Raw genomic sequence first — 113,662 nt, forward strand, 5'->3', positions numbered from 1 at the left:
CGGCGATCTCCAGCTCCTTGATCACCGACCGCCACAGCCGCGGGCGCCGGCCCGCCCAGCGGACCCGGACCCCCATCGCGTCCATCTCGTCGACGCGGCGGCGGATCACGTCGCGGTTGAAGCCCATCAGGAACCGGACCTCATCGGGGCTGCGCCGCCAGTTCTCGGTGGAGAACGCGTACGCCGACAGCCAGCGCACGCCCAGGTCGATGCATCCGCGGGCGACGTCCATCAGCGAGGCCTCGCCCCGCTTGTGGCCCTCCGTGCGGGGCAGGCCGCGGGCGTTGGCCCAGCGGCCGTTGCCGTCCATCACGAGGGCGACGTGGCGCGGCACCAGCTCCGGCGGGATCACCGGGGGCCGGGCACCGGACGGGTGCGGTGCGGGAGGCTGGAACGGCACGTCGCCGACCCTACGTCGGGGACGGCGGACGGGTTCAGTCGCGGTGGTCGGGCTGCGGCCAGGCCGGCACGGCCGGGTCCTCCAGCCGCTCGATGGTCTCGCGCAGCCGGCGCATCCCGCGGTGCCCGCGGATCCGGTCGGCCTCCGTCATCGGCTCGGACTCGTCGGGCCGGATCACCGGCAACATCGGGATCGCCGGCCACGCGCCGTCCTCGGTGCGGGCCCGGACCTGACGCATCGCGCGGGTCGGCCCGTCCTGCGGGGACTCCGGCATCGCCTCGGTGCGGACCGGGAACTGCTGGGTCGGCGCCACCGGGATGCGCTGCGTGGCGGCCGGGAGACGGTGGGTACGACCGGTGTGGTCGTCGTCCGGCGGCGGGGTGTGGGGTCGGTTCACGACTGCCTCTCCGACGGGGCTGGGGTCCCCTCGATCACAGGAGCGTAACGAGACCGCGGAACCGGTTGCCCATCGAAAGCGATGATCACCCGGTGGAGTCGGCGGAAGTCCCGTGCGACGCGACCGGCGGCACCACGACGGGCGGCGCGTCGGTACGTCAACCGCTCGACGAAGCGGACGGGCCGCTCACGGCACCCCACGCCGGGACACACGTCCGACCGGACTAGCCGGGGAGAGCGTCCGGGGGTGTCGCTTCTCCGCCGTCCGGCGGTTCCGGGGCGGGCCCCGGCACCCCGGATGCGACGACGGCGGCGGGCCGGACCCGGGCGCGGCGGTCGACCAGGGGCAGCGAGCGCAACTGCCGCTCCAGATGCCACTGCAGGTGCGCCGCGACCAGGCCGCTGGCCTCACGCCGGGTCGGGGTGCCCGAGGCGTCCGCGGTGTCCCAGTCGCCGTGCAGCAGCGCGGACAGCAGGGCCACCGTCTCGGTCGACGGGGTCACCGAGCCCGGCGGGCGGCAGCGCGGGCACACCATGCCGCCCCCGGCGACGGTGAACGACCGGTGCGGGCCGGGGGTCGCGCAGCGCGCGCACTCCGACAGCGACGGCGCCCACCCCGCGTGGCTCATCGCCCGCAGCAGGAACGCGTCGAGCACCAGGGCCGGTTCACGGGCGCCGTCGGCCAGCGCCCGGGTGGCGCCGAGCAGCAGCAGGTACACCCGCAGGCTCGGCTCGCCCTCCTCGGACACCAGCCGGTCCGCGGTCTCCAGGATCGCGCAGCCGCAGGAGTACGCCGACCAGTCCGCGACGATCGCCGGGGCGAACGCGTCGACGGTCTGGGCCTGGGTGACCACGTCCAGCGTGCGCCCGGTGTAGCACTGGACATCGACGTGGTTGAACGGCTCCAGCCGCGCGCCCCACCGCGACCGGGTGCGGCGCACGCCCTTGGCGACCACCCGGATCTTGCCGTGCCGGCGGGTCAGCATCGTGATGATCCGGTCCGCCTCGCCCAGCTTCTGCACCCGGAGCACGATCCCGGTGTCGCGGTAGAGCTGGGCCACGCACCCAGTCTAGGTCCTGCTCAGAACCCCAGCTTGCGCAGCTGCTTCGGGTCCCGCTGCCAGTCCTCGGCGATCTTCACGTGCAGGTCGAGGTGCACCCGGGTGCCCAGCAGCTTCTCGATCTGGCGACGGGCGTCGCTGCCGACCTGCTTGAGCCGGGCACCGCCCTTGCCGATCACGATGCCCTTCTGGCTGGACCGCTCGACGTAGATGATCGCGTAGATCTCCAGAAGGTCCTTCCTCTCGATCGTCTCCTCGACGACGACGGCGATCGAGTGCGGCAGCTCGTCGCGCACGCCCTCCAGCGCCGCCTCCCGCACGAGCTCGGCGACGAGCACGTCGGTCGGCTCGTCGGTGAGGTCGCCGTCCGGGTAGAGCTGCGGGCCCTCCGGCAGCAGCCCGACCAGCAGGTCCGAGAGCAGCGACACCTGGAAACCCGACCGCGCCGAGGTCGGCACGACCTCGGTGAACTCCATCAGGGCCGACACCTCGGTGAGCCGCTCGGCGACCTGCTCGGGGCGGGCGGTGTCGGTCTTGGTGACGACGGCGACCACCGGGGTGTGCGCGGCGATCCGCCGCAGCTCCTCGGCGATGAACCGGTCGCCCTTGCCGACCTTCTCGTCGGCGGGCACGCAGAACCCGACGACGTCGACCTCGGACCAGGTCTCGCGCACCAGGTCGTTGAGCCGCGACCCGAGCAGGGTCCGCGGGCGGTGCAGCCCCGGGGTGTCGACCAGGACGATCTGGGCGTCCGGGCGGTGCACGATCCCGCGGATCGCGTGCCGGGTGGTCTGCGGGCGCGAGGAGGTGATCGCGATCTTCTCCCCGACCAGCGCGTTGGTCAGCGTCGACTTGCCGGCGTTGGGCCTGCCGACGAAGCAGGCGAACCCGGACCGGAAGCCCTCGGGCTGTGCGCCGGTCACGCCGCACCCAGCCGGTCGAGGATCTCGCGGCCGATCGGCAGGGCCGCCGTCGCCGCCGGGGACGGTGCGTTCAGCACGTGCAGGATCGAGCCGGGGCGGCCCGCGCCGTCCGGGCCGGCCTGGTCGAGGAACAGGAAGTCGTCGACCAGGGTGCCGTCGGCCTTCACCGCCTGGGCCCGCACCCCGGCGCCGGCCGGGTGCAGGTCGGCGGCGGTGACGTCGGGCAGCATCCGCTGGATCTGGCGGACCATCGCCCGCGTCGACAGCGAGCGGCGGACCTCGCCGATGCCGTAGCGCCAGTGCGTGCGCGCCACCTTGACCATGCCGGGATAGGTCAGCGTGCCCAGCAGCTCCTTCGGTCTGATCGTGCGCCAGTCGTAGCCCTCACGGGCCATCGCGAGCACGGCGTTCGGGCCGGCGTGGACGGTGCCGTCGATGCCGCGGGTGGCGTGCACCCCGAGGAACGGGAACGCCGGGTCGGGCACCGGGTAGATCAGGCCGCGGACCAGCGAGGCGGCCCGCTCGGAGAAGCCGGAGTACTCGCCGCGGAACGGCACGATCCGCACCCCGGGGTCGGCACCGGCCAGGCGGGCGAGCTCGTCGCAGCGCAGGCCGCCACAGACGACCGCGCGAGTGCCGAGCAGGTCACCGCGGGTGGTGCGCACGACGACGTCGGACGGGCGGCGGGCGAACCCGGTGACGGTGCGGCCCAGGTGGACCTCGCCGCCGTTCTTCTCCACCAGCTCGCCGAGCTTCTCCGCGACCAGCCGGTAGTCGGTGATGCCGGTCGAGGGCACCCACAGCGCGGCGAGACCGCGGACGTCGGGCTCGTAGGTGCGGATGCCGTGCTCGTCGAGGCGGTGGTTCTCCACGCCGTTGGCGGCGCCGCGGCGGGCCAGCTCGTCGAGCCGGGGCAGCTCCTCGGGCTCGGTCGCGACGACGAGCTTGCCGCACACCTGGTGCGGCAGGTCGTGCTCGCGGCAGAACGCGATGGTCTCGGCACACCCGGCGACGGCCAGACGTGCCTTGTAGCCGCCCGGCGCGTAGTACAGCCCGGAGTGCACGACGTTGGAGTTGTTGCCGGTCTGGTGGTTCGCCAGGCGCTGCTCACGCTCGACGACGGCGACGCTGAGCCCGTTGCGGGTGGCGGCGTACGCGGTGGCCAGGCCGACGATCCCACCGCCGACGACGACCAGGTCGTAGCGCGGTGTCGCGGGCAGCCCGGTCACCGGGCACGCTCCGCGGGGAAGGTCGTGCGGGCAGCCATCAGGTCCTCCTCGCGTCCCGCCCGTGGCGGGACGGTCACGTCCGTCGGTCGCTCCCCGTGGCCGGGGGCGGCCAGGTCAGTGCCGGTCGGCGCCGGCGTGCTCGGTGGGGTCGCCGGCGACGTGGTCGGGCACGTCGGACTCCCGGGTGTCCCGACGCGGCTCGTCGTCGGTGTCCTCGGTCTCGGCCGGCTCCAGCGGGCTGACCAGCACCGAGGTGATGCGGACACGGCCGCGGGCGTCCTTGCCGCCCTCGCCCTGCAGCCGCAGCAGGCCGTCCAGCTCGGCGGTGGCGCCGGGCAGCGGCACCTTGCCCAGCCGTTGGGCGAGCAGCCCGCCGACGGTGTCGACGTCGGCGTTCTCCAGCGCCTCGTGCAGCTCGTCCTCGCGCGGGGTCCCGCGGAACCGCCCGGCGAACAGCTCCTCGAGGTCCTCGGCGGGCAGCCGGGCGGAGACCCGGAAGGCGCCGTCGGAGGCCTCGGCGACCTCGGGCACCTCCTCGGTGTCGTACTCGTCGGTGATCTCGCCGACGATCTCCTCCAGGATGTCCTCGATCGTCACCACGCCCGCGGTGCCGCCGTACTCGTCGACGACGACGGCCATGTGGTTGCGGGTGCGCTGCATCTCGCGCATGAGGTCGTCGCTGCGCTTGGAGTCCGGCACGAAGGCCGCGGGGCGCAGGATGTCGAGCAGCGGGACCTCACGCTCTCCGCGCCGGGCCTCCTCGCGGGCCCGGACCAGGTCCTTGAGGTAGGCGATGCCGATGACGTCGTCCACGCCCTCGCCGAGCACCGGGATGCGCGAGTAGCCGCTCTTGAGCGCCAGGCGCAGTACCTTCTCCACCGGGGTGTCGCGCTCGGTCCAGATGAGGTCCGGCCGCGGCACCATGATGTCGCGGACCGGGGTCTCCCCCAGCTCGAACACCGAGTGGATCATCTTGCGCTCGCCCTCGTCGACCACGCCGCGGTTGCTGGCCATGTCGACGAGCTCGCGCAGCTCCACCTCGGTGGAGAACGGGCCGTCGCGGAAACCGGGGCCCGGGGTGATCGCGTTGCCCAGCAGGATCAGCAGCTTCGCCAGCGGGGACAGCACGACGCCGATCGCGCGGATCGGGCCCGCGAGCAGCAGCCCGATCCGGTACGGGTGCTGGCGGCCCAGCGTCCGCGGGCCGACCCCGATCAGGACGTAGCTGGCGAGCACCATGAGAACGCCGGTGAGCAGCAGCCCGATCCAGGTGGCGGAGAACAGCGGCGCGAGCGCGACGGCCAGCAGGATGATCGCGACCGTCTCGCAGGTGACCCGCAGCAGCATCAGCAGGTTGACGTGCCGCGGCCGGTCCGCGACGACGGCGGCGAGCGCCTTCGCGCCGGCGCGGCCGGCGCGCACCACGGCGTCCACCCGGGCGCGCGAGATAGACATGAGGGCCGAGTCCGCGGCGGCGAACACCCCGGCCAGCAGCACGAGCAGGACCGTCGCGACGATCAGCCAGACGGTGGTCACTTCTGCTCCTCGGAGAACGTGGTCGTGGGTCTTCCGGTCACCGGCCGGACTCGTCCTCGAAGCCGGCGGCACCGAGCAGTCGGTCGTCGCTGCGCTTCTGGGCGTCCCGGGCGCGCTCGCGGGCCCGGTCGGACCGCCAGCGGACCAGCAGCCGGTTCTGCAGTGCGAACATCTCGCGCTCGTCCTCGGGCTCGAGGTGGTCGTACCCCAGCAGGTGCAGGATGCCGTGCACGGTCAGCAGGTGCAGCTCGTCGGCCAGGGTGTGCCCGGCCTTGCGCGCCTGGTCCCGGGCGAAGGCCGGGCAGAGCACGACGTCGCCGAGCAGGGCCGGACCCAGGTCCGGCGCATCGGGGCGCCGGGTGTCCTCGACGAGGGAGTCCATGGGGAACGCCATGACGTCGGTGGGACCCGGCTCGTCCATCCAGCGGACGTGCAGCTCCTCCATCGCGTCCAGCCCGACGGCGGTGATCGCCAGCTCGGCGGACGGGCTCACCTTCATCGCGTCCAGCGCGTACCGGGCCACCGACACGACCTGCGCCTCGTCGACCGTGATCCCGGACTCGTTGACGACCTCGATGCTCACGCCGCCGCTGCCCTGCCCCTGCTCGCCGATACGGATGTAGGGGGCAGCCTAGACGGCCGTACCGACGGTCCCGGTGCCACCCGCCCCCCGGTCACCGCCGCCGGTCGGGACGCCGCGCCGGACCGTTGCGGGGTGCGCCGTTGCCGACGGCCGCCGTGCGGTGCTCGGACGCGTCGAACCGGGCGTAGGCGTCGACGATGTCGGACACCAGGCGGTGCCGGACCACGTCGGCGCTCTCGAGCCGGGAGAAGTGCACGTCGTCGACGCCGTCGAGGATGTCCTGCACGACGGCCAGGCCGGACCGGGCGTTGCCCGGGAGGTCGACCTGGGTGATGTCGCCGGTCACCACGATCCGCGAACCGAAGCCGAGCCGGGTGAGGAACATCTTCATCTGCTCGGGCGTGGTGTTCTGCGCCTCGTCGAGGATGATGAACGCGTCGTTCAGGGTCCGGCCCCGCATGTAGGCCAGCGGCGCGACCTCGATCGTCCCGGCGGCCATCAGCTTCGGGATGGACTCGGGGTCGATCATGTCGTGCAGCGCGTCGTAGAGCGGGCGCAGGTACGGGTCGATCTTCTCGAACAGCGTGCCGGGCAGGTAGCCCAGCCGCTCTCCCGCCTCGACCGCGGGCCGGGTCAGGATGATCCGGTTGACCTGCTTGGCCTGCAGCGCCTGCACGGCCTTGGCCATCGCCAGGTACGTCTTGCCGGTACCGGCCGGGCCGATCCCGAAGACGATGGTGAAGGCGTCGATGGCATCGACGTAGCGCTTCTGGTTGAGCGTCTTGGGGCGGATGGTCTTCCCGCGCCGGGACAGGATGTCCAGGCTCAGCACCTCGGCCGGGGACTCGCCCAGGCGCTCGTCGGCGGTGTTCTCCGCCGAGAGCATCTGCACGGTGCGGCGCACGTCGTCCGCACCGACCAGCTGGCCGCGCTCGGCCAGGGTGATCAGCTCGGCGAACACCCGCTCGGCGAACGCGACGTCGCCCGGGTCCCCGGACAGGGTCAGCTCGTTACCGCGGACGTGGACGTCGGCGGTCAGCTCCTCCTCGGCCGCGCGCAGGCTGTCGTCGCGGGAGCCGAGCAGGGACAGGACCGCGGTGTCCGGCACGGCCATCCTCGACCGGACGGTCCCGCCCGGTGCCGCGGTGGACCGCAGGTCGGTCCGGGGGGTGGAGCCGGGTTCGGTGCCGGTCAAGAGTGTGTTCGCCTGCCTCGTACGTCGGGTCGCCGGACTGCGCCGATCGTACCGGTCGGACCGCCGACGGCACCCGCGGATTCTCCCGCGGATCAGGCGGGGGCGCTCAGCCGTTCCACGGCCTGCAGCGCGGCGGCCCAGCCGGGGTGGGCGACGTCGATGAGCTGCAGGTGGTTCGCGCCCTCGACCCGCACGAGCTCCGACCGGTCACCGGCGGCCGTCGCGGCGGCGACGAAGTCCTCGCTCTGGGAGAGCGGGACCACCTCGTCGGCGGTGCCGTGCACGCACACCGACGGCACCCCGAGCGGGACGGCCTCCAGCGGACTGGTCGCCCGGAAGCGGGCCGGGTCGGCGCCCGGGGTCGCCGCGACGAGGTCGGCGACGGCGCCGTCGCCGAGCAGCATCCCGCCGGCCAGGTCGAGCACCCCGGCCAGCGAGACCACCCCGGCCGGGCGGACCACGGGCGTCGCGCCCGGGTCGCCGGGGGCGAGCGTCGCGCGCATCGCCAGCCAGCCCGCGAGGTGCCCGCCCGCCGAGTGCCCGAGCACGACGAGCCGGCGCAGGTCGAGCCGGGTGGAGCGCAGGGTGGCGAGGTGGTCGGCGGCCATCGCGACGTCGTCGAAGGTGGAGGGCCAGCCACCGCCGGCGCCCACCTTCCGGTACTCGATGTTCCAGACCGCGAAGTCCGCCGCGACCAGCGCGTCGACGACCGGACGCATGATCGTGAGGTCGGTGCCTGCCCGCCAGAACCCGCCGTGCACGACGATCACGGTGCCGCGGGGCAGGTCCCGGCTCGCCGGGAAGGTCAGCTCGCCGAACTGGTCGGGCTGGCCGCCGTAGGCCATCCGCTCGGTCCGCGGGGCGGTCTCGTCGCGCGGGGGCCGCCGCGGGGCCGCGGGGGCGTCGTTGCCGCAGGCGCCGAGCAGCGGGGTGGCGGCGAGGCCTGCCAGCAGCGTGCGGCGTCCGATCCGGGGAGCGTGGTCACTCACGCGGCGGATGATGACACCCGCGCCCGGTCCCCGACGACCGGTTCGCCGGATCGTGACCGGCGTCCGCGTCCCTCCCCGCCCTGCTCCCAGGGTCACCCTCGTAGCGCTCTAAGCCCCGAAAGTGACACTGGGGGCGCCCTGGGACGGGTCGGCGAGGGGGCTCAGCGGGCCCAGCGGCCGGTGCGCACGGCGAGCGCACCGAGCGCGACGCAGGCCGCGGTGGAGGCCCGCAGCACCTCCGGCCCCATCCGGACCGGGACGGCGCCGGCCTCGGCGAGGCGGTCGAGCTCGGCGTCGTCGACGCCGCCCTCCGGTCCGACGGCGAGCAGCACCTCCCCCGCCGCGGGCAGCGCGACCGAGGCGAGGTCCTCGCCCGCGGACTCGTGCAGCACCAGCGCGGTGTCGGCGGCACCGACACGGGCGGCGAGCTGCGCGGTGGTCACCGGGCCTGCGACGTCGGGCTGCCACGGGCGGCGGGCCTGCTTGGCGGCCTCGCGGACGGTGGAACGCCAGCGTTCGAGGGCTTTCGCGCCGCGCGGGCCGTCGTCCCAGCGGGTGACGCAGCGGGCCGCCTTCCAGGGGACGAACCCGTCGGCGCCGGCCTCGGTGGCGGTCTCCACGGCGAGCTCGCCGCGGTCGCCCTTGACCAGCGCCTGCGCGACGACGACGCGGACCGCGGGTGCAGCCACCCGGGTCACCTCGTGCAGCCGCACGGTCAGCGCGTCCCGCCCGGCGACGTCGACCACCTCGGCGCGGGCGACACCGCCCCGGCCGTCGGACAGCACCAGCGCCTCGCCGGGGCGCAGCCGTCGCACGGTCGCGGCGTGGCGTCCCTCCGGGCCGTCGAGCACCGTGTCGGAGCCCGGGCCCGGGAGGGAGCCGACGTCGTCGACCAGGAACAGCGGCGCCGTCGTCACCGGGTCAGCGTCCGGTCCAGCTGTCGCGCAGCTTGGAGAACAGGCCGTGCCCGTTGCGGGAGCCGCCGATCAGGTCCGGCTGCTCCTCACCGCGCAGCTCGGCGAGCCGGCGCAGCAGGTCGGTCTGCTCCTTGTCCAGCCGGGTCGGCACCGCCACCTCTACGTGCACGAGGAGGTCGCCGTGGCCGTCGATCCGCCCGGTGGAGCGCAGCCGGGGCATGCCCTTGCCGCGCAGCGTGCGGACCGTGCCGTGCTGGGTGCCCGCCTCGACGTCGATCTCGGCGACCGAGCCGTCGAGCAGCGGCAACGGCAACGTGGTGCCGAGCGCGGCCGCGGTCATCGGCAGCGGGAGCGTGCAGTGCAGATCGGCGCCGTCGCGGGTGAACAGCTCGTGCGGCGCCTCCTCCACCTCGACGTAGAGGTCACCGGCGGGACCGCCGCCGGAGCCGACCTCGCCCTGGCCGGACAGGCGCACCCGCATGCCCTCGGCGACGCCCGCCGGGATCTTGACGGCGACGGTGCGCCGCGACCGGACCCGGCCGTCGCCCGCGCACTGGCGGCAGGGGTCGGGGATGACCTCGCCGAACCCGCGGCAGGTCGGGCAGGGCCGTGCGGTGACGACCTGCCCGAGGAACGAGCGCTGCACGCTCTGGATCTCCCCGGAGCCGCCGCAGGTGTCGCAGGCGGTGGGGTGGGTGCCCTCGGCGCAGCCGGAGCCCTGGCACTGGGTGCACAGGACGGCGGTGTCGACGGCGAGGTCGCGCTGCACACCGGCGGCGCAGTCCTCCAGCGTCAGCTCCATCCGGATCAGCGCGTCGGCGCCGGGCTGGACCCGGCTGCGCGGGCCGCGCCCGCGTCCGCCGCCGGCGGTGCCGCCGAAGAACGCGTCCATGATGTCGCTGAACCCGCCGAACCCGGCGAACGGGTCGCCACCGCCACCACCCCCGCCGCCGCGGGCGTCGAGGGGGTCGCCGCCGAGATCGACGACCCGGCGCTTCTCGGGGTCGGTCAGCACCTCGTAGGCGGCGCTGACCTCCCGGAACCGTTCCTGTGCTGCGGGGTCGGGGTTGACGTCCGGGTGCAGCTCACGGGCGAGCTTGCGGTACGCCCGCTTGATCTCCGAGGCGTCGGCGCCGCGCTCGACGCCCAGGATCCCGTAGTAGTCGCGTGCCACCTGGCTCTTTTCCTCTGGGAAGTACGTACAACAACGATGAAAGGTCTACCGACCGGTCAGGATCTCACCCACGTACCGGGCGACCGCATGCACCGCCGAGATCGTGCCCGGGTAGTCCATCCGGGTCGGTCCGACGACGCCCATCCCGCCCAGCGGGGTACCCGATCCGTACCCCACCGTGACCACGGACGCGGTGCGCAGGTCCTCGGCCTCGTTCTCCTCGCCGATCCGGACCGTGACCAGGCCGGAGTCCTGCGAGGCCGCGAGCAGCCGCATGACCACGACCTGCTCCTCCAGGGCCTCCAGGACCTGACGGAGCGAGCCGGGGAAGTCGGCGTGGCTGCGGGTCAGGTTGGCCGTGCCGCCGAGCACCATCCGCTCCTCGGGGTGCTCGACGAGGGTCTCGATGAGCACCGTCGCGAGGTGCAGCAGCGGGGTGCGCAGGTCCTCCGGCGCGGTGTCGGGCAGCTCGGCGACGGCCGCGGAGGCCTCGGCGAGCTTGCGCCCGCCCAGGGCGTTGCCGAGCATCTCGCGCAGCCGGGCGACGTCGGCGTCGGCGAGCACGTCGCCCAGGTCGACGACGCGCTGGTCGACGCGGCCGGAGTCGGTGATCAGCACCAGCATCAGCCGGGCCGGGGTCAGCTGCACGACCTCGAGGTGGCGGACCGTGGAACGGGTGAGCGTCGGGTACTGCACGACGGCGACCTGGCGGGTCAGTTGCGCGAGCAGCCGCACCGAGCGGCGCAGCACGTCGTCGAGATCGACGGCGCCGTCCAGGAACGTCTGCACGGCCCGCTTCTCGGCCGACGACAGCGGCTTGACCTGCGAGATCCGGTCGACGAACTGGCGGTAGCCCTTGTCGGTGGGGATCCGGCCCGCGCTGGTGTGCGGCTGCGCGATCAGGCCGTCCTCCTCGAGGACGGCCATGTCGTTGCGCACCGTCGCGCTCGACACCCCGAGGTTGTGCCGGTCGACGATGGCCTTCGAGCCCACGGGCTCCTGCGTCGAGACGTAGTCGGCCACGATGGCCCGCAGCACGGCGAACCGCCGCTCGTCGGCGTTCATCTCCTCACACCTCCCCCGCTGTGCCCCGTCCATCCTAGGCGCCCTCGTGGCCGCGCGGCCGGGGCACGCGGCGTGGCACGGTGGGTGGGGTGATGTCCGCACGCCGCTTCGGCCGGCGCTCCCTGCTCGTCGGTGCCGGTGCCGTCGCCCTGGTCGCGGTGGGTACGACCGACCGCTGGCTCCCCGTCGGCGACGTCGCCGGGACCCCGGACCCGGCCGCGCTGCGGGCCCGGATCCTGGCGGGTGTCGTCCCCCACTCCGGCCTGGCGACGGCGACCGGCCGGCTCGGGCTGCCCACCGTCGCGCCGATCGGGTCCGCGGCCCGGCTGCTGTCCACGACCACCCGGATCCGCGTCCAGGTCGCCGACGCGGGCCGCTGGCGGGTCGACGAGCTGACCCCGGTCGGCGAGGTCGACACCTACCGCGACGGACAGGTCGAGCGGATCTGGGACTACGGCGCGAACCGGCTGACCACGGTCTCCCCGCTCGCCCCGGTGCGTTTCCCGCGGGCCTCGGACCTCGCCCCGGCCGACCTGGCCCGCCGGCTGCTCGGCGCGACCCCCGACGACCCGGTGACGGCGCTGCCGGCACGGCGGGTCGCCGGGCGGGCCGCGGCCGGGCTGCGGGTGACCCCGGCCGACCCGGACAGCCTGGCCGGGCGGATCGACGTGTGGTCGGTCCCCGTCGGCGACGGCGCCCTCCCGGTCGCGGTCGAGATCGCCGCCCGGGACGGCGCGGGCCCGCTCCTGGAGACGGCGTTCGAGGCGGTGGACACCGCCGCGCCGCCGGCCGCGGCGCTGGTCCCGGCGCCGCCGTCGTCGGCGGAGCGGGTGCGGGCCCGTCCCGACGACCTGACCGGCTCGCTGCGCGGGGCCGGAGCGGCGCCCCCGCCGGACCGGCTCGCCGGCCGGGACCGGGTGGAGCTGCCGGTGTCCGGGGACGTCCCGGCCGCCGAGCTGCTGCCCGGGGTCGGTGTCTACGGCACCGGGGTCGGCCGGTTCGTGCTGGTCCCGGCCGGGCCGGAGGTCGTCGACGGGATCGTGCGCGGCTCGGCCGCCGCGGGCGGGGTGGACGTGGCCGGCCTGCCCGGCGGCTCGGCCGCCCGGGTGGCGACGCCGCTGCTCAGCCTCGTCGTCGCCCGTCGGCGACGGCGCGGGGTGCTGCTGGCCGGGACGGTGCGACCCGGGGTCCTGGAGTCCGCCGCCGTCGAGCTGATGGGGACCCGCCGGTGAACGACCCGGTGGTCGCGACGCACGCGGTGACCAAGCGGTTCGGCCGGGTCACCGCCGTCGACGGCGTCGACCTGGCGGTGCCCGCCGGCTCCCGGTTCGGGCTGCTGGGCCCGAACGGCTCCGGCAAGACGACGCTGGTGCGGATGCTGCTCGGGCTGGTGCACGCCACCTCGGGGTCGATCGAGGTGCTGGGCTCGCCGATGCCGCGGGCCGCCCGCACGGTGCTGCCGCGGGTCGGTGCGCTGGTCGAGTCCCCCGCCGCCTGGCCGGGGCTGTCGGGCCGGGCGAACCTGGCCCTGCTCGACGCGGCGGGCTCGGTGGGCGGCCCGCTGCACCGGCCCGCCGACCGGCGACGACGCGTGCAGGAGGCCCTGGAGCAGGTCGGCCTGGGCGGGGTCGACCGCCGCCCGGTGCGGGCCTACTCGCTGGGGATGCGCCAGCGCCTGGGCATCGCCTCGGCGCTGCTGCGCGCCCCGGCGCTGCTGCTGCTCGACGAACCGACCAACGGCCTGGATCCGCGGGGCATCGGCGAGATGCGCACCCTGCTGACCGCGCTGAACGAACGGGGCACGACCGTGGTGCTGTCCAGCCACCTGCTCACCGAGGTGGAGACGCTGTGCACCCGGGTCGGGGTGATGGACGCCGGGCACCTCGTGCTCACCCAGGACCTCGACGAGCTGCGGGCACCGACCGGCCGGGTCGTCGTCCGCACCCCGGCCCCGGCGGCCGCGGCGCGGGCGCTCGGCCGGGCGCTGGAGTCCGCCGACGGCGACCGGCTCGTGGTCCGCGCCGTCGACCCCGCCGACCTCAACGCGCACCTGGTGCGGGCCGGGGTGCCGGTGGCGTCGCTGGAACCGGAGCGCCGCACCCTGGAACAGGTGGTGCTGGAACGCACCGGTGACGGCTCGGACCGGGTGTCGACGGCCGGGCGGGCGGTGGCGCGGTGATCCTCGTCGAGCTGGCGCTGCTGCTGCGCCGCACCCGGGTGTGGCTGTGCTGGCTGCTGCTGTGCGCGCTGCCGGCGCTCGTCGCGGTGGTCGTGTCGGCCACCGGGATCCTCCCGCCGCCCGGTCAGGGGCCCGCGTTCCTGTCCGCGGTCGCGACGAACGGGCAGATCTTCCCGGCGTTCGCGCTGGCCCTGGTGCTGCCGATCCTGCTGCCGATCACCGTGGCGGTGGTCGCCGGGGACACCGTCGCCGGGGAGGCCGCCGCGGGGACCCTGCGCTACCTGCTGATCCGGCCGGTCGGACGGCTGCGGCTGCTGGTGGCGAAACTGGTGTCGGTGGCGTTCTTCGTGGTCACCGCGGTGACGCTGGTGGTGCTGACGTCCTACGCGGTGGGGATCGCGGTGTTCGGCACCGGCACCACCACCGCCACCGGTGGTCTCACCCTGCCCCCGGTCGACGCCGGGCCCGGCTCGGTCGCGTCGCTGTCCGGGACGGTGATCGAACCGGTGGACCTGGCGACCCGGACCGGGCTGACCGTGGCCTACCTGGCGCTGTGCATGCTCACCCTGGGCGCGCTGGGGATCTTCTTCTCCACCCTGACCGACTCACCGCTGGCGGCGGCGCTGGCGGTGCTCGCGGTCGTGGTGACCAGTGCGTCGCTGCAGGCCCTCGACGCCTCGGCCGCCTTCGTCGACTTCCTGCCGACGGCGCACTGGCTGGCCTGGATCGACCTCTACCGCGACCCGGTCCTCTACGACGCCGCCCGCACCGGGGCGTGGGTGCAGGCGGGCTGGGTCGCCGTCGCCGTCGGGGCGGCGTGGGCGAACCTGGCGACCAAGGACATCGCGAGCTGAGTGCCCGCCGCGCCGGGCCGCCTCAGCCCGCGGCGCGCAGGGTGCCGCAGGCGGCCGGGGCCTCGTCGATCGGTGCGGTGGACAGGGCACGGACGACCAGGCCGATCACGGCGTCGTCGGCGGGCAGGCCGCCGTGGCCCACGGTCGAGCCCGGGCACAGCTGCTGCAGCTCCACGTTGACCGCACCGTCGAGGCGGGCCGAGGTCGGCGGGGTGACGACCTGGTCACGGTCGGTCCACACCGACAGCCAGGGCACCGCCGTCCCGGCCCCGGCGAGCTCCCCCAGCAGTGCCGACCCCGGGGCGAGCTGACGGCACGCCTGCGGGCACGCCTCCGGGGACACGGCCGCGGCGGAGCCGGCCACCGTCGTCCCGGCCAGCGGGGAGCCGATCGACACGATCCGCCGGGCCCGGGCCGGGCCGTCGTCGCGGATCGCCCACAGCCCCGCGACGACGCCGCCCGCGGAATAGCCGACGACGTCGACCGACGGCGCCCCGGCGTCGGTGGCGACGGTGACCGCGCGGTCCAGCACCGCCACCTGCCGGTCGAGGTCGCCGGTGCCGTCGCCGTCGAGGGCCAGGACGCGCGCGTCGCGGCCCTGGGCGCGCAGGGCCCCGGCGAGGACCTCCAGGCCGGTGCGGTCGCCGCCGTAGCCGGGGACGAGCAGGACCGGGCCCGGCCGGTCCTGGGCGACGGGCCCGCCGGCGCCGCGGGGCCCCTCGGGCAGGGCCGTGACGACCGCGGCCACCACGCCCAGCGCCACCAGCAGTGCGGCGACGACCAGCAGCGCCCGGCGGCGCGGGCTCACCGGGCCCCCGCCGGGGTGCCGGCCGCCGGGGTGTCGTCGGCGATCAGCAGGTCGGTGACGACCCGGTCGGCCAGCAGCCGTCCGCGGTCGGTCAGCACCGCACGGCCCGCGGCGTGCGCCGCCGGGTCCAGCAGCCCCTCGGCGACGGCGCGGGCGGCGGCCCCGCGACCGCCGTCATGCAGCAGGGTCAGGGCCATGCCCTCGGCGAGGCGCAGCCGCAGCATGACCCGCTCGGTGTGCCGCTCGTCCGCGGTGAGCTCCTCGCGACCGCCCTCGGGGGTCTCCCCCGCGGCGAGCGCGCCCGCCCAGCGCGCCGGGTGCTTGACGTTCCACCAGCGTGTCCCGGCCAGGTGGGAGTGGGCGCCGGGGCCGATCCCCCACCAGTCGCCGTCGCGCCAGTAGCCCAGGTTGTGCCGGCACTCGGCGCCGGGCAGCGACCAGTTCGACACCTCGTACCAGGACAACCCGGCGTCGCGCAGCCGCGCGTCGAGCAGCTCGTAGCGGGTGGCGGCGACGTCGTCGTCGGGGGCGGGCAGCTCCCCGCGGCGGACCCGGCGGGCCAGGGCGGTGCCGTCCTCGACGATCAGCGCGTAGGCCGAGACGTGGTCCACCCCCGCGTCGAGGACGGCGTCGGCGGAGGCGCGCAGGTCGTCGTCGGTCTCGCCGGGGGTGGCGTAGATCAGGTCCAGGTTGACGTGACCGAACCCGGCGGCCCGGGCCTCCCGAGCGGCGGCGACCGCGCGCCCCGGGGTGTGCGTGCGGTCCAGTACGGCGAGCACGTGCGGGGCGGCGGACTGCATGCCCAGCGAGATGCGGGTGAACCCGCCGGCCCGGAGCCGGTCGAAGAACTCCGGTGAGACCGACTCGGGGTTGGACTCGGTGGTGACCTCGGCGTCGTCGGCGAACGGGAGGTGCTCGCGGGCCGCGTCGAGCACCGCGACGAGCCGGTCGGCGCCGATCAGCGACGGGGTGCCGCCGCCGACGAACACCGTCTCCACGGTGCGGTCCCCCACCGTGCGGGCGGCGAGCGCGATCTCGGCGCGGGCGGCGGCGAGCCAGCCGTCCGGGGACGCGGCGTCGCCCGCGAGCTCGGAGGCGGTGTAGGTGTTGAAGTCGCAGTAGCCGCAGCGGGTCGCGCAGAACGGCACGTGGACGTAGAGCCCGAAGGCCGGCGGCACGGAGGTCACGTCCGGCGAGTGTGCCACCGCCGGGCCGGTCGGTGCCGGGCGCACCTCGGGCCCGGACCGCTCCCCGACAGGTCCGGGGCGCACGGGACGGGCCGGTCGCGACGGGGTGGCATCCGGGGGGCCCGCGGTGGACGACGGGTTCCACCGGGCCCGTGACCCGGGGATTCCGGGTGAACCGGACACCGCGCGGCGAACGTCCGGACCTATCCGCCCCTCCCTCCCAGGATGCGAACATCACTTTGTGGCAGGTCCGGACACCGTGGCACCCTGTGTCCGTGCCCGCACTCCGTCTCCGCCTCGTGGCGCGTCGCCACGTGGATCTGAACCGGACTCGTAGCGCGCTCTGTCGTCGTCGCTGATCCGACGGCCCCTCCCGAACCGCCCCGGGCCGCTCCGTGCCCTGTCCCGGGCCGGGGTGTGCCCGGTTCGCCCGACATCGGAGCACCCACCACATGGCGCCCTCGAAGACCGCACCCCGCCGCCCGAAGGGGCAGGGGCAGTGGAAACTCGGCCACCGCGAACCGCTGAACCCCAACGAGCGCAGCAAGCGCGACGACAATCCGCTGAACGTGCGCGCGCGGATCGAGAACGTCTACGCCCGGCGCGGTTTCGACTCGATCGACCCCGCCGACCTGCGCGGACGGTTCCGCTGGATGGGGCTCTACACCCAGCGCAGGCCCGGGATCGACGGCGGCCGCACCGCGGCGCTGGAGCCCGAGGAGCTCGACGACGAGTACTTCATGATGCGCGTGCGCCTCGACGGCGGCTCGGTCTCGGTCGAGCAGCTGCGCGCCCTCGGCGAGGTCTCGCAGCGCTACGGCCGCGACACCGCCGACGTCACCGACCGGGAGAACATCCAGTACCACTGGATCCGCGTCGAGGACGTCCCGGCGATCTGGAAGCTGATCGAGCCGCTGGGCATGCAGACCACCGAGGCCTGCGGTGACTGCCCCCGTGTGGTCATGGGGTCCCCCGTCGCCGGAGTCTCCGCCGACGAGGTGGTCGACCCGACCCCGGCCATCGACGAGATCGTGCGCCGCTTCATCGGCGACCGCGAGCTGTCGAACCTGCCGCGCAAGTTCAAGTCCGCGATCTCCTGGCAGCAGGACGTCGCACACGAGATCAACGACATCTCCTTCGTCGGCGTCGAGCACCCCGAGCACGGCCCCGGCTTCGACCTGTGGGTCGGCGGCGGGCTGTCGACCAACCCGCGGATCGCCGAACGGCTCGGCGCCTGGGTCCCGCTCGCCGAGGTCCCCGACGTGTGGCACGGCGTCGTCCAGGTGTTCCGCGACTACGGCTACCGCCGCCTGCGCCACCGCGCCCGCATCAAGTTCCTCATCGCCGACTGGGGCCCGGAGAAGTTCCGCCAGATCCTGGAGGACGAGTACCTGGGCCGGAAGCTCGTCGACGGCCCCGCCCCGGCGGTCCCCGAGCGGCCCATCGACCACGTCGGCGTCCACAAGCAGAAGGACGGCCGCAACTACGTCGGCGTCGCTCCGCCGTCGGGCCGCGTGTCGGGCACGACGCTGCTCGCGGTCGCCGACGCCGCCGAGCGCGCCGGGTCGGACCGCATCCGGTTCACCCCGTACCAGAAGATCGTCGTGCTGGACGTGGCCGACGACAGGCTCGACGGGCTGATCGAGGACCTGAACCGGCTCGGCCTGCCGGCCCGGCCCTCGACCTGGCGCCGCTCGACGATGGCCTGCACCGGCATCGAGTTCTGCAAGCTCGCGATCGTCGAGACCAAGGAGCGGGCGATCCGGCTGGTGGAGGACCTGGAGAAGCGCCTCGCCGACGTCGTCCCCGACGTGCCGATCTCGCTGCACCTCAACGGCTGCCCGAACGCCTGCGCCCGCACCCAGGTCGCCGACATCGGCCTCAAGGGCCAGATCGTCACCGACGCGGGGGGCAACCAGGTCGAGGGCTTCCAGGTGCACCTGGGCGGCGGGCTGGGGCTGGACTCCGGTTTCGGCCGCAAGCTGCGCGGGCTCAAGGTCACCAGCGCCGAGCTGGGCGAGTACGTCGAGCGCGTGGTGCGCCGCTTCGCCGAGCAGCGCGACGGCGACGAGCGGTTCGCCCAGTGGGTCCTGCGGGCCGACGAGGAGGACCTGAAGTGAGCGGGCGCGTCACGCCGTTCCACTGCCCGTACTGCGGCGAGGAGGACCTGCGCCCGGCCGAGCGGTCCGAGAAGGTCCCCGGCGCCGCCTGGTGGTGCGCCGGCTGCCTGCGCACCTTCGTCGTGACCTTCGTGGGGATCGGCGTCCCCGAGACCTCGGGAGCGGAATCATGAGTGTTGCCCTGGAGACCGACCTGCGCGCCACCGCCGAGCGTGGTGCCGCCGAGCTGGGCCCGGACGCGACCGCCGAGCAGCTGCTCGACTGGGCCGCGGAGACCTTCGGCGACCGGCTGATCGTCGCCTCCAACATGCAGGACGCCGTGCTGGTCGACCTGGCCCAGCGGGCCCGGCCGGACATCGACGTGCTGTTCCTGGAGACCGGCTACCACTTCGCGGAGACCATCGGCACCCGCGACGCGGTCGACGCCGTCTACCCGCAGCTGCGCATCGTGAACGCGCAGGCGGACCAGACGGTCGCCGAGCAGGACGCCGAGTACGGCAAGGACCTGTTCGCCCGCGAGCCGGACCGCTGCTGCGCGCTGCGCAAGGTCGTCCCGTTGGAGCGGACGCTGTCCGGCTACGACGCCTGGGTCACCGGCGTCCGCCGCGTCGAGGCCCCGACCCGGGCGAACACGCCGCTGGTCACCTACGACGAGAAGTTCGGCCTCGTCAAGATCAATCCGATCGCCGCGTGGTCCGACGAGGACATGGACGCCTACATCGCCGAGCACGGGATCCTGGTGAACCCGCTGGTCGACGCCGGCTACCCGAGCATCGGCTGCGCGCCCTGCACCGCGAAGCCGAAGCCCGGCGAGGACCCCCGCTCCGGCCGCTGGGCCGGACGTGCCAAGACCGAGTGCGGGCTGCACGCATGACGACCGTGGAGGAGACCCCCGTGACCGCCGCCGTCACGACCCCGGCGCTGGACGCCCTCGACGCACTGGAGTCCGAGGCGATCCACGTGTTCCGCGAGGTCGCCGGCGAGTTCGACCGCCCGGTGATCCTGTTCTCCGGCGGCAAGGACTCGACGCTGCTGGTGCACCTGGCCATCAAGGCGTTCGCGCCGGCCACGGTGCCCTTCGGCCTGCTGCACGTCGACACCGGGCACAACTACCCGGAGGTCATCGAGTTCCGGGACCGGATCGCCGCGCAGTACGGGCTCCGCCTGGAGGTCGCCCGCGTCGAGGACTACCTCGCCGACGGGCGGCTCGTCGAGCGCGCCGACGGCACCCGCAACCCGCTGCAGACCCAGCCGCTGCTCGACGCGATCGCCGAGCACCGCTTCGACGCCGTGTTCGGCGGCGGCCGCCGCGACGAGGAACGCGCCCGGGCCAAGGAGCGGATCATGAGCCTGCGCGACGCGTTCGGCCGCTGGGACCCGCGCAAGCAGCGCCCGGAGCTGTGGAACCTCTACAACGGACGGCACGCCGCCGGTGAGCACGTCCGCGTCTTCCCCATCTCCAACTGGACCGAGCTCGACGTCTGGCGCTACATCCGGCGCGAGGGCATCGAGCTGCCGTCGATCTACTACGCCCACGAGCGCGAGGTCTTCCAGCGCGACGGCATGTGGCTCGCCGAGGGACCCTGGGGCGGAGCGCGCGACGGCGAGCAGCTGCAGCGCAGGTCCATCCGCTACCGCACGGTGGGCGACGGCTCGTGCACCGGCGCGGTCGAGTCCACCGCCACCACCCTCGACGAGGTCATCGCCGAGGTCACCGCGTCGCGGCTCACCGAGCGCGGCGCGACCCGGGCCGACGACCGGCTGTCCGAGGCCGCGATGGAGGACCGGAAGAAGGAGGGCTACTTCTGATGACGGGCACTGCCGACACCACCTCCCGGTCCCTGCTGCGCTTCGCCACGGCGGGCTCCGTCGACGACGGCAAGTCCACCCTGGTCGGGCGCCTGCTCTACGACACCAAGTCGGTGCTGGCCGACCAGATCGAGGCCGTCGAGCGCGCCTCGGTCGACAAGGGGATGTCGACGCCGGACCTGTCGCTGCTCGTCGACGGCCTGCGCGCCGAGCGCGAGCAGGGCATCACCATCGACGTCGCCTACCGCTACTTCGGCACGCCGACCCGGGAGTTCGTCCTCGCCGACACCCCGGGCCACGTCCAGTACACCCGCAACACCGTCACCGGCGCGTCCACCGCCGAGCTGGCGGTGCTGCTGGTCGACGCCCGCAACGGCGTGGTCTCCCAGACCCGCCGGCACGCCGCGGTGCTGTCGCTGCTGCGCGTCCCGCGCCTGGTCCTGGCGATCAACAAGATCGACCTGATCGAGTACGACCAGGCGAAGATCGCCGACATCGAGCGCGAGTTCACCGAGCTGACCCGCTCGCTGGGCTTCACCGACGACGCCGTCCAGGTCATCCCGGTGTCCGCGCTGGTCGGGGACAACGTGGCGTTCCGCAGCGACAACACGCCCTGGTACACCGGGCCGACGCTGCTGGAGCACCTGGAGTCGGTCCCGGTCGACGGCCCCGACGCCGACGCCCCGTTCCGGATGCCGGTCCAGTACGTGATCCGCCCCAGGAACGGTGCCGAGTCTCGCTCGGCTGACGCTTCGCTCGGTGACCTGCACGACTACCGCGGCTACGCCGGCCAGGTCGCCTCCGGCACCGTCCGTCCGGGCGACGAGGTCGTCGTCCTGCCCGAGGGGCACCGCACCACCGTCTCCGAGGTCCGGACCGCCGACGGCCCGCTGGCCGCTGCCGGGGCGGGCCTGAGCGTGACGGTGCTGCTGGCCGACGACATCGACGCCCCCCGCGGCGCCCTGATCGCCGCCGCGTCCGACGTCCCGGAGGTCACCTCCGAGATCGATGCGACGCTGTGCTGGCTGGCCGAGAAGCCGCTGCTCCCGGGCGCGCGGCTGCTGCTCAAGCACGGCACCCGCACCACCCAGGTGATCGTCGGGACGCTGGGGTCGCGGCTGGACACCGAGAGGATGTCCTACGCCGCCGCCCCGGAGAAGCTGGAGATCAACGACATCGGTCGGGTGTCGCTGCGCGTCGCCGACCCGCTGCCGGTCGACTCCTACGCCCGGGTCCGCACCACCGGCGGGTTCCTGCTGATCGACCCGCCGACGGGCAACACGCTCGCCGCCGGCCTGGTGGGCGACCCGCTCGCGGCGGTGCCGGCCGCCGGCTGACCGCGCCGCGCCGTCCACGGCCCCCGCACCCGCTCCGGGTGCGGGGGCCGTGTCGTGCCGGGCGGGGTGCCCGGACCGGGCGGTCGTGGCCCGGGTCACCCGGACGCGCCGAGGAGGCACCCGCCGCGGCGCGTCCCTGCAGCTCAGCGCCCCGCGGCGGCCACGTGTCCGGACAGGTTTCCCGTCGTCCCGACCAGCGGACGACGACTTGTCGACCCCCTCGATCCGTTCCACCATGGTCGGGTGACCACGACCGCCGCCCCCGCCGACCGGACCCTCGCGTCCGGCCGCGCGCAGTCGGACCCGGCGGTCTCCTGGCACCTCGTCGCGCACCTCGAGCGGTTCTGGCCGTCGCGCCGGCTCGACGCGTTCGACGAGTTCTGTCGCCGGGGTTGAGGCACCTCCCCCGACCGACCTCCCACCACGTACCGCGTACCCCTCGCACGGGTCACGGACGCTCCCGCACGCCCGGCGTGCGCAGGAAGCAGGATCATGTTCGACCCCTCGCTCGCGCTCGCCGGCCTGCTCGTCGGCTTCCTCGTCGGCCTCACCGGAATGGGCGGCGGTGCGCTCCTGACCCCGTTGCTCGTCCTGGTGTTCAAGGTCAACCCGCTCACCGCGATCTCCTCGGACCTGCTGACCTCGCTGGTGATGAAGCCGGTCGGCGCCGCGGTGCACGCCCGGCGGCGCACCGTGCACTGGCGGCTCACCGGGTGGCTGGTGCTCGGCGCCGTCCCCGCCGGGTTCGCCGGCGCGGTGGTCATCGGGATGATCGGGAAGGGCGTCGGCGTCGAGGACCGGCTCAAGGTGTTCATCGGGATCGCGCTGGTCGCCTCGGTGCTGACCACGCTGTTCCGGCAGGTCATGGACCGGCGCGGCAGCCGCAACGCCGTCGACGCCGACGCGCCGGTGGACGTCCGTCCGCTGCGGACGGTGCTGATCGGCGTCGTCGGCGGGCTGGCGGTCGGGATGACCTCGGTCGGCGCCGGGTCGCTGATCATCGCGATGCTGCTGCTCGCCTACCCGCAGCTGCACCCGTCGCGGCTGGTCGGCACCGACATCGTGCAGGCGATCCCGCTGGTCGCCGCCGCGACGGTCGGGCACCTGTTCTTCGGCGACGTCCAGTTCGGCCTCGCCGCGGCGCTGCTCGTCGGCGCCCTGCCCGGCGTGTGGTTCGGCGCGCGGCTGTCCTCCGGGGGCACTGGCCGGCTCATCAAGCCGGTCGTGACCGCGGTGCTGCTCGCCTCGGCGCTCGCACTGCTCGGCGTCCCCGGCCCGTGGGTGCTGGTGGCGACGGCGATCGCGCTCGTCGTGACCGTGGCCCTGCTGCCGCGCCGCCGCCCGGTCGTCGCCGAGCCGGAGCGGGTCCCCGAGCCGGTCGGCGCCCGCGACTGACACCGACCGGGTCCGGCTCCCCCGGGACGGCTCAGGCCGCCGGGACGGCGCGGGACGCGGCGCCGCGCAGGGCGCCCAGCACGGCGCGGGCGACGGCGTCGTTGTAGCGCAGGCTCTGCGCGTTCATCCCGGGCCGGGTGAACGCCCCGGCGACCTTGACCGTCGTGTGCGGCCCGACGGCGAACCGTCGCTCGTGCACCCCGCCGTCCGCGGTGTGCAGCGCGCCGTCGGCCGGACGGACCGACAGCAGACCGGTGTTGCGTAGCGGGGCGCCGTCGTCGTCGTACAGGACCTCCTCGACGGCCTCGCCGCGGGCGAGCAGGCCGCGCAGCAGCCCGTCCACCGTGCGCGAGACGCTCGGGTCGGGCAGCCGGGCGTCGACCAGGACCCGGGTCGACACCGGCCCCGCCCCGGCCAGGGTCGTGCTGGTGGCGTGGAAGCCGTCGGCGTCGATGTCGACGCTCATCCCGGCGCCGAGGAACCGCAGGTACCCGGCACGGGACAGGGCGAGCATCTGGCGGACCCGGAAACCGGGTGGGCCGGAGGCGACCGAGTTGAAGAACGACTGCCACCACGGCATGTCCCTCGCCTTCGAGCGCGGCGAGAGCACCCCGGACCCGGCCAGGCGGGTGGTCTCGGTGTAGACCGACAGCATCGCGACGAACGCGCCGAGGTGCGGGGTGTGCCGCTCGTCGACGTGCCGGCGCAGGTCCTCGGCGATGCGTTCGCGCACCAGGGGTTGCAGGGCGTCGAGGTCCGGGGCGTGCACGCCGTCGAGCGGGCGGTCCAGCGCGGTCAGGTCGAGCCGGTCGAGCGGGTCGGGCACCAGCTCGGCGATCAGCGCCGCCTCCTCGGGCGAGCCGTGCGCGACAGCGGCGAACCGCCCGGCGAACTCGTCCCACCCGGCGCGGACGCGGTCGGGGTGGCCGACGAACAGCTCGTGGTACCAGCCCCAGCCGATCTCCTTGGCCATCAGCGGCCACACCCGGGTGGCGACGTCGACCGGGCCGCCGGAGGCGATGAGGTCGTCGGTGACGTCGGGGCCGAGGAACCGCGGCAGCGGCGGAAGCCCGGCCCGTAGCTGGTAGTGGGTCTTGGAGTGGTAGGTCGCGCCGCGCGGGGACCCGCCGACGAGCACCGGCTCCCGCCCGCACGGCTCGTACCGCAGCCGGCCCGGGTCGGCGTCGTCCGGGTCGGCGACGAAGCGCCCACCGCGGCCCTCGAACAACAGCACCACGAGGTCGACGAACGCCAGCCCCAGCCCGCGGGCCAGCACGGTCTCGCCCGGCGCGATCACCGAGAGGTCGGAGTCGGAGGTCTGCTCCGGGGGCAGGTAGCGCAGGCCGAACTCGTCGGCGCGGGCGGCGAGCGCGATCTCGTCGTCGGTGGGGGTGGCGTCGAGGTGCCCGGAGGCGAGCACGACGGCGTCGCCGCGCAGGACGGTGCCGTCGGCGAGGGTCACGACCTGCCTGCCGTCGGCCTCGTCGAGGGCCTCGGCGGTGGTGCGGTGCACGTGCACCCGCATCCCGGCCGGCGCCCGGCCGACGACCTCGCGCAGCACCGCGGCGAGGTAGTGGCTCTGCAGCCGCCGCGACGGGAACGTCGACGCCGTGACCTGTGCCAGCTCGTCGGCGAGCTCCGGGCCGAGCTCGGCCCGCGGGTCGCCGTGCTCGCGCAGGTCCTGCGCCCAGTCCCAGAACGACGGGCCGGGTGCCACCGGGCCGTCGCAGACGACCGAGGAGTCGGTCCACATCGTGACGTCGGCGGCCATCGAGTTCATCGCGAGCAGCGGGGACTGCGCGTGCCGCCAGATGCGACCCGCCCCGGCCGGGAACGGGTCGACGAGGTGGACGTCGATGCCGGGCCCGGCGAGGGCGTCGGACAGCAGCTCGGGCGCACTCGCGACCATGCGTTCCAGCACGCCGGCCCCGCGGGGGCCGGCGCCGACGATCACGATGGACGGGGCGTGCGGGCCATGGGACATCGGGGCGCTCCTGGGTCGGCGGGCGGAGGTTGACGACCCCTCACGGCGCCCACCGCAGGCGGCACAGATCGACGTGCCTGCGCCTCACCAGCCGGAGACCCATGGATGCCACGGTAGGTCGCCTCCCTCGCCGTGGCCACCCGCCACGGTCGGTCCACCGGCCTCAACGCCGCACCGGGCCCCCGGGATTCCGCACCCCGCCCGCGAGCGCGGGACCGGTGGCGGCACGGTCGTCAGGCGGCCGGGCCGGCCAGGGTGACGTGCAGCGGCCGGTCGGTCCCTGCCGTCGTGGCGACGGCCTCGGCGAGGATCTCCAGGACCGTCGCGTGGGTGCCGGGGTCGGCCGCGGCGAGCGGACCGTCGGCGACGACGAGCTCGACCGGTCCGGCGGGCAGCCAGGACAGGTCGCCGAGGCAGTCCGCCAGCGCGTCGAGATTGTGGCCGTAGTACTCGGGGAAGCTCAGCGCCCGGCCGAGGGCGGACAGGACCGCGGCGCGGTCCGCGACCCCCTCGACGACGGCGACGAGACCGGAGCCACCGGCCCGCCCCCGGGCCGCGTCGACGGCGGGGGCGGTTCCGGCGCTCTCACGGGGAAGGGTGCTCACCTCGAGACGTCTACCACGACGAACGAGGCGTAGTGGTCGGCCGTGTAGTAGTACTCCCCGCCCGATCCGGTGACGATCCGCCTGGCGCCGCGGGTGCTCGCGCCGGGGGTCGGCACGGTGAACTCCGTGTAGTAGCCCGAGGACGTCGCGGGCAGGATCCCCTCCCGGTTCTGGAAGGTCGTCCCGTCCTGGCTGTACGGGTACGGCCCACCGGAGCGGATCAGCCGATAGGTGTCGGTGGCCTGGGACGGCAGCGACGACAGCGCCCGCACCGGCAGCCCGGACTCCTGTTCCCCCGGCACGGCGGCCGGGGCGACGGGAGCGGCGACGGCGGCCGGCACGGCCGGAGCGGGTGCGGCGGCGGCCGCGGCGGGCAGGGCGAGGCCGAGGGCGGCCAGAACGGCGACGAGTGCCCCGACGATCAGGGCACGCGGCCCGGACCGCGCATCCGGTCGAATGATCATGGTCCGGACGCTAGGTGGGGTCACCCGTTCGGGTACAGACGTCGCGACGAACCGCCACCGTCCCGTCACCCGCCGTTTCCACGGCTGCCGCGACGACCACCCTCCGTTCGACCGCCGACCGCATCGGCGGGTCCGTGACGGGCCATGATCACGACCGGTCACCGCGTAGGTGCGCCCGGTCACCGTGTCCTGCGTCGCACCCCTGTTCTACGCGCAGTAAAAGGGCGTTGAAGCGGGTACAACGGAGCTCGAGAGACCAGGAACGACTGCGCATGACACGCCCCGATCCCGACACGTTCAACGGAGAACGTCGCATGACCGCAGAGCTGATTCACCCCTTGCCCGAGGCTCCCGCACCCGTGGAGCTCCCGGCACCCCAGGCCGGCCGCTCGACCGTGGACCGGCTGCTGGACTCGATCGACGACCTGGTGCGCCGGCACCGCGCGCTCGCCGCGCACGACGGCGCCTCCGCCGCCCTGCACGCCGAGCTGATCGCTGCCGAGCTGGACCAGCAGGTCGCGATCCTGCGGACGATGCCCCGCCAACCCGGCAGGTGACCGCTCGGGTCAGAGCTCGGCTGCCGCCGGGATGATCTCCGACCCGAACACCCGCAGCGGCTCGATCGCCGCCACGTCCGGCACCACGGTGTGCACGTGCTGCACACCGAGTGCCGCGTAGCCACGCAGCTCCTCGACCGCGGCCTTCGGGTCGGCCGGGTCGAGCCGTGCCATGACCGTCTTCTCGATCTCGTCGTAATCGCGCCCGACCTCCTCGCAGCGGGTGCGCAGCACGTCCAGCTTGCGCTCCAGCTCGGGGCCGCCGAACAGGTTGCACGCGTCGGCGTACTGCGCGACCAGGCGCAGCGTCTTCCGCTCCCCACCGCCGCCGATCAGGATCGGCGGGTACGGCCTGCGCAGCGGCTGCGGCGTGTTCAGCGTGGCGCCGAGCCGGTAGTGGGCGCCCTCGAAGGGGCCGTCGTCGTCGCTCCACATCTGACGGGCGATGCGCAGCGTCTCCTCCAGCCGCTCGAACCGCTCCGCGGTCGGCGGGAAGAACAGCCCGAGCCCGGTGGCCTCCTCGTCGTTCCAGGCGGCACCGATACCCAGCATCGCGCGACCCTTCGACAGCACGTCCAGAGTGGTCACGGCCTTCACCAGCAGGCCGGGGTCGCGGTAGGTCACCGCGGTCACCCAGGCCAGCAGGTCGACCTTCTCGGTGCGGGCGGCCAGGTAGCCGAGCACCGTGTACGCCTCGAGCATGTCGGTCTCGACCGGCCCGACCGGCCGGATCTGCCAGAGGTGGTCCATGACGCTCACCCGGGAGAAGCCCTGCTCCTCGGCCGCGACGGCGATCCGGGACAGGTCGTCGGCCAGGCCCGTCGGCCCGGCCGGGTAGGTGAAGTCCGCGATGTGCAGTCCGATCTCCACGGCATGTCCTCTCGTAAACGGAGCCAACTCCGTTTCGAGCGTAGCCCTCTCCCGGCGACCGGCGCCACCGCGCCCATCGGACCGCGGGCGTCGCCGGTTCGGTCGGCTCCGTCACGTCGCGCACAACCGTTCGGTGCGGTTCACTGATCCCGTGATCGCGCTCGTGCGGAGGCTGCACATCGACCTGGGCCGGACGGCCGGGGCCCTCTGTCCCCGCTCCTGACCCGTCCCCCGCACCCCCTCGTACAGGAGATCACCCATGCCTCTCGTCACCTTCGCCGTCAGCGGCCAGGGCACCGGCGTCGCGCAGACCGTCGCGGTCGACGGCGCCGGCTACGTCATCGAGACCGACGCCTACCCCGCCTTCGGCGGCAAGGACGAGCACCCCAGCCCGCTCGCCTACACGCTCGCGTCGCTGTCGTCGTGCAACCAGGTGACCAGCTCGATCGTCGCGAAGGAGCTCGGCATCACGATCGAGCACGTGCGCTTCGACGTCGCCGCCGACTTCAACCCGACGACGATGACCACCGGCACCCACCGCGACGGTGAGACCACCTTCCAGAACCTGCGGGTCGACGCCGTGATCACCACCGACGGCACCGACGAGCAGGTCGCGCAGCTGGCCCGGGAGACCGAGCGCCGCTGCCCGGTGTCGCAGCTGTTCGCCCTGGCCGGGGTGTCGATCACCAGCACCTGGACGAAGGCCTGAGGTCCTAGTCTGCGGGGGTGGCAGACACCGTCGACTCCCCCGAGCTCGTCCACCTGGCCGTCGAGGCCGGGATCGCGACGATCACCCTGGACTCCCCGCGCAACCGCAACGCACTCTCGGCGCAGCTGCGCCGGGAGCTGATCGCGCACCTCGACGCGGCGATCGCCGACGACGCGGTGCGGGTGATCCTGCTGACCCACACCGGCACGGTGTTCTGCGCGGGCATGGACCTCAAGGAGTCCCGCGGTGCGGGCGCCGAGCAGCAGGGCGTCACCGAGGTGCCGCGGATCCTGACGACGCTGTGGGACTCCCCCAAGCCGGTCGTCGCCCGGCTGTCGGGCCCGGCCCGCGCCGGTGGGGTCGGGATCGTGGCGGCGTGCGACATCGCCGTCGCCGCCGAGTCGGCCACCTTCGCCTTCTCCGAGGTCCGCATCGGGGTCGTGCCCGCGGTCATCTCGGTGACCGTGCTGCCCCGGTTGTCCGCCCGCGCCGCGCACGAGCTCTTCCTCACCGGAGAGACCTTCGACGCGCGGCGCGCGGCGGCCGTCGGGCTGATCAACAGCGCCGTTCCGGCGGAGGCCCTCGACGACGAGGTGGCCCGCTACACCGGCATGCTGCGCCTCGGTGCGCCCGGCGCCCTGGCCGGGGCGAAGGCGATGCTGCGCCGCGAGCGCCCGGCGACGATGTCCGAGGACTTCGCCGCGATGAACACGCTGTCCGCCTCGTACTTCGCCTCCGAGGAGGGGCAGGAGGGCATCCTGGCCTTCGGGGAGAAGCGGACGCCGTCCTGGGTACCGGAGGGCTGAGCCCCGCGCCCCGGCCCGGCTCGCCCCGGCCCAGGCCCGCTCCGGCTCGACCAGGCCCGGCTCGCCCCGCGACGGCCCGGCTCGCCACGGCCCGGGTCCATCCCGGCCCGGACAGCCGAGTGGCACACCGGGCACCTCGGACCCCCTCGGGCAGGTTCACGGCGTACCACTCGTCGGGGCGTGGTCCAGCGCCCTGCCGATCTCCGCGACGATGCGCCCGGGCTCGTCGCGCAGGTCGAACCGGGTGTAGCGGTAGATCCGCCACCCGGCGTCGACGAGGCGGGTCACCCTCGTGGCGTCGCGCAGGACCCGGTCGGGGCCGGTGTGGTCGGCGCCCTCGTACTCGATGCCGACGCGCGGCGCGGGATAGGCGAGATCGAGCCACACCGCGCGGCGCCGGGCGTCGTCGAGCACCGGGTGCTGGACCTCAGGTCGCGGCAGGCCGGCCCGGACCAGGAGCAACCTCAGCCGGGTCTCGGGCGGGGACATGGCGCGCCGGTCGGCGAGCCCCAGGACGCCGGGAACGCCGGCCACCCCGCGCAGCCCCCGGTAGCGGACCGCGAAGTTCAGCAGCAGGTCCGGAGCGAACCCGTGCCGGAACGCCAGCGCGTCCACCGCGACGACGGCGGCGGTCTCGTCGCGACCCCGGGCCAGGTCGAACGCGGTCCGCAGCGGCGTGGTGACCCGGACCCCGTCGCACCACCCGATCTCACCGGGGTGCAGCCGGTCGCGGCGCACGCGCACCCCGGCCGGGGCCCGGGCCCGGACCGGGAGCACCACGTCGACCGGCGCCCCGGCCGGCGCGCACGGTGCGCCGGACAGCTCAGCCGCGGCCCATCCCGCGATCACCCCGCGACCGCCGGACCAGCGGAACACCGCCCGGCACCGGTCGGCGTGTCCGAGCGGGACGAGGTGCCGGGCGGCCCAGGTGTCGGGCAGCACCCGGACGAACGCCGGGCCCTGCAGCCGTCGCGCCGTCACGAGGCCCGCGCCGACGGCGGCCGAGCCACGGAAGATGAGGGGCCACCCCGGCACGTCCACCGACGCAGGATCCGGGGACACCGCGCCGGGCGGGGCCGTTCGGCGTCGCCGGTGTGCGATCGCGAACCGGTCCGGTCGCCGGAGTGCGCCGAGTGGCACACCACGGACCCGGGACCGGCCCCGACGGGTCCACGGTGTGCCACTCGGCAAAGCGGGCCGGGCGGCCCGGAGAGCCTGGGGGGGTGTGCCGCGAGGGGGTCCTGCTGCGGCTCGGCGAAGGGGTTCCGCGGCGGCGGGGCGAGGTGCGGCGGTGGGGCGGTGGGGCGGGCCGCCGAGGGGCAGGGAGCCACCGGGCGCGCCTACCCTGGAGAGCATGAGCGTCCCCGTCGTCAGCACCGACCCGGGCGCGGCACCGGACCTGCTCGCCGGGCGGCGCCTCGTCGTCCTCACCGGGGCCGGGCTGTCCACCGACTCCGGCATCCCCGACTACCGCGGCCCGGGCTCACGACCGCGCAACCCGATGACCTACTCCGAGTTCGTGTCCGGGGAGCCCGCGCAGCGACGGTACTGGGCGCGCAGCCACGTCGGCTGGGCCCGGATGCGTCGCGCCGACCCCAACCCCGGACACCGCGCGCTGGCCGCACTGGGGGCGGCGGGCGTCGTCGACGGACTGATCACACAGAACGTCGACGGCCTGCACTCCGTGGCCGGCAGCCGCGGCGTGGTCGACCTGCACGGGCGCATCGACGAGGTCGTCTGCCTGGACTGCCGCCGCATCACCCCGCGCGACGCGCTGCAGGCCCGGCTCACCGCGCTCAACCCCGGCTTCACCGAGGCGCACAGCGCGCAGGTCGAGACGGCCCCCGACGGCGACGCCGCGGTGGAGATCACCGACGGCTTCCGGATCGCGCCGTGCGCGTCGTGCGGCGGGGTCCTCAAACCGCACGTCGTGTTCTTCGGGGAGAACGTGCCGAAGGACCGGGTGGCGCGCTGCTACGCGATGGTGGCCGCGCTGACCCCCGAGGACGGCGCGCTGCTCGTCGCCGGGTCCTCGCTCACCGTCATGTCGGGGCTGCGGTTCGTCCGGGCCGCGCACCGGGCGGAGGTGCCGGTCGTGATCGTCAACCGCGGGGCGACCCGGGGCGACGAACTCGCCGACCTGCGCGTCGACGCGGGCTGCTCGGAGGCGCTCGCCGCACTCGCGGCCCAGCCGGTCTGAGCGCTCAGGCCCCGCCGCCGCGACGCCCGCGGGGGGTGTCGAAGCGCCGGGTGGCCCGGTCGGCACCGATCGCGACCAGCGCGCACGCGGGCAGGACCACCACCGTCACGAACACGACCTGCACCACGAACGGCAGGCCGGTGAGCCACAGCTCGAACGCGTCCCAGCCGTCGATGATCGTGCGCACACTCCACACGGTAGTCCCCGGGCCCAGGCATTAGGTTCGGGGCCATGTTCGCTGTCTATGCGCAGGAGCCCAACGCCGACGCTCCCCTCGACTCCCTCGTCGTGGGCGAGCGGCCCGCCCCGGAGGTCCCCGACGGCTGGGTCTCCGTCAACGTCTCCGCCGCCAGCCTCAACATGCACGACCTGTGGACGCTGCGCGGGGTCGGCATCAAGCCCGACCAGTTCCCCATGATCCTCGGCTGCGACGGCGCCGGGACCCTCGACGACGGCACCGAGGTCGTCCTCTACCCGATCATCGGCGACCCTGACTGGCGCGGCGACGAGACGCTCGACCCGAAGCGCACCCTGCTCACCGAGCGCCACCAGGGCACGATGGCCGACACGGTGATCGTCCCGGCGCGCAACGCGGTCCCCGCCCCGAAGGGCCTCACCCCCGGCCAGGGCGCCGTCCTGGGCACCGCCTGGCTGACCGCGTACCGGATGCTGTTCACCAAGTCGGGCCTGCAGCCGGGCCAGACGGTGCTCGTCCAGGGCGCCTCCGGCGGCGTCTCGACGGCGCTGGTCCAGCTGGGCCGCGCCGCGGGCTTCCAGGTGTGGGTCACCGGCCGCGACGAGGAGAAGCGCGCACTGGCCGAGCGGCTCGGCGCGCACGCCACGTTCGAGTCCGGGGCGAGGCTGCCGGGCAAGGTCGACGCCGTCATGGAGTCGGTCGGCGAGGCCACCTGGAAGCACTCCATGCGGGCGCTGCGTCCCGGTGGCCGCATCGTCGTCTGCGGCTCCACCTCGGGCCCGAACCCGCCCGCGGACCTGCAGCGGCTGTTCTTCCTCCAGCTCGAGGTGGTCGGCGCGACCATGGGGACGCGGCAGGAGCTCGCGGATCTCATGAACTTCGTGGCGACGGCCGGGATCGCGCCGGAGATCGGGACAGAACTGCCGATGGACTCCGCGAAGGAGGCGTTCGAGGCGATGGCCGCGGGGCGCACGGCGGGGAAGATCGTCCTGACCCGCTAGGGCGTTACGTGATCCGGGTGTGATGCAGTCGTGATGTCGTTGGTGAACGTCAAGCGGTCTACGTAATCGCTGGTCGTCGGCCTGTCGGTCATCGCTGCGTGACGACCGCCCGGCGCTCGGGGGACGTTTGCCCAGGACAGGGTCGGATTTCGCCCGTTCGGCAAGTACAGTGCGTCATCGTGACCGAGCCTTTCAGTCGACGGGCGTCGGGGACTGCCACCATGGCTGCCCCGACGCCTGGAGCCGCGGGTGTCGTCGAGTTCCTGGACCGGGTCGACCACGCCGTGGCCACAGCCCTGTCCACCAACCCGTCCTCGACGGACGTCAGCCGTGACGGCTGGCGGGTCCTGTTGATGCTCGCCCGCGGCACCGGCCGCAGCATGGGCGAGGTCGCGGGACACACGTCGCTGCCCGCCCCCACGGCCACCCGGATCGTGGACCGCCTCGTCGAGAAGAAGCTGGCCTACCGGTCGGCCGACCCGCTCGACCGGCGCCGCGTGCTGGTGCACCTGTCGGCCGAGGGCCGGACGGTCGTCGAGTCCGTCTGCCAGCGGGTGCAGCGCATCCTGTCGCCGCGCCGTGCCCCCGCCGCCCGGCCCGCGTCGTGCGACGGGCCGATCCCCGGCCCCCGGGCGGGCTCGGTCATGTAGACCGCCCCCGCGCTCCCCCGCCCCCCACCACGTACACGTCGGGCCCGACCCCCAGCCGGGAGTCGGGCCCGCTTCGCGTCCGGGGGGCTACTTCTTGGGCTTCTCGGTGGCCGTCCCGCCACCGGTGGACAGCGCGGCGACGAAGGCCTCCTGCGGGACCTCGACGCGGCCGATCGTCTTCATCCGCTTCTTGCCCTCCTTCTGCTTCTCCAGCAGCTTGCGCTTGCGGGAGATGTCGCCGCCGTAGCACTTGGCGAGGACGTCCTTGCGGATCGCGCGGATCGTCTCGCGGGCGATGATCCGGGCGCCGACGGCGGCCTGGATCGGCACCTCGAACTGCTGGCGCGGGATGAGCTCGCGCAGCTTGGTCGCCATCGAGGTGCCGTAGGAGTACGCCGACTCCTTGTGCACGATCGCGGAGAACGCGTCGACGGCCTCGCCCTGCAGCAGGATGTCGACCTTCACCAGGTCGGCCACTTGCTCGCCGGCCTCCTCGTAGTCGAGGCTGGCGTAGCCGCGCGTGCGGGACTTCAGGTTGTCGAAGAAGTCGAAGATGATCTCGCCGAGCGGCATCGTGTAGCGCAGCTCGACGCGGGTCTCGGACAGGTAGTCCATCCCACCGAGCTGGCCGCGCCGGCTCTGGCAGAGCTCCATGATGGTGCCGACGAACTCCGACGGCGCCAGGATGGTGATCTTGGTGATCGGCTCGCGGACCTCGGCGACCTTGCCCACCGGCCAGTCGCTGGGGTTGGTCACCTCGATCTCCTCGCCGTCGTCGGTGGTGACCTGGTAGACGACGTTGGGTGCGGTGGAGATCAGGTCGAGGTCGAACTCGCGCTCGAGCCGCTCGCGGGTGATCTCCAGGTGCAGCAGGCCGAGGAAGCCGCAGCGGAAGCCGAAGCCCAGCGCGGCCGAGGTCTCGGGCTCGTAGGTGAGCGCGGCGTCGTTGAGCTGCAGCTTGTCCAACGCCTCGCGCAGGTCGGGGTACTGCGACCCGTCGATCGGATAGAGCCCGGAGTAGACCATCGGCTGCGGCTCGCGGTAGCCGGTCAGTGGCGCGGTGGCCCCGTTGCGCTTGGACGTGACGGTGTCGCCGACCTTGGACTGACGGACGTCCTTCACCCCGGTGATGAGGTAGCCGACCTCGCCGACCCCCAGGCCGGCGGACGGCTTGGGCTCCGGGGAGACGATGCCGATCTCGAGCAGCTCGTGCTCGGCACCGGTGGACATCATCTTGATCTTCTCGCGCGGGGAGAGCTTCCCGTCGACGACCCGGATGTAGGTGACGACGCCGCGGTAGGTGTCGTAGACCGAGTCGAAGATCATCGCGCGGGCGGGGGCGTCGGCGTCGCCGACCGGGGCGGGGACCTGCGCGATGACGGCGTCGAGCACCGCCTCCACGCCCTCACCGGTCTTGGCGCTGCACCGCAGCACGTCCTCCGGCTCGCAGCCGGTGATGTGCGCGATCTCCGCGGCGTAGCGCTCCGGGTCCGCGGCGGGCAGGTCGATCTTGTTCAGGACCGGGATGATGTGCAGGTCCTTCTCCATGGCCAGGTACAGGTTGGCCAGGGTCTGCGCCTCGATCCCCTGCGCGGCGTCGACCAGCAGGATCGCGCCCTCGCACGCCTCGAGCGCCCGGGAGACCTCGTAGGTGAAGTCGACGTGGCCGGGGGTGTCGATCAGGTGCAGGACGTGCTCGGTCTCGACGCCGTCGGCGTTCTTCGCGGTCCACGGCAGTCGGACGTTCTGCGCCTTGATCGTGATGCCGCGCTCGCGCTCGATGTCCATCCGGTCCAGGTACTGGGCCCGGGCGTCACGCGCGCTGAGCACCCCGGTGACCTGCAGCATCCGGTCGGCCAGGGTGGACTTCCCGTGGTCGATGTGGGCGATGATGCAGAAGTTCCGGATGCGCTCCGGCGGGGTGAACGTGCGGTCGGCGTACGTCGTCACTCGGCTGTACTCGGCTTTCGCTCATGCGTGGGGCTTCGGGCACTTCGGGTGCTCAGGGCACTCGGGGCTCGGGGCACTGGGTCCCATCGTCCCATGTCGGGCCGGGCGACCGCCGTGGTGGCACCGCAGATCGTCACACGCCGTTCACGCGACGCGTCCCGGCGTTGCCGCCCGCCCGCCGATCGCGCACGATCGAACGGGTACGCCACCCCCACCCGGAGGAGTCACCGTGTCGGTCACCCCCGTCCCCCCGCTCGACCGACTGGGCGCCGCCCGCGTCGTACTGGCCCGCAAGAAGAAGCTGGGCCTCACCTGGGACAAGATCGCCGAGGCGTTGGGCCACCCGGTCGAGTGGTCCACCTCGGCCCTGCTCGGACAGCAGACGCTGACCCGCGAGCAGGCCGAGACCGCGGGTTCGCTGCTCGACCTGGACCCCGACGTCGTCGACGCGCTCACCCTCCCGCCGGTCCGCGGCGCGGCCGCGGTGGACCTCACCGACCCACTGGTCTACCGGCTCTCGGAGATGGTCCAGGTGTACGGAACGACGATCTCGGAGCTGGTCCGTGAGGAGTTCGGCGACGGCATTGTCTCGGCCATCGACTTCGAGCTGGACCTGCAGCGGGTGCCCGACCCCAAGGGCGACCGGGCCGTGATCACCCTCAACGGGAAGTTCCTGCCCTACCGCGTCTGGTGACCCGGCACAGGGCGCGACGACACCGCTGGTAACCTTGTGCGTCGAGCGCTCGGCGTGCTCGCCCGAAACGGCCTGGACCCTCTCTCCAGTGATGCTGTTCGGTGCCGCCGGAGCGGACCCGGACGAGAACACTCACCAGCCGACCAGCAGGCAGGAAGACCAGAGGCAGACGTGGCCAACATCAAGTCGCAGATCAAGCGAGTCAAGACCAACGAGAAGCGCCGGCAGCGCAACAAGTCGGTGAAGTCGTCGGTCAAGACCGCGATCCGCCACTTCCGCGAGGCCGCCGACTCCGGCGCCGACAACGTCGTGGAGCTGCAGCGCAAGGCGGCCAAGGCCCTCGACAAGGCGGCCGGCAAGGGCGTCATCCACCGGAACCAGGCGGCCAACCGCAAGTCGGCCCTGGCCAAGCGTCTCAACGACGTCCAGGCCTGAGCCACCCCGGTTCTTCCGACGACGGCGCCGCCCCACCCGGGCGGCGCCGTCGTCGTCTTTCCGGACCCCGGGCGGCCCGGCACGGCCGGTGTCCCCGGGGCCGAGCGGGGCGGCACCGTCGCCGCTCCCGGGGCCGCGGGGCGGCACCGTTGTCGCTCCCGGGTCCCGCGGGGCGGCGCTGTCGAGCGCTCGGGGGTCCGGCCGGGTCAGCGCGGGGTGCGCGCGGACACGACGGCCAGCACGGCCCGCTCCAATGCGTACCCCGCGTCCGCGGCGACGCCCTTGACGTCGGCGTTCACCCGCGCCGTCGCCGCGATGGCAACGGCGAGCTGCTCCGGGCGCCACTGCCGGACCGTCTGCTGCGCCTTGCGGATCTTCCAGGGCGGCATGCCCAGCTCCCCGGCCAGCCGGTTCGGGTCGCCCCGCCCGGCCGAGCCGACCTTGGCCAGGGTGCGCACCGAGTCCGCGAGCGCGTCGGCGATCAGCACGTGCGGGACACCGAGCACCAGCGCCCACCGCAGCGCCTCCATCGCCGCCCGCCGGTCCCCCGCGACCGCCGCGTCGGCCACCGCGAAGCCCGAGGACTCGGCCCGGCCGCGGTGGTAGCGCCGCACCCCGGCCTCCTCCACGGCGCCGCCGGTGTCCGCGACGAGCTGCCCGGCCGCGGCCGCCAGCTCCCGCAGGTCCGACCCGACCGCCTCGACCAGCACCGCGAGCGCCCCGGGCGTGATCGTGCCGCCGTGGCGGCGGACCTCGTCGCGCACGAAGTCCGACCGCTCGTCGGCGCGGGTGATGCGGTTGCAGGTGACGGTGTGCGCCCCGGCCTTGCGCATCAGGTCCAGGACCGCCTTGCCCTTCGCTCCCCCGGCGTGCTGGACCACGAGCACGATCCCGTCGGCCGGGTCCTTCACGTAGTCGGCGATGGCGGCGGTCATGTCCTTGTTCGCGTCCTGACCGTGGGTGAGCACGATCACCCTGCCCTCCGCGAAGAGCGAGGGGCTGAGGTGCCCGGCGAGCTCGCCGGGTGCCACCTCGGAGGTGCGGAAGCGGCGCAGCTCGGTCTCCGGATCGCGCTGCCGGGCGCGTCGGACCAGGTCGGACACCGCCCGCTCGGCCAGGAACTCGTCGTCCCCGACGACCAGCTGCAGCGGGCCCGGTTCGCTCGTGCTGCTCACACCCCCATGGTGGCCCACACCTCCGACAACGGGTGAGTCGCGTCCCGACCGGAGAACGTCGCCTGGCGGTGGGGTGTCCCGCTCGCGTACGGTCGTCGTCGATTCCGGCGCCCGGCGTCCGGAGCACCACAACCGCATATGGCTCATCCAGAGGGGCAGAGGGAACGGCCCGTTGAAGCCCCGGCAACCGGCGTCGCACGACGATCCGCCCAGACCTGCGCATTCCGCGTGGCGAGGACGTCGACGAACACGGTGCCAATTCCGGCCCGCCACATCCGGCGGGACAGATGAGGAGATCTCGTGACTCTCACTGCTGCGCCCGAAACCACCTCCGCCTACGACCTCGGCTCCGCGCGCGCTCTCGCGTGCCGCGAGTGCCGCCACGAGATCCCGCTCGCCGCGGAGTTCGCGTGCCCGCGCTGTTTCGGCCCCCTCGAAGTCGCCTACGAGTTCCCGACGGTCACCCGCGCCTCCATCGAGGCCGGGCCGAAGTCGATCTGGCGCTACAAGGACCTGCTGCCGGTCCCGTCGACCGTCGAGCAGCATGCGAACACCGAGCCCGGCCTGACCCGGCTGATCGAGGCCGACAACCTGGCCCGCGCGCTCGGCGTCCGCAAGATCTGGATCAAGGACGACACGGGCAACCCGACGCACTCGTTCAAGGACCGCGTCGTCGCCGTCGCACTCGCCGCCGCCCGTGAGCTCGGCTTCTCGGTGCTGTGCTGCCCCTCGACGGGCAACCTGGCCAACGCCGTCGCCGCCGCGGCCGCCCGTGCCGGCTGGGACTCGGTCGTGCTGATCCCGTCCTCGCTGGAGCAGGCGAAGATCGTCACCACCGCCGTCTACGGCGGCACCCTGCTCGCCGTCGACGGCAACTACGACGACGTCAACCGGCTCGCCACCGAGCTGGCCGCCGAGCACGAGGACTGGGCGTTCGTGAACGTCAACGTCCGGCCGTACTACGCCGAGGGCTCGAAGACCCTGGGCTACGAGGTCGCCGAGCAGCTCGGCTGGCGGCTCCCGCAGCAGGTCGTGGTCCCGGTGGCGTCCGGCTCCCAGCTCACCAAGATCGACAAGGGGTTCACCGAGCTCGGCACCCTGGGTCTGGTCGAGCCCACCCCGTACACCGTGTTCGGCGCCCAGGCCACCGGCTGCTCACCGGTCGCGCGGGCCTTCGAGGCCGGCCACGACGTGATCCAGCCGCAGAAGCCGGACACCATCGCGCGCTCGCTGGCGATCGGGAACCCGGCCGACGGTCCGTACGTCCTCGACTCGGTGCGCCGTACCGGCGGCTCGGTGGGGCACGTGTCCGACGAGGAGGTCGTCGCCGGCATTCGGCTCCTGGCCCGCACCGAGGGCGTGTTCGCCGAGACCGCGGGCGGGGTCACCATCGCGACCACCAGGAAGCTGCTCGAGGCCGGGGCACTCGACCCCGACGCCGAGACCGTCCTCATGATCACCGGAGACGGCCTCAAGACCCTCGACGCCGTCTCCGGCGAGGTCGGCCCGACGGCGACCGTGCCGTCGACGTCCGCCGCGGTCCGCGAGGCGCTGGCGAACCGAGGCTGACCGGCCCCGCCAGCCGGGCGCCGGACGGGGGTCGCCCCGCGCGACCACCGTCAGCCCGGCCGGGTCGTCGCCGGTCAGGGCCAGGTCGCCGGACCGGTCGGTGCGTGCGACGACGATCCCCGCCCCGGCGAGCCGGTCCACCAGCTCCGCGTTGGGGTGCCGGTAGCTGTTGCCGTTTCCGACGCTGATCACCGCCGCCCGCGGCGCGACGGCCGTGATCAGCCGCGGGACCACCTTGCGGGACCCGTGGTGGGGCATCTTCAGCACGTCCGCCCGCAGGTCGGCCCCGGAGTCGAGCAGGTCGTCCTGGGCGACCAGCTCGGCGTCGCCGGTCAGCAGGATCGTCGCGGCCGGGGTGGTCGCGCGCAGCAGCAGCGAGATGTCGTTGACCGCCGTCCCGTCGCTGCCGTCGACCGTCAGGGGCGGGTGGACCGGACCGAGGACCTGCAGGCGCAGCTCCGGCCAGCCCAGCGCCATCCCGCGCGCGAGCCCCACCACCGGGGCACCGGCCTCCTCGGCACGCCGGGTGATGTCACGCAGCCCGGACGCCGGCTCCCGTACCGGCCCGACGGCGATGCCGCCCGCGGCGCGGCCACGCAGCGCGCCGGCGAGTCCGCCGTCGTGGTCGGCGTGGAAATGGGTGATCACCACGAGCTCCAGGACCCGGACGCCGAGCCGGTCCAGGCAGGTGTCGACGGCGTCGTCGGTCGGCCCGGTGTCGACCAGGACGGCGTGCCCGGGGGTACCGGTGGCGAGGACGAGCGCGTCGCCCTGACCGACGTCGCAGGCCACCATCCGCCACCCGGCGGGCGGCCATCCGGGCGGCGCGAACCGGGTCGGGACGAGGACGACGAGCAGCCCGACCAGCAGGGCCAGCAACAGCGCCCGCAGCCGGGGCACCCGGCCCATCGCCAGTAGCACGACCAGCACCCCGGTGAGCAGCAGCGCGCCGCCCGCCCCCGCGGGCCACGGCACGGTGGCACCGGGCACCGCGGCGGCCCGGTCCCCGACCACCACCAGCCACCACACGAACGGTCCCGCCAGCCAGGCGCAGCACCATGCGGCGGCCGGGCTCACCGCGGACAGCACCGCACCGAGCACGCCCAGCACCGTCGCGGGGGCGACGGCGGGCGCCGCGAGCAGGTTCGCCACCACGGTGACCAGCCCGACTCCCCCGTTGAGCCCGGCGATCACCGGCGCGGTGGCCAGGGCCGCGGCGACCGGGACGACCAGTGCCTCGGCCGGTCCGGACGGCAGCCCGCGCCGTCGCAACGCCGCCGTCCAGCCCGGGCCGAGCAGGACCAGTGCACCGGTGGCGACGACGGAGAGCACGAACCCGGCGTCGACGGCCAGGTCGGGGGCGGCCAGCAGCAGGCCGAGCACGGCCACCGCCAGCGCGGGCACCGCCGACCGGGCGCGGCCGGCCGCGAACGCGATCAGCACCACCCCGCCCATGACCGCCGCCCGCAGTACCGACGGTGACGGCCGGGCCAGCACGACGAACCCGACCAGGGCCAGCATCGCGGCCGCGGCCGCGATCCGCGGGTCGGTCCGGAACAGGCGCAGGAGGAGCAGCACCGCCCCGGTGATGATCGCGACGTTGGCCCCGGAGACGGCGGTGAGATGCGCGAGCCCGGCGGTGCGGAAGTCCTGCTCGGTCTCGGCGAGCTGGGCGCGGGTGTCCCCGATCGCGAGCCCGGGCAGCAGTCCCGCGGGTGCCTCGGGCAGCGCGGAGACCGCCGCGTCGCGCAGGCCGTCGCGCAGCGCCCCGGCCCCGGTCTGCCACCAGGGCGGCGCGGTCACGTCCTGCGGCGCACCCCGGACCTTCAGCACGGCGATCGTGAGGTCGGGGCGCTGTGCGGGCATGAGCAGCCCGGCGGCGGAGACCTCCTGGCCGGGGAGCAGCCCGGTCCAGCTCGCCGCCGGGGCCAGGAGCAGGAGCTTCCCGCCGGTGGTCGCCCGGTCCCCGCCGACGGTGGCTGTGACGAGCTCGGTGGGTACCAGCGCCATCGCCCGGGCGGCGCCGGACTCGTCGCCGCCGCCGGTGGTGCTGCGCAGGAGCCGGGGGTCGTCGGTGAGCCGGACGCGGACCTCGGCGGCGGCACCGCGGTCGGCGGGTGCCCGCAGCGGGTGCGACGCCAGCGCGGCCGCGTGGACGGTGACCAGGACGGCCGCGACGAGGGCGCACCCGGCCGCGGCGAGCACGATCGACGACGGTGCCGCGGCACGGGCGCTGGTCCGGGCGCGGAGCAGCGCGACCGGCAGGGCGAGCGCCGCGAGGACGGCGGCGGTGATCCCACCCGTGGTGCCGCCGAGCAGCCCGGCGAGGACGGCGGCCCACGTGGCGAGCGCGGCGGGGACGAGGCGCAGGTCGGGTGGGGCGGGACGCTCGGCCGGCTCGTCGAGCTCGTCGTCGAGCTCCCCGTGGACCGCATCCGCCCGGCGGGCTCCGGCGCGGGTCACACCCGCACCAGTTCCTGGAGCTGGGCGAAGCGGCGCTCGCCGATGCCGTCGATCTCCCGCAGCTGCTCGACCCGGCTGAAGCGCCCGTTGGCATTGCGCCAGTCGATGATCTTCTTCGCGGTGACCGGGCCGACGCCGGGCAGGGCGTCGAGGTCGGACGCGGTCGCGGTGTTCAGGTCGATCTTCCCGCCGGGGGCGCCGGGCGGGGCGGGGGCGGCGGCCGCGCCCGGTTCGGTGCCCGACGCGGGCTCGGAGCCCGGGGCGGGCAGGACCGGGGCGGCGTCGGCGGCCGGTGGGACGCCGACCGCGATCTGTTCGCCGTCCCCGAGCCGCCGCGCCAGGTTGAGCACGCTGAGGTCGACCTCGGGCAGCGGGCCCCCCGCGGCGTCGAGGGCGTCGGCGACGCGCGACCCGTCGGGCACCCGGACGAGGCCGGGCCGGACGACCCGCCCGACGACGCTGACGACGAGCGGCCCCGCCGTGACCGGGGCCGCCGCGACGGGTGCCGGTGCGCCCGCGTCCGCCGACCGGTCCGTCTCCCCGGCCGCCGCCCCGCCGGGCACCGCCGTCACCTCGGGGAGGCCGCCGACGGGCTGCACGGTGGGGCGGTCGAGCCACACACCCGCCCCGGCGACGAGCGCACCGACGAGCACCACCGCCACCAGCGCGAGCGCACCGGGGCGGCCCGGGTCGACCCGCGCCCCGGCCAGCGACGACGGCAGCCACCGCTGGGCCCGGCGGCGCAGCCAGGAGGGGCGTCCGCCGTGCGGGCCGTCGTCGGCGAGAGTCTCCTCGGGCGGGGCGGGGTCGTCCCGGGCCAGCAGGGCCAGGGGGTGGCCGGCGTCGGGGTCGGCGGTCCACACCGGCCTCGCGCCCTGAGGGTCGGCGGGCCACTCCGGTCCCGCACCGTGCGAGGCGTCGGGGTCGGCGTGCCGAACAGGTGTCGCACGGTGCGGGGTGTCGCGTCGGGAGGCGGACGGCATCGGACCCGGCGGAACGGCACCGCTGACATCGTGCGGCGGGAGTGGCCCGGGTGCGGGCGGTCGTCCGGGGCGTGACCCGGCCGGACCGGGAGGCACCGGCAGCGCGGGCAACGGGACCGTCGGGGGTTCGAGCCGGTCCGCGACCGTGTCCGGCCGCCCGCGCCTCCCGATCCCGGCGAGCCGCCGGGCCGGGTCGAGGGCGGTGTCGGTCCTGGTCACGCATCCGACGCTAGGTCCGTGACACCTGTTCCGACCGGCCGGTGTCCGGCCTGTGGACGGATCCGTCGCTTGGGGACAGACGGCATCCCGTGGGCCGTCACGGTGCCGAATCGTCGGCGGTCCGTGCTACACACCGGCGGGGCCCGTCGGCCCGTGGCAGGGCGGCCGGAGCCGGCCCCCCCTCGACGAGGCGGTCAGCCCGCCGGCACCACCACGACCCCCACCAGCCCCGGTCCCGCGTGCGCCCCGATCACCGCGCCGACCTCGGAGACGTGCATCCCGGCGGCGTCGGGCAGCTGTTCGCGCAGCCGATCGGCGATGTCCTCGGCCCGGTCCTCGGCACCGAGGTGGTGCACGGCGACGTGCGCCCCCGGGCCCGCCGCGGAGACCGCGAGCGCGACGAGCCGTTCGGTCGCGCGCGAGGTCGTCCGCACCTTCTCCAGCGGCGCGATCCGGCCGTCGCGCAGGTGCAGGATCGGCTTGACCGACAGGGCCGTGCCCACCAGCGCGGACGCGGCACCGATCCGCCCGCCACGGCGCAGCCGTTCCAGGTCCTGCACCGCGAACAGGACCCGTGCCCGTGCGGCGACGGCACCGGCCACGGCCTCGACCTCCTCCGGGGCCTCACCTGCCCCGGCGGCGTCGGCGGCGGCCAGCACGGCGAAGCCCAGACCCATCGCGATGGCGCCGGAGTCGACGACCCGGATCCGGTCCGGGGCGACCTCCTGTGCGGCGAGCCGGGCCGCGTCCCAGGTGCCGGACAGCTCCCGGGACAGGTGCACGGCCACGACGGCGGGGGCGCCGTCGTCGAGCAGGGCGGTGAAGCGCTCGGCGAACGCGGCCGGGGTCGGGCGCGAGGTCTGCACCAGCAGGGTCCGGTCGGCGAGGGCGGTGATCAGCTCGGCGGCGGAGACGTCGACACCGTCCCGGGCGGTGCGCTCGCCGAGCCGCACCTCCAGCGGGACGACGTGGATGCCCCGCCGTTCCGCGACGCCGGGCGGCAGGTGGGCGGTGGAGTCGGTGACCACGGCGACCGGCGAGGGGGGCACGGCCGGACCCTATCCACCCGTCGGGCGGAACAGCGGTGCCAGTGCCCGCTGCGCGGCGAGGTAGCGGCCGTGCGCGTCGTCGAGGCGGCCGCGGGTGCGCGGGTCGGGGGTGAACTCCCGGTCGACCCGCACCATGCGCCCGGCGAGCTCGTCGACCGAGGCGGCGTCGCCGGTCGCGAGCGCGGCGAGCATCGCGGCACCGAGCACCCCGGCGTCGCGCTCGGCGGTGCGGCGCAGCGGCCGGTCCAGCACGTCGGCCTTGATCTGGCACCAGAGGTCGCTCGCCGCACCGCCGCCGCAGGCGGCGATCGTGTCGGCGCGACGTCCGGCGGCGGCCTCCAGCGGCCCCAGGACGTGCCGGGCGGCGTGCGCGACGCCCTCCAGCACGGCGCGGCCCAGCTCGGCGGGCCCGGTGGCGAAGCCCGCGCCGAGCCAGTGCCCTCGCAGGTCCGGGTCCCACAGCGGGGCCCGTTCCCCGGCGAGTTGGGGCAGGAACAGGACCTGGCCCGGGTCGGCGCCGGCGGCGCGGTCCAGCAGCTCGCCCGGTGCGACGCCGAGCACCGCGGACGCCCAGGTCAGGGCGTCGCCGCCGGCCTGGGTGGGCCCGGCGTGCACGTGCAGCCCGCGCCACGACGGGAACGTGACGATGCCCGGGGCGCTGCCGCCGGGCGTCGCGGCGAGGGCCAGGACCTCCGAGGTGCCCGCGATGTCGATCGCGTCTCCGGGGGCGGCGATCCCGCCGCCGAGCAGCGCCGCCCAGGCGTCCATCGTCCCGACGGCGACGGGCAGCCCGGCCGGGAGCCCGCCCGCGCCGGTGGTCTCCCCCGCGACCGACGCCGGGTCGGCCAAGGGCGCCGGCATCGCGCGCAGCCCGGGGACGAGCAGGTCGAGCCAGTCCGGGTACCGGCCGTCGGGGGCGAGGAGACCGGTCGAGGACAACGGGTCGGCCACGGCGGTGCCGGTGAGCCGCTCGAGCAGCCAGTCCTTGGGGGCGAGCAGCCTCCGTGCGCGGGCCCACGCGTCGGGCCGGTGCGCGGCGAGCCAGGCGGCGCGGGCGGCCGCGTGCGAGGCGTCGACGGTGCCCAGCCCGCCCCGGACCCGGGCCCGGTCGGCGGGGGTGAGCCGCCCGGTCAGTGCCGCCGCGACCGGGCCGCACCGGCCGTCCTGCCAGGTGATCGCCGGGTGGACGGGGGCACCGCCGTCGTCGACGAACAGATGGGTGTTGACCTGGGCGCACACCCCGACCGCCGTCACCCCGGCCAGTGCCGGGCCGAGCGCGCCGACCACCTCGATGAGCCCGGACCACCAGTCGTGCGGGTCCTGTTCGGCGTGCCCGGGTGCGGGCCGCGCGGTGGGGTGGGCGGCCCGGGCCGCGGCGACCCGGGCGCCGTCGCCGGTGAACACCGCGGCCTTGACCGAGGTGGTGCCCAGGTCGATGCCGAGCAGGGTCACGGCCGGTCCCCCACGGTCGCGAGGAGCCCGGCCAGCGCCTCCCCGACGGCGGCGTGTCCCGCCCAGCCCCAGTGCAGCCCGTCGGGGTTGCCGTGTCCACCGAGGACGTGCTCGCCGACCAGGGCGGGCACGTCGAGCACCGTCACCGCCGGGGCGCCGGCCGCCCAGCGGTGGATCGCGGCGTCGGTGGCGGCGCGGTGCGGGTGGGCCAGGCCGTAGTCGGCGGCGCGGTGCACCGACGGTGCCAGCGCCACCACCGGCAGCCCGGGGCGCAGCGCGTGCACCCCGGCGCGGCAGCGTTCCAGGTAGGCGGCGGTGAGGCGGGGCGGCAGGGTCGCCGGTCCACCGCCGGGCAGCCGCGCCAGTGCCGGGGCCAGCCGCGGCTGGGCGCGCCGGTAGGCGGTGCGAGCGGCGTGGCGCAGCGGGGCGGGGCGCAGCACCGGGATCAGCTCGCGCAGCGCGGTCGGCAGCGGGGACGGCAGCGAGTCCATCCCGGACACCCCGAGCACGACCGCTCCGACCCGCGGCAGCGCCGCCCACACCCGCGGGTCCCCGGTGATCGCCGACCAGGCGTGCCGGGCGGTCCACCCGGCACGCGCGACGATCTCGGCGCGGCCCCCGAGCCGGGCGGCGGCGATGTTGGGCCACAGCCTGGGCTCGTCGGCCGGGCAGGGCCGCTCGGGTCCGTGGAAGGCCAGCGAGTCCCCGACGACCAGCAGGTCAGGCACCGATGTTGTACCCCGACAGGCGCCAGCGGGGATGGTCGTCACGACGGGCGACGACGGCCCAGCGGGTGTTGCCCAGCCCGCCGATCACCGGCCAGGACGACTGCGGCAGGTCGAGCAGCCCGCACACCATCCCGGCGATCATCCCGCCGTGCGCGACGAGCAGCACGGAGCGCTCCTCCGGGTCGGCGGCGTACTCGAGGTCCAGCTCCTCGACGACCGGCAGCGACCGGACGACGACGTCGACCCGGGACTCCCCACCGGGCGGGGTGAACCGCGGGTCGGACCGCCACTCGGCGATCGCGCCCGGGTCGTCGGCACCGATCTCGGCGATGGTGCGCCCCTGCCAGTCCCCGAGGTGGGTCTCCCGCAGCCGCTTGTCCACCGACAGCGGCAGCCCGACGGCCCCGGCCACGGCGGTCGCGGTGTCGTGGGCACGGGTCAGGTCCGAGGTGATGATCCGGTCGAACCGCTCCTGCGCGAGCCGCGGCGCGACGGCCGCGGCCTGCGCGCGCCCGGCGTCGGTCAGCCGGGTGTCCAGGTGCCCCTGCATCCGGCCGACGGAGTTGTACTCGGTCTGCCCGTGCCGCAGCAGGGTGACCCGGCGCAGCGTCATGCAGTGCCGTCCGGGGCGCCCTGGGGGTCGGGCACCTCGATCGCCGGGCAGTCCTTCCAGAGCCGGTCCAGGCCGTAGAAGCCGCGCTGCTCGGTGTGCATGACGTGCACGACGATGTCGTTGAAGTCCAGCAGGACCCAGCCGTTGTCCTTGTCGCCCTCGCGCCGGGTCGGCTTGCTGCCGCGCTCGCGCAGCTTCTCCTCGACCTCGTCGACGATGGCCTGGACCTGACGCTCGTTGGCCGCCGACGCCAGCACGAAGCAGTCGGTCAGCGCGAGCTGGTCGGACACGTCGAGCGCGACGATGTCGACGGCCTTCTTGTCGGCCGCGGCGGCCGCGGCCACCTTCGCCAGCTCGACCGCCTCCGGTGATGCCGTCACCACACTCTTCCCTTCACGACCACGATTGACCTCGACAGTGTGTCAGCCGGGCACCGGGGGCTTGGGCGGCGGGCACCGGGCGGGATAGGTTTCCGCCTCACGGTGGAACGTCGAAGGAGACTCCCCATGCCCCTGGCGCCCGATCTCGAGGGCACGCAGTGCGAACCGGTCAGCTTCGCGTGGGCACGGGACGACGTGCTCCTCTACGCGGTCGCCGTCGGCGCGGGGGGTGAGGACCCCACCGCCGAGCTGTCGCTGACCACGGAGAACACCGGGGGCGTGCGGACGGCGGTGCTGCCGTCGTTCGCAGAGATCGTCACAGCGGGCGCGAAGGTCGACCTCGGTGACGTGGACGCCTCGCGCGTCGTGCACGCCGAGCAGGCGTTCCGGGTGGTCGGCCCGCTGCCGGTGGAGGGGCGGGTCCGGGTGACCGCGACGGTCACCGAGGTGCTCGACAAGGGGTCCGGGGCGCTGGTGCGCACCGAGGCCGAGGCCGTCGACGCCGGCACCGGCGAGCCGGTGCTGACCAGCACGAAGACGTTGTTCCTCGGCGGCGAGGGCGGCTTCGGCGGCACCCGCGGTGACAGCGCGCCGAGCCCCGTCCCCGACCGCGCACCCGACCACGAGGTGGCCTACCGGACCACGCCCGGCCAGGCCCTGCTGTACCGGCTGACCGGGGACCGCAACCCGCTGCACAGCGACCCGCAGTTCGCCGCGAAGGGCGGTTTCGACCGGCCGATCCTGCACGGCATGTGCACGTACGGGTTCACCACGCGTGCGCTGGTCGCGACCGTCTGCGACGGCGACGCCCGTCGCCTCGTCGCGATGGACGCCCGGTTCACCCGGCCGGTCGTACCCGGGCAGTCCCTGACCGTCTCCGTGTGGGACACCGGCGACGGCACGGTCGCGTTCCGGACCGCCGTCGACGGCGAGGTGGTGCTGGACCGCGGCACTGCGGAGGTCACGGCGGCGGCCCCGTCCGCCTGAGCGATCAGGACGCCGCCGCGGTGACCCGCGGCGGCGCCGGGTCCCCCGGGTAGTCCTGACCTCCCCGATAGGCGAGGGCGCACAGCGCGTCGAGTGCCGCGAGCTGCGGGTAGGTCCGGTCCGGGTCGCCCCGGTGCGGCCACCGGTGGTCCAGGTGGCGGAAGGTCACGGCGCGGTGCCGCGTGGTGGCCAGGAAGCGCGGGTTGTCCCGCACGAAGCGGGCGTAGGCGTGCCGGAGCGCGGGGTGGCGGCCCAGCTCGGTGCGGACGAACCGGTCGATGTCGGCGCCGATCTCGTGGACGTACTCCCCGCAGGGGGCGACGACGAACGGCACCACCCACGCCTCGTGCACGCAGAGCAGGTCGCGCACGGCGCGCTGGCGGTGCCCGGCGTTCTCGCTGCGCGACATCCACGCGGCGACGACGGCGCGGCGGCGCGTGCCCATCCGGGCGAGCACGGCCGACGACGGCCAGGGGAACGACGTCCGGAACGGGATGTGGACCGGGTCGCCGTCGACGTGCACGTCGTGGTCGGCGACGCCGCCGCCGGAGTCCTGCACGAGCTGCGCCGACACCGCGCCCCACGGGGCGAGGGTGTGCATCGCGGCGTGGGCGTCCCGGCGGACGGGCTGCGGCACCGCGCGGAGCAGCAGACCGGCCACCGTCGGGGTGGGGACCTCGATCACGAGGATCACCGTAGCCCGATCGGCGCAGCACAGCGTGACCAATGGTCGACTATTGCACTGCGTCGTCACCCGTTCGGCGCTGCGTGATCGGCAGCCGGTAGAGCGCGGCGACCGGTTCGCGACCGTCCGGGAAGCGCCATCCGGCGGGCGCGGCCCCGGTGCGGACCCAGCCGGCCGCCCGGTAGAGGCGCTCGGCCGGGACGGACTCGACGACGTCGAGCACCCCGTCGCGGCCACAGGCCGCGAGCGCGGTGGCGACGCCCGCCAGCAGGGCGCGGGCGTGCCCGGCACGACGGACCGCCGGGTCGACGAACACCCGGGTCAGCCGCAGCGCACCGGAGTCGCCCGCGGCGTCGACATCGTCGGTGAGGAGCGCGGCGTGCCCGGTGACCCGCTCCCCCACCGTGACGACCAGTGCGGTGACCAGTCCCGGCGGGGAGAGGAACGCCGCCGGGTCGGCCGGCCAGGTCGACGGGTAACGGTCGGCGGCGTGCACGGCACGCAGTACCGCGACGCAGCCCGGCAGGTCGTCGTCGGTGCGGGGGCGTACGACCACGTCCGGACGCCGGGTCAGCGCGGACGCAGGACGTAGCCGGTGTAGCCGTACTCGGCGCCGAACCGTTCCCGCACGGCGATCTCGTCGCCCACCTCGTCCAGCGCCGCCGGGTCGACGCCGTCCTCACGCAGGGTCGCGATCCGGCAGGCCAGCGGCCGGTAGTAGGCGTCCCAGTCGGAGTCGGGGAGCAGGTAGACCGCCTGCACCGTGTACCCGGCGCGCTCCGCGGCGGCGACGTTCTCCGCGGTCGTCCGCATCCCCGGGTAGCTCCTGTCCCAGAACTCCCGCGCGCCGGGCGACGGCTCGGTGGTCGTCCACTCGGCCTCGGTGAGGACCAGCACACCGCCCGGGGCGAGCAGGCGCCGCCAGCCGGCCAGCGCGGCGTCGAACCCCATGATGTAGGCCGCTCCCTCGGACCAGACGAGGTCGGCCTCGCCGTCGGGCAGCGGGAGGTCGTCCATCGCCGCGACGAGCGGACGCACCCGCTCCCCCAGCCCGGACGTCGCGGCCCGGGTCCGCAGCCGCCGGAGGAAGGGCTCGTGCAGATCGACGGCGACGACCTCACCACCGGTCGCCGCGGCCAGCGGGAGCGTCGAGGGGCCCGTCCCGCAGCCGATGTCGACGATCCGCGGCCGCTCGGGCAGGTCACCGGCCAGCCGCAGCAGCAGCGCCGTCGTCTCCTCCGATCCCGGCGCCTCACGGGGCAGGTCGTCGTGGGCGGCCAGGAAGACCTGCTCCAGCGGTGTGCTCACGCCCGCGCATGATGCCCGCACCGGGCCGTCACCGCACCACCGGAACGTGTGCATGATGGAGTGGTGCACGTCGACATGCTCCTGATGGCGATCCCCCCGCTCGCGATCTACTTCCTGTGCGCGGGTGTGGTCGGGGTGGAGAGCATCGGGGTCCCGCTCCCCGGCGAGATCGTGCTGGTCGGCGCGGCGCTGCTGGCCGCGCGCCCGGGGTCCCACATCGACCCGGTCGCCGTCGCGGCGTCGGCGACGGCGGGCGCGATCGTCGGTGACTCGATCGGCTACTCGGTCGGGCGCCGCTACGGCACCGGCCTGCTCGACCGGCTCGGCCGTCGCTTCCCGAAGCACCTCGGCCCGGCCCACCTCACCGTCGCCCGCCGCATCTTCGACCGGCACGGGGTGTGGGCGGTGCTGTTCGGCCGCTTCGTGGCGATCCTGCGGATCCTGGCCGGGCCGCTGGCCGGGACGATGAAGATGCGCTATCCCGCGTTCCTCGCGGCGAACGCCACCGGTGCGGTGCTGTGGGCGGGCGGCACGGTCGCCCTGATCTACCTGCTCGGCATCGTCGCCGAGACCTGGCTGAAGCGGTTCTCCTGGATCGGGCTGCTCGTCGCCGTCGTGGGCGGGCTGTTGGTGTCGCGGTACGTGCGGCACCGCGTCGAGCGGGCCGCCGCCCGGGAGGAGACGGCGACCTGAGCGCCGATCAGCGCGGCGCGTGAGCGGTGTAGACGATCCCGCCGCCCAACGAGCGGGCGTCGAGGAGCCGTAGCCCCTCGGCGTTCCAGCCGTCGGGGAACAGCCGCCGGCCGGCACCCTGGACCACGGGGTGGTGGAAGAGCCGGAACTCGTCGACGAGCCCGGCGGCGATGAGCGTGTGGCAGAGCGTGATGCTGCCGGTCAGCACGATGTCGGTGCCCGGCTGCTCCTTGAGCGCCGCCACCTCGGCCACCGGGTCCCCGGACAGGATCGTGGAGTTCTGCCACTCCGGGTCGGTCAGCGTGGAGGACACCACGTACTTGTCGACCTGGTTCAGGTAGTCGGTGATGCCGGTGGCGTCGTCGGTCTGCGCGGGCCAGAAGCCGCGGAAGTCGCAGAACGTGCGACGGCCGAGCAGGGTCGCGTCGGACGCGGCGTCCTGGCGGTGCAGCTCGGCCAGCATGTCGCCGCCGTCGTCTCCTCCGGACCCGGCGCTCGGGTCAAACCAGTCGCCGAGGAACTCGACGGCGCCGTCGAGGGTGATGTTCTGGGTGATCGCGAGGGTGCGCACGGGAGGTGCCTCCACGGTCGTCGGTGCGTCGTACACCGGGGTCGACCGCGGAGGCGTCCCGGACTCATCGCTCCGCTCAGCCGTCGACGACGGTGATCGCCGACGCCGGGCAGCCGCGCGCCGCGTTGCGCACGGCCTGCTCCTGGCCGTCCGGCGGGGTGTCGGTGAGCAGCTCGACGACGGCGTCGGAATCGCGCTGGTCGAACACGTCCGGGGCGGTGAGCAGGCACTGCCCCGAGCCGACGCACGCGTGCTGGTCGACCTCGACCTTCATCGCGGTCCCCTCCCTCACCAGCGGACCGGCAGGCTGCGGACGCCGCCGGTGATGTGGTCGGTGCGCACGTCGAGCTCGTCCATGCCGACGGCGAGGTCCAGCCCGGGAAGCCGGCGGGCGAGCGTCGCGAACACCGCGCGCAGCTCGGTGCGGGCCAGGCTCGCGCCGATGCAGAAGTGCGGCCCGTGGCCGAAGCCGACGTGCCCGCGCTCGGTGCGGTCGGGGTCGAAGGTCTCGGCGTGGTCGAAGACGTCGACGTCGCGGTTGGCGGCGTTGACCGAGAGGATCACCGCGTCGCCGCGCGCGATCGTGACCCCGGCGATCTCCACGTCTTCGTGGGCGTAGCGCAGCAGCCCCAGGTCGCCGGGCGCGCCGAGGCGCATGACCTCCTCGATGACGGCGTCGACCCGGCCGTCCGGGTCCGCGGCGAGCCTGTCCCACTGGTCGCGGTTGGTCATCAGGAACAGGATGCCGAGCCCGATCCGGTTCACCGTGGTCTCGTGGCCGGCGAACAACAGCCCGACACAGAGCCGGACCATCTCCGGGTAGCCGAACCCGGGGTCCTCGGCCTGGGTCTGCACGAGGTCGGTGATGACGTCCTCGCCCGGCTCGGCGCGCTTGCCCTCGGCGAGCCCGGCCATGTAGCGGCCGAACTCCTCGCGGGCGACGTGGGCGTCCTCCCCGGAGAAGGTCGCCATCCGGTCGGACAGTGCGCGGAAGTACTCGCCGTCGGACTCGGGGACGCCGAGCAGCGAGCAGATGACCGCCACGGGCAGCGGGAAGGCGAGGTGGGCGTGCAGGTCCACGGTGGCACCCGGGCCCGCGGCGTCGTGCTCGGCGACCATCGCGTCGACGTAGCCGCCGACGAGGTCCTGCACGTGCCCGGACAGCGTCCGCATCCGCTTGGCGGAGAAGGCCGGGGTGAGCAGCCGGCGCATCCGGCCGTGCTCCTCCGCCTCGTTCTCGTAGGTGCCGGTCGGCCCGTCCTGGACGGCGGCGGTGCTGATCCTCGACGCCTTCTCCGGCTCCGGGTGCGACCGGCCGAACCGCTTGTCCCCGAGCAGCTCGCGGACCTCGGCGAACCGGGTCACCAGCCAGGCCGGGTCCCCGGCCGGGGTGGTCACGGGCGCGATCGGCGCCTCGCGGCGCAGGACCTCGTAGAACGGCGCGAGGTCGAGCAGGTTCGGTCGGGTGAACGGCAGGCGGGGACGCTCGGTGGCGAGGGTCATCGACACTCCTGGGGTCGTGGTGGTGATCCCCAGCCTACGATTTATTGGCAGTATCTGCCACGAATGTGTCCGGAGTGCGCCGGACCGTCCCCGAACGGGCGGGTCGGGGACGGTCCGGGCCCGCGGTCACGCCGGGCTGTCGAGCAGCTCCTGCAGGTACTGGTCGATCTGCGGCATGTAGGTGGGCGCGACGCCGAACAGGGCGAGGTGCCCGAGCAGGTCGTCGACGACGCGGATCGTCGCGTGCGGGGTCAGCTCCAGCTCGGCCTCGTGGTCACGGACCGGGAAGAACATGTCCTCGTTGATCGGGATGACCCGGGCGACGGACTCGTTGCGCCCGAGCGCCTCGGCGAGGTCGCCGCCGGTGTGACGGGCGACGTCGCCCCGTTGCCACTTCCACGCCATGCACAGCAGGTCGTTGGGGTCCATCGCGGTGAAGTACGGCTCCAGGAAGCCGGCCATGAACGCCTCGCGGGACTCGAACTCCAGGGCGCGCCACACCTCCTGCTTCCAGAACTCGGTGGAGAACCCCATCACCGCCCAGATGCCGGCGTGCCGCTTCAGCCCGGCCTCGACCTCGGTGTTGCTGCGGTAGTTGCCGCCGGCGAAGCCGGGGTCGGAGGTGATCGCCTCGACCAGGGCCTGCGTGTAGAGGAAGTCGTGCGGGGTGTTCTGCGCGGTCCCGGCGATCGGCGCGGCGCGGCGCACCTTCTGCGGGAACCGGACCATCCACTCGTAGGTCTGCTGCGCGCCCATCGACCCCCCGACGACCAGCGCGAGCCGGTCGATCCCGTAGTGCTCGCGCAGGAGCTGCTCCTGGGCACGGACGTCGTCGCCGATGCGGACGTGCGGGAAGTTCGACATCGCGATGCCCGCGTTGGCACCCGAGGCGTTGTGCGGGCTGGTCGACAGACCGTTGCCGATCTGGTTGACCACGACGATGAAGTACCGCTCCGGGTTCAGCGCGTGGTCCGGGCCGATGTAGACGTCGCGGAAGATCTGGTGCGTGCCCGAGTACCAGGTCGTCACGAGGATCGCGTTGTCCTTCGCCGCGTTCAGCGTGCCGAAGGTGGCCACCGCGAGCTGCAGGTCGGGGATCACCCCGCCCTCCTCCAGCGCGAACTCCCCCAGGCTGATCAGGTCGTAGTCGCCGTGGAACTCGTGGGTGTAATAGGGATTCTCGATCGCCGTCGGCTGCGCTGTCGTCCCGGTCGTCACTGCTGTCACGCTCCTGCTCCGTCGAAGACGCGGACCGGGGCCGACTCTTCTCCCTTGTGACGCGTGGCACAAGATCCCGACCGGGCCGTGCTCAGCTCCAGGCGACGACGAGCACCAGCATCGTCACGACGATGCCGAGTCCCAGCACCGTCATCAGCAGCCAGGCCGCGGCGTTCGGTGGCGCCGCGGCGGGGGCCGGGTCGGTACTGCGGCGCAGCTCGGCGAGCTGGGCGGGGTCGAGGATGGGCACGGTCAGGTCGTCGGAGTTCATATGGTGGTAACGCGCGGAGACGGGTCGCAGGCACTGCGTCCCCGTCTCTCGTGTGCCGCAGGAAGATCGATGTCGCGGACGGTGGTTCACGTCCACCCACCGGGTTCACTTTCCGTAGACCGGGAACACGCGTTGCATGACTCACCGTGATCGGTCGGGTCGCGGCGTCGCACCTCGCAGAGGCTTCCCGGACCTCGCAGCCCCCGCAGTGGCTGCGAGGTCGGGGCACGGTGTGCGGGGTCGTGTCGCCACACGCCGGGCGGCGGGGACGCGCCGTCGATCCGGGCGGACAGCCAGTCCCGTGCGTACCGCAGCGCGGTCGCGGCGACCGGGGTGTCGTGCCCGGCGAAGCCGTGCGGGACGCCCGGGTGGACGCGCAGGTCGACCTCGGCCCCGGCCGTCGCGAGCCGGGCGGCCATCGCGAGGTCGTCCTCCAGCAGCACGTCGTCGGTACCGACCGTCATCAGCAGCGGCGGCAGGCCGGTGAGGTCGGCGAACACCGGGGAGAGGTCCGGGACGGTCCGGTCGGCGACGTGGCCGGCGTGGGCGCGCAGGAAGTACTCGCCGGCGATGCGGCGACCGGCCGGGGTGCGGGCACTCAGGTCGTAGGTGCCGTACCGCAGATCGGCCCCGGCGACCCGATCGGCCAGACCGCGGTCGCGCAACCGCAGCAGCGTCGTCACGGCCAGGGTGGCCCCGGCGGAGACGCCCGTGAACGCGACCCGGTCGGTGCCGAACAGCTCCGGCGCCCGGTCGAGCAGCCACAGTGCTGCGGTCGCGCAGTCGTCGGGGGCGGCGGGCCAGGGGTGCTCCGGGGCGAGCCGGTGGTCGACAGCGACGACCGCGACGCCGAGCGCCTCGGACAGCGCCCGGTTCCCGACGTCGTCCCGCGCGGCCGAGCCCAGGTAGGAGCCGCCGCCGTGGATCTGCAGGAGCACCCCGCGCGCCGTGCCCGGCGGGCGGCAGATCCGCACCGGCACCCGCCGGCCGTCGGCGACGGCGACCTCCCCCACCGCGGGCGGCACCGCGGGCGGTGGCGTGGCGGCCGCGGCGCGGACCGCGCGGAGCTCGTCGGCGTCGGCGGGGCCGCGGCCCGCCGGACGGGAACCGTAGAAGGCCCGGGTCCGCTCGGCGTCGACCGGCGGGACCGGCACGGTCAGTGCGTCGAGGGCGACACGCACGGGCCGATCAGTCCTGCCCGCGGCGGGTCAGCACCGTGGGGCCGTCCTCGGTGATCGCGACGGTGTGCTCGGAATGCGCGGTGCGCGAGCCGTCGGCGGAGCGGATCGTCCAGCCGTCCGGGTCGAACACGATCTTGTCGGTGGTCCGTGCGAACCAGGGCTCGAGTGCGAGGGTCAGCCCCGGGCGCAGGGTCAGGCCGCGACCGGCCCGCCCGGCGTTCGGGATGTGGATGTCGCCGTGCATGGTGCGGCCGAGGTCGTGCCCGCCGAACTCGGTGTTGACCGGGTAGCCGTAGTCGCGGGCGACCCCGCCGATGGCGGCGGAGATGTCGCCGAGCCGGTTGCCCGGCCGGGCCGCGTCGATCGCGGCCTCCAGGGCGTCCTCGGTGGCCCGGATGACGCGCAGGTCGCCCTCGTCGGCCGTCGTGCCGACGACGACCGTCCGGGCGGAGTCGGCGACCCAGCCGTCGATGCTGACGGCGATGTCGGCGCTGAGGACGTCGCCGTCGCGCAGGACGTAGTCGTGCGGGAGCCCGTGCAGCACGGCGTCGTTGACCGACAGACAGATGACGTTGCGGAACGGGCCGCGCCCGAAGGACGGGGCGTAGTCCCAGTAGCAGGACTCGGCGCCGCGTTCGGCGATCATGCCGCGCACGTGCTGCTCGATGTCGAGGAGGTTCACGCCGACGTCGGCGATCCGGCCGACCTCGGTGAGCACCTCGGCGACGAACCTGCCGGTCGTGTGCATCCGGTCGATCTCGGCCGGTGTCTTCAGTTCGATCACGGTATTACTATACCGGACCGTCACGGCTTGCCGGTACAGTAATACCGACCCTACCCTCGACGCATGGTCCGTCAGCCCCTCACGCCCGAGCAGATCGAGGCCGGCCGCCGTCTCGGCGCGCTGCTGCGCCGGGCCCGGGGCGACCGCGACCCGGTCGACGTCGCGCGGGCGGCCGGCATCTCCCCCGAGACGCTGCGCAAGCTCGAGACCGGACGGCTGCCGTCGCCCGGGTTCGGGACGATCGTGTGCCTGGGCGAGGCGCTCGGGGTGCCACTGGAGGAGCTGGCGGCGGAGTGGCGCGGGAGCGACGTGGCCATGGAGGCGGCCGGGTAGCGGTGCCCCGGGTCTCCCGGGGCCGTGCGCCGATCGGCCACCCGTCCGGCCGGCCCTCGCCGTCGACGACGCACCGGCCGGCACCGTCGAGCCACCGGCGCCACACGACCCGGTCCGGCCGCCGGTGGACCGGCGGCCCGTCCGCGTCGGACGCCTCGCGGTGGAACCGGGACACGAGCGCGTCGGACACACGCTCGAACTCGACGGCCTCCACGGGTCCCGGGTACCCGACGCGGCCGGGTCCGTCGATCGGGTTGCGGCCCACCGGAATGGCCGACGACGGGGTGAGGTTGACCGGAGCGGTGCCGGACGGCGCCGGACACCCGTGGGAGGAGCACGAGATGAGTGACGCGTCGGCCCCGTTCGACATGGCGGCGATGAACCGCGCCGTGATCGAGGAGTTCCGGGCGACCGGAGGACGGGCGGGCGGCATGTTCGAGGGCAAGCCGCTCGTGCTGGTGCACCACACGGGAGCCCGGTCCGGCACCGAGCGGATCGCGCCCCTGGTCCCGCTCCTCGACGGCGAGCGGATCTTCATCTTCGCCAGTAAGGGCGGCGCCGACACCAACCCGGACTGGTACCACAACCTCCTGGCGAACCCCGACACCCGCGTCGAGCTGGGCACCGAGACCCTGCCCGTGCGGGTGCGGGAGGTCACCGGTCCCGAGCGGGACGAGGTCTACGCCCGCCAGGTCGAACTGGAGCCGCAGTTCGGCGAGTACCAGCGCTCGACGGAGCGGACCATCCCGGTGCTGGAGCTGCAGCGGACCTGAGCCCGCACCCCGGTTCAGGCCCGCCGCGTGGCCGGCCGGTCGCCTGTCGATCAGTATCTGAGCGCGCTCGCGTGGGGCGCGCACAGCACTCCTGTACTGATCGACGGGACCTCGTCGTCGCCCGGGGTGGATGGGGCAGGATCCGCACTCCTCCCGCGGTGCAGGGGTGCACCGGTACCTCCACCGTGGCGATCACACCCGGCGCACCGACAGGCCGGCCGAGTTCCCGTCCACCCGGCGGTCCCCGGCCCCGTGGTGGTGACCGGTCGTCGTCGGGCCTCGCCGGCCGGGCCGGCATGTACCGGATGCCCCGCCGTGACCATCGGGGCGGATGCCGTGGTCGGGGCAGGAAGCATTGTGACGCGCGATGTGTCCGACCGCGTTCTTGTCGCAGGGAACCCGGCCCGACTCGTTCCGCGAGTCATGAGGGAGCCACGTCCATCGACCCCGTTGCGATCGTCGACATCGGGCACATTCCTGGACAGCTGGCGACCGCCTCCCACGCCACTGCAGTCCGTCGATATTCAGTCCGACCACCTCCGTCGCTCATGCCAGGATCACCTCATGTCGACGCTGCGAACCGTGGGACGTCTGACCGGGTGGGCATGCATAGCGATCGGTGGGATCCAGCTCGCCGGCGGAGCACGCGGGGAGCCGGGCATGACCGACGACGCGACGGTCGACTCACACGTTCGCTTCATGGGGCCTGTCTTCCCCGGCTACGGGGTCGCCTGGCTCGACGCCGTGGCCGACGACGAACCGGACCTGGACCGCATGCGGCTCCTCGCCGGCCTGATGGCCCTCGGGGGGATCGGACGGCTCGCGACCCGCGCGACCCTGGGCCGACCGCACCGGTTCCATGACCTGCTGCTCGCAGTCGAGCTCGCCGCACCGGTCGTCACGGAGGTAGCGGGCCACCGTGAGCGTCGAGGTCGGTGAGGATCGCGCGGTCAACGACGCCGAACGAGGGATCGCACTCGGCATCGCCGAACGACGACGCGGACAGCCGCAGTCCCCGGACCGTGGAGGTCCGGCGTGAGCACGCTGTGGAGCGTCCAGGATCTCGCCGACTGGTTCGGCGTACCGGTCCAGACCGTCCACCAGTGGCGGAACAAGGACTACGGCCCGCGCGGGGTCGAGGTCGGCAAGCACGTCCGGTTCCGCCCCACCGAGGTTGAGCGCCGACTGGACTCCCTCGACCGGCGGGCTGCCTGTTCGAGTGCAAGGTCGACGCCGACCGGCAGGACGGCACCATGCACGCTGACATCTCGGTAGCCGGACGCCCTGGACCGCACCCGGACGCTCGTCGACACCGCGCTCGGTGCGGGTCTGCGCTGACGATCCGAGTCAGGTGATCGTGTACCGGATGTGTACCCGCAGGGGTGCCCGTCGGAGAAACCGCAGTTCAGACGTCCGGATTCAGGTACAGACTGCGCTTGGAGATGTACTGCACCACCCCGTCCGGCACGAGGTACCAGACCGGCCTCCCCGCACCCACGCGCGCCCGGCACTCGCTGGACGAGATCGCCATCGCGGGCACCTCGACCGTCGTCACCGACCCCTGGGGCAGGTGCCCGTCGGCCAGCTCGTACCCGGGCCGGGTCACGCCGACGAAATGCGCGTAGCGGAACAGCTCGTCGACCTTGCGCCAGGACAGGATCTGCTGGAGCGCGTCGGCGCCGGTGATGAAGAACAGCTGCGCGTCGGGCATGGTGGCGTGCAGGTCGGCGAGGGTGTCCGCGGTGTAGGTGGGGCCGTCACGGTCGACGTCGACGCGGCTGACCGAGAACCGGGGGTTCGACGCCGTCGCGATGACCGTCATCAGGTAGCGGTCCTCGGCCGGCGAGACGTCGCGGCCGGTCTTCTGCCACGGTCGCCCGGTCGGCACGAAGATCACCTCGTCGAGGGCGAAGCGGTCCGCCACCTCACTGGCGGCGACGAGGTGGCCGTGGTGGACGGGGTCGAACGTCCCGCCCATCACGCCGATCTTGCGCTGCATCGACGCAGACTATGTCGGTCGCCCACCCGGCGGCATCCCCGGATACAGGTGGCGGAACTGGACGCTGATGCGCGGACCGCTGCGCGCCACCTTCGGCACGCTGTGCTGCCAGGTCCGCTGGCACGTCCCGCCCATGACCAGCAGGTCGCCCGAGGCGAGCGGGAACGACACCGACGCCCCGCCGCCGGTCGGGCGCAGCCGCAGCGGCCGCGTCGCGCCGAGGGCGACCAGCGCGACGACGGCCTCGGGCCGCTCGCGGGCGACCCGATCGCCGTGCCAGGCCACGCCGTCGGCGCCGTCGCGGTAGAGGTTCACGCCGATCTGGGTGAAGTCGTGGCCGTAGCGCTCCCCCAGCGTCCGGCCCATGTCGCGCAGCCGGTGGGGCACCGCGTCGTCGGGCAGGACCCAGCGGTGGGTGAGGCGCGGCTCGTCGACCACGCGGTCGTACATGCGGCGGCGGTGGCCGCGGAACGGCACGGTCGCGCGGAGCAGCGCGAACAGCTCGTCCGCATCGGGGGCCCAGCCGACCGCGACGTCGACCCACGCCCCACCGGTGAGCTCGTGCCGGTACGCCGGGGCCACACCCCCGGTCGCGAAGAGCGAAGCCTGCCCGCCGACGTCCACCTCCCGAACGCTACGCCCGATCGAACGAGAGTTCGAGCGACGTCTCTGCGACGATCTTCGTCATGTCCTCGCGTGCCGACGGTGCCGTGCTGTCCTACCTGGGTCTGCGGCGTGCCGTCGGCGTGATCGGGATCCTGCTCCCGTTCGTGCTGGTGACGGGCGACCTGGCCCTCGGCGGCGACGGGCTGCAGGACTCCATCAGCCGCTACTACTACTCGCCGATGCGCGACGTGTTCGTCGGCTCGCTGTGCGCGGTCGGCGTGTTCCTCTTCTGCTACCGCTACGAGCGGCCGGACAACCGGCTCGCCAACATCACCGGGACGGCGGCGATCGCCGTCGCACTGCTGCCCACCCGGCCCGACGGCGCGGCGACGACGGCGGCGACCGTCGTCGGGTACCTCCACCTGGCCGCGGCGACGGTGTTCTTCGCGGGCCTGGCCTGGTTCTGCCTGGTGCTGTTCACCCGCGGCGGATCCGGGACGCGGAGCAAGGCCGCCCGCAACCTCGTCTACCGGGTCTGCGGCGCGACGATCGTGATCTGCCTGGTGCTGGCCGCACTGGACGCGGCACTGGTGCCCGACGCCGTCGCCGAGCGGTTCCACACCCTGTTCTGGCTGGAGGCCGTCGCGATCCTCGCCTTCGGTGTCGCGTGGTTCGTCAAGGGCGACACGATCCTGAAGGACCCACCGACGCAGGACCCGGCGCCGGTGATCTGACCCGCCCGTACGGCACCGGCCCCGCAACGGCGGACGGGCCGGTCCGGACACCCCTCGAGGGTCCGGACCGGCCCGTCGCGGGACCGGGGTCGGTCAGCCGACCGGGGTCGCCGGCGCCGACGGCAGGTCGCCGCCGGTGGCGCCGGTGATCATGTCGACGACGCTGTCCAGCGGGGCCGGCAGCGCGAGGTCGTGCTTCTTGTCGTCGTGCTTCTTGTGGTCCCACTTCTTGTGGTGACCGTGCTTCTTGTGGTGGCCCTTGTCCTTGTCACCCTCGTGCTTCGAGTGACCCTTGTCCTTGCCACCCTCGTCGTAGCCGGTGGTGCCGGCGAAGGCCGCGGCGGGCGCCGCGACGGCCAGGGGGAGCAGCGCTGCGCCGACGAGCGCGCCGCGAACGGACTTCCGCATCTCACAACCTCCATGGTTGGTCGTTAGACCGTCGCAAACGGTCTTGCCCACTCAACGAGGGGCGACCGCGCCCGCAACGCGCATTCACCCGTTCGCGTCACCTGCGGAGATAACTGATAGTCAGATGTCGACTACGGCAGGTGGGTGACCGGATCAGCCGCGCGAGCGAGCGGCGGCGGCCAGGATCGGCAGGTACGCGTCGAGCACCCACGGGATCGACAGGACCGACGGCGCCGACGTCGCCACCACCCGGTCGGCCCCGACGACCGGGGCGAACCCGCCACGGGCCATCGCCGGCAGCAGCCCGACGCCGGGCGCGCTCCGGAAGGCCTGCTCCTCGGCCGGCGTCGCGAAGAAGCCGATGACGAGGTCGGACTCGACGCGCGAGAGCAGCTCACCGCTGACGGTGTAGTAGACCTCCCCACCGCCCGGCGCGTTCTGCTCGACGTAGGGCGCCAGGGTGAGCCCGAGGTCGGTGACCAGCTGGACGCGGACGTCGCCCGCCCGGAAGACACCGAGCGCACCGGAGTCCATCCCTCCGGTGTAGACGAACGTGGCGCCCGCCAGCTGCGGGTACCGCTGGGCCGCCGTGCGCAGGCGCTGCCCAGTGGAGTCGATCAGCTGCCGGGCCCGCGCCGGGTCGCCGAACACCTGACCGGCGATCCGGGTCTGGTCCTGCCAGCCGGTGGAGTAGGGGGCGTCGGGGTAGGCGACGGTCGGGGCGATCGCGGACAGCTGGTCGTACTCGGCCCGCGTCAGCCCCGAGTAGGTGGCCAGCACCAGGTCCGGCCGGGCCGCAGCGACCTGTTCGATCGGCGTCACCGACAGGTCGTCGGAGCCGATGACCTGCGGAAACGCGCCACCGTGCGCGGTGATCGCGTCGCGCACCCAGGGCAGCACACCCTCGGCGTCGCCGCCGTAGACGGTGCGCGGGATCGCGACCGGCAGCACCCCCATCGCCAGCGCGACGTCGGTGTTCGCCGCGCTCAGCGTGACGACGCGCTGCGGCCGGTCGGGGACGACCGTCTCCCCCAGCGCGTGCCGCACCGTCACCGGGTAGCCCTCCGCGGCCACACCCTCGGCGCCCTGCCCGTCCTGCGGCCGGGTCCCGCACCCGGCGAGGACCAGCAGACCGGCGGCGCCGGCGAGGACGCCGCGACGGCTCACGGAACGGACGGACAGGGGTGCTGCGGCACGCGGCACGGCAGGCCTCCTTCGACTTGGGAAGGCGAGCCTAACCTGACCTGATTGTCGTCTCTGCGTGATCCGCATCGCTCGTTCGGCGCCCCGGGGGCCGCACCCGTCGCGCGGGGCCGACACCCCGGCCGGAGCGTCCGGACCCGCGGGTAGCGTCGCGACCATGCGTGCTCCGGACACCGGCGACCGGGCCGACCGCGACGCCGGCCCCCGCTCCCCCGCGCCCGGTCCCCCGGCCCCTCCGCCCGCGCCCGGCGGACGTCAGCGGCTGCACGAGTCCGCGGCCCCGCCGCCCGCGGGTCCCCCGGGTGCACCCGGCCCGGTGCTGTCCCCGCCCGCACCGCCGGTGCCCGAGAGCCGTCCCGTCGACCGGCCCGGCGAGCCGGCCGCCGTCGCGCCGGCCGGGCCGTGGCCGACCGTGCGACCGCCGTCCCTGCGGGCCGTCGTCATCGGCCGGGTCGCGGCCGGGGTCGCGGCGGCGTGGTTCGGCGTCGTCTACTCGATCACCACCGACGTCCACGCCCGCGCCGACCACCTGCTGGCCGCGATCGTCGTCGGCGGGCTGCTGAGCCTGCTCGGCGTGGTGCTGCTGTGGCTGTCGGCGTCGCGGATCCCGGTGCGGGTCGCCCCGGCCCGCGGGCCGGACATGGGACTGGTGCGCGACCGCGCGGCCGCACGGAAGGTGCTGCGCTCGGGAGGCACCCCGGACGGTGAGCAGCGCAGGCTGATCGCCGTCGACGTGCTCGCCGACGCCCGGCTCCCGCAGGTCGCGGGCGCGGTGTTCGCGCTGCTCGGCCCGCTGGTCATGGCCGCGGTCAACGCCTCGGGTCCGCTCGGCTGGGCCGGGCCGCTCACCGCCGGGCTGATCGTCGTCGTACTGGTGCTGGTCGGATGGCGGACGTGGGCCGCACACGCGCTGCACCGGCTCGCCGACCGCAGGCACACCGTCCCGCGCTACGAGGAGTCCGGCGCGCCCTGGCGCCCCTGGCCCTGACCACCGCTCCGGGGCGCCGCTACAGGCCCGCGGCGACGAAGGACAGCTCGGCCTCCATGTCGGTGCGGGCGTCGTCGCCGTGCCGGTCCAGGGCGTAGCGGTGCCCGATCGCCGCGGCCAGCAGCCGGGCGGCGCCGCGGATCCGATCCGGTGCCCCGCCGCCGGTGTGCAGCACCTCGTGCACCGCGTCCTCCAGCTCGCCGGAGCGGCGCAGCAGCGCGTCCCGGACGACCGGGTGGGCGTCGGCCTCGCGCCACAGCAGGTGGGACAGGACCGAGGACGCGTCGAGCGCCCGGTCCAGCGCGGTGACCAGCGCACGCAGCCCGGCGAGCACGTCCCCGGCGACGGCGACGTCCGCCCCGCGCACCGGGTGCGGGAGCCGTTCGACGAGCGCTTCGAGCAGGTCGGGCTTGCGGCGGAAGTAGTAGTGCACCAGCCCCTTCGGCACCCCGGCACGCTCGGCGATGCGCGAGGTGGGCGTCGCGTCGAAGCCGTGCTCGGCGAACAGCCCCTCGGCCGCGTCGAGGATGCGGTCCCGGGCGGGTGCGTCCGGGTCGAGCTCGTGGTCCACGGTGCGATCCTCCCCCGGACGCGGCGGGGGCCGCGACCCCTCCGGGTCGCGGCCCCTCACCTGGTCGTCGTGCTGCCGGACGGTCAGTGCGTGGCGAGCGTGCGGTGTTCCGCGTTCGCCGCGGGCAGCGCCGAGGCCGCCACGACGACCGCGAGGACGCCCGCCACCCAGGACGTCCACGACGCCCCGGTCAGCGCGCTGTAGCCCATCACCCAGGGGGCGAGGAACAGCAGCACGCCGAGCACACCGTGCACCCATTCGCTCGCCACCGAGCCGGGCACGGCGAGCGACCAGAGCGACGTGGCGGCGAGCACCACGCCCAGTACGACCATCGTCCACGCGGCGGCGGCATTCGTCGTCGTCACGAGAGGCGAGAGGGCCGTCAGCACACCGATCACGAGAGCGGCCCAGTCCTGCCACCGCTGCCAGGTACGACCAGTGGTCCCAGCCATCGTCAGTCACCTTCTCCTGTGAGGTCCCTGTGGGGATACCTCCGGTCTACTCTTGGTTGGCCGGCCGGTCAAGAGCCGGGCGAACGGTGGCACAAGTGAGGTGCAAGTCCCCGGCCGGCGGGTGGGCGCACGGTCTGCGGTGTCGAGAGACCGACCGCCCCGAACCCGTAGGAGATCCCGGTGACCACCGCCCGCGACACCCGTACCGCCGACCTGGTCGGCATCACCCTCGCCCACCGCGTCATGCGGGTCGACCTGCACCGGCTCGCCGACGCCGCCCGCGCGATCGCCGACGGCGCGCCCTGCCCGGACCGGCGCGCCCGCGCGCTGCGGACCTGGCTGGAGCAGCTGGAGCACGAGATCCACGGCCACCACACCGCCGAGGACGACATCGCCTGGCCGGTGATCGCCCGGCACGCCGGGCACGCCGTCGACCTGGACGAGCTCAGCGACGACCACGGCCGCCTCGACCCGCTGCTCGCCGCGGTGCGGGAGGCCGCGGCCGCCGTCGTCGCCGCGTCACAGGGACCGGCCCGGGCGCGGGCGGCGGGCGTGCTCGCCGACCGGCTCGCCGTCGTCCGCGACGAGATCGACGAGCACCTCGACGCCGAGGAGCGCGACCTGTTCCCGGTGATCGAGCGCCACGTGCCCGCCGACGACTGGGACGCCGTCGTCGCGCAGGTGCAGAAGTCCGGGCCGGGCCTGCGGTTCATGCTGCCGCGGATCGTCGCCGTGACCACCCCGCAGGAGTGGGCCGGGATGCGCCGCGAGGCCGGGCCGGTGGTCGTGCTGATGGAGCGGCTGCTGCGCGGCGGCTACCGCAGGCGCTGTGCGCTGGTGTTCGGCACGTCCTGAGCCCCGGGAGCCGGTGCCGTCGAGTGGTCGGCGACGGCCGCCGGGAGCAGCCGCCGGGCGCGGTCGCGCCACACCGGGGCACCCAGCTCCGCCGCGACCCGCTCGGCCTCGCGCAGGTGGTGGACCCGGCCGCCGCCTGCCGGGTCGAGCAGCCCCTCCAGACCGGCGAGCACCAGGTCGGTGGGGCCGAGCGCGATCGTGCCCGACGACAGCCCCGCGACCGTGCCCGTCCACGGGCGCAGCTGCTCCCGGTACCGCGCGGCGACGTCCCGGTCGGCCAGGCCGACCGCCACCTCGGCGCGCACGCAGGTCCAGATCAGCCAGTAGTAGCTGCGGGCCAGCTCCGCGTCCGGCGCCCACACCTCGCGGGCCCGGACGGGGTCGCCCGCGTGCAGGTGGGCCAGCGCGAGGAAGTCACCGAAGGTCGGCGGCAGCGCGTCGCGGAGCGCCTCGAGCTCGGGGACCAGCTCGCCGAGGCGGCCCTGGTCGTACCGCACGACGAACCGCCCCAGCAGCCCCATCAGCGCCCCGTTGACCTGGCCGGCACCGACCAGCCGGGTCGCGAGCTCGGAGTAGCGCTCCTCGGCGGTGTCCAGCTCCCCCGCGACGAGTGCGCGCAGCGCCGAGAAGATGTAGGCCCAGCCGAGCGTGAACTCCAGCTGGCCGCCCGGGGCCCCGGCGACGGCGGCCTCCGCGTGCCGTGTCGCCGCGTCGAGGTCGTGGCGGCCGGCGGCGACCATGAGCTGCAGGTGGTGGGCCTGCGTGCGGTAGCCGGCGTGCCCGGCCCGGCCGCCGAGCTCGGCCAGCTCCTCCCCCACCGGGGCCAGCTCGTGCCACAGGTCCGGGGCGAGGACGGCGAAGAACCGGGCGTTGAGCGCCCGGCAGCGCAGCAGCGGGTCGACGCCGCGCCCGGTGAGCGCCATGGCCTCCGCCGAGGCGGAGCGGACCCGGTCGTCGTCGTGCCCCTCGATCTCGAACACCAGGGCGGCGAGCAGCCGCACCCGCCGGTCGACGGCGTCGGGCGGGGTCGCCGCGAGCTCGGTCTCGATGAGGTCGATCAGCTCGGCGTCGATGTTCTGGCCCGGCCGGATGGTCCAGCTGACAGGGGTGTCGTAGCTGGTCAGGACGGCGCCGAGCCACTGCGGTGCGGCGGCCGTCGCCTGGTCGACGGCGGTCCGGCGCTCGGTGAGGGCGGTGTGGCCGTCGCCGCCGCGGGCGAGCTCGGCGACCAGCGCGCAGCGCAGGGCGAGCTCGTCGTCGACGCCGGTCCCGGCCCGTCCGGCGAGCTCGACGGCGCGGCCGTAGAACCGGGCGGCCTCGCGGTGCGAGCCGAATCCGGCGGCGGCCGCGGCGGCGGCACGGACCGCGGCCAGGGCACGGTCCGGCTCGACGGCGGACCCGGCGGCGAGTGCGTGGTGGGCCAGCGGGACCGGGTCGTCGGGCCGCCTGCGGGTGAGGATCGCGTGGGCCGCGGCGTGCAGCCGGGCGCGACGCAGCTGCGGGATGTCGCCGTAGAGGGTGTCCCGGACCAGGTCGTGGGAGAACCGCAGCCGTCCCGGCCCGGGTTCGAGCAGCATCCCGCCGAGCACCGCGGGCTCCAGGGCGTCCAGCGGGTCGACGCCGTCGGCGGTGGCGGCGAGGTCGAGGGCGTCGTCGGTGTCCAGGTCGCGGCCGAGCACCGAGACCCGGGCCAGCGCGGTGCGGGTGGTCGCGGGCAGCCGGGCCAGGCGCCGGCGCAGCACCTCGCGGACCCCGGCCGGGACGGCGTCGGCCGCGGCGGACGGGCCCTCGGCGGCGACGAGGCGGGCCAGCTCGCGGACGAAGAGCGGGTTCCCGCCGGTCCGTTCGGTGATCCGGGCGACCAGCTCGGGCGCGGCGGCGGGCACGCCGTGCCGGTCCAGCATCCCGGCGACGTCGCCCGCGGTCATCGGCGCCGGCTCGATGCGGTCCGCCGTGGGCTCGGCGAGGGCGGCGAGCGCGGCCTGCAGCTCGGCACCCGCCTCGGCCGGGCGCAGGCCCGCGGCGACGAGCACGGGCAGCTCCGTGACCCCGGCGACGACCGCGCGCAGCAGAGCGAGGGTCTCGGACTCGGCGCGGTGCAGGTCGTCGAGGACCAGCAGCAGCGGCCGCTCCCGCCCCGCGACGGCGAGCAGCTCCACCACCGCCCGGGCCAGCCAGAACGTGACCTCGGCGCCGCCGGGTCCGGCCGGGGAGCGCAGCGGGGCGAGCCGCTCGACCAGCTCGGCGGGCGGGTCGTGCGCCGTGACGAGCGCGTCGACGATCTCCCGCCACGCCCAGGCCGGCGGGGCGCCGTCGATCTCCGGGCAGCGGCCGGTGACGGCAGTCCAGCCGTCGGCGGTCGCGGCGGCGGCGAACGCGGCGAGCAGCGTGGACTTGCCCGCGCCCGCGTCGGCGGCGACGAGCACCAGCTGCCCGCCGCCGCGGGCCCGCTCCGCGGCGGCGGCGAGCCTGCCGAGCTCGGCCGCCCGTCCGAGCAGGGCCGGGGTCCGCGGGGACGTGTCCGCCGGTCCGGGCGGGCGCGGCGCGGTCCCGGTCGCGGGCGCGGGCGCGTCGGTGCGGCCGGCGGGACCGACGCCGGTTCCCCCGCCGGGGTCGCCACCGGGGTCGCGGTGGGCGAGCACGTCCGCCTCGATCGCGCGCAGCCCGGGGCCGGGGTCGACTCCCAGCTCGTCGGCGAGCAGGCGACGGGTGCGGGCCAGCACGGCCAGCGCGTCGGCCTGTCTGCCGGTGCGGTACAGCGCGACGGCCAGCAGCCCGACCGCGTCCTCGCGCAGCGGGTGCTCCCCCACCAGCGACGTCAGGTCCGGGACGACGGCGTCGGCCCGGCCCAGCCGCAGCCGTGCGCGGGCCCGCCGCTCGACCGCGACCTGACGCAGCTCGTCGAGGCGTTCGGCCTCGGCGCGCGCCCAGGCGGCGTCGGCGAACTCGGCGTAGGCGGGACCGTCCCACAGCGCCAGGGCCTCGCCGAGCAGGGCGTCGGCCCGGTCCGGTGCGGCCGCGGCGGCGCGGTCGAGGAGGTCGGTGAAGGCGCGCGCGTCGAGCCCGTCGGGGCCGAGTGCCAGCGCGTAGCCGGGTGGGCGGCTGACCAGCACCGTCGGGACCGCCCGCGGGGACCGGTCGGGTTCGAGCACCCGTCGCAGCCGGGAGACGTGGACCTGCAGCCCGCCGTGCGCCTGCGCGGGCGGGGCGCCCTGCCACAGGTCCTCCACCAGCGTGTCGACGGCGACGACCTCGCCGCCGGCCGCGGCGAGCCGGGCGAGCAGCTCGCGGCGGCGGCCGGAGCCGACCTCGACCGCCGCGGCGCCGGCCGTCACACGGAGCGGGCCGAGGACCCGGACCGTGACCTCCTGCACCCCGGCAATCTAGGACGCGGCGACGCCGGTGTCAGCCCTTCCGGGGTGATCGCCCGGAGGATCAGACCGGCAGCAGCGCCTGGACGACGTCGGTGAGCTGCGCGGCGGTACGACACTCGTGCATCGGGAGCACCTCGCCGTAGCGGGTGGCGGCCGAGTCGCCGGAGCCCCAGCTGCGCTCGGGCTCGGGGTTGAGCCAGTGCGCGTGCCGGACCCGCCCGGCCATCATCGCCAGCGCCCGCAGGTTGGGGTCGCGGTAGTTGGTGCGGCCGTCGCCGAGCACCAGCAACGACGTCTTCGGGGTGAGCGCGTCGCCGTGGTGCTCCAGGAAGTCGCCGAACGCGCTGCCGTAGTCGGAGTGGCCGTCGAACGCGGTGAGCGTGGCCTCGCGCAGCACCCGCTGCATCACCCCGGACAGCTCCGCGCCGGGTTCGAACAGGTGCGTGACCTCGTCGGTGCGCTCGATGAACGCGAACACCCGCACCTTGGAGAACTGCTCGCGCAGCGCCTGGACCAGCAGCAACGTGAAGTGGCTGAACCCGGCGACGGACCCGGACACGTCGCACAGCAGCACCAGCTCGGGGCGGCCGGGACGGCGCACCTTGTGCGCCGGGTCCATCGGCACACCGCCGGTGGACATCGACCGGCGCAGCGTGCGCCGCAGGTCGAGCCGGCCGCGGTTCGAGCGGCGCCGCCGCGCCGACAGCCGCGACGCGAGCCGCCGGGCCAGCGGCTGCACGGTACGGCGCAGGTCGGCGAGCTGGGTGGCGTTCGCGGTGAGGAAGTCGACCTGGTCGGTCTGGGTGGGGGTGGTGGTGCGGGCGATCTGCTCGCGGCCGCGCTGCTCGGCGGTGCGGCGACGGACCTCCTCCCGGACGACGTCGCGGAACCGGGCGATGCGGTCGCGGATCTCGCGGCGGCGGACCTCGGACACGAAGTCGGTGTCGCCCTCCTCCCGCAGCCCGTCGAGGATCCGGGCGAGCAGCGTGTCCGGGGACAGCGCGCCCAGCGCCTGGTAGGCCGACCAGTTCGGCTTCGCCGTCTGCCCGCGGACGCCCTGCCCGGCCGCACCGGAGGTCCCGATCGCGTCGACGGCGGCGCGGGCGAGCTCGCGCAGGGTCTCCTCGTCGCCGTCGCGGAGCAGGTCGGCGAGGATCTCGCGCAGCGCGTCGACGTCGACCGGGCCGGTGCCCTCCCCGGACTCGTCGTCGATCCGCGGGACGTCGACGTCGGACGACCCGGCGCCCAGCGCGGGCGGGAACCACAGGTCGAACAGCGCGTCGAAGGTGCCGCGCTGCCCGGAGCGGCGCAGCAGCGCCGCGGCGAGCCCCTCCCGCAGCTGGTCGCGGTGCAGCAGATCCAGGGCGCCGAGCACGCGGGCCGCGTCGACGGTCTCCCCGGGACCGACCGCGACGTGGTGGCGGCGCAGCGCGGAGACGAAGTCGACGAGGTGCCCGGGCAGGCCGTGCTCGGGGGCGAGCGCGGTGGCGGGCGGGATCGTCACCGGTCCATCATGCGTGACGCGGGCGTGATCAGCGAGGGTGGCCGGCCCACCGTCCCCAGGCTCCAGGCGTAGGTCGCGGTGGTCGCGCCGGGTCCGGGTACCGGGTGCGGACGGCGTCGACCCCGCCGAGTCGTCGCGGAGCACGTACACCGGCGCTCCGGTCGAGCCGCCGAGCCACGACCGGAGCGCCGGGGTGCACCGCGGTCCCACACCGCGGGGGTCCTCCGCCTAGAAGGCGGGGTCGATCGGCACCGGCTGCGGGGTGAAGGGACGGTCGCCCTCGACCAGGCGCAGTGCTCCGCCGTGGCCGCCGGGGCCGTTGGCGTAGTCGAGGATCTTCCGCAGGTCGCTGATGCCGTTCGTGCCGGGAGCCGGAGCCAGGTTCAGCGTCGAGAGGACGCCGAGGGCGCGGCCGTCGGCGGTCAGGTAGCCCGAGCCGGAGTCACCGGGCACGCCGGGCGGGACGGTGACGACGGTGTGCGTCCAGCCGCCGCCCCCGGTACCGGTCGAGGTGCCGGTCTTCGGCTTCAGCGCGCGCACGCCCTGGCGCAGCGAGGAGTTGCCGTAGCCGTAGACGATCCCGCCGGTCGCGACGCCGTCGGCGGCCACCCCGGTCGGGCCGCCGTAGAACGGCACCGTGGGGCTCGTGCGAGCGGCGTCGTCCGGGCTGAGCTCGACCAGCGCGAAGTCGTTGAACCGGCAGGTCTCCGGGTCGGTCTCGCCCCGCTCCTGCATGCTCAGCCAGGAGGAGTACACGAGCCGGCCCGGTGCGGCGGCGCCCTCGACCTCGACCGGGGTGCCGAGCGGGAGCGACCCGGCCTCGCACCCGTCCACCTCGGTGGATCCGCCGGTGCCCGCGCAGTGCGCGGCCTGCCCCAGGTAGGTCGCGGACCCGTCGGTGAAGACGAAGTTCGCGGTGCACTGCGCGCCCTCGGGTCCGGTACGGGTCATGACCCCCGGGTGCACGCCGGCGTCCGGGGCGCCGTCCTGCGCCGACGCGGTGCCGGCGGTGGAGAGCCCGAGCGCGAGCACGGCGCCGGCGGCCAGTCCGGCGCGCAGCAGGCGGCGGGCGGTGCGGGGCAGTTCCGGGAGGGCGGTCATCGGTGGACCTCCGGTCGCTGGAGAGCGTGTAATCGGAACAACTCGCGCCACGCGTCCCGGTTACGCCCGGTGCCCCGATCGATCCGATCTTCACTCCATAGGGGTGCAGACCTTGACAGTCGATCAGCGGTGCGTGACTGGGCCGTTCAGTTCAGCCGCAGCTCGGCGGCGGCCTTGTCGGCGTCCGAGCGGTGCTTCAGCACGACACCGAGGGTGGCGCGGACGGCGTCGTCGTCGAGGGTGTCGAGGCCCAGGGCGAGCAGGGTGCGGCCCCAGTCGATCGTCTCGGCGACGCTGGGGGCCTTGCGCAGCTCCATCGCGCGCAGCACCCGCACGGTGCGCACCAGGGCGTCGGTGAGCTGCTCGGTCAGCTCCGGGACGCGGGTGAGCACGATCCGCCGCTCCAGGTCGGCGTCGGGGAAGTCCAGGTGCAGGAACAGGCAGCGGCGCTTGAGCGCCTCGGACAGCTCACGGGTGGAGTTCGAGGTCAGCAGCACGAACGGGCGCCGGTTCGCGGTGACCGTGCCCAGCTCGGGGATGGAGACCTGGAAGTCGGACAGGACCTCCAGCAGCAGGCCCTCGACCTCGACGTCGGCCTTGTCGATCTCGTCGATCAGCAGCACGGTCGGGTCGGTGCGCCGGATCGCGGTGAGCAGCGGGCGCGGGAGCAGGAACTCCTCGGAGAACACGTCGTCGCGGGTGGCGTCCCAGTCCGCGCCGTCGTCACCGCGCTGACCGGCGGTGATCCGCAGCAGCTGCTTGGCGTGGTTCCACTCGTAGAGCGCGCGGGCCTCGTCGATGCCCTCGTAGCACTGCAGGCGGACCAGCCCGGACTCCGTCGCCGCGGCCACGGCCTTGGCCAGCTCGGTCTTACCGACGCCTGCGGGGCCCTCGACGAGCAGCGGCTTGCCGAGCCGGTCCGCGAGGAACACCGTCGTCGCGACGGCGGTCGAGGCCAGGTAGCCGGCGTCGGCGAGCCGGGCGGTCACGTCCGCCACGGAGCCGAAGACCGGGCGGTGGGCGGGGCTGTCGGACGACACGCGATCATCCTGCACGCCCGGCCCGCCGCGCGTCGGACGGGTGGCCCGGCTCACACCCCGGCGGCCCGCGTCGGGTCGTTGTCGGGGGTCGGGTCCACCATGGGTGCCGTGACCACCGCATCGAGCACCGACCTGCGCGAGCGCGCCGAGACCGTCCTGCAGCAGCTGGCCGGCCCGCAGGCCCGGCTGCGCGAGGACCAGTGGAGGGCGATCGAGGCGCTCGTCGCCCAGCACCGCCGCGCGCTGGTCGTGCAGCGCACCGGCTGGGGCAAGTCCGCGGTCTACTTCGTGGCGACCGCGCTGCTGCGCGCTCAGGGCGCCGGGCCGACGGTGATCGTGTCGCCGCTGCTGGCGCTGATGCGCAACCAGATCGACGCCGCGATCCGCTCCGGGATCGTGGCGGTCACGGTGAACTCGGCGAACGCCGACGAGTGGGACGCGGTCTACGCCGACATCGCGAACGGCGACGTCGACGTGCTGCTCGTGTCCCCGGAGCGGCTCAACAACCCCGACTTCCGGGACCGGGTGCTGCCGGAGCTGGCGGCGAGCGCGGGGATGCTGGTGGTCGACGAGGCGCACTGCGTCTCCGACTGGGGCCACGACTTCCGCCCGGACTACCGGCGGCTGCGCACGCTGATCGCCGAGCTGCCGTCGGGGATCCCGGTGCTGGCGACCACGGCGACGGCGAACGACCGGGTCGTCACCGACGTGTCCGAGCAGCTCGGCATGGGGCGCGACCAGCAGGACACACTGGTGCTGCGCGGCTCGCTGGACCGCGAGTCGCTGCGCCTGGCGGTGGTCCGGCTCCCGAGCCCGGCGCGGCGACTGGCCTGGCTCGCGGCCAGGCTCGACGAGATGCCCGGCGCCGGGATCGTGTACACGCTCACCGTCCAGGCGGCCGACGACGTCGCCGAGTTCCTGCGCGAGCGCGGTGTCGCCGTGCGCTCCTACTCCGGGCGCACCGACCCCGAGGACCGCCTGGCCGCCGAGTCCGACCTGATGGAGAACCGGGTGAAGGCCCTGGTCGCGACCTCCGCGCTGGGCATGGGCTTCGACAAGCCCGACCTCGGGTTCGTCGTGCACCTCGGCGCGCCCGCCTCGCCGGTCGCCTACTACCAGCAGATCGGCCGTGCCGGGCGTGCCTTGGACCGGGCCGAGGTGGTGCTGCTGCCCGGCCGCGAGGACCGCGACATCTGGGCCTATTTCGCGTCGCTGGCGTTCCCGCCCGAGCCGCTGGTCCGCCAGACCCTCGCCGTGCTGTCGGACCGGCCGCAGTCCACCGCCTCGATCGAGACCCGGGTCGACCTGTCCCGCACCCGGCTGGAGATGCTGCTCAAGGTCCTCGACGCCGACGGCGCTGCGAAGCGGGTCAAGGGCGGCTGGGTCGCGACCGGCCAGGAGTGGGTCTACGACACCGAGCGACACGAGCGCGTGAACTCCGCCCGCCGGTCCGAGCAGCAGGCGATGCTCGACTACATCGCGACCACCGAGTGCCGGCTGGTGTTCCTGCGCCGCCAGCTCGACGACCCGGACCCGACGCCGTGCGGGCGCTGCGACACCTGCACCGGCACCGTCTGGTCCGACGAGGTGTCCGCCGACGGCGAGCAGGCCGCCGCCGAGCGCCTGACCCGGCCCGGGATCGAGGTCGCGCCGCGGAGGATGTGGCCGTCCGGGATGAAGGACATCGGGGTCCCGCTGTCCGGGAGGATCGGCGCGGGCGAGCAGGCCGCGTCCGGCCGGGCGATCGGACGGCTGTCCGACATCGGGTGGGGCACCCGGCTGCGCGAGCTCGTGACCGGCGGCGACGACCCGGTGCCGGCCGACGTGCTCGACGCGCTGGTCCGGGTGCTCGCCGGGTGGGGCTGGGAACAGCGCCCGGTGGGCGTGGTCGGGATCGGCTCACGCACCCGCCCGCACCAGCTCGACCACCTCGCCCGGCGGATCGCCGAGATCGGCAGGCTGCCGCTGCTCGGCACCCTGTCCCCCGCCGGCGAGCGCCCCGCGGCGACCGAGAACTCCGCCCAGCGCCTGGCCGCGGTGTGGGAGGGGCTCGACAGCGCGACCGTGCCGGACCTGTCCGGGGTGGACGGGCCGGTGCTGCTGGTCGACGACGTCGTCGACTCGGGCTGGACGATGACGGTCGCCGCGCGGGCGCTGCGGCGGGCCGGGGCTCCGGAGGTGCTGCCGCTCGTGCTGGCCGTCGCCGGGTGATCGGCGGCCGGCGCTTCCCCGGCCGGGCCGTCCCGGGCGGTGCCCCGTCCGCCGGAGGATGCGGCCACCGCGACGAACGACGTAGCCGGACCGGGTCAGCAGCGGCTCGCCCGGGCCGGAGACCGCTCCTAGGCTCGGCGCCGTCGCCGTTCCGCCGGAGGAGGAGCACCCATGAGCCGCTCCTTCGCCGACCCGGTTCCCGGCTCGCTGTTCGGCCGCCGGTTCGTCGTGGTGCCCGGGACCGTCGGCGACGACGACCTCCGTGCGCTGAGCGCCGAGGCCGCGGCGGACGGACGGATCTGCGGCCTCGTACCGCCGCGCCGCCCGGTGACCTCGGACGTCGCACAGCGCCTCGCGCGGCTGGCGGAGTCCCGGCACCTCGCATCACCGTTCGCCCCGACCGAGGTCGGCTGGGTGACCCGGCATGCCACGGAGCCCCGCCGGGAGCGGCGCTTCTACCTGGGCTGCACCGCGTGGGTGGTCCTCGCCGGAGGCGGGACGCTCACCGAGCACTCCGAGCCTGACCGGGCCGAGGTGCTGCACCGCAGCCGGATCGCGGTCGGCGACGTCGTCCTGCTGCGGGGGTGGAGCCCGCTCGGCGTCGCCGACCCGCGGCCCTACCTGCGGATCGCGCCCGACGGGCGGCCGGTGGCGCTGATGCGGGTGCGGCAGAACCTGGTCGGCTCGGCCCGCGAGTCGGCCTGGCTGCCGCTGCTCACCGCCGCGGAGATCGCCGAGGCCCGCACCCGCGCCGCCGCCTGCTGACCGGACCGGACCCGCTCGGCTCGGCTCGGCTCGGCTCGGCTCGGCTCGGCTCGGCTCGGCTCGGCTCGGCTCGGTACAGCGTCACCGAGATGCGGCTCAGCGGGGTCCCCGGCACCCCGGAGCCCGCTGAGCCGCATCTCGGCGCCCGGACACCGCGGCCGGGCCGGCGGACGGGCGGCGAGAGCAGCGGGCGGTGTGGTCCGGGGTCAGCGGGCGGGAGCCGGGGTCAGGGTCGTGTCCAGCCAGGCGGCCGGGTCGAGGCCGGGCGGGAGCTGACCGATTCCGACGATCTCGTCGTAGGCGGCCTGCCAGCGCTGCGGCGAGATCCCCAGCAACGTGTCACCGGAGGTGTAGGCGTCCACGTAGGCGGCCAGCGCGGCCTTCGCCACGTCCGGATCGCCCAGCGCGGGGACCTCGTACTCGGAGTCGATCAGCCGCATCGTCTCGGCGAAGCCGTTGGCCTCGTCGTCGACGATGAACTGCATGGCCTCCTCGACGGCGGAGGCGTAGCGCTCCAGCCGGTCGCGGGTCTGCGGGTCGGCCATCTGTGCGGCGGAGGTGACGTACATCTGGGCGCCGGCGTCGATGTCCTGGTTCGGGTCGTAGACCACCGTCTCGGGGCGGGTGTGGTCGAGCAGCACGGAGGTGTCCAGCGACACGATGTAGGAGTCGACCCGGCCCGAGGTCAGGAGGTCGAACACGCCGGGGCTCAGCCCGACGACCTGACGCGACACCTCCTCCGGCGGCACCCCGGCGGACCCGGCCACCAGGTCCAGGGTGATCGAGCTGGTGCCGCCCTCCGACGGGGTCCCGACGAGCCGGCCGCGGAACTGCTCGGCCCGGGTGACCGGAGAGGCCTCGGTGGAGATCATCCGGATGGTGCCGGTGTGGATCGGCTCGCCGAACGCGAGCAGCGGTGCGTTGCGTTCACCGGCGGCGATCATCGTCTCGATGTCGCCGATCCGGGTCAGCTGCGCGCCGCCGGCGAGCACCGTCTGGATCGCCGGAGCGGAGCCCTGGGTGGCCTCGAACGTGACGTCCAGCCCGCGCGCCTCGAACAGTCCCCGGGTGTCGGCGATCATCTCCGGGGCGAACGACAGGCTCTCCATCGGCAGCACGTTGAGGAAGGTGACCGGCTCGCCGGCGTCACCCCCGTCGTTCCCGCCGCAGGCGGCCAGTACCGCACAGACGGCCAGTACCGCGGCGCAGGTCCGGCCCACGCGGCGGGCTCCCCGGACGCTCCTGGTGGATGTGGTGGTCATGGCTCACGTCTCCTCGCGTCGTTGCGATCCGTGGCGGTCCCGGGTTCCCCGGTTGCTCGTCGACGGAGTCGGTACCGGCTGGTCGTGGGGAGGAAGGCGGCCAGCTCCGCCCGAACCCCGTCGGGTGCCTCCTCGGCGAGCAGGTGACCGGCGTCCAGTGCCCGCCCGGTCGCGGCCGGGGCCCAGACCCGCCAGTCCTCCAGCACCGCCGGTGCCCGCCCGAGCGGGCCGCGGCGCCCCCACAGGACGAGTGTCGGCGCGGTGATCGTGCGCCGGCCGCGGTCGGCCTCGTCGTCGGCGGCGTCGACGTCGAACCCGGCCCGGTAGTCCTGGCACATCCCGTGCACCACCTCCGGGCGCGCCCACGCCGACGCGTACGCGGCGAGCGCCGCCGGGTCGCAGACCTCCGCCAGACCCCGTCCGAGGATCGCGTCGGGCTCCGCGGCCACCAGCCGCTCCGCCAGGTCCGCCGGTTGCGACAGCAGGAACCAGTGGAACGCCCCCCGGGCGAACCCGGCGTCGGCGCGGGCCAGCACGTCGGCCGTCGGGAGGACGTCCAGCACCGCCAGCGCGCTCACCGCGCCGGGGTGGTCCAGCGCCATCCGGTAGGCGCAGCGGGCACCCCGGTCGTGCCCGACGACGGCGAACCGCTCGTGCCCGAGGGCCGCCATCACCGCCACCAGGTCGGCGGCCATCGTCCGCTTCCCCGACACCGCGACGGCGGCGCCCGCCGGGAGTGCGCTGTCGCCGTAGCCGGGCAGGTCCGCCAGCACCAGGGTGCGGCCGTCGAGCAGGCCGGGGGCCACCCGGTGCCACATCACCGACGTCTGCGGCCACCCGTGCAGCAGCAGCACCGGCGGGCCCTCCCCCGCCTGCCGGACCCGCACGGTCCCCCCGGACGGCGTCGGGACGTCCTGCGGGCTCCCCGGCAGCCCGATCCCGCTCACCCGAGCCGGTACCACGCGGCGGCCGTCCAGCCGCGCACCGCGGCCAGCTCGTCGCCGTCCAGCACGGCCGCGAGCCGGTCGGCACCGGGCCCGTGGTCGTGCGGGTGGTCCCCGGCGTGCATCAGCAGCTCGGGGCCGAGCAGGTCGACCGCCTCCCGGGCCTGCACCGGGTCGGACGGCAGGTGGATCGGCGCCGTGGTGAACCGGACGTGCTCACGGACGATCTCCGACGGCGGCCGGTCCACCCAGGGCACCTCGCGCCAGACGCCCTTCCAGTCCTTGTCGAACCGCCACAGCAGCGTCGGGAGCCAGGTCGAGCCGCACTCGGCGACGGTGACCCGGAGTCCGGGGAGCTCGGCGAACACGCCCTCGGTCACCAGGCTCACCAGCTGCCCCTGCGCGACGACGTTCCCGTTGGCCAGGTAGTCCTCCAGGTAGCTGTGGGTCATCCCGCTCGACGACGGCGCCTGCCCTGCACGCCCCCACGCGTGCAGGGTGACGACGAGACCGTGCTCCGCGGCGGCACGCAGCACCGGCCGGTTCCCGACGTTGCCCCAGCGGGTGTCGTTGCGGACCGGCAGCAGTGCGGTGACGACCTCCGGCCGGTCGCCGATCCGGTGGATCTCGGCGACCGCGGCGTCGACGTCGAGGGTCGGCACGACCATCGCCACCCGCAGCCGCGGGTCGTGGGCCTGCCACCGTTCCAGGAGCCAGTCGTTGAGCGCCCGGCAGAGCGCCGCCTCGTAGTACGGGTTGCGGTTGGTCTGGAAGGTGCTGGTGCAGGTCAGGATCGCGAGGTCCGTGCCGTCCGGGGAGAGCACGCGCTCCCCCAGCTCGCCGACCTCGGACAGCGGCCGGCCACCCGGGCCGATGCCGGGCGGGTAGGCGCCGCCCTGGGTCGGCGACAGCGACACCCCGCCGTCGGCGGTGTAGTCGCGCCAGTAGGGGTCCATGTGCGCGACCACGTCGGACAGTGTCGACGGGACACAGTGGACGTCGGTGTCGACCACCACCCCCACCACCGGGGCGCTCACGACACCACCCGCTCGGGCAGGCCGTAGAGCCGGCAGGCGTTCGATCCCATGATCGGCTCACGCAGGTCGGCCGGGAACAGCCGGGGCGCCGCCGTCGGCGAGTCGAAGTCCCAGTGCGGGTAGTCCGAGGCGAACATGATCCGCTCGCCCAGGCCGAGATGCCGGATCACCGTGGCCAGGTCCGCCGGGTCGCGCGGCTCCTCGATCGGCTGCGTGGTGAACCACAGGTGCTCACGCAGGATCTCCGACGGCGGCCGGTCCAGGTGCGGGACGTCCTCCCGCAGCGCCGCCCACCCGTCGTCCAGCGACCAGATCAACGGCGCCGCCCAGGCCAGCCCGCCCTCCACACAGACCACCTGCAGCTCGGGGAACTCGGTGAGCACGCCCTCGCAGAGCAGGCTGGTGACCAGCGCGCCCATCATGTTGCCGTTCCAGACGTGCTCCTCGAGGTAGAACGACGGCCAGCCCGCGCCGCGGTGCTGCTCCAGCCCGCCGGTGTGCGCGGCGATCGGCAACCCGGCCTCGGCGGCGGCCGCGTAGATCGGCCAGTACCGGCGCCTGCCGAACCCGGACTCGCCACCGGTGGCCAGCAGTACCTGGCAGAACCGCGGGTCGCCCGAGCGCCTGCGGATCTCCGCCGCGGCCAGCTCCGGGGACTCCAGCGACACCGCGATCGACGACCGCAGCCGCGGCTCGCGGTCGAGCCAGCACTCGGCGACCCAGTCGTTGAGAGCCCGGCACAGCGACGCGGCGAACTCCGGGGTCTCGGCGCCCCAGCTGTGCGACTGCAGCGGGATGAGCACGCCGTGGTCGATGTCGAACTCGTCGAGCAGCTGGTCGCGGACGAGCTGCAGGTCGCTGCCCGGGAAGGCGCCCTCCGGCCAGGCGTCCAGCCGGTAGCCGGAGTTGCGCACCCGCGGGTAGACGTCCGGCGGGGCGGGGACGCGGCTGCCGAACAGCTCGTAGCGGCGCCGGGCGGCCGGGTCCAGGCGCGGCATCAGCTCGCCGGGCGGGCAGGCCGGGTGGATGTCGGTGTCGACGATCGTGAAGCCGGTACGCCGGCGGGCCGGCGCCGCGGGCGCCTCGGGTGCGGTGGTCACGAACTCTCCCCCTGGCTCGGAACGGTGCGGGCGGGCCGCGGCGTGGTGTCGACGACGACGTGGTCGCCCGAGCCGAACCGCTCCACCGTCACGTCGAAGGTCTCGGCGACGAACGGGCCGGGCCTGCGCTCCCCGGGCGCGGGCTCCGCAGTGGACACGTCGGCGGGCTCGACACTCACCTCGTAGCTCCGGGCCGGCGGCTCCCCCGGGCCGAGGAACGACTGCCCGGTGGCCAGGTCGTACTCCCAGCCGTGCCAGGGGCACGCGATCAGGGCGTGCTCGTCGTCGCGCTCGTACCGTCCGGGTGTGCTCGACCGGACCCGCGCCTGCGTGCGGCCCTGGCACAACGGTCCGCCCAGGTGGGGGCAGTGGTTGTTGAGCGCGTAGAACCGGTCACCGACCCGGAAGACCCCGATGGAGCGCCGTCCACGGGTCACGATCCTTCGTTCGCCGGGCGGGAAGTCGTCCACCCGGGCCACCACGATCCGCATGCTCCCGACGCTATGTCGCAGGTCACCCCGGACGGAAAGAGGAAGTTCGGATGCGGATCATCCACCGCGTCTATGGACCGGGGCGCAACGAGCGCGAGGCGGTGTCCAGCATCGCGCGCAGCCAGGTGTGCGCGGCGTCGTCGGAGCGCAGCCGGTGCCACCAGAAGATCTCCACGATCGGCGGCGGGTCCCCCGGGCAGGGAAGGATCCGCAGGTCGGGACGGTCGGCGAAACCGGCGGCGAGCCGACCCTGCATGACCGCGACCCGATCGGTCCCGGCGACGAACCACGGGGTGGCCGCGTAGCTGTCGACCCGGACCGCCACCCGCGGCCGGGTGCCGAGCATCGCGAGCAGGGGCGCGAGCGGGGAGCTCGCCGGGTACTGCGGGTCGGGCTGGTTCGGGATCACCCACGGCAGACGTTCGAGGTCGGCCAGCTCGATCCGGTCCCGCACCGGGTTCTCCGCGTCGACGACGCACACCCAGCGGTCCCGGAACAGCTCCTGGCCGCACAGCTCGTCGACCTTGAACTCGGCCTTCGGCGCGGAGATGATCCCGTCCAGCGTGCGCAGCGTCTCCGGCAGGTCGCCGGGCAGCCTGCCCTTCACGACCGGGACGTGCAGCCGTACCCCGGGTGCGGCCTCGTGCACCACGCGCGACAGCGACTCGCCCATCGCCGCCAGGACGTAGTCGGTGGTCATCACCGTGAACTCGTGCTCGGAGATCTCCGGCCGGAACGGCTCCTCCGGCGCGAACAACCGCTCCAGACCGAGGCAGAGCGGCTCGACCTGGAGGGCGAGCCGGCGCCCCAGCGGGGACAGAACGTAGCGGCCGCGGGTGCGTTCGAGCAGGTCGTCGTCGAAGTGCCTGCGCAGCCGGGCGAGCGCGGCGCTCGCCGCGGGCTGGGTCACCCCGACCCGCTCGGCCGCCCGGGTGACGTTCTGCTCGCGCAACAGCTCGCGCAGGATCACCAGCAGGTTCAGGTCGACGTTGGCCAGCGCGGCCGTCGCGGAACGGGGCACCTCAGGTCTCCTGCTCGTCCAGGCCCGCGACCGGGAGCACGGTCCGGACCGTCCAACCGCCGTCCGGGCGCGGGCCCGCCGAGCAGGCGCCGCCCCACCGTTCGGCCCGCTCACGCATCGACACCAGCCCCAGGCCGCCGGGCACCCCGGCCGGCGGATCCGCGGGCCGGGTCCCGGACCCGTCGTCGGCGACCTCCACCACCAGGTCGCCGTCGCAGCGTTCGATCCGCACCCGCACCGTGTCCGCCCCGGCGTGCTTGACGGCGTTGTGCAGGGCCTCCCGGACGGTCCGGTAGAGGTCGTCGGCGACCCCTGGGCCCAGCCGCGGGTCCTCCGGGGCGACGACGTCCACCCGCAGGCCCGTCCGGGACCGCACCTCGGAGGCGTGCGTGCGGACCGCCTCCACCAGGTCACCGTCACGCGGTGCGGCCGGGTGCATCTCGCGCACCAGCAGCCGCAGGTCGTCCAGCGCGTCGGCGGACATCGCGGACAGCTCGGTCGCGGCGCCCAGCACGCGGGCCGGGTCCGGGTCGGAGCGGTCCAGGCGACCCTGCAGTGCCGAGACCTGCATGCGTATCGAGAACAGCTGCTGCACCACCGAGTCGTGCAGGTCCCGGGCCAGCCTGCGGCGCTCCGCCGTGCGGGCGTCGGATCGGGAACGGGCCACCAGCCGGGCGGTGTCCACGGCGACGGCGGCGTGCGCGGCCATCGCCTCTAGGAACGCCAGCGACGACGGGTCCGGTGCCTCGTCCGGCTCGTAGTAGGCGTTGATCACGCCGACGGTGGTGCCGCGGACGACCATCGGCATCGCGACGAACCCGTCCCAGTCCGGCCGGTCCATGATCTCGTGCAGCGGCTCCCACGCCGGGTCCGCCATGATCGCCGCCCGGCGGTGCGGGACGACGACCGCCTCGCCCCGCGTGTACGCCTCCAGGAACCGGATGTCCGCGCCGCCCTCCCGGCAGGCCCGCAGCCGCCGGACGAAGTCGGCTGCCGCGCCGAACCCGGCCATCCCGAGCACCTGCAGGTCGGCCGCCGGGTCGTCGACCGCCAGGATCTGGGCGGCCGCGATGTGCGCGGTGCCGATGATCTCGCGGGCGATGGCGTCCAGCGTGCGAGCCAGCGACCCCGCCTCGGCGACCCCCGAGGCGGCCCGGACGATCGCGGTCAGCCGCTCCTGCCGGGCCAGCAGGTCGGTGACGTCGCTGAACCACACGGCCAGGCCGCCGGTGCCGTCCGGCGCGGCCCGGTACCGTAGGTCGCGGGCCGACCCGTCGGCCCCGGTCCAGCGCACCGTCCGCGTCCCGCACGGGCCCACCGGGGCGGGGACGAACGGCGCCCGGACGCCTACGAGCTCGTCGGCCGGGCGGCCGAGCAGCCGGAGGGCGGCCGGGTTCAGCGAACGGAACCGGCCGTCGGCGTCGAGCAGGACCAGGCCGTCCGCACACACCGCGACGAGCGCGGCCGCTCCCGGCTCGTCGCGGTCGGGGACGGTCGTCACATCGGTGTGCACCGCACCATCATGCGGTCACTCGCCGCCCGGTTCGAGCGTCTCGCCGGGATAGCCGATCTCGATCCGCTCCTCGGGGACGCCCGGCGCCGAGTGCAGGACGGCTCGCATCATGTCCTTCGGGACGAGACGGTCCGCGCAGGCGTCCGGTCCGACGCTGATCAGCTCGTCGACGCGGCGGGCGCGCAGCGGCGGTGCCCCCCGGTAGCCGACCAGTGGCTCGGCGACCAGCTCGGCGACCCGCCGGCGCGGGTTCAGCGAACCGAGCGGATCCTGGTAGACCATCTGCAGCGACCGCCGGGCCCGCACCAGGTCCCGCCGCCGCAGCCCCATCAGGTCGACGTCCTGGAACTCGATCTCGCCCGACTGCGGGCGCGGCGCCTGGATCAGCGACCGGGCCGGCGTGGACTTGCCGGAACCGGTCTCGCCGACCACCCCGACGTCGTCGAGGGACTCCAGGAAGGCACGGACCCCACGGCGGACGACGGCGTGGTCGTCGTCGACGAGCTGCCCCGCTCCCCGACCGGCAGGATCGAGATCGCCCGGGCCAGGGAGCCGGCCGGAGCAGTTCCGTCCGCCGGGTGAGACTTCCTCGCCGCGCCCGTTCTCTGATAGAAGGTGAGCCTCACCTAATCCGAGGAGAACGATGAGGCCCCGTGGAACCACGCTGCTCGCGGCGCTGCTCGGTGCGGCCCTGGTCCTGACCGGCTGCGGTGCGTCCCCCGGCGGCACCGGCACCGCCCCGGCGACGCCGTCCGACGGGGCCGCGTTCCCGGTGACCGTCCGGCACGCCTTCGGCGAGACGACGGTGCCCGCACCCCCGCAGCGGGTCGTCGCGCTGGGCATGAACGACCTGGCCGTCGCCCAGGCCGTCGGCGCACCGGTCGTCGGCGCGGTCCGCAGCTCCGGCGACAGCGGTCCCGTGCTCCCCTACCTCGACCCCCTCCCGCCCGAGGTGCTGGCGATCGAGCCCGACGGGACGCTGCCGCTGGAGCAGATCGCGGCGTTCCGGCCCGACCTGGTCCTCGGGGTCTCGGCGTTCCAGATCAGCGACCGGGCGGGCTACGAGGCCCTGTCGCGGATCGCGCCGACCGTCACCTACGCCGAGGGCCTGTACACCTCCTCCATGCAGGACGACGCCCGCCAGATCGGTCGGGCGCTGGGCCGCGGGGACGCCGTCGAGACGCTGATCGCCGAGGCGGACCGCCGCATCGCCGAGACCCGTGACCGGCTGCCCGGGCTCGTGGGGAGGACCTACCTCTACGGGCAGGCGCGCGGGGAGATCCTGCCGATGGTGGTCGGCGAGCAGAACCAGTCCACGGTGTTCCTGCGGTCGCTGGGTCTGGAGGTGCCGGCGTCGTTCCGGGAGGCGCCGGCGAGCGACGCGCTGGCCCCGGGCACGGTGGGGGTGTCCTACGAGGAGGTCGGCAGGCTGTCGGAGGCCGACCTGCTCCTGATGACCTTCGCGGGGGCGGGCGACCGCGCGAGGTTCGAGGGCGACGAGCTGGTGCGCCGGGTGCGCGCGGTGCGGCAGGGCACCTACACACCAGTGACACTGGACCAGGCCATCGCCCTGCAGGCGCCGAACGTGGTGTCTGTGGGCTGGCTGCTCGACGGGCTGCAGCCCGCGCTGGAGAAGGTCGCGACGAGCTGACGAGCCCGGCTACCCGCCGGTAGGCTCGGGGTCGTGAACCCACCCGACATCGCCCTCAAGGCCATGAACGCGGGCCACCGTCTACTGATCCGGCTGACCGGTGGGAAGGTCGGCCACTCGGCGATGGGGATGCCCGTGGTCGAGCTGACCACCCGCGGCCGGCGCTCCGGCGAGCCGCGCACGGTGCTGCTCACGGCACCGGTCCACGGTGACGGGAGCTACGTCGTCGTCGCCTCCCGGGGCGGCGACGACCGCCACCCCGCCTGGTTCCTCAACCTGCGTGCGGACCCGGACGTCGAGGTCGCCGTGCAGGGCGGGCCACGCGTGCCCATGCGCGCCCGGATCGCCGACCCGGCCGACCGCGCGACGCTCTGGCCGCAGATCGCCGGGAAGTACCGCAACTACGCCGGCTACCAGCGCAGCACCACCCGGGAGATCCCGCTGGTCCACCTGGAGCCGCGCGGCTGACCGGCCACGCATCATCAGAGCAGATGATTCCGGAGATCCGGATCATCTTCGTGGGGTCGGGGTATGTCCGGTCCTGCCGTGCCTGCGGAGGCGGTCTCCCCGCAGGCGTCGTCACTGCAGCTCTCGGTCCTCGGTGGTGTGCGGGCGAGCCGTGACGGCGACGACCTGGCGCTCGGCGGGCCGCGCCCGCGGGCACTGCTCGCCGCGCTCGTCGTCGCGGCCGGGCGTCCGGCCACCGAGGACCTGCTCATCGACGCCGTCTGGGACTCCGAACCCGCCCCGGCCGCGAAGCAGGCGCTGCACACCTACGTCGCCCGGCTGCGCGGTGTCCTGGAGCCCGGCCGCTCGGCCCGCGGGGCCGCGACGGTGCTGGTCCGCGGCAGCGGCGGCTACGCCCTGGCCGTCCGGCCCGAGCAGGTCGACGTGTGGGCGATGCGCGAGCTCGCCGCCCGCGGCGCGACCGCGCTGGCGCAGCGACGCCCGCACGAGGCGGTGTCCGTGCTGGACCTGGCGCTGGCCACCGGCGACGGCACCCCGTTCGGCGACCTCGCCGACCGCGCCTTCCTGGCCGCCGAGGTGGCCGCGCTGACCGAGCTGCGCGCCGGGATCCGCGAGGACCGGGCCGCCGCCGCGCTCGCCACCGGCGAGGACGTGACGCTGCTCGACGACCTGGCCGCGCTCACCGCCGAGTACCCGCTGCGCGAGCGCGCGTGGGAGCTGCGGGCCCGCGCGCTCTACCGCGCCGGGCGCCAGGCCGACGCCCTCGCCGTCCTGCGGACCGCGCGGGACCTGCTCGCCGAGGAGCTCGGCGTCGACCCGGGGCCCGGCCTCGCCGCGACCGAACGGGCGGTGCTCGCCCACGACCCGGAGCTGCTGCAGCGGGCCCCCGCCGCCGACGCCCCGGCGCCCGCCGCCGGGGCCACCCGCAGGCCGCTGCCGGTGCCGTCGACGGCGCTGCTCGGCCGCGACGACGACCTCGCCGGGCTGCGCGCCGCCCTCGACGCCCACCGGCTCGTCACCGTCGTCGGCCCCGGCGGGGTGGGCAAGACCCGCGTCGCGCTGGCCGTCGCCGCCGACGCGGGCGGTCCGGTGTGGTGGACCGAGCTCGCCGACCTCGCCCCGGGGACCTCCGGCGCGCTGCTCGCCCCGGTCGTCGCCGAGGCCGCCGGGGTGCTCACCGCGCAGGGCGCCGACCAGCTCGCCGCCGCCCTGGCCGGCACCCCCGGCCTGCTGGTGCTCGACAACTGCGAGCACGTCCTCGACGCCGTCGCCGAGCTGCTCACCACGCTGCTGCCCGCGTGCCCCGGTGTGCGGGTGGTCGCGACCAGCCGCGAGCCGGTCGACCTGCCCGGTGAGCAGCTGCTGGACCTCGCGCCGCTGTCCCCCGCCGCGGCCGAGCAGCTGTTCCTGGACCGCGCGTCGGCCGCGGCGCCCGGCGTGGCCCCCACCGGCGACGACCGGGCCCGCGTCGCCGAGGTCTGCGCCCGGCTCGACGGGCTTCCGCTGGCCGTCGAGCTGGCGGCCGCCCGCAGCCGCACCCTGTCGGTCGGGGAGATCGCCGACGCCCTCGACGACCGGTTCTCCCTGCTCGTGGGGGCCGGCCGGGGCACCCCCGCCCGGCACCGGAGCCTGGAGCACACCATCGCGCTGTCGGTCGACGACCTCGGCCCGTCCGATCGGTGGCTGTTCGGGGCGCTGTCGGTGTTCACCGGCGGGTTCGACGCGGCCGCGGCCGCCGACGTCGCCGGGGTGCCGGTCCGCGACGGGCTGGCCACGCTCGTCGCGAAGTCCCTGGTCGGCGTCGACACCGGCGCACCGGGCCCCCGCCGGTTCGCGCTGCTGGAGTCCCTGCGTGCCTTCGGCGACACCCTGCTCGACGACGCCGCGCGCACCGCGGCCCGCACCGCGCACCGGCGCTGGGTCCTCGGCGTCGTCACCGAGGCCGACGCCGCCTGGCTCGGCCACGACGCGGCCCGCTGGTTCGGGCGGGTCCGCGCCGAGCAGCCGAACGTGCGGGCCGCGTTCGGGGCCGCGCTCGCCGACGGGAGTACCGCCGCGGTCGACGACGCGTTGCGCCTGGCCGGGGTGCTGGGCTGGTACTGGTACCGCTTCGGCCGGGTCGCCGAGGGCATCGGGTGGGCCACCGCCGCGCTGGCCGCGGCCGGGCCGGACGCCGACCCGGAGGCCGTCGGGCTGGCGCACTTCGCCTCCGGCCCCCTGCGCTACCTGGCCGGTGACCCGGCCGGTGCGGCCGCCGACGTCGCCGCCGGGCTGGAACGGATGGACCCGGCCCGGCACCCGACGAAGGTCGCCCGCGGGCTCGCGTTCCGCGCCTACCTGGCCGCGGCGGCCGACCCGGCGGCCGCACAGGCCCTGCTGGGCGAGGCACTCGCGGTCTCGCGCGCGGCCGGGGACGGCCCCGGTGAGTCCGAGACGCTCATGGCCGCCGGGCACCTCGCGCGCCTCGGCGGGGACACGGCGTCGGCGCTGGACGTGCTGCGGTCCGCGGTGGCCGTCGCGCGGCGGGCCGGGCACGGGTTCGCCGACGGGTCCTCGCGCTGGCACCTGGTGAAGACCCTGCTCGACCGCGGCGACCCGGCCGCGCTGGACGAGGCGGAGTCGCTCGTGCGGTTCCTCGGTGGCGAGCCCGACGTGACGTCCTGGCTGGTCGCGGTGCACACGCTCGCGGGCGCGCTGGGACAGTCCGGCGACGGAGCGCGGGGCGCCCGGCTGCTGGGGGCGGTGTCCGCGGTCGGCGGCGAGGTCGGCTACCGGCCCGAGGAGATGGACCCGCAGGACTCCGAGCGCAACGCCGCCCTGGTCCGGGCCGCGCTCGGCGGCTCGGCGGAGCGGTACGCGGCCGCGTTCACCGAGGGCGTCGCGGGCGGGCGGGCGGCGATCGCCGCGGTCCTCGACGAGCTCGGTGACGGCGGCACCGTCGCCACCCGGATGGTGGGCCGGAGCGCCTGAGCCGCGCTCCGCGGGACCGCGTGCAGGCCCCTGCAAGGCCGCTGCAAGTGGAGTGCCAGTGGCCCACCGCAGAGTTCGTGGTGTTCGCCCCACCGGCCGCCCGGGCCGCCGGGGCCGCCACCCGAGGAGACACCATGAACGCCACCCTGCGCAGCCTCGCCCGGCTCGGCCTGATCGCTGCGGCGACGAGCACCGTCCTGTTCGGCACCACGGCCTGCAGCCTCGCCTCCGTCCCGGCGGACAGCGTCGAGCAGCAGATCGTCAGCAAGCTGGGTGCGCAGGGCGTCTCCCTCGACAACGGGAAGGCCGACTGCGCCACCGACCTCGACGCGACCGTCGGGGCGAGCCGGACCTGCGAGTTCCACTCCGGTGGCCAGCCGGTCGGCGCCGTCGTCACCGTCACCGCCGTCGACGGGGACAACGTCTCCTTCGACATCACCACCGAGCCCCGCCCGGTGCCGAAGGCGCTGCTGCAGGACACCGTCGGCTCGCTCGTCGCGCAGAACGCCGGCGTCCCGATCGACGCCACCACCTGCGACGGCGACCTCGCCCCCACCACCGGCCAGGCCGTCGGCTGCCGCGTCACCTCCGGCGAGGACTCGATCGACGTCCGCGCGACCGTGACCGAGGTCCAGGGCGGTCTGGTCAACTTCGACGTCGAGCAGGTCTGAGCCGTGCGGACCGCGACCTGGCTCTCCGCGCTCGCACTGGTCCTCGTCGCCGGCGCCCCGCTGACCGCCTGCTCGACCGGGCCGGAACGGCAGGTGTGCGGGGTCCTGGAGGCCGACGGCGACGACTACCTCGAGGTGGACCCGGCCGCCTGCCCTGCGCCCGAGGCGGTCGTGTCACCGGCCGGGCCGCGGTGGGTACCGGTGTCCGCACTCGACGACGGCCACGACCACCACCGCACGGTCGTCGCCCGGTCCCCGGGCACACCGCGGACCACCGTCGCGCGGACCCCGGCCCCCCGGGCGACCGCGGCGCCGCGGACCACGACGAGGACCACGACGAAGACGACGACGAGTCCGAAACGGACGACCCGGTCCCGGTGAGCACCGTGCCCCGGTCACCGCGGGCCGGCCGCCGGCGGGCGCGGGGTCCGCCGGCGGCCCGCCCGGGGACGCCGGGTGGGCCGGGGCACCGGGCCACGGGCTCCGCGCCGCCGCAGCGGTGCGGGACCGTGTCGCCCCGGGCCCGGCTCCGGGCCGTGTCCCCGCGTGTCAGGCCGAGGCCGGGCCCCAGCGCAGCGTCAGCCGGGTACCCGCGCCGTCCACCACCACGCCCGCCGGCCCGGCCCGGTCCACAACGGACCCGCGCTCCGCACCGCCACCGGGACCGGCGAGCGACGGGACGACCGCCTCGATCCGCAGGTCCGCCGCGTGCGGCCGGCCCGCGTCGACCCACCCCGCGACCAGCCCGGCCAGCCGTTCGGCGGCGCGGTCACCGTCCGGCCCGCAGGCCCGCACCGTCGCCTCCGGGTCCGCCAGCAGCACCGCGCACCCGTCGCCCGCGACCAGGCCCAGCGTCGCGCGGACACCACCGAGGTCGAACAGCGCCGGTGCCGCCCCACCCCCGGCCGGGCCGAACAGCCGCACCACCCCCGGGTCCGCGACCGCGCACCACAGCCCGAGCCCGTCCCACAGATCCGCCACCGTGCCCGCCGCTGCCACCGGCCGGTCGGAGCCCGCACCCGTGGTCGCGCGGGCCAGCGCCCGCGGGTCCGGGACGTCGGCGTCATCGGAGCCGCAGGCGGGCTGCACCCGCCACCGGCCGTCCGGCAGCGCGACCTCGGCGCCCGGGTCGGCACCCTCCCCGCGCAGCCGGACGAACGCGCAGCTGCGCACCGACCGCGAGTGCAGCCGTCCCGGAGCGGTGTGGGCGAACGCCACCGACAGCTGGCTGCCGCGCACCGTGAGCGGCAGCAGCAGCCGGCCGCCGGGCGCGAGCTGGGCGGCCCACTCCGGCCGGACGCCGGTGGAGCCGACGGTCAGCTCGATCCGGTCGTAGGGCGCCGCGGGCGGGTACCCGAGCGCCCCGTCCCCGACGACGACGTCGACGTCGTCGTACCCGGCGGCGTCCAGGTTCGCCCGGGCCCCGGCGACCAGGTCGTCGTCGATGTCGAGGGTGGTCACGGCCCCGTCCGGACCGACCAGCTCCGCCAGCAGCGCCGCGTTCCAGCCGGCCCCCGCACCGATCTCCAGCACCCGGTGTCCCGGCCCGGCCTCCAGCTGTTCCAGCATGATCGCGACCATCGACGGCTGGGAGACCGAGCTGACCGTCACGCCGTCGTCGACCTTGATCGGGACGGCGACGTCGGCGTAGGCCCCGCCGGGGTCGAGGGCCGGCAGGAACAGGTGGCGCGGCACCGTCTCCAGTGCCGCGCGGACCGCGGGGGTGCGCACCCGGCCGTCGCGGACCAGGGACGCGACCAGCGCGGAACGGGCGCGGTCGGCCGACATGCGGGCATTGTGCCCTGCCGCCGTCTAGAGCAGAACGAGGTCGTCCGCGTGGACGAGCTCGCGCCGCTGCTCGGGCGGCAGCTCGCGGGTCCGGCGGCCGATCATGTGCGGCAGCTCGGTCGCGTCGTAGGAGACGACACCCCGTGCGATGGCCCGCCCACCGGGGGCGAGCAGCTCGACGACGTCGCCGGCGTCGAAGTCACCGGACACGCCGTGCACCCCGGCGGCGAGCAGCGAGCGGCGACGGCGGCGGACGGCCTCGACCGCGCCGTCGTCGAGGTCGAGGGCCCCGCGGACGTCGGCGGCGTGCCGCAGCCAGAACCGGCGGGCACCCATCCGGGTCCCGGCGGCGCGGAACACGGTGCCGACCTCCGGGCCGTCCTCGGTGGTGGCCAGGGCATCGGCGATCCGGTCGGCGGAGGTCAGCAGCACCGGGATCCCGGCCGCCGACGCCATCGCGGCCGCCTCGACCTTGGTGGCCATGCCGCCGGTGCCCAGTCCCGACCCGGGGCGGGTGACGCTGACCCCCGCGAGCTCGGCCGGGTCGTCGACCTCGGTGATCAGCGACGTCCCGGGGTCGCGCGGGTGGCCGTCGTAGAGGCCGTCGACGTCGGAGAGCAGCACGAGCGCGTCGGCGCCGACGATGTGCGCGACGAGCGCGGCGAGCCGGTCGTTGTCGCCCACCCGGATCTCGGCGGTGGCGACGGTGTCGTTCTCGTTGACCACCGGAAGCGACCCGAGCTGCAGCAGCCGCTCCAGCGTGCGCTGGGCGTTGCGGTAGTTCGAGCGGCGGATCATGTCGTCGGCGGTGAGCAGCACCTGCCCGATGCCCTGCCCGTGCCGGGCGAACGACGCCGAGTAGGCGTGGGCGAGCAGCAGCTGCCCGACCGACGCGGCGGCCTGCTGGGTCGCCAGGTCACGCGGCCGGCGTCGCAGCTGCAGCGGCGCGAGGCCGGCCGCGATCGCCCCCGAGGAGACGAGCACGACCTGCGCACCGGCGGCGCGACGCCCCACCAGGGCGTCGACCAGGGCGTCGAGCCGGGCCGGGTCGAGACCACCGGTCAGGCTCGTCAGCGACGACGACCCGACCTTCACCACGATCCGCTTCGCCGCACCCAGTGCGGCGCGCGTGCTCACGCGGGTCTCACTCCTCGATCTCGTGGTCCGACGAGTAGCGGGCGCCCGCGGCGAGCTCGGCGTCGGACAGGTGGTTCCGGCGCGCGCCCCGGGCGCGCTTGCGCTCGGCGGCGCCGACCCGGTCGTTGCCCTCCAGCCGGATGTCGGTGCCGCGCCCGGTGAGCAGGGCGGCGACGCCGGCCGGGGTGGACGGCTCCCAGTCGAAGGTGACCTGGCCGACGGTGACCGGGCAGCCGGGGACGGCTCCGGCCTTGGCGAGCGCCTCCTCCACGCCGAGCCGGGCGAGCCGGTCGGCGAGGTAGCCGACGGCCTCGTCGTTCTCGAACGCGGTCTGACGGATCCACCGCTCGGGGCGCTCCCCGCGCACGATGAACCCGCCGTCGAGCTCCGGGTCGGGCGTGATGGTGAAGCCGGTGTCGTCGACGGCGCGCGGGCGCAGCACGATCCGGCTCGGCTCGGCCTCCGGGCGCGCGGCACGGGCCGCGGCGACCCGCTCGGCCATCGCGAAGCTCAGCTCCCGCAGCCCGGCCCGGGACGCGGTGGAGATCGCGTACACCGGCCAGCCGAAGCGCTCGGTCAGGTCCTCGCGGACCATGTCGACCAGGTCCGCGGCGTCCGGGACGTCGATCTTGTTCAGCGCGACCAGACGCGGGCGCTGGTCGATCCGCTCCCCCAGCGCGCTGGTACCGAGGGCCTCGGCGTAGTGCGCCAGCTCGGTCTCCAGTGCCTCGATGTCGGACACCGGGTCGCGCTCGGTCTCGAAGGTCGCGCAGTCCACGACGTGCACCAGCACCGAGCAGCGCTCGATGTGGCGCAGGAACTCCAGGCCGAGGCCGCGGCCCTCGGCGGCACCCGGGATGAGGCCGGGGACGTCGGCGACGGTGAAGGTGTCGTCCCCCGCGCTGACCACGCCGAGCTGGGGCACGAGGGTGGTGAACGGGTAGTCGGCGATCTTCGGGCGGGCCGCGGACAGGGCCGCCACCAGCGAGGACTTGCCCGCGCTGGGGAACCCGACGAGGCCGACGTCGGCGAGGCTGCGCAGCTCCAGGGTCAGCTCGACCTCGTCGCCGGGCTCACCGAGCAGCGCGAAGCCGGGGGCCTTGCGGGCGGCGGAGGACAGCGCGGCGTTGCCGAGCCCGCCCCGTCCGCCCTCGGCGGCGACGAACCGGGTGCCGACACCGACCAGGTCGGCGACGACCTCGCCGCCGGCGTCGAGAACGACGGTGCCGTCGGGGACCCGCAGCTCCAGGTCCGGGGCGTTCGCGCCCTGCTTGAACGCACCCTGCCCCTGGGTGCCGTTCTTCGCCTCCGCACGGGGGCGGTGGTGGTAGTCGAGCAGCGTGTGCACACCCGCGTCGACGACGAGCACGACCGAGCCGCCCCGGCCGCCGTTGCCGCCGTCGGGGCCGCCGAGCGGCTTGAACTTCTCGCGGTGTACCGAGGCGCAGCCGTTGCCCCCGGCACCCGCGGTCGCGTGCAGCACGACGCGGTCCACGAACCGGGACATGACGGTGCTCCTGTCGTTGTCGTAACCGCGGCGGGGCCGCGGTGGGTGGTGACACGACGAACGGCGGGCCCCCCGTTACCGGGGTGACCCGCCGTCGGCGTCGCTGTGCTGGCGGGTCGCTCAGACCTCGGCCGGCACGATGTTCACGGTCTTGCGGCCGCGCTTGGAACCGAACTCGACGGTCCCGGCGGCGAGGGCGAACAGCGTGTCGTCCTTGCCGCGCCCGACGTTGACACCCGGGTGGGTGGCGGTGCCGCGCTGACGGATGAGGATCTCGCCGGCCTTGACCGACTGGCCGCCGAAACGCTTCACACCCAGGTACTGGGCGTTGGAGTCGCGACCGTTACGGGAGCTGGACGCACCCTTCTTGTGTGCCATGACGCGGGCTCCTTACTTGCCGATCGCGGTGACCTGGACCTTCGTCAGGGGCTGACGGTGCCCCTGACGCTTGTGGTACCCGGTCTTGTTCTTGAACTTGTGGATCCGGATCTTCGGACCCTTGGTGTGCTCGACGACGGTGGCCGTCACCGCGGAGGTGAGGCCGCTGGCGTCGGTGGTCACCTGGTCGCCGTCGACGAGCAGAACGGCGGGCAGAATGATCTCGGCGCCGGGCTCACCGTCGAGCTTCTCGACGGTGACCACGTCGTCGACGGCCACCTTGTACTGCTTGCCGCCGGTCTTGACGATCGCGTACATCGCTGACGCACGACTCCTGAACATCGGGGGCGCATCTGGTGCGCTCGGGCTTTCACAGCTCGCGCCGGTCCCCGGCGCGCACACCACGGCCCCCGTGCCGAACACTGTCGTGTGCAGAGGCGTGGCTTCTGTCGGTCAAGGTTACGCGACCCCGTCGGAGTGCTCTCCGCCGGGGTCGCCGTCACCCTCCGTCCTGGGGCGGACCCGCCGGACGGGAGGCCGCCCGGCGTGGACGGCGGGTACGGGTGACGGCCGCGGCGGGCTCCGGCTGCGCGGCGACGGCCGGAGCGGCCGCCGTTCCCGCGCCGGCCGGTGCCGTCGTGGCCGCCGGCGGAGCGGACTCCTCCGGCGTCGAGGCGGTCGTGATGACCACCGCCTCACCACCGCGGACCGGGGCGCCGCCGGAGCGGCTGACCCGGCGGCGGCGCGGTGCGGGTGCGTCGGGCTCCGGGGCGGCAGGGGGCGTCCCCGCCGGCTCCGGGGCCACGTCCTGGGCCGGGGCCACGTCCTGGGCCGGTGTCGCGGCCTGCGGGGCCCCGGTGGGCTCGGCGACCACCGGGGCGGCCGAACCGGTCAGCTCACCGCGCGGCTCGGCGACGACGGTCTCGTCGTCGGCCGGGGCCGGTGCGGGTGCGGCGTCGGTGACGGTGGTGTCGGCCGTGGCCGGCACGGAGACCCCGGTGGACCCGGCGGCCGCGCCGTCGTCGCCCTTCGGGCTTCTGCCCGCGGCGACGGCCGCGGCACCCGCGGCGGCGTCGACGCGCGCGGTGTCGCCGGAGCCGTCCCGGTCCCCGGCACGGTCGGAGCCGTTGCGGTGTCCCGAGCCGCTGCGGTCGGGAGCGTGGCGGTCGGCGTCGTGGCGGTCGGCGTCCCCGTTCCCGGAGCCGCCGTGGCCGGACTCGCCGTTGCCGGACTCGCCGTTGCCGGGCTCGCCGTTGCCGTTGCCACCGCGGCGACGACGGCGACGCCCGCCGCCGTCGGAGTCGCCGTTGCCGGCGTTCCCGGAGCCGGACCCGTTGCCGGATCCGCCGCCGTTGCCGTTCCCGTTGCCGGAGCCGTTCCCGTGCTGCGCGCCGTTGCCGGAACGGCCGTGCTGGTGGTCCGGACCGGTGTCGGTCGAGACGATCACGCCCCGCCCGCGGCAGTGCTCGCAGGTGGTGGAGAAGTGCTCCAGCAGCCCGCCGCCGACCCGCTTGCGGGTCATCTGGACCAGGCCGAGCGAGGTCACCTCGGCGACCTGGTGGCGGGTGCGGTCCCGGGCGAGGCACTCGGTGAGGCGGCGCAGGACCAGATCCCGGTTCGCCTCGAGCACCATGTCGATGAAGTCGACGACGATGATCCCGCCGATGTCACGCAGCCGCAGCTGGCGGACGACCTCCTCAGCCGCCTCCAGGTTGTTGCGGGTGACGGTCTCCTCGAGGTTGCCGCCGGAGCCGGTGAACTTGCCGGTGTTGACGTCGACGACGGTCATCGCCTCGGTCCGGTCGATCACCAGGGTGCCGCCCGAGGGCAGCCAGACCTTGCGGTCCAGCGCCTTGAGCAGCTGCTCGTCGATCCGGTACTCGGTGAAGACGTCGGACGGGCCGGTGTGGCGGTGCATCCGGTCGGTGAGCTCGGGCGCGACGTGCCCGACGTAGCCGGACACGGTGTCCCAGGCGTCGGCGCCGGACACGATCAGCTTCGAGAAGTCCTCGTTGAACTGGTCGCGGACGACCTTGACCAGCATGTCCGGCTCCTCGTAGAGGAGCGTCGGGGCCTTGGGTGCGCCCGGGCCGGTCTTGTTCGCCTTCTCCTTGACGACCTCCCACTGCGCCTGCAGGCGGCGGACGTCGCGCTCGAGGGCTTCGTGCGAGACCCCCTCGGAGGCGGTCCGGATGATCACACCGGCGTCGGCCGGGACGATCTCCTTCAGCATCTCCTTGAGGCGCTTGCGCTCGGTGTCGGGCAGCTTGCGGGAGATCCCCGCGGCGCCGCCGGAGGGCACGTAGACCAGGAAGCGGCCGGCGAGGGAGATCTGCGTGGTCAGCCGGGCGCCCTTGTGGCCGACCGGGTCCTTCGTGACCTGCACCAGCACCTGGTCGCCGGAGGACAGCGCCTGCTCGATCTTGCGCGCCTTGCCGTTGAGGCCGGCGGCGTCCCAGTCGACCTCACCGGCGTAGAGCACGGCGTTGCGGCCGCGCCCGATGTCGACGAAGGCCGCCTCCATCGAGGGCAGCACGTTCTGCACGCGGCCGAGGTAGACGTTGCCGACCATCGAGCTGCCGGAGTTGCCGCCGGTGATGAAGTGCTCGACGAGGATGTCGTCCTCGAGCACGCCGATCTCGGTGCGGTCGGAGCGCTGGCGGATCACCATCTGGCGGTCGACCGACTCGCGCCGGGCCAGGAACTCCGACTCGGACAGGATCGGCGGACGGCGGCGGCCCGCGTCGCGGCCGTCCCGCCGCCGCTGACGCTTGGCCTCGAGCCGGGTGGAGCCGCGCACGCCCTGGACCTGGTCGTCGGAGGACGACCCGGAGTCCTGGCGGGACTCGCTCCGGGCCTCGCGGACCCGGGTGACGGTGTTGGGCGGGTCGTCCTCGGAACGGTCCTCGACGTCGGACCCCCCGCGACGACGACGGCGCCGCCGGCGGCGCGAGCCGCCCGGGGACTGCTCGTCGGAGTCGTCGGCGTCGTCGGAGTCGGAGTCCTCGGAGTCGGCCCCGGTGGAACCGGCGTCCTCGGAACCGGACTCGTCGGAGTCCTCCGAGTCGTCGCCGTCCTCGCCGGAGTCCTCGCCGCCCTTGCCGCGGCCGCGGCCACGACGGCCCCGGCGGCGACGACGGCGGTTGCCGTTCTCGTCCTCGCCGTCGTCGTCGGAGCCGTCGCCCCGGTCGTCGGCGTCGGTGGTCCCGTCGGGGTCGGCGTCGTCGGCCGCCGGGGTGGCGGCCCCGGAGTCCGCGGCCGGGGACGCGGTGGTGTCGGTGTCGCGGTCCTTGCGACGGCGGCTCTTACGGCCGCGGCGGGGGCCGCCGTCGGTGCCGTCCTCGCCACCGGGCTGCTCGGCCGCGTCGTCGACGGCGGGCTCGGCGGCCGCCGGGGCGGTCTGCGCGGCGCCCTGGGCGGTGGGGGCCTGGAACATCGGGACGGCGAAGACCGGCGCCAGTGCGGGCGCGGACCCGCCCCGGGAGGCACCGGAACCGGTGTCGAACGGGTTCGCCCGGACCTCGGTGGTCGCGTCCCCGGCGTCGGCCGAGTCGATGTCGAGTACGGCCGCGGCCTCGGCGAGTGCGGCGTCCGGCGTGTCGGCCGCGGGGGCGGCCTCCGCCCCGGCGGGCTCGGCCCCGTCGGTGGGGTCCGGGGAGGTGGCCCCGGCGGCGTCCGTGACCGGGCGCAGCGCCGCGACGACCTGCTCGGCCGTCGCACGGGTGATGCTGGACTGGGCGCTACGGACCTCCTGGCCCAGACCGACCAGGGTCGCCAGGACATCGCGGCTCGCCGTGCCCAGCAGCTTGGCCAGGGCATGGACCCGCATCTTCTCCGGCAGCTCGGAGAGCCCGCCGGTGCTACCGGCGGGCGCGTCGTTCACGGACATTCAGCTCCTTCGCCCCCGGGCGCCTCACGTCGGAGGCGGCCGCTCAGGGACCTTGCGCGTACGTTCCGCAGCTCGCGCGGGTTGCGCGGTACGGCACATCTGGTGTCGCTCCCCGGTCTTCGGGGATGGTGCTCGACGCCGGACCGGAGGCGGGAAGTGCCGTCCGTGTCAGGAACCGTCCGGCCGGGCCCGGGTCGCCGGGACCGCACCGAGCGGATCCACCAGGTCGCCCCCGTCGTCGAGCAGGCCCTGCGCCAACCGGGTGGCCGTCACCGGTACCGGCGGCGCCAGGTCTGCGACGACGGTGAGCGCGCCCAGTACGTCATCGGGTCGGACGGTCGGTGTCGTCAGCCGTACGACCGCCGTCAGTATCGCACAGTCGGTGACCGAACCCGGGGAACCCGCCGCCCCGGACGGGTCATGATCGGCCGGTGTGCCGTTCACCTGCGGTTCGACCGACAGAGTCACGACGGCGGCGCGCACGTCGATCTCCTTGCGCCCGGACGGGGTCACCCGGGTCACCACGACCGAGGTCTCGGCGAGGAACCGCTCGACCGCGGACCGCACCTCGGCGGGGTCGAGCCCGCGGATCTCGAGCCGCCAGCGGGCGGCGTCGATCCGGTCGGCCAGCGCGGGCGGCGTCGCGACCGCCGCCGCGACGACGTCGAGCCCGTCGGGCAGCGCCCGGTCCATGGCCTCCCGGACCAGCTCCGGGTCGACCTCGCGGGTCAGCCCCATCTCGACGTACTCGGCCTCGCTGGCCGCCCCGGTCGGGGCGGCACCGACCCAGGACAGCCGCGGGTGCGGGCTGAAGCCGTGCGAGTGCGAGACCGGGACACCGGCCCGGCGGACCGCGCGTTCGAAGCTGCGGGCCACGTCGCGGTGCGAGAGGAACCGCAGCCGGCCGCGCTTGGCGAAGCGCAGGCGGATCCGCTGCACCGTCGGGGGTGCCGGGTTCGCCGCAGCTCCTGCCTTCACGCGCGCCATGCGCCGGAGTCTAGGAGGGGCGTGCACACGGTCGGGCACACGGCCCGCGCGCATCCTCGGCGCGACCGGCGGACCGGAAGGAGCACCCACCATGTCCACCATCCCCGACCTCGGCACGCTCGGCGCGGCCCACCGCGCCGTGTGGGCCTCCGGCGACTACCCCGCGGTCGCCGCGGAGCTGATCCCCGGCCTCGGCGAGGTCGTCGTCGACACGGCGGCCGTCGGCCCGGGCGACCGGGTGCTCGACATCGCCGCGGGCACCGGCAACGCGGCCGTCCCGGCCGCGCTGCGTGGCGCGGACGTCGTCGCCGCGGACCTCACCCCGGAGCTGCTCGCCGTCGGCGCGCGGCTCGCCGCGGACCGCGGGGCCGCGCTCGAGTGGGTCGAGGCCGACGCCCAGGCGCTGCCCTTCCCCGACGCCGCGTTCGACGTCGTGCTGTCCTGCGTGGGGGTGATGTTCGCCCCGTTCCACGAGCGGGCGGCGGCCGAGTTGCTGCGCGTCTGCCGCCCCGGCGGCCGGATCGCGCTGCTCGCCTGGACCCCGGGAGGGTTCGTCGGGGGCTGCTCGCGACGCTGCGCCCGTTCGTGCCCGCCCCGCCGCCCGGGGCGTCTCCCCCGGTCCGCTGGAGCGACGAGGCGTACCTCCGCACGCTGCTCGGGGACGGTGTGCGGGACCTGCACACCTCGCTCGGGTCCGCCCGGTTCGCGGTCACCGACTCCCCCGCCGCGTTCCGCGACTGGTGGAAGCAGCGCTACGGGCCGATCGTCACCACGTATGCCCGCATCGCCGACGCCCCGGAACGGACCGCGGAGCTGGACACCGCGTTCCTCGACCACCTGACCGCCACCCGGACCGGCGACCACTGGGAATCCGAATACCTGCTGGTCACGGCCGTTCGCCTCTGACAGGAGGGGTCGAACGGCCGGTTCCGGCGGCACGGCGGCGGTGTCATCCTCCCTCGCCGCGGACAGGGAGGTGCCGTGTGACCGTCGTCCGGCTGCTCGGCCCGCCCCGTGCGGGCGGTGTGGACCCGGTCCGGGGCCGCAAGCCGTGGGCGCTGCTGGCGCTCGTGCTGTGCAGCAGCGGCCCGGTCCCGCGCTGCCGCGCCGTGGGGCTCCTGTTCCCCGACGCCGGCGATCCGGGGGCGGCGCTGCGGTGGACGCTCAGCCGGGCGCGGCGGGCCACCGGGTGCCGTACGGCTCGGCGGGGATCCCCTGCGCGTCGAACCCGTCGCGGGGACCGTCGTGGACGTGTTCGACGTCCTGGCCGGGCGGCGGCCGCGGTTCTGGCCACTCGGCGAGGCGACGCTCCCGTTGCTGGAGGGCCGCGAGCCAGACGTGCCGGAGTTCGCCGCCTGGCTGCACGGCCGCCGGCGCGATCTCGCACGTTCCGGTCGGCTGCTCCAGCAGACCTACTGCTCCAGCACCAGCAGCGCGTCGCCGGCGGGCCGGAACCCGGCACGCCGGTAGAACGCGGCGCTCCCCGCGGTCGGGGCGAGCATCAGCCGCCGGTACCCGCGGGCCCTGGCGTGCGCGACGACCGCCGACAGCAGCACCCGCGGCACCCCCGCCTCGGTGAACGCGGCGAGGACGAAGGCGTTCCCGACCTGCCCGGTGCGCGTGCCACGGCCCCCGGGGCGGGGCATCTGCACGGTCTCCAGCACGTTGATCGACCCGACCGGTGTCCACCCGGCGCGGTCGCTGCCCGCCTCGGCCACCCAGAACGCCCGGCGCGGCTGCTCGACCCGCCACCAGGCGGCGAACGACTCGGCGAACGACGGGTCCTCGACCGGCCGCCCGGCGCGCTCCTCCAGCCAGAGGCGGCGCAGCCGGGCGAGCGCGGCGACGTCGCGTTCGTCGGCGACCCGGACCCGCAGGCGTCTGCCGCCGTACTCCCAGGAGGACCCGTCGGCGTCGGCGACGGCCGGGTCCGGGATCGAGGACAGTCCGTTCTCAGCCACCCGGGTGTGCGCCCCCGAGCGGCCCCGCGGCCGAGGCCGTCGGGTTGACCACGGTCAGCGGCAGCAGGGTGGTCCCGCTGGGGCCGACCTCGATGTCGGTACCCGTGGACGGGCAGACGCCGCAGTCGAAGCACGGCGTCCAGCGGCAGTCGTCCTGCTCGCGGCCGTCGAGCGCGTCCTGCCAGTCCTCCCAGAGCCAGTCGCGCTCCAGGCCGGAGTCGAGGTGGTCCCAGGGCAGGATCTCGTCGGCGTCGCGCTCGCGGGTGGTGAACCAGTCCAGCGACACCCCCTGCGGCTCCAGGGCCTCGGCGGCGGAGTCGACCCAGCGGCGGTAGGAGAAGTGCTCGGACCAGCCGTCGAACCGGCCGCCGTCGCGCCAGACCTTCTCGATGACGGCGCCGACCCGGCGGTCGCCACGGGCGAGCAGTCCCTCGATCAGCGAGGGCTCGCCGTCGTGGTAGCGCATGCCGATGTTGCGGCCGATCTTCCGGTCGGCGTTGACCGCCTCGCGCAGCTTGCGCAGCCGGGAGTCGACGACCTCGGGGTGGCACTGCGCGGCCCACTGGAACGGGGTGTGCGGCTTCGGGACGAACCCGCCGATGGAGATGGTGCAGCGGACGTCGTTGCGCCCCGACGCCCTCCGCCCGGCCTCGATCACCCGGTAGGCCATCCCGGCGATCTCCAGGACGTCCTCGTCGGTCTCGGTGGGCAGCCCGCACATGAAGTACAGCTTGACCTGCCGCCAGCCCTGGGAGAACGCCTCGGCGCAGGTCCGGATGAGGTCGTCCTCGGAGACCATCTTGTTGATCACGCGGCGGATGCGCTCGGAGCCGCCCTCGGGGGCGAAGGTCAGCCCCGAGCGGCGGCCGTTGCGGGAGATCTCGTTGGCCAGGTCGATGTTGAACGCGTCGACCCGGGTGCTCGGCAGCGACAGCGAGGTGTTGGTGCCCTCGTAGCGGTCGGCGAGGCCCTTGGTGATCTCGGCGATCTCGGAGTGGTCGGCACTCGACAGCGACAGCAGGCCGACCTCGTCGAAACCGGAGGCGCGCACCGACGCGTCGACCATCTCGCCGACGCCCTGCAGCGACCGCTCCCGCACCGGGCGGGTGATCATCCCGGCCTGGCAGAACCGGCAGCCGCGGGTGCAGCCGCGGAAGATCTCGACGCTGGCCCGCTCGTGCACGGTCTCGGCCAGCGGGACCAGCGGCTTCTTCGGGTACGGCCAGTCGTCCAGCTCGATCGTGGTGCGCTTCTGCACGCTCGCGGGGACCCGCTCGTCGGCCGGGGTGACGGCGGCGATGTGACCGTCGTCGGCGTAGGTCACGTCGTAGAGGGACGGCACGTAGCAGCCGGGCGTCGACGACAGCCGCAGCAGCAGCTCCCGGCGCCCGCCCGGGCGTCCCTGCGCCTTCCAGTCCCGCACGACGTCGGTGATGTCGCCGACGACCTCCTCGCCGTCACCGAGCGCGGCGACGTCGACGAAGTCCGCGACCGGCTCCGGGTTGAACGCCGCGTGCCCACCGGCGACGACGACCGGGTGGCTCTCGTCGCGGTCCCGGGCGTGCAGCGGGATCCCCGCCAGGTCGAGCGTGGTGAGCAGGTTGGTGTAGCCGAGCTCGGTGGAGAAGGAGACGCCGAGGACGTCGAAGTCACCGACCGCGTGGTGGGCGTCGACGGTGAACGACGGCACCCCCGACTCGCGCATCAGGGCCTCGAGATCGGGCCAGACCGCGTAGCAGCGCTCGGCCAGTGCGTCGGCGCGCTCGTTGAGGACCTCGTACAGGATCTGGACGCCCTGGTTGGGCAGGCCGACCTCGTAGGCGTCCGGATAGAGCAGTGCCCAGCGGACGGCCGCGGAGTCCCACGGCTTGACCTGCGAGTTCCCCTCACCGCCGACGTACTGCACCGGCTTGGCGACGCGGGGCAGGATCGGCTCCAGGGCGGGGAATACGGAGGTGGGTGCCACGCTGCACCAGGGTAGCCACGTCCGTTCGGGACGAACCGGCGGGTCGCGTCCGGCCGAACGCGGGGTGTGGAACCCGAGCAGTACACCGACGTCGGCGCGGTCCGGCTGTGCCACCAGTCCTTCGGCGACCCGGCCGACCCGGTGGTGGTCCTGGTGATGGGCCTGGGTCTGTCCTTGGACTGGTGGCGCGACGACCTCTGCGCCGCCCTGGCCGGCCGCGGGTTCCGGGTGGTGCGGTTCGACAACCGCGACGTCGGCCGCTCGACGCACCTGTCCGGCCCCGGGATCTCGGCCTGGGGGTTCCTGACGCGCCGGGCCCGGCCGGTCTACACCCTGGCCGACATGGCCGACGACACCGGCGGACTGATCGCCCGGGTCGCGCCGTCCGGGGCGCACGTGGTCGGCGCCTCGCTGGGGGCCTCGGTCGCCCAGGAGACCGCGATCCGCCACCCCGGCCTGGTCCGGTCGCTGACCTCGGTGATGGGCCGCCCCGGCGACGGCACCGGGCGGACCGCACCGCGGATGATCCCGGAGTTCTTGCGCCCGCCGCCCGCGGACCCGGTCGAGGGCCTGGTCCGGTCGTTCCGCCGGATCGGCTCCCACGACCGGACCGCCGTGGACGACGAGGACGTCCGCGTCACGTTCCGGCGGGCGCAGGCCCGCGAGACCGGCGACGGCAGCGGGGCCGGCAGGCAGCTGGCGGCGATCGTCGCCGAGCGGGACCGCACCGCGGACCTGCGGGCGCTGACCTGCCCGGCGCTGGTACTGCACGGGTGCGCGGACCGGGTCATCCGCCCCGACGGGGGCCGTGCGACCGCCGCGGCCGTCCCGGGCGCCGAGCTGGTGGAGGTGCCGGGGATGGGCCACGACCTGCCGCGGTGGGTCTGGCCGGAGCTCGTCGAGGGGATCGTGCGGACCGCCTCCCGGGCGCACGCCCGCTGAGGCACGGGTCACGGCGGACCGGCGGGCCGGGCACCTACGCTGGCGCCGACCTGCTCCCCACGCGCGTCCCCGAACTCCCAGGAGACCCCCGTGCCCGTGACCGACGCCGAGCTGCACGCCCGGTTCCGCCCGCTGTTCGAGAAGATCGCCGCCGGCGCGGTGGAGCGCGAGCTGAGCCGCAGGCTGCCCGTCGACGAGATCGCCGCCCTGCGCGACGCCGGGTTCGGCGCTGTCCGGCTGCCGGTGGAGGCCGGCGGCGCGGGGGCGTCGCTGCGTCAGCTGTTCGCGTTGCTCGTCGAGCTGGGCGCGGCGGACTCGAACATCCCGCAGGCGCTGCGGACGCACCTGCTGTTCGCCGAGCTGTGGTCGGCCGGTGCCGCCGACGACCCGGTGCTGCGCGGTCGGCTGGAGCAGGTCGCGGCCGGCAGGCTCGTCGGCAACGCCATCTCCGAGCGCGGCGGCGTCGTGCGCAACTCCTCCACCACGGTGCTGCGCCGCGACGGGGACAGGCTGCTGCTCGAGGGCGAGAAGTTCTACTGCACCGGCACTCTCTACGCCGACCTCGTCGACGTCGTCGCGCTCGACGAGGACGGCAGCCGGGTGAGCGTGCTGGTGGAGACCTCCGCGCCCGGTGTCGAGCGGGTCGACGACTGGCGCGGGTTCGGGCAGAAGCTGACCGCCAGCGGCACGACCCGGTTCACCGCGGTCGAGGTCGACCCGGCCCAGGTGCGGCCCGCGCCGACCGATGCCCACCAGCCGGTCCGGCAGGGGTTCCTGCAGCTGGTGCAGCTGGCGGCGCTGGCCGGGATCGCCCGCCGCGCCGCCGACGACGCCGCCGCCTACGTCCGCGACCGGCGCCGCAACTGGCCCTACGGCAACGCCGACCTGCCCAGGGACGACCCGCTGGTACAGCAGGTCGTCGGGAAGGTCGACGCGGCCGCGTTCACCGTCGCCGCCGTCGTCGACGCCGCGGCCGCCTCGCTGGAGCGGGCGTTGTCCGAGCCCGGCCACGGCCCGGCCGCCGAGCTCGACGTGTACCGGGCCCAGTCGACGGTGCCGCAGCTGGTGCTGGACGCGACCTCGGAGCTGTTCGAGGTCGGCGGCGCGTCCACCGTCGACGTCGACCGGGCGCTGGACCGGCACTGGCGCAACGCGCGCACCCTCGCCGTGCACAACCCGATCGTCTACAAGCAGCAGGTGGTCGGGGCCTTCGCGCTGAACGGGACGGTGCCGGTGCTGTCGCTGTCCCCGGGCGTCGCGGGCTGAGCGGGGCTCACCGGCCGGCGCGGGCGGTGAGGGCGGCGCGCGTGGCGTCGTCGGCGGGCCGGGTTCGGCCCGCCGCCGCGGGACGATGAACGCGGCCACGGCCAGAAGCCCGGCCAGGAGCATCCCGTACTGCAGGCTCAGCAGGTAGCCGAGCCCCCGGCCCAGCGCGAACGGGGCCTGCGGGTCGACCAGCGTCCACGCCGAGCCGGCCAGGAGCAGTACGGCCCCGGTCAGCGGTGCACCCGGGGACAGGCGGGCGGCGAGCACCACCGCGCCCAGGAGCAGCCCGCCGACGAGCAGCAGGCCCGAGCCGGCGGGGACCCGGTCGAGGTCCATCCGCATCATCGACTCGTAGGCGATGCCCATCCCCGCACCGGCGACGAGCAGCGCCACCGCCGTCCCGACGAGCCCGACCAGGATCCCCACCAGGTGCCGCACGACCGCCCCCTCCGCCGATCCGGACGGATCGGAAGCTATCAGCGCTTCCCGTTCGGCAGGGCCAGTCGGTTGATCATGCCCAGGACCTGCATGTACTGCTTCCACAGCGGCCCGGTCGTGTACTCCAGCCCGTACTCCCGGCACAGCTCCCGCACCTCGGGGGCGATCTCGGCGTAGCGGTTGCTGGGCAGGTCCGGGAACAGGTGGTGCTCGATCTGGAAGGACAGCTGGCCGGTCATCAGGTGGAAGTACCGGCCGCCGTCGAGGTTGGCCGAGCCCAGCAGCTGGCGGACGTACCACTCGCCGCGGCTCTCGTCCTCCAGCTGCTCCTCGGTGAACTGGACCGCTCCGGTCGGGAAGTGGCCGCAGAAGATGACCGCGTGCGTCCAGACGTTGCGCACCAGGTTCGCGGTGAGGTTGCCCGCGAGCACCGGCAGGAAGAACGGCCCGGCCAGCGCGGGGAACGCGACGTAGTCCTTGAGGATCTGGCGACCGGTCTTGCGGCCGATCGACTTGATCTGCTGCCACACCCGGCTCAGCGGCTTCTGCCCCGCCACGACCTTCTCGACCTCGAGGTCGTGCAGCGCGACGCCGTACTCGAAGAACAGGCTGAGCAGGAAGTTGTACAGCGGGTTGCCCAGGTAGTACGGCGTCCACCGCTGCTCCTCGGACAGCCGCAGGATCCCGTAGCCCACGTCGCGGTCCTTGCCGACGACGTTGGTGTAGGTGTGGTGCATGTAGTTGTGCGAGTGCTTCCACTCCGCCGAGGACGAGACGTTGTCCCACTCCCAGGTCGACGAGTGGATCTTCGGGTCGCGCATCCAGTCCCACTGGCCGTGCATGACGTTGTGCCCGATCTCCATGTTCTCGAGGATCTTGGCGATCGAGAGCATGGCGGTCCCGGCGATCCAGGCCGGGGGCAGGACGCCGGCGAACAGCAGCGCGCGGCCGCCGATCTCCAGCGCCCGCTGCTTGCGGATGACGCCACGGATGTACTCGGCGTCCGAGGCGCCGCGCTCGGCGAGGACCCGGTCACGGATCGCGTCGAGGCGACGGCCGAGCTCCTCGATCTGCTCGGCGGTCAGGTCGGTGGTCGCGGCCACGTCCTCGCGGCGCGACGACGGCACGAGTTCCAGCACCGGGCGCTGCGGGTGCTGCTCGCGGCCGGTCTCCTCCGGGCCGGGCTCGGCGTGCGTGGGGTTCTCCAGGACGGCGGTCATGAGGACCTCCTTCGGTCGGAGCGGGTGGATCAGGGAAGGTCGATGCGGGCGGGCCCGCACGCGGAGTTGATGCAGGTCTGGACCAGGTCGCCGGGCTCGCCGTGCGCCTCGCCGGTGCGCAGGTCGCGCACCCGGCCCTCGCGTAGCGGCAGCACGCAGCCGAAGCAGATGCCCATCCGGCAGCCGCTGGGCATGAGCTTCCCGGCGGCCTCCCCCGCCTCGAGAAGGCTCTGGCCGGACTCGACGACGACGTCGTCGCCGCCGAGGTCGACGGTGCCGCCGGTGCCCTCGGTGGCGCGGGCCGGCGGGGTGAAGCGCTCGGCGGTGACGCCGTCCCAGGCACCCTCCAGGGCGTCGAGCAGGCCGTCGGGGCCGCAGGCGTACACGGCCCGGTCGGCCCTGTCCGCGACGGCGGCGTCGAGGGTCGTGGGGTCGAGCCGCCCGGAGACGGCGCTGTGGCGCAGCACGACCCGCAGCGACGGGTGCCGCGCGGCGAGGCCGGCCAGCTCGGCGCGGAAGATCGTGTCCTCCGACGTGCGGGCGCCGTGCACGAGCACGACGTCGGGCATCGTCCCGGCGCGGTCGAGCGTGCGCAGCATGCCCATCACCGGGGTGATGCCGCTGCCCGCGGTGACGAACAGCAGCTTCTCCGGGAGCGGGTCGGGCAGGACGAAACCGCCCGCCGCCTGGTCGAGCTCGACGATCGTGCCGATCGGCAGGTCGCGGACCAGGGTCGGCGACACGGCGCCGCCGTCGACCTCCTGCACGGTCACGGTGAGGTGCTCGGCGTCCTCGGGCGAGGTCAGCGAGTAGCTCCGGGTGAGCCGGACGCCGTCGACCTCGACGCCGATGCCGACGTACTGGCCGGCGCGGTGCCCGGCCCAGGCGCGCCCGGGCTCGATGGTCACCGAGACCGCACGGCCGGTCTCGCGGCGACGGGCGACGACCCGGCCGCGCAGCGACGTGGTCGACCAGAGCGGGTCGACCAGTGTCAGGAAGTCCTCGGGCAGCAGCGGGGTCGTGAGGGCGCTCGCGGCGGCCAGCAGGCCCCGGCGGCGCGAGGTCGTGCCAGGAGCGGATCGGAACATGACATCAACAGTGCACTGCTCGATGTCACATAGCAACCGGGGTCGCCTGGATCCTGTGTCACATGCTCGCCTGTTATTCTCCGTGTCATGGTCGAGGACCCGGAGTCGGCGGACTGGCGCACCATCGACGAGCTGGCGCGGTCCAGCGGTGTCACGGTGCGCAACATCCGCGCCTACCAGTCCCGGGGGCTGCTGCCCCCGCCGCAGGTCAAGGCCCGGACGGGCTACTACGGCCCCGGTCACGCGGCACGTCTGGAGCTGATCCAGGACCTGCAGGACGAGGGCGTCAAGCTCGACACGATCAAGAAGCTGCTCGACACCACCGGTGGCTCCACCGAGCAGGTCGTGCAGTTCATCCGGACCGTCCGCGCGCTGTTCGCGCCCGAGGACCGGCAGATCGTGCACCTCGCCGAGCTCGCCGAACGGTACGAGAGCACCGACGTCGGCGTCGCCAAGCGCGGGGTCAAGATGGGCCTGCTGCGCGAGCTGGGCGACGACACCTACGAGGAGATCAGCCCGCGGCTGATGAACGCCGCGGCCGAGCTGACCGGTCTCGGCATCCCGATCACCCGCTCGCTCGACGTCGTCGAGCAGCTGCGCAAGCACGCCGACGCCGTCGCCCGGCTCTACGTCGATCTGTTCCTCGGCGAGATCTGGCAGCCCTTCGACGCCGAGGGCCGTCCCGACGACCAGTGGCCGCGTGTCTACGAGACGATCGAGCGGATGCGCCGCATCTCCGGCGAGGTCATGATCGCCGTGCTGGAGCTGGCCGTGGCCGAGCGGGTCGACGTCACCTTCGGCCGCGACATCGTGCGCAACGTGAAGACCACGAGCGCGGGTCCCACGGTCGCACCCGACGCCGCGGAGCCGTCCACGGACGGGGCGGAGCCGTCCTGACCACCGGCGCCGGTCAGCGCCCGCGCAGCGCGCGGGAGACCACGGCCCGGGTGTCGGCGGGGTCGATGACGTCGTCGATCTCGAACACCGTCGCCACGCCGAGCGCCTTGCCCCGCTCGTAGTACCCGGCGACGAGCTCGTCGTAGCGGGCCCGCCGCGCGGTCTCGTCGGTGATCGCGGCCAGTTCGTCGCGGAAGCCGAGGCGGACCGCACCCTCCAGGCCCATCCCGCCGAACTCGCCGGTCGGCCAGGCCACGGTCAGCACCGGCGCGTGCAGGTCACCGCCGGCCATCGCCATCGCGCCGAGGCCGTAGCCCTTGCGCAGCACGACCGTCACCAGCGGCACCGTCAGCCGTGCGCCGGCGACGAACATCGCCCCGAACCGGCGGACGGTCGCGGTGCGCTCGGTGTCCGGGCCGACCATGAACCCCGGGGTGTCGCACAGCGACACGACCGGCAGCCCGCGGGCCTGGCACAGCGCCAGGAACGCGGCGGCCTTGTCCGCGGCGTCGCCGTCGATCGCGCCACCGAGGTGCTCGGGGTCGTTGGCGATCACGCCGACGGCGCGGCCGTCGAGCCGGGCCAGTGCGGTGACCAGCCCCGCGCCGAACCCGCCGCGCAGCTCGACGACGGAGCCGGTGTCGCACAGGGTGTCGACGACGCGGCGGACGTCGTAGGCGCGCAGCCGGTTCTCCGGCACCAGGTGGCGCAGCAGCCGCTGGTCGGCGTGCCCGCCGGCCACCGGGTCCCCGGCGACGTGGCGCAGGTACCGGCGGGCCGCGGCGGCCGCGGCCCGGTCGTCGGGCACGAGCAGGTCGACCACGCCGTTCGCCCACTGCACCGGCATCGGGCCGACGTCACCGGGGGCGACGACGCCGAGCCCGCCGCCCTCGATCATCGCCGGGCCGCCCATGCCCAGGCTGCTGCCCTCGGTCGCGACGATCAGCTCGCAGGCCCCGGCCAGGGCCGCGTTGCCGGCGAAGCAGTAGCCGGCGACGACCGCGACGGTCGGGACCCGGTCACGCAGGCGGGCGAACAGCCGGAAGGTCGGCACGTCGAGCTGGGTGACGGCGGAGGTGTCGGTGTCCCCCGGCCGCCCGCCGCCGCCCTCGGCGAACACGACGACCGGCAGCCGGTCGCGCTCGGCGAGCTCGAGGAGCCGGTCGGTCTTGCGGTGGTTGAGCACGCCCTGGGTGCCGGCGAGCACGGTGTAGTCGTAGGCCAGCACGGCGACCGGGCGTCCGCCGACGGTCCCGGTGCCGGTGACGATCCCGTCGGCGGGGGTGCGGGCGACGAGCTCGGCGGTGCTGCGCCGGGCCCGCTGCGCCGCCAGGGTCAGCGCGCCGTACTCGACGAGGCTGTCGGGGTCGAGCAGGTCGGCGACGTTCTCCCGGGCGGTGCGCCGCCCCGCCGACCGCCGGCGTGCGACGGCGGCGGGCCGGCCGGCGTCGAGCCCGCCGTGGTGGCGGTCGCGGACCTCGGCCAGGTCGGGCCGGATCCGGTCGGGGTCGACGTCCTCGCCACGGCCGGGGGCGTCCGCGGCGTCGGCGTCGGCGAGGACGGCGAGCAGCTCCCCCTCCTCGACCGCGTCCCCGACGGCGACGACGACCGTCTCCACCCGGGCCGGCCGCTCCGCGATGACCGGGTGCTCCATCTTCATCGACTCGAGGACGACGACCTCGCCGCCCGCGGCGACGACCTGCCCGGCCGGGGTGGGCAGCGCCACCACGACGCCGGGCCGGGACGCGCGCACGGCGGTCCGGTCCGCGGGGACCTCGACCGCCGGGCCCGGCGCCGATCCGTTCCCGGCGGCGTCACCGGTCGCGGGCGCACCGGTCGCGGGCGCACCGGTCGCGGGCAGCACGGTCTCGCGGGGCGCCGCGGCCAGCTCCGCCAGGTGCCGGTCGACGAAGGTGGTGTCCAGTGTCCCGTCGACCAGCTCGGGGCGGGCGAGGACGGCCTGCAGCAGCCCCAGGGTGACCGCGACGCCGGCCACGTCGAACCCGGCGAGGGCACGCCGGGCGGCGGCGGCCGCGGCCTCCGGCGTCGCCCCGCGGGCGATGACCTTGGCCAGCAGCGGGTCGTAGCGGGGCCCGACCCGGTACCCGGCGTAGCCGTGGGTGTCGACGCGGACCCCGCGCCCGGCGGGCGGCTGGAAGCGGGTCAGGGTCCCGGCGGCCGGGACGAGGGTCTCGAGCGGCCCGACGGTCTCGGTCGTCACCCGGGCCTGCACCGCGGCCCCGCGCGGCGCGGGCGGGGTGGCGAGGCCGAGGTCGGCGAGCCGGGCGCCGTACGCGACCCGCAGTCCCAGCTCGACGAGGTCGAGGCCGGTGGTCTCCTCGGTGACGGTGTGCTCGACCTGGATCCGCGGGTTGACCTCCAGGAACGCGATGTCCTGCCCGGCGAGCAGGAACTCGACGGTGGCGAGGCCGCGGTAGCCGTCGCACAGGCGCAGCGCGGCCTCGTGCAGCCGCGCGCGCACCGGGGCGGGCACGGCGGGGGCGGGCGCGATCTCGACGAGCTTCTGCCGGCGGCGCTGCGCGGAGCAGTCCCGGTCCCCCAGCACGACGACGCCGGTGCCGTCGCCGAGGACCTGCACCTCGACGTGCCGGGCGGCCGGGAGAAGACGTTCGACCTGCACCGCACCGTCGCCGAACGCGGCGAGTGCCTCGGACGAGCAGCGGCGCACGGCGTCGTCGAGGTCGGCCGGGTCGGTGACCGGGCGCATCCCGCGCCCGCCGCCGCCGGAGCGGGCCTTGACCATGACGCCGCCGCCGGGGCCGAGGCGGGACAGCAGCGCGGCGCCGTCGGCGGGTTCGACGGCCTCCAGCACCGGTACGCCGAGCGCCCCCGCGTGGTCGCGGGCGGCGGCCTTGTCCCCGAACAGCTCCAGCGTCCGCGGCGACGGCCCGACGAACACCACGCCGGCGTCCGCGCAGGCCCGGGCCAGCGCCGGGCTCTCGGAGGCGAACCCGTAGCCGGGGTGCAGCGCACCGGCCCCGCCGTCGACGGCGGCCCGCACCAGCGCGTCGACGTCGAGGTAGGCGGCGGCGCCGGTGCCGGGCAGCGCGACGGCGGCGTCGGCGCGGGCGACGTGTGCGCAGGCGGCGTCGTCGGCCGCGTGCACGGCGACCGTGCGCACGCCCAGCCCCGACGCCGTCTCCATGATCCGGACGGCGATCTCGGCGCGGTTGGCGACGAGCAGCGCCCCGGGGAGGGCGGGGCTCAGGACAGCAGGCCCGCGGCCCGCAGCGCGGCGCGGACGTCCTCGTGGTGCCACTCGTCCAGCGGCACCAGCGGCAGCCGGATCCCGCCGGGCATGAGTCCCAGCTCGGCCAGCGCCCACTTCACCGGGATCGGGTTCGGCTCGGAGAACAGCGCCGCGTGCAGGCCCGCGAGGTCGGCGTCGAGCGCGGAGGCGGTCTCGGCGTCACCGGCGACGGCGGCCTTGCACATCCGGGCCATCGTCTCGGGGGCGACGTTCGCGGTCACCGAGATGTCGCCGTGGAACCCGGCGAGCATCGACGCGCGGGCGGTGCCGTCGTCACCGGAGTACAGCGCGAAGTCGTCCAGGCCCAGCGCGACGAGCTCGCGGACCCGGTCCAGGTCGCCCTTGGCCTCCTTGAGGCCGACGATGTTCGGGATCTCCGCCAGCCGGGCCACCGTCGACGGCAGCATGTCGCAGGCCGTGCGACCCGGGACGTTGTAGAGGTACTGCGGGATGTCGACGGTCTCGGCGATCCGCTTGAAGTGCTGGTAGAGGCCCTCCTGCGGAGGCTTGTTGTAGTACGGCGTCACGAGCAGCGCGCCGTCGGCGCCGGCCGCCCGCGCGGCGCGGGTCAGGTGGATCGCCTCGGCGGTGGAGTTCGCCCCGGTGCCGGCGATGACCGGGACCCGGCCGTTCGCGACCTCGATGGTGCGCCGCATGACCTCGGTGTGCTCGAGCACCGACAGCGTGGACGACTCGCCGGTCGTGCCGACCGAGACGATCGCCGCGGTGCCCGCGTCGACCTGCCGCTCGACGAGCTCGCCGAGGGCCGTGTGGTCGACCTCGCCGCTGTCGTGCATCGGGGTCACGATCGCGACGATGCTTCCGGTGATCATGCCGGGCCTCCCTGGTACCGCTGCTCCTGCCGGTGCGACCGTAGCAAGCGGGACCGACGTCCCGGTGCGGGTTTCCTCTCAGCCGCCGGCTCAGCCCAGGGCCAGCCGGGCCGGCTGGACCGACCGCGTGATCCGGCGCACCGCCTGCACCGCGATCATCCCCGCCGCGACGGTCGCGACGACGGTGACGGCGATCGGCCGGTCGTTGGCGACGACGCCCAGCAGCGCCCAGCACAGCGCCCCCGCGAAGCCCGCGAACCCGGCGGTGGAGCCGACGACCGACAGCACGACCGCGGTGAGGATCACGAGCAGCAGGATCGCCGCGACCTGCGGGAGCACCCCGTCGGACGGCAGCCCGACCGCGACGCCGGCCGCCATCAGGCCCAGCACCAGCGCGGCCGAGGACCAGCCGAGGTAGACGGCCAGCGGCAGTCGCATCGCCAGCCGTTCCGCCCAGCCGTCGGCGACGCTGCGGGACAGCCGTCCGTAGACGACACCGAGCGCGACGACGAGCAGGACCAGCAGCACCTCGGCGGTGACCACCCAGCGGTTCGAGAAGGCCGCGATCCACAGCGGGTTGAGCACCGCGGTCGCCGCGACCCACCAGCCGACGCGGCGGTGCACCTCGCGGCCGCGCTGGCCGGGCAGCAGGGCGTAGCCGGCGTAGACCAGCACGCCCAGGTAGATCAGACCCCAGATCGAGAACGCCCATCCCGCGGCCAGCAGCGGGGTGTCGTAGTCGCGCGCGACGGCGCCGATCCCCGACCCCCCGAGCGCCGACACGAGTACCTGCAGGATCGCCAGGACCGCCACGACGACTCCACGGACCAGGTCCGCGGTCGTCGGGCGCGGGGTGAGCACGGTCATGGCCCACATGGTGGACCGCGGGGACGGCCTCTGCCATCCGGCCGTCGGGAGGATTCGATCTTCCCGCGGGCCGGGGGTCAGCCGAGCGGCAGGAAGAACAGGTGGACGTCGCGCGCGTCCTCCGGGGAGAGCAGCACCCCGCCGGGCAGCCTGCCGTACTCGACGAAGCCGCGGGCGGCGTAGAACGCGGGCAGCGGGGTGCCGCCGCGGGCGCCGAGGGTCAGCATCGCCAGGCCCGTCTCCCGGGCGTGGGCGACGGCGGCGTCGAGCAGGACCGTGCCGAGACCACGTCCCTGCAGGTCAGGGCGGACCATGAGGCGCTGCACGTCGGCGCGGTGCGCGGCGATGCCGGTGCCCGGGACCAGGAAGACCGTGCCCAGCGGGGCGGTGTCCTCCCCCAGCACGAACATCCGGGACGCGCCGGACCGGGCGGCGTCGACGGTCTCGACCGCCAGTGCGCGGACCTCGTCCGGGTCGGCGCCGGGCACGAAGTCCACGGCGCCGCCGGCCTCGGTCACGGCGATCCAGAGGTCACCGAGCGCGGCGGCGGCGCCGGGGTGGGGGTCGACGACCCGGCGGACGGCCGGGACGCCTGCGGTCACAGGTTCGGGAACCAGAGCTTGATCTCCCGGTCGGCCGACTCCGGGGAGTCCGAGCCGTGCACCAGGTTGGAACCGGTCTCCAGGGCGAGGTCGCCACGGATGCTGCCGGGGGTGGCCTTCTCCACCGGGTCGGTGCCGCCGGCGATCTGCCGCCAGGCGGCGATGGCGCGGGGGCCCTCGACGACCGCGGCCAGGACCGGGCCGGAGGTGATGAACGACAGCAGCTCCTCGAAGAAGGGCTTGCCGTCGTGCTCGGCGTAGTGCTGGGCGGCCAGCTCACGGTCCACCGTGCGCAGGTCGAGGGCCACCAGACCGAGGCCCTTGCGCTCGATGCGCGAGACGACCTCACCGACGAGCTTGCGCGCGACGCCGTCGGGCTTGACCAGGACGAGAGTGCGTTCAGTCACGCGCGACAGGGTAGCGACGACCCGCCGGAGGTCCGGCACCCACCGTCACGAGTGCGCCCGGAC

111 protein-coding genes, 1 pseudogene and 1 riboswitch (1 of these 113 only partly in view) are annotated in these 113,662 nt (G+C 74.9%); of the genes and pseudogenes, 39 read left to right on the forward strand and 73 right to left on the reverse strand.

What is annotated here, in order from left to right:
- The 12 genes from DMP15_RS21235 to hrcA form a co-directional block, all read right to left on the reverse strand.
- Positions 1–400 carry the 5' end (the start) of an isoprenyl transferase gene (locus DMP15_RS21235; protein WP_073577988.1) on the reverse strand. Its footprint begins 428 nt before the window's first position, so the window shows 400 of its 828 coding nt (coding positions 1–400); it begins with the start codon at positions 398–400; the stop codon falls past the left edge of the window.
- Between the two features lie 34 nt (positions 401–434).
- Positions 435–797, reverse strand: coding sequence for a hypothetical protein (locus tag DMP15_RS21240; protein WP_337826355.1), 363 nt, complete (start codon positions 795–797; stop codon positions 435–437).
- Positions 798–1,020: 223 nt separating this feature from the next.
- Positions 1,021–1,857 carry a DNA repair protein RecO gene (gene recO, locus DMP15_RS21245; RefSeq protein ID WP_073577990.1) on the reverse strand — a complete coding sequence of 279 codons (837 nt, stop codon included), beginning with the start codon at positions 1,855–1,857 and terminating at the stop codon, positions 1,021–1,023.
- Positions 1,858–1,877: 20 nt separating this feature from the next.
- The gene (gene era, locus DMP15_RS21250) at positions 1,878–2,780 is read right to left on the reverse strand and encodes a GTPase Era (protein WP_161151753.1); all 903 of its coding nucleotides are present in this window, start codon (positions 2,778–2,780) and stop codon (positions 1,878–1,880) included.
- The gene (gene lhgO, locus DMP15_RS21255; RefSeq protein WP_073577992.1) at positions 2,777–4,009 is read right to left on the reverse strand and encodes an L-2-hydroxyglutarate oxidase; all 1,233 of its coding nucleotides are present in this window, start codon (positions 4,007–4,009) and stop codon (positions 2,777–2,779) included. The genes era and lhgO overlap by 4 nt, the downstream gene beginning before the upstream one ends.
- A 114-nt stretch (positions 4,010–4,123) precedes the next feature.
- Positions 4,124–5,545 (reverse strand): hemolysin family protein, encoded by a 1,422-nt coding sequence (locus tag DMP15_RS21260; RefSeq protein WP_073577993.1) that lies wholly within the window; start codon positions 5,543–5,545, stop codon positions 4,124–4,126.
- Between the two features lie 37 nt (positions 5,546–5,582).
- Positions 5,583–6,128, reverse strand: a complete 546-nt coding sequence (ybeY, locus tag DMP15_RS21265; RefSeq protein WP_073577994.1) for an rRNA maturation RNase YbeY — start codon at positions 6,126–6,128, stop codon at positions 5,583–5,585.
- A gap of 91 nt (positions 6,129–6,219) precedes the next feature.
- Positions 6,220–7,284 (reverse strand): PhoH family protein, encoded by a 1,065-nt coding sequence (locus DMP15_RS21270; protein WP_237453671.1) that lies wholly within the window; start codon positions 7,282–7,284, stop codon positions 6,220–6,222.
- 131 nt (positions 7,285–7,415) lie between these two features.
- Positions 7,416–8,312, reverse strand: a complete 897-nt coding sequence (locus tag DMP15_RS21275; RefSeq protein ID WP_253067070.1) for an alpha/beta hydrolase family protein — start codon at positions 8,310–8,312, stop codon at positions 7,416–7,418.
- Positions 8,313–8,473: 161 nt separating this feature from the next.
- Positions 8,474–9,229, reverse strand: a complete 756-nt coding sequence (locus tag DMP15_RS21280; protein ID WP_337826356.1) for a 16S rRNA (uracil(1498)-N(3))-methyltransferase — start codon at positions 9,227–9,229, stop codon at positions 8,474–8,476.
- A gap of 4 nt (positions 9,230–9,233) precedes the next feature.
- Positions 9,234–10,403 carry a molecular chaperone DnaJ gene (dnaJ, locus tag DMP15_RS21285; protein ID WP_073577997.1) on the reverse strand — a complete coding sequence of 390 codons (1,170 nt, stop codon included), beginning with the start codon at positions 10,401–10,403 and terminating at the stop codon, positions 9,234–9,236.
- A gap of 45 nt (positions 10,404–10,448) precedes the next feature.
- On the reverse strand, positions 10,449–11,468 hold the full coding sequence (hrcA, locus tag DMP15_RS21290) for a heat-inducible transcriptional repressor HrcA (RefSeq protein WP_337826357.1): 1,020 nt from the start codon (positions 11,466–11,468) through the stop codon (positions 10,449–10,451).
- A 92-nt stretch (positions 11,469–11,560) separates the two neighbouring features.
- On the opposite strand from hrcA, the gene DMP15_RS21295 reads away from it, so the two are divergent.
- The 3 genes from DMP15_RS21295 to DMP15_RS21305 are packed head-to-tail and all read left to right on the forward strand — an operon-like array spanning position 11,561 to position 14,501.
- A complete protein-coding gene (locus tag DMP15_RS21295; protein WP_337826358.1) occupies positions 11,561–12,700 on the forward strand; it encodes a hypothetical protein in 1,140 nt (379 codons plus the stop codon).
- Positions 12,697–13,647, forward strand: a complete 951-nt coding sequence (locus DMP15_RS21300) for an ABC transporter ATP-binding protein (RefSeq protein ID WP_337826359.1) — start codon at positions 12,697–12,699, stop codon at positions 13,645–13,647. Before DMP15_RS21295 ends, DMP15_RS21300 begins: the two co-directional genes overlap by 4 nt.
- The gene (locus DMP15_RS21305; protein ID WP_062401494.1) at positions 13,644–14,501 is read left to right on the forward strand and encodes an ABC transporter permease; all 858 of its coding nucleotides are present in this window, start codon (positions 13,644–13,646) and stop codon (positions 14,499–14,501) included. The genes DMP15_RS21300 and DMP15_RS21305 overlap by 4 nt, the downstream gene beginning before the upstream one ends.
- Before the next feature lie 22 nt (positions 14,502–14,523).
- Here DMP15_RS21305 and DMP15_RS21310 read toward each other — a convergent pair whose 3' ends face one another.
- Positions 14,524–15,309 carry a lipase gene (locus DMP15_RS21310; protein WP_100880111.1) on the reverse strand — a complete coding sequence of 262 codons (786 nt, stop codon included), beginning with the start codon at positions 15,307–15,309 and terminating at the stop codon, positions 14,524–14,526.
- On the reverse strand, positions 15,306–16,514 hold the full coding sequence (hemW, locus tag DMP15_RS21315) for a radical SAM family heme chaperone HemW (protein WP_073578243.1): 1,209 nt from the start codon (positions 16,512–16,514) through the stop codon (positions 15,306–15,308). The genes DMP15_RS21310 and hemW overlap by 4 nt, the downstream gene beginning before the upstream one ends.
- A gap of 434 nt (positions 16,515–16,948) precedes the next feature.
- Here hemW and DMP15_RS21320 point away from each other — a divergent pair, with 434 nt between their 5' ends.
- The 7 genes from DMP15_RS21320 to DMP15_RS21350 all read left to right on the forward strand — a co-directional run bounded on the left by DMP15_RS21320 (position 16,949) and on the right by DMP15_RS21350 (position 23,157).
- Entirely contained in the window at positions 16,949–18,616 is a 1,668-nt protein-coding gene (locus DMP15_RS21320) for a nitrite/sulfite reductase (RefSeq protein ID WP_179760579.1), read from the forward strand.
- Positions 18,613–18,789, forward strand: a complete 177-nt coding sequence (locus DMP15_RS21325; RefSeq protein ID WP_062401491.1) for a hypothetical protein — start codon at positions 18,613–18,615, stop codon at positions 18,787–18,789. The genes DMP15_RS21320 and DMP15_RS21325 overlap by 4 nt, the downstream gene beginning before the upstream one ends.
- Positions 18,786–19,490, forward strand: coding sequence for a phosphoadenylyl-sulfate reductase (locus tag DMP15_RS21330; RefSeq protein WP_253068836.1), 705 nt, complete (start codon positions 18,786–18,788; stop codon positions 19,488–19,490). Before DMP15_RS21325 ends, DMP15_RS21330 begins: the two co-directional genes overlap by 4 nt.
- Positions 19,487–20,425, forward strand: a complete 939-nt coding sequence (cysD, locus tag DMP15_RS21335; protein ID WP_179760581.1) for a sulfate adenylyltransferase subunit CysD — start codon at positions 19,487–19,489, stop codon at positions 20,423–20,425. The genes DMP15_RS21330 and cysD overlap by 4 nt, the downstream gene beginning before the upstream one ends.
- Positions 20,425–21,762 (forward strand): sulfate adenylyltransferase subunit 1, encoded by a 1,338-nt coding sequence (locus tag DMP15_RS21340; protein WP_337826360.1) that lies wholly within the window; start codon positions 20,425–20,427, stop codon positions 21,760–21,762. Before cysD ends, DMP15_RS21340 begins: the two co-directional genes overlap by 1 nt.
- Positions 21,763–22,005: 243 nt before the next feature.
- Positions 22,006–22,158 (forward strand): hypothetical protein, encoded by a 153-nt coding sequence (locus DMP15_RS21345; protein WP_157818514.1) that lies wholly within the window; start codon positions 22,006–22,008, stop codon positions 22,156–22,158.
- 96 nt (positions 22,159–22,254) lie between these two features.
- The gene (locus DMP15_RS21350; protein WP_179760583.1) at positions 22,255–23,157 is read left to right on the forward strand and encodes a sulfite exporter TauE/SafE family protein; all 903 of its coding nucleotides are present in this window, start codon (positions 22,255–22,257) and stop codon (positions 23,155–23,157) included.
- 31 nt (positions 23,158–23,188) lie between these two features.
- On the opposite strand, the gene DMP15_RS21355 is transcribed toward DMP15_RS21350, so the two are convergent.
- The 3 genes from DMP15_RS21355 to DMP15_RS21365 all read right to left on the reverse strand — a co-directional run bounded on the left by DMP15_RS21355 (position 23,189) and on the right by DMP15_RS21365 (position 26,210).
- Entirely contained in the window at positions 23,189–25,141 is a 1,953-nt protein-coding gene (locus tag DMP15_RS21355) for an FAD/NAD(P)-binding protein (RefSeq protein ID WP_337826361.1), read from the reverse strand.
- A 233-nt stretch (positions 25,142–25,374) separates the two neighbouring features.
- The gene (locus tag DMP15_RS21360) at positions 25,375–25,746 is read right to left on the reverse strand and encodes a barstar family protein (RefSeq protein WP_073578007.1); all 372 of its coding nucleotides are present in this window, start codon (positions 25,744–25,746) and stop codon (positions 25,375–25,377) included.
- Positions 25,743–26,210 carry a ribonuclease domain-containing protein gene (locus DMP15_RS21365; protein WP_073578008.1) on the reverse strand — a complete coding sequence of 156 codons (468 nt, stop codon included), beginning with the start codon at positions 26,208–26,210 and terminating at the stop codon, positions 25,743–25,745. Before DMP15_RS21365 ends, DMP15_RS21360 begins: the two co-directional genes overlap by 4 nt.
- Positions 26,211–26,524: 314 nt before the next feature.
- Between DMP15_RS21365 and DMP15_RS21370 the strand changes: the two genes are divergently transcribed.
- Positions 26,525–26,767: a hypothetical protein gene (locus DMP15_RS21370; protein ID WP_100880107.1), complete on the forward strand. Its 243-nt coding sequence runs from the start codon at positions 26,525–26,527 to the stop codon at positions 26,765–26,767.
- A gap of 9 nt (positions 26,768–26,776) precedes the next feature.
- Here the strand turns inward: DMP15_RS21370 and DMP15_RS21375 are convergent, their stop codons facing one another.
- The gene (locus DMP15_RS21375; protein WP_073578010.1) at positions 26,777–27,637 is read right to left on the reverse strand and encodes an LLM class F420-dependent oxidoreductase; all 861 of its coding nucleotides are present in this window, start codon (positions 27,635–27,637) and stop codon (positions 26,777–26,779) included.
- Between DMP15_RS21375 and DMP15_RS30370 the strand changes: the two genes are divergently transcribed.
- From DMP15_RS30370 to DMP15_RS21385, 3 genes are read left to right on the forward strand one after another with little or no spacing between them, the layout of a single operon-like run.
- Positions 27,618–27,860, forward strand: a complete 243-nt coding sequence (locus tag DMP15_RS30370) for a putative leader peptide (RefSeq protein WP_350590153.1) — start codon at positions 27,618–27,620, stop codon at positions 27,858–27,860. The genes DMP15_RS21375 and DMP15_RS30370 overlap by 20 nt on opposite strands.
- 36 nt (positions 27,861–27,896) lie before the next feature.
- Positions 27,897–28,346 (forward strand): OsmC family protein, encoded by a 450-nt coding sequence (locus DMP15_RS21380; protein WP_073578011.1) that lies wholly within the window; start codon positions 27,897–27,899, stop codon positions 28,344–28,346.
- A 17-nt stretch (positions 28,347–28,363) separates the two neighbouring features.
- The gene (locus DMP15_RS21385; RefSeq protein ID WP_337826362.1) at positions 28,364–29,152 is read left to right on the forward strand and encodes an enoyl-CoA hydratase-related protein; all 789 of its coding nucleotides are present in this window, start codon (positions 28,364–28,366) and stop codon (positions 29,150–29,152) included.
- 156 nt (positions 29,153–29,308) lie between these two features.
- Here DMP15_RS21385 and DMP15_RS21390 read toward each other — a convergent pair whose 3' ends face one another.
- The gene (locus DMP15_RS21390; protein ID WP_073578013.1) at positions 29,309–30,193 is read right to left on the reverse strand and encodes an endonuclease domain-containing protein; all 885 of its coding nucleotides are present in this window, start codon (positions 30,191–30,193) and stop codon (positions 29,309–29,311) included.
- A 313-nt stretch (positions 30,194–30,506) separates the two neighbouring features.
- Between DMP15_RS21390 and DMP15_RS21395 the strand changes: the two genes are divergently transcribed.
- Positions 30,507–31,352 carry an NAD-dependent protein deacetylase gene (locus DMP15_RS21395; RefSeq protein ID WP_073578014.1) on the forward strand — a complete coding sequence of 282 codons (846 nt, stop codon included), beginning with the start codon at positions 30,507–30,509 and terminating at the stop codon, positions 31,350–31,352.
- Between the two features lie 4 nt (positions 31,353–31,356).
- On the opposite strand, the gene DMP15_RS21400 is transcribed toward DMP15_RS21395, so the two are convergent.
- On the reverse strand, positions 31,357–31,539 hold the full coding sequence (locus tag DMP15_RS21400; protein ID WP_337826363.1) for a hypothetical protein: 183 nt from the start codon (positions 31,537–31,539) through the stop codon (positions 31,357–31,359).
- 44 nt (positions 31,540–31,583) lie between these two features.
- Between DMP15_RS21400 and DMP15_RS21405 the strand changes: the two genes are divergently transcribed.
- Entirely contained in the window at positions 31,584–32,549 is a 966-nt protein-coding gene (locus DMP15_RS21405) for a zinc-binding dehydrogenase (RefSeq protein WP_337826364.1), read from the forward strand.
- A gap of 221 nt (positions 32,550–32,770) precedes the next feature.
- Positions 32,771–33,199, forward strand: coding sequence for a MarR family winged helix-turn-helix transcriptional regulator (locus tag DMP15_RS21410; RefSeq protein WP_073578016.1), 429 nt, complete (start codon positions 32,771–32,773; stop codon positions 33,197–33,199).
- Positions 33,200–33,286: 87 nt separating this feature from the next.
- Here the strand turns inward: DMP15_RS21410 and lepA are convergent, their stop codons facing one another.
- Positions 33,287–35,149 carry a translation elongation factor 4 gene (gene lepA, locus DMP15_RS21415; protein ID WP_337826365.1) on the reverse strand — a complete coding sequence of 621 codons (1,863 nt, stop codon included), beginning with the start codon at positions 35,147–35,149 and terminating at the stop codon, positions 33,287–33,289.
- A gap of 229 nt (positions 35,150–35,378) precedes the next feature.
- Here lepA and cynS point away from each other — a divergent pair, with 229 nt between their 5' ends.
- Both cynS and rpsT read left to right on the forward strand, forming a co-directional pair.
- A complete protein-coding gene (gene cynS / locus DMP15_RS21420; RefSeq protein ID WP_253068178.1) occupies positions 35,379–35,843 on the forward strand; it encodes a cyanase in 465 nt (154 codons plus the stop codon).
- Between the two features lie 171 nt (positions 35,844–36,014).
- The gene (gene rpsT, locus DMP15_RS21425) at positions 36,015–36,278 is read left to right on the forward strand and encodes a 30S ribosomal protein S20 (protein WP_062401442.1); all 264 of its coding nucleotides are present in this window, start codon (positions 36,015–36,017) and stop codon (positions 36,276–36,278) included.
- 206 nt (positions 36,279–36,484) lie between these two features.
- Here the strand turns inward: rpsT and holA are convergent, their stop codons facing one another.
- The gene (gene holA, locus DMP15_RS21430) at positions 36,485–37,453 is read right to left on the reverse strand and encodes a DNA polymerase III subunit delta (RefSeq protein ID WP_337826366.1); all 969 of its coding nucleotides are present in this window, start codon (positions 37,451–37,453) and stop codon (positions 36,485–36,487) included.
- 140 nt (positions 37,454–37,593) lie between these two features.
- Positions 37,594–37,747: riboswitch (SAM riboswitch) on the forward strand.
- Positions 37,748–37,753: 6 nt separating this feature from the next.
- Between holA and thrC the strand changes: the two genes are divergently transcribed.
- A complete protein-coding gene (gene thrC / locus DMP15_RS21435) occupies positions 37,754–39,022 on the forward strand; it encodes a threonine synthase (protein ID WP_073578019.1) in 1,269 nt (422 codons plus the stop codon).
- A 240-nt stretch (positions 39,023–39,262) separates the two neighbouring features.
- Here thrC and DMP15_RS21440 read toward each other — a convergent pair.
- The 7 genes and pseudogenes from DMP15_RS21440 to rsfS all read right to left on the reverse strand — a co-directional run.
- Positions 39,263–41,032, reverse strand: a pseudogene (locus DMP15_RS21440) (ComEC/Rec2 family competence protein); the annotation flags it as partial.
- Between the two features lie 449 nt (positions 41,033–41,481).
- Positions 41,482–42,348, reverse strand: a complete 867-nt coding sequence (locus tag DMP15_RS21445) for a helix-hairpin-helix domain-containing protein (RefSeq protein ID WP_083659058.1) — start codon at positions 42,346–42,348, stop codon at positions 41,482–41,484.
- A 533-nt stretch (positions 42,349–42,881) separates the two neighbouring features.
- On the reverse strand, positions 42,882–43,736 hold the full coding sequence (locus DMP15_RS21450; RefSeq protein WP_161152801.1) for a DegV family protein: 855 nt from the start codon (positions 43,734–43,736) through the stop codon (positions 42,882–42,884).
- 9 nt (positions 43,737–43,745) lie between these two features.
- Positions 43,746–45,188, reverse strand: a complete 1,443-nt coding sequence (locus DMP15_RS21455) for a xylulokinase (RefSeq protein ID WP_073578022.1) — start codon at positions 45,186–45,188, stop codon at positions 43,746–43,748.
- On the reverse strand, positions 45,185–45,916 hold the full coding sequence (octT, locus tag DMP15_RS21460) for a diglucosylglycerate octanoyltransferase (protein WP_073578023.1): 732 nt from the start codon (positions 45,914–45,916) through the stop codon (positions 45,185–45,187). Before octT ends, DMP15_RS21455 begins: the two co-directional genes overlap by 4 nt.
- Positions 45,909–46,529, reverse strand: a complete 621-nt coding sequence (locus DMP15_RS21465; RefSeq protein ID WP_073578024.1) for a histidine phosphatase family protein — start codon at positions 46,527–46,529, stop codon at positions 45,909–45,911. The genes octT and DMP15_RS21465 overlap by 8 nt, the downstream gene beginning before the upstream one ends.
- A complete protein-coding gene (gene rsfS / locus DMP15_RS21470; protein WP_073578246.1) occupies positions 46,526–46,909 on the reverse strand; it encodes a ribosome silencing factor in 384 nt (127 codons plus the stop codon). Before rsfS ends, DMP15_RS21465 begins: the two co-directional genes overlap by 4 nt.
- Before the next feature lie 126 nt (positions 46,910–47,035).
- Between rsfS and DMP15_RS21475 the strand changes: the two genes are divergently transcribed.
- Positions 47,036–47,896 (forward strand): MaoC family dehydratase, encoded by an 861-nt coding sequence (locus DMP15_RS21475; protein WP_073578025.1) that lies wholly within the window; start codon positions 47,036–47,038, stop codon positions 47,894–47,896.
- Between the two features lie 4 nt (positions 47,897–47,900).
- Here the strand turns inward: DMP15_RS21475 and DMP15_RS21480 are convergent, their stop codons facing one another.
- The 3 genes from DMP15_RS21480 to DMP15_RS21490 are packed head-to-tail and all read right to left on the reverse strand — an operon-like array spanning position 47,901 to position 49,889.
- A complete protein-coding gene (locus tag DMP15_RS21480) occupies positions 47,901–48,581 on the reverse strand; it encodes a hypothetical protein (protein WP_337826367.1) in 681 nt (226 codons plus the stop codon).
- A gap of 49 nt (positions 48,582–48,630) precedes the next feature.
- Positions 48,631–49,137 (reverse strand): GNAT family N-acetyltransferase, encoded by a 507-nt coding sequence (locus tag DMP15_RS21485; RefSeq protein ID WP_073578027.1) that lies wholly within the window; start codon positions 49,135–49,137, stop codon positions 48,631–48,633.
- A 14-nt stretch (positions 49,138–49,151) separates the two neighbouring features.
- Positions 49,152–49,889, reverse strand: coding sequence for a class I SAM-dependent methyltransferase (locus DMP15_RS21490; RefSeq protein ID WP_073578028.1), 738 nt, complete (start codon positions 49,887–49,889; stop codon positions 49,152–49,154).
- Between the two features lie 63 nt (positions 49,890–49,952).
- On the opposite strand from DMP15_RS21490, the gene DMP15_RS21495 reads away from it, so the two are divergent.
- On the forward strand, positions 49,953–50,582 hold the full coding sequence (locus DMP15_RS21495) for a DedA family protein (RefSeq protein WP_073578247.1): 630 nt from the start codon (positions 49,953–49,955) through the stop codon (positions 50,580–50,582).
- Between the two features lie 7 nt (positions 50,583–50,589).
- Here the strand turns inward: DMP15_RS21495 and DMP15_RS21500 are convergent, their stop codons facing one another.
- From DMP15_RS21500 to map, 7 genes are all read right to left on the reverse strand, one after another.
- Positions 50,590–51,153: a dihydrofolate reductase family protein gene (locus DMP15_RS21500; RefSeq protein ID WP_073578248.1), complete on the reverse strand. Its 564-nt coding sequence runs from the start codon at positions 51,151–51,153 to the stop codon at positions 50,590–50,592.
- 76 nt (positions 51,154–51,229) lie between these two features.
- Complete coding sequence (locus DMP15_RS21505) at positions 51,230–51,427, reverse strand: ferredoxin (RefSeq protein WP_062404434.1); 198 nt, start codon at positions 51,425–51,427, stop codon at positions 51,230–51,232.
- Positions 51,428–51,441: 14 nt separating this feature from the next.
- Entirely contained in the window at positions 51,442–52,656 is a 1,215-nt protein-coding gene (locus DMP15_RS21510) for a cytochrome P450 (protein WP_337826368.1), read from the reverse strand.
- 126 nt (positions 52,657–52,782) lie between these two features.
- Positions 52,783–53,883 carry an alpha/beta fold hydrolase gene (locus DMP15_RS21515; RefSeq protein WP_301549177.1) on the reverse strand — a complete coding sequence of 367 codons (1,101 nt, stop codon included), beginning with the start codon at positions 53,881–53,883 and terminating at the stop codon, positions 52,783–52,785.
- Positions 53,884–53,965: 82 nt separating this feature from the next.
- The gene (locus tag DMP15_RS21520) at positions 53,966–54,145 is read right to left on the reverse strand and encodes a hypothetical protein (protein ID WP_073578029.1); all 180 of its coding nucleotides are present in this window, start codon (positions 54,143–54,145) and stop codon (positions 53,966–53,968) included.
- An 86-nt stretch (positions 54,146–54,231) separates the two neighbouring features.
- Positions 54,232–55,326 carry an alpha/beta hydrolase gene (locus tag DMP15_RS21525; protein WP_337826369.1) on the reverse strand — a complete coding sequence of 365 codons (1,095 nt, stop codon included), beginning with the start codon at positions 55,324–55,326 and terminating at the stop codon, positions 54,232–54,234.
- 7 nt (positions 55,327–55,333) lie between these two features.
- Positions 55,334–56,110, reverse strand: coding sequence for a type I methionyl aminopeptidase (gene map / locus DMP15_RS21530; RefSeq protein ID WP_073578030.1), 777 nt, complete (start codon positions 56,108–56,110; stop codon positions 55,334–55,336).
- 63 nt (positions 56,111–56,173) lie between these two features.
- Between map and DMP15_RS21535 the strand changes: the two genes are divergently transcribed.
- From DMP15_RS21535 to DMP15_RS21545, 3 genes are all read left to right on the forward strand, one after another.
- Positions 56,174–56,443, forward strand: a complete 270-nt coding sequence (locus DMP15_RS21535) for a helix-turn-helix domain-containing protein (RefSeq protein ID WP_073578031.1) — start codon at positions 56,174–56,176, stop codon at positions 56,441–56,443.
- Between the two features lie 341 nt (positions 56,444–56,784).
- Positions 56,785–57,216: a nitroreductase family deazaflavin-dependent oxidoreductase gene (locus tag DMP15_RS21540; RefSeq protein ID WP_337826370.1), complete on the forward strand. Its 432-nt coding sequence runs from the start codon at positions 56,785–56,787 to the stop codon at positions 57,214–57,216.
- Positions 57,217–57,780: 564 nt separating this feature from the next.
- On the forward strand, positions 57,781–58,155 hold the full coding sequence (locus DMP15_RS21545; RefSeq protein WP_337826371.1) for a DUF4345 domain-containing protein: 375 nt from the start codon (positions 57,781–57,783) through the stop codon (positions 58,153–58,155).
- 466 nt (positions 58,156–58,621) lie between these two features.
- Here the strand turns inward: DMP15_RS21545 and nadD are convergent, their stop codons facing one another.
- Both nadD and DMP15_RS21560 read right to left on the reverse strand, forming a co-directional pair.
- Positions 58,622–59,215, reverse strand: a complete 594-nt coding sequence (nadD, locus tag DMP15_RS21555; protein ID WP_179760607.1) for a nicotinate-nucleotide adenylyltransferase — start codon at positions 59,213–59,215, stop codon at positions 58,622–58,624.
- Positions 59,216–59,224: 9 nt separating this feature from the next.
- Positions 59,225–59,839: an alpha-ketoglutarate-dependent dioxygenase AlkB gene (locus DMP15_RS21560; protein ID WP_073578035.1), complete on the reverse strand. Its 615-nt coding sequence runs from the start codon at positions 59,837–59,839 to the stop codon at positions 59,225–59,227.
- 62 nt (positions 59,840–59,901) lie between these two features.
- Between DMP15_RS21560 and DMP15_RS21565 the strand changes: the two genes are divergently transcribed.
- Entirely contained in the window at positions 59,902–60,555 is a 654-nt protein-coding gene (locus tag DMP15_RS21565) for a DUF998 domain-containing protein (protein ID WP_337826372.1), read from the forward strand.
- 93 nt (positions 60,556–60,648) lie between these two features.
- On the opposite strand, the gene DMP15_RS21570 is transcribed toward DMP15_RS21565, so the two are convergent.
- Both DMP15_RS21570 and DMP15_RS21575 read right to left on the reverse strand, forming a co-directional pair.
- On the reverse strand, positions 60,649–60,963 hold the full coding sequence (locus DMP15_RS21570) for a hypothetical protein (RefSeq protein WP_100880087.1): 315 nt from the start codon (positions 60,961–60,963) through the stop codon (positions 60,649–60,651).
- Positions 60,964–61,116: 153 nt separating this feature from the next.
- Positions 61,117–62,166, reverse strand: a complete 1,050-nt coding sequence (locus DMP15_RS21575) for an ABC transporter substrate-binding protein (protein ID WP_337826373.1) — start codon at positions 62,164–62,166, stop codon at positions 61,117–61,119.
- A 157-nt stretch (positions 62,167–62,323) separates the two neighbouring features.
- Here DMP15_RS21575 and DMP15_RS21580 point away from each other — a divergent pair, with 157 nt between their 5' ends.
- The gene (locus DMP15_RS21580) at positions 62,324–63,154 is read left to right on the forward strand and encodes a hypothetical protein (protein WP_337826374.1); all 831 of its coding nucleotides are present in this window, start codon (positions 62,324–62,326) and stop codon (positions 63,152–63,154) included.
- A gap of 19 nt (positions 63,155–63,173) precedes the next feature.
- Here DMP15_RS21580 and DMP15_RS21585 read toward each other — a convergent pair whose 3' ends face one another.
- Both DMP15_RS21585 and DMP15_RS21590 read right to left on the reverse strand, forming a co-directional pair.
- On the reverse strand, positions 63,174–63,725 hold the full coding sequence (locus tag DMP15_RS21585) for a TetR/AcrR family transcriptional regulator (protein WP_337826375.1): 552 nt from the start codon (positions 63,723–63,725) through the stop codon (positions 63,174–63,176).
- Between the two features lie 83 nt (positions 63,726–63,808).
- Positions 63,809–64,177 (reverse strand): SPW repeat domain-containing protein, encoded by a 369-nt coding sequence (locus DMP15_RS21590; RefSeq protein ID WP_062401380.1) that lies wholly within the window; start codon positions 64,175–64,177, stop codon positions 63,809–63,811.
- A 180-nt stretch (positions 64,178–64,357) separates the two neighbouring features.
- On the opposite strand from DMP15_RS21590, the gene DMP15_RS21595 reads away from it, so the two are divergent.
- Positions 64,358–65,032, forward strand: a complete 675-nt coding sequence (locus DMP15_RS21595) for a hemerythrin domain-containing protein (protein ID WP_337826376.1) — start codon at positions 64,358–64,360, stop codon at positions 65,030–65,032.
- Here the strand turns inward: DMP15_RS21595 and DMP15_RS21600 are convergent.
- The 4 genes from DMP15_RS21600 to DMP15_RS21615 all read right to left on the reverse strand — a co-directional run bounded on the left by DMP15_RS21600 (position 64,993) and on the right by DMP15_RS21615 (position 72,051).
- A complete protein-coding gene (locus DMP15_RS21600) occupies positions 64,993–68,406 on the reverse strand; it encodes a BTAD domain-containing putative transcriptional regulator (RefSeq protein ID WP_337826377.1) in 3,414 nt (1,137 codons plus the stop codon). The genes DMP15_RS21595 and DMP15_RS21600 overlap by 40 nt on opposite strands.
- Before the next feature lie 61 nt (positions 68,407–68,467).
- Positions 68,468–69,910 carry a vWA domain-containing protein gene (locus tag DMP15_RS21605; RefSeq protein ID WP_179760615.1) on the reverse strand — a complete coding sequence of 481 codons (1,443 nt, stop codon included), beginning with the start codon at positions 69,908–69,910 and terminating at the stop codon, positions 68,468–68,470.
- Between the two features lie 228 nt (positions 69,911–70,138).
- Positions 70,139–71,011: a serine protease gene (locus tag DMP15_RS21610; RefSeq protein ID WP_083659065.1), complete on the reverse strand. Its 873-nt coding sequence runs from the start codon at positions 71,009–71,011 to the stop codon at positions 70,139–70,141.
- A 146-nt stretch (positions 71,012–71,157) separates the two neighbouring features.
- Complete coding sequence (locus DMP15_RS21615) at positions 71,158–72,051, reverse strand: AAA family ATPase (RefSeq protein ID WP_062401366.1); 894 nt, start codon at positions 72,049–72,051, stop codon at positions 71,158–71,160.
- 99 nt (positions 72,052–72,150) lie between these two features.
- Here DMP15_RS21615 and DMP15_RS21620 point away from each other — a divergent pair, with 99 nt between their 5' ends.
- Positions 72,151–74,262, forward strand: coding sequence for a RecQ family ATP-dependent DNA helicase (locus DMP15_RS21620; RefSeq protein WP_337826378.1), 2,112 nt, complete (start codon positions 72,151–72,153; stop codon positions 74,260–74,262).
- Between the two features lie 171 nt (positions 74,263–74,433).
- Complete coding sequence (locus tag DMP15_RS21625) at positions 74,434–75,027, forward strand: hypothetical protein (protein WP_337826379.1); 594 nt, start codon at positions 74,434–74,436, stop codon at positions 75,025–75,027.
- Between the two features lie 206 nt (positions 75,028–75,233).
- Here DMP15_RS21625 and DMP15_RS21630 read toward each other — a convergent pair whose 3' ends face one another.
- The 8 genes from DMP15_RS21630 to DMP15_RS21665 all read right to left on the reverse strand — a co-directional run bounded on the left by DMP15_RS21630 (position 75,234) and on the right by DMP15_RS21665 (position 82,827).
- Positions 75,234–76,289, reverse strand: a complete 1,056-nt coding sequence (locus tag DMP15_RS21630; RefSeq protein ID WP_083659066.1) for an ABC transporter substrate-binding protein — start codon at positions 76,287–76,289, stop codon at positions 75,234–75,236.
- Positions 76,286–77,236, reverse strand: coding sequence for an alpha/beta fold hydrolase (locus DMP15_RS21635; RefSeq protein ID WP_073578046.1), 951 nt, complete (start codon positions 77,234–77,236; stop codon positions 76,286–76,288). Before DMP15_RS21635 ends, DMP15_RS21630 begins: the two co-directional genes overlap by 4 nt.
- Positions 77,233–78,270: an amidohydrolase family protein gene (locus tag DMP15_RS21640; protein ID WP_337826380.1), complete on the reverse strand. Its 1,038-nt coding sequence runs from the start codon at positions 78,268–78,270 to the stop codon at positions 77,233–77,235. The genes DMP15_RS21635 and DMP15_RS21640 overlap by 4 nt, the downstream gene beginning before the upstream one ends.
- Positions 78,267–79,370 (reverse strand): amidohydrolase family protein, encoded by a 1,104-nt coding sequence (locus DMP15_RS21645; protein WP_073578048.1) that lies wholly within the window; start codon positions 79,368–79,370, stop codon positions 78,267–78,269. Before DMP15_RS21645 ends, DMP15_RS21640 begins: the two co-directional genes overlap by 4 nt.
- Entirely contained in the window at positions 79,367–79,861 is a 495-nt protein-coding gene (locus DMP15_RS21650) for a Rieske (2Fe-2S) protein (RefSeq protein ID WP_073578049.1), read from the reverse strand. Before DMP15_RS21650 ends, DMP15_RS21645 begins: the two co-directional genes overlap by 4 nt.
- Positions 79,862–79,931: 70 nt before the next feature.
- Positions 79,932–80,882 (reverse strand): LysR family transcriptional regulator, encoded by a 951-nt coding sequence (locus DMP15_RS21655; RefSeq protein WP_073578050.1) that lies wholly within the window; start codon positions 80,880–80,882, stop codon positions 79,932–79,934.
- 1 nt (position 80,883) lies between these two features.
- Positions 80,884–82,395, reverse strand: coding sequence for a sensor histidine kinase (locus DMP15_RS21660; RefSeq protein ID WP_073578051.1), 1,512 nt, complete (start codon positions 82,393–82,395; stop codon positions 80,884–80,886).
- A gap of 15 nt (positions 82,396–82,410) precedes the next feature.
- Complete coding sequence (locus DMP15_RS21665; RefSeq protein ID WP_073578052.1) at positions 82,411–82,827, reverse strand: ATP-binding cassette domain-containing protein; 417 nt, start codon at positions 82,825–82,827, stop codon at positions 82,411–82,413.
- Positions 82,828–83,038: 211 nt separating this feature from the next.
- Here DMP15_RS21665 and DMP15_RS21670 point away from each other — a divergent pair, with 211 nt between their 5' ends.
- From DMP15_RS21670 to DMP15_RS21690, 5 genes are all read left to right on the forward strand, one after another.
- A complete protein-coding gene (locus DMP15_RS21670) occupies positions 83,039–84,046 on the forward strand; it encodes an ABC transporter substrate-binding protein (RefSeq protein WP_337826381.1) in 1,008 nt (335 codons plus the stop codon).
- 63 nt (positions 84,047–84,109) lie between these two features.
- Positions 84,110–84,514, forward strand: coding sequence for a nitroreductase/quinone reductase family protein (locus DMP15_RS21675; RefSeq protein WP_062404411.1), 405 nt, complete (start codon positions 84,110–84,112; stop codon positions 84,512–84,514).
- Between the two features lie 78 nt (positions 84,515–84,592).
- Positions 84,593–87,484, forward strand: a complete 2,892-nt coding sequence (locus DMP15_RS21680; RefSeq protein ID WP_337826382.1) for an ATP-binding protein — start codon at positions 84,593–84,595, stop codon at positions 87,482–87,484.
- A gap of 134 nt (positions 87,485–87,618) precedes the next feature.
- Entirely contained in the window at positions 87,619–88,155 is a 537-nt protein-coding gene (locus tag DMP15_RS21685) for a DUF4333 domain-containing protein (RefSeq protein WP_337826383.1), read from the forward strand.
- 3 nt (positions 88,156–88,158) lie between these two features.
- A complete protein-coding gene (locus DMP15_RS21690) occupies positions 88,159–88,536 on the forward strand; it encodes a hypothetical protein (protein ID WP_337826384.1) in 378 nt (125 codons plus the stop codon).
- A 168-nt stretch (positions 88,537–88,704) separates the two neighbouring features.
- On the opposite strand, the gene DMP15_RS21695 is transcribed toward DMP15_RS21690, so the two are convergent.
- The 7 genes from DMP15_RS21695 to DMP15_RS21725 all read right to left on the reverse strand — a co-directional run bounded on the left by DMP15_RS21695 (position 88,705) and on the right by DMP15_RS21725 (position 97,841).
- The gene (locus DMP15_RS21695; RefSeq protein WP_337826385.1) at positions 88,705–89,943 is read right to left on the reverse strand and encodes a methyltransferase domain-containing protein; all 1,239 of its coding nucleotides are present in this window, start codon (positions 89,941–89,943) and stop codon (positions 88,705–88,707) included.
- Between the two features lie 24 nt (positions 89,944–89,967).
- A complete protein-coding gene (gene proB / locus DMP15_RS21700) occupies positions 89,968–91,080 on the reverse strand; it encodes a glutamate 5-kinase (protein WP_073578057.1) in 1,113 nt (370 codons plus the stop codon).
- A gap of 7 nt (positions 91,081–91,087) precedes the next feature.
- Positions 91,088–92,587, reverse strand: a complete 1,500-nt coding sequence (obgE, locus tag DMP15_RS21705; RefSeq protein ID WP_073578058.1) for a GTPase ObgE — start codon at positions 92,585–92,587, stop codon at positions 91,088–91,090.
- A 120-nt stretch (positions 92,588–92,707) separates the two neighbouring features.
- Positions 92,708–92,965 carry a 50S ribosomal protein L27 gene (rpmA, locus tag DMP15_RS21710; RefSeq protein WP_020624745.1) on the reverse strand — a complete coding sequence of 86 codons (258 nt, stop codon included), beginning with the start codon at positions 92,963–92,965 and terminating at the stop codon, positions 92,708–92,710.
- A gap of 12 nt (positions 92,966–92,977) precedes the next feature.
- Positions 92,978–93,283 (reverse strand): 50S ribosomal protein L21, encoded by a 306-nt coding sequence (rplU, locus tag DMP15_RS21715; protein WP_020624746.1) that lies wholly within the window; start codon positions 93,281–93,283, stop codon positions 92,978–92,980.
- A gap of 181 nt (positions 93,284–93,464) precedes the next feature.
- Entirely contained in the window at positions 93,465–96,854 is a 3,390-nt protein-coding gene (locus tag DMP15_RS21720; protein WP_337826386.1) for a translation initiation factor IF-2 N-terminal domain-containing protein, read from the reverse strand.
- Between the two features lie 168 nt (positions 96,855–97,022).
- The gene (locus DMP15_RS21725) at positions 97,023–97,841 is read right to left on the reverse strand and encodes a TIGR03936 family radical SAM-associated protein (protein ID WP_337826387.1); all 819 of its coding nucleotides are present in this window, start codon (positions 97,839–97,841) and stop codon (positions 97,023–97,025) included.
- A 91-nt stretch (positions 97,842–97,932) separates the two neighbouring features.
- Between DMP15_RS21725 and DMP15_RS21730 the strand changes: the two genes are divergently transcribed.
- Positions 97,933–98,682, forward strand: coding sequence for a class I SAM-dependent methyltransferase (locus DMP15_RS21730; protein ID WP_337826388.1), 750 nt, complete (start codon positions 97,933–97,935; stop codon positions 98,680–98,682).
- Positions 98,683–99,253: 571 nt separating this feature from the next.
- Here the strand turns inward: DMP15_RS21730 and DMP15_RS21735 are convergent.
- On the reverse strand, positions 99,254–99,802 hold the full coding sequence (locus tag DMP15_RS21735) for a GNAT family N-acetyltransferase (protein WP_073578063.1): 549 nt from the start codon (positions 99,800–99,802) through the stop codon (positions 99,254–99,256).
- Positions 99,795–101,768, reverse strand: coding sequence for a TIGR03960 family B12-binding radical SAM protein (locus DMP15_RS21740; protein WP_073578064.1), 1,974 nt, complete (start codon positions 101,766–101,768; stop codon positions 99,795–99,797). The genes DMP15_RS21735 and DMP15_RS21740 overlap by 8 nt, the downstream gene beginning before the upstream one ends.
- A 66-nt stretch (positions 101,769–101,834) precedes the next feature.
- Here DMP15_RS21740 and DMP15_RS21745 point away from each other — a divergent pair, with 66 nt between their 5' ends.
- Both DMP15_RS21745 and DMP15_RS21750 read left to right on the forward strand, forming a co-directional pair.
- Positions 101,835–102,710 (forward strand): alpha/beta fold hydrolase, encoded by an 876-nt coding sequence (locus DMP15_RS21745; RefSeq protein WP_073578065.1) that lies wholly within the window; start codon positions 101,835–101,837, stop codon positions 102,708–102,710.
- Between the two features lie 90 nt (positions 102,711–102,800).
- On the forward strand, positions 102,801–103,976 hold the full coding sequence (locus DMP15_RS21750) for an acyl-CoA dehydrogenase family protein (protein WP_253068031.1): 1,176 nt from the start codon (positions 102,801–102,803) through the stop codon (positions 103,974–103,976).
- 476 nt (positions 103,977–104,452) lie between these two features.
- On the opposite strand, the gene DMP15_RS21755 is transcribed toward DMP15_RS21750, so the two are convergent.
- Complete coding sequence (locus DMP15_RS21755; RefSeq protein WP_161152787.1) at positions 104,453–105,634, reverse strand: fatty acid desaturase family protein; 1,182 nt, start codon at positions 105,632–105,634, stop codon at positions 104,453–104,455.
- Positions 105,635–105,663: 29 nt separating this feature from the next.
- On the reverse strand, positions 105,664–106,722 hold the full coding sequence (locus tag DMP15_RS21760) for a ferredoxin reductase (RefSeq protein WP_100880069.1): 1,059 nt from the start codon (positions 106,720–106,722) through the stop codon (positions 105,664–105,666).
- Positions 106,723–106,809: 87 nt separating this feature from the next.
- Between DMP15_RS21760 and DMP15_RS21765 the strand changes: the two genes are divergently transcribed.
- Positions 106,810–107,619: a MerR family transcriptional regulator gene (locus tag DMP15_RS21765; protein ID WP_073578070.1), complete on the forward strand. Its 810-nt coding sequence runs from the start codon at positions 106,810–106,812 to the stop codon at positions 107,617–107,619.
- A gap of 13 nt (positions 107,620–107,632) precedes the next feature.
- Here DMP15_RS21765 and DMP15_RS21770 read toward each other — a convergent pair whose 3' ends face one another.
- The 5 genes from DMP15_RS21770 to ndk form a co-directional block, all read right to left on the reverse strand.
- Positions 107,633–110,899 carry an acetyl-CoA carboxylase family protein gene (locus tag DMP15_RS21770; RefSeq protein WP_337826389.1) on the reverse strand — a complete coding sequence of 1,089 codons (3,267 nt, stop codon included), beginning with the start codon at positions 110,897–110,899 and terminating at the stop codon, positions 107,633–107,635.
- Positions 110,845–111,723 carry a 4-hydroxy-tetrahydrodipicolinate synthase gene (gene dapA, locus DMP15_RS21775; RefSeq protein WP_073578071.1) on the reverse strand — a complete coding sequence of 293 codons (879 nt, stop codon included), beginning with the start codon at positions 111,721–111,723 and terminating at the stop codon, positions 110,845–110,847. The genes DMP15_RS21770 and dapA overlap by 55 nt, the downstream gene beginning before the upstream one ends.
- Positions 111,724–111,813: 90 nt before the next feature.
- Positions 111,814–112,590, reverse strand: coding sequence for a hypothetical protein (locus DMP15_RS21780; protein ID WP_073578257.1), 777 nt, complete (start codon positions 112,588–112,590; stop codon positions 111,814–111,816).
- Positions 112,591–112,667: 77 nt separating this feature from the next.
- Positions 112,668–113,192 (reverse strand): GNAT family N-acetyltransferase, encoded by a 525-nt coding sequence (locus DMP15_RS21785; protein WP_073578072.1) that lies wholly within the window; start codon positions 113,190–113,192, stop codon positions 112,668–112,670.
- On the reverse strand, positions 113,189–113,599 hold the full coding sequence (gene ndk / locus DMP15_RS21790) for a nucleoside-diphosphate kinase (RefSeq protein WP_062404405.1): 411 nt from the start codon (positions 113,597–113,599) through the stop codon (positions 113,189–113,191). The genes DMP15_RS21785 and ndk overlap by 4 nt, the downstream gene beginning before the upstream one ends.
- Positions 113,600–113,662: the final 63 nt, after the last annotated feature.

It is taken from the genome of Pseudonocardia sp. UM4_GMWB1 (assembly GCF_017312155.1).
In the GTDB taxonomy this organism is placed as follows: Bacteria; Actinomycetota; Actinomycetes; order Mycobacteriales; family Pseudonocardiaceae; genus Pseudonocardia; species Pseudonocardia alni.

Coding starts and splice junctions, on each gene's coding strand:
- DMP15_RS21620 (WP_337826378.1), top strand. CDS start 72,151: ATGGGTGCCGTGACCACCGCATCGAGCACCGACCTGCGCGAGCGCGCC.
- DMP15_RS21465 (WP_073578024.1), bottom strand. CDS start 46,529: ATGACGCTGCGCCGGGTCACCCTGCTGCGGCACGGGCAGACCGAGTAC.
- DMP15_RS21630 (WP_083659066.1), bottom strand. CDS start 76,289: ATGACCACCACATCCACCAGGAGCGTCCGGGGAGCCCGCCGCGTGGGC.
- DMP15_RS21520 (WP_073578029.1), bottom strand. CDS start 54,145: ATGAACTCCGACGACCTGACCGTGCCCATCCTCGACCCCGCCCAGCTC.
- DMP15_RS21780 (WP_073578257.1), bottom strand. CDS start 112,590: ATGACCGTGCTCACCCCGCGCCCGACGACCGCGGACCTGGTCCGTGGA.
- DMP15_RS21730 (WP_337826388.1), top strand. CDS start 97,933: ATGTCCACCATCCCCGACCTCGGCACGCTCGGCGCGGCCCACCGCGCC.
- nadD (WP_179760607.1), bottom strand. CDS start 59,215: ATGCAGCGCAAGATCGGCGTGATGGGCGGGACGTTCGACCCCGTCCAC.
- DMP15_RS30370 (WP_350590153.1), top strand. CDS start 27,618: ATGTGCAGTCCGATCTCCACGGCATGTCCTCTCGTAAACGGAGCCAAC.
- DMP15_RS21580 (WP_337826374.1), top strand. CDS start 62,324: ATGCGTGCTCCGGACACCGGCGACCGGGCCGACCGCGACGCCGGCCCC.
- DMP15_RS21570 (WP_100880087.1), bottom strand. CDS start 60,963: ATGCGGAAGTCCGTTCGCGGCGCGCTCGTCGGCGCAGCGCTGCTCCCC.
- DMP15_RS21370 (WP_100880107.1), top strand. CDS start 26,525: ATGACCGCAGAGCTGATTCACCCCTTGCCCGAGGCTCCCGCACCCGTG.
- DMP15_RS21650 (WP_073578049.1), bottom strand. CDS start 79,861: ATGCGGATCGTGGTGGCCCGGGTGGACGACTTCCCGCCCGGCGAACGA.
- DMP15_RS21475 (WP_073578025.1), top strand. CDS start 47,036: ATGCCCCTGGCGCCCGATCTCGAGGGCACGCAGTGCGAACCGGTCAGC.
- DMP15_RS21320 (WP_179760579.1), top strand. CDS start 16,949: ATGGCGCCCTCGAAGACCGCACCCCGCCGCCCGAAGGGGCAGGGGCAG.
- DMP15_RS21610 (WP_083659065.1), bottom strand. CDS start 71,011: ATGACCGCCCTCCCGGAACTGCCCCGCACCGCCCGCCGCCTGCTGCGC.
- DMP15_RS21380 (WP_073578011.1), top strand. CDS start 27,897: ATGCCTCTCGTCACCTTCGCCGTCAGCGGCCAGGGCACCGGCGTCGCG.
- DMP15_RS21625 (WP_337826379.1), top strand. CDS start 74,434: ATGAGCCGCTCCTTCGCCGACCCGGTTCCCGGCTCGCTGTTCGGCCGC.
- DMP15_RS21330 (WP_253068836.1), top strand. CDS start 18,786: ATGAGTGTTGCCCTGGAGACCGACCTGCGCGCCACCGCCGAGCGTGGT.
- hrcA (WP_337826357.1), bottom strand. CDS start 11,468: ATGAACGCCGACGAGCGGCGGTTCGCCGTGCTGCGGGCCATCGTGGCC.
- DMP15_RS21695 (WP_337826385.1), bottom strand. CDS start 89,943: ATGTCGGCCGACCGCGCCCGTTCCGCGCTGGTCGCGTCCCTGGTCCGC.
- DMP15_RS21565 (WP_337826372.1), top strand. CDS start 59,902: ATGTCCTCGCGTGCCGACGGTGCCGTGCTGTCCTACCTGGGTCTGCGG.
- DMP15_RS21355 (WP_337826361.1), bottom strand. CDS start 25,141: ATGTCCCATGGCCCGCACGCCCCGTCCATCGTGATCGTCGGCGCCGGC.
- DMP15_RS21675 (WP_062404411.1), top strand. CDS start 84,110: ATGAACGCGGGCCACCGTCTACTGATCCGGCTGACCGGTGGGAAGGTC.
- DMP15_RS21350 (WP_179760583.1), top strand. CDS start 22,255: ATGTTCGACCCCTCGCTCGCGCTCGCCGGCCTGCTCGTCGGCTTCCTC.
- DMP15_RS21365 (WP_073578008.1), bottom strand. CDS start 26,210: ATGATCATTCGACCGGATGCGCGGTCCGGGCCGCGTGCCCTGATCGTC.
- DMP15_RS21590 (WP_062401380.1), bottom strand. CDS start 64,177: ATGGCTGGGACCACTGGTCGTACCTGGCAGCGGTGGCAGGACTGGGCC.
- DMP15_RS21340 (WP_337826360.1), top strand. CDS start 20,425: ATGACGGGCACTGCCGACACCACCTCCCGGTCCCTGCTGCGCTTCGCC.
- DMP15_RS21720 (WP_337826386.1), bottom strand. CDS start 96,854: ATGTCCGTGAACGACGCGCCCGCCGGTAGCACCGGCGGGCTCTCCGAG.
- DMP15_RS21760 (WP_100880069.1), bottom strand. CDS start 106,722: ATGTTCCGATCCGCTCCTGGCACGACCTCGCGCCGCCGGGGCCTGCTG.
- DMP15_RS21295 (WP_337826358.1), top strand. CDS start 11,561: ATGTCCGCACGCCGCTTCGGCCGGCGCTCCCTGCTCGTCGGTGCCGGT.
- DMP15_RS21505 (WP_062404434.1), bottom strand. CDS start 51,427: ATGAAGGTCGAGGTCGACCAGCACGCGTGCGTCGGCTCGGGGCAGTGC.
- obgE (WP_073578058.1), bottom strand. CDS start 92,587: ATGTCCCGGTTCGTGGACCGCGTCGTGCTGCACGCGACCGCGGGTGCC.
- DMP15_RS21545 (WP_337826371.1), top strand. CDS start 57,781: ATGTCGACGCTGCGAACCGTGGGACGTCTGACCGGGTGGGCATGCATA.
- DMP15_RS21535 (WP_073578031.1), top strand. CDS start 56,174: ATGGTCCGTCAGCCCCTCACGCCCGAGCAGATCGAGGCCGGCCGCCGT.
- DMP15_RS21405 (WP_337826364.1), top strand. CDS start 31,584: ATGTTCGCTGTCTATGCGCAGGAGCCCAACGCCGACGCTCCCCTCGAC.
- DMP15_RS21765 (WP_073578070.1), top strand. CDS start 106,810: ATGGTCGAGGACCCGGAGTCGGCGGACTGGCGCACCATCGACGAGCTG.
- DMP15_RS21725 (WP_337826387.1), bottom strand. CDS start 97,841: ATGGCGCGCGTGAAGGCAGGAGCTGCGGCGAACCCGGCACCCCCGACG.
- dapA (WP_073578071.1), bottom strand. CDS start 111,723: ATGATCACCGGAAGCATCGTCGCGATCGTGACCCCGATGCACGACAGC.
- cysD (WP_179760581.1), top strand. CDS start 19,487: ATGACGACCGTGGAGGAGACCCCCGTGACCGCCGCCGTCACGACCCCG.
- DMP15_RS21395 (WP_073578014.1), top strand. CDS start 30,507: ATGAGCGTCCCCGTCGTCAGCACCGACCCGGGCGCGGCACCGGACCTG.
- DMP15_RS21685 (WP_337826383.1), top strand. CDS start 87,619: ATGAACGCCACCCTGCGCAGCCTCGCCCGGCTCGGCCTGATCGCTGCG.
- rplU (WP_020624746.1), bottom strand. CDS start 93,283: ATGTACGCGATCGTCAAGACCGGCGGCAAGCAGTACAAGGTGGCCGTC.
- rpmA (WP_020624745.1), bottom strand. CDS start 92,965: ATGGCACACAAGAAGGGTGCGTCCAGCTCCCGTAACGGTCGCGACTCC.
- DMP15_RS21755 (WP_161152787.1), bottom strand. CDS start 105,634: ATGACCGCCGTCCTGGAGAACCCCACGCACGCCGAGCCCGGCCCGGAG.
- DMP15_RS21510 (WP_337826368.1), bottom strand. CDS start 52,656: ATGACCCTCGCCACCGAGCGTCCCCGCCTGCCGTTCACCCGACCGAAC.
- DMP15_RS21540 (WP_337826370.1), top strand. CDS start 56,785: ATGAGTGACGCGTCGGCCCCGTTCGACATGGCGGCGATGAACCGCGCC.
- DMP15_RS21670 (WP_337826381.1), top strand. CDS start 83,039: ATGAGGCCCCGTGGAACCACGCTGCTCGCGGCGCTGCTCGGTGCGGCC.
- DMP15_RS21410 (WP_073578016.1), top strand. CDS start 32,771: ATGGCTGCCCCGACGCCTGGAGCCGCGGGTGTCGTCGAGTTCCTGGAC.